The 80,975-nt window shown below is 74.0% G+C and carries 69 protein-coding genes and 1 tRNA gene; 32 read left to right on the forward strand and 38 right to left on the reverse strand.

From position 1 onward, the window contains the following. Positions 1-357: 357 nt before the first annotated feature. The 5 genes from eccB to ACYVID_RS15220 form a co-directional block, all read right to left on the reverse strand. Positions 358-1,833, reverse strand: coding sequence for a type VII secretion protein EccB (gene eccB / locus ACYVID_RS15200; protein ID WP_460738439.1), 1,476 nt, complete (start codon positions 1,831-1,833; stop codon positions 358-360). Between the two features lie 8 nt (positions 1,834-1,841). Further along, positions 1,842-3,215 carry a type VII secretion integral membrane protein EccD gene (eccD, locus tag ACYVID_RS15205; protein WP_460738441.1) on the reverse strand — a complete coding sequence of 458 codons (1,374 nt, stop codon included), beginning with the start codon at positions 3,213-3,215 and terminating at the stop codon, positions 1,842-1,844. A 145-nt stretch (positions 3,216-3,360) separates the two neighbouring features. Next, the gene (locus ACYVID_RS15210) at positions 3,361-3,657 is read right to left on the reverse strand and encodes a WXG100 family type VII secretion target (RefSeq protein ID WP_300645517.1); all 297 of its coding nucleotides are present in this window, start codon (positions 3,655-3,657) and stop codon (positions 3,361-3,363) included. Between the two features lie 19 nt (positions 3,658-3,676). After that, on the reverse strand, positions 3,677-4,009 hold the full coding sequence (locus tag ACYVID_RS15215) for a WXG100 family type VII secretion target (RefSeq protein ID WP_300645519.1): 333 nt from the start codon (positions 4,007-4,009) through the stop codon (positions 3,677-3,679). Between the two features lie 239 nt (positions 4,010-4,248). Continuing rightward, positions 4,249-5,607 carry a hypothetical protein gene (locus ACYVID_RS15220; protein WP_460738444.1) on the reverse strand — a complete coding sequence of 453 codons (1,359 nt, stop codon included), beginning with the start codon at positions 5,605-5,607 and terminating at the stop codon, positions 4,249-4,251. A 168-nt stretch (positions 5,608-5,775) separates the two neighbouring features. Between ACYVID_RS15220 and eccCa the strand changes: the two genes are divergently transcribed. Then, positions 5,776-9,801: a type VII secretion protein EccCa gene (gene eccCa / locus ACYVID_RS15225; RefSeq protein WP_460738446.1), complete on the forward strand. Its 4,026-nt coding sequence runs from the start codon at positions 5,776-5,778 to the stop codon at positions 9,799-9,801. A gap of 174 nt (positions 9,802-9,975) precedes the next feature. Here eccCa and ACYVID_RS15230 read toward each other — a convergent pair whose 3' ends face one another. Further along, entirely contained in the window at positions 9,976-10,470 is a 495-nt protein-coding gene (locus ACYVID_RS15230; protein WP_460738447.1) for a nuclear transport factor 2 family protein, read from the reverse strand. Between the two features lie 120 nt (positions 10,471-10,590). Here ACYVID_RS15230 and ACYVID_RS15235 point away from each other — a divergent pair, with 120 nt between their 5' ends. The 3 genes from ACYVID_RS15235 to ACYVID_RS15245 all read left to right on the forward strand — a co-directional run bounded on the left by ACYVID_RS15235 (position 10,591) and on the right by ACYVID_RS15245 (position 11,702). Beyond that, positions 10,591-10,776, forward strand: coding sequence for a hypothetical protein (locus ACYVID_RS15235; RefSeq protein ID WP_460738449.1), 186 nt, complete (start codon positions 10,591-10,593; stop codon positions 10,774-10,776). Positions 10,777-10,866: 90 nt separating this feature from the next. Further along, positions 10,867-11,181 carry a type II toxin-antitoxin system VapB family antitoxin gene (locus ACYVID_RS15240; RefSeq protein ID WP_460738451.1) on the forward strand — a complete coding sequence of 105 codons (315 nt, stop codon included), beginning with the start codon at positions 10,867-10,869 and terminating at the stop codon, positions 11,179-11,181. Further along, complete coding sequence (locus ACYVID_RS15245; RefSeq protein ID WP_460738453.1) at positions 11,178-11,702, forward strand: LytR C-terminal domain-containing protein; 525 nt, start codon at positions 11,178-11,180, stop codon at positions 11,700-11,702. The genes ACYVID_RS15240 and ACYVID_RS15245 overlap by 4 nt, the downstream gene beginning before the upstream one ends. A gap of 24 nt (positions 11,703-11,726) precedes the next feature. Here the strand turns inward: ACYVID_RS15245 and ACYVID_RS15250 are convergent, their stop codons facing one another. Further along, positions 11,727-13,244: a potassium/proton antiporter gene (locus ACYVID_RS15250; protein ID WP_460738455.1), complete on the reverse strand. Its 1,518-nt coding sequence runs from the start codon at positions 13,242-13,244 to the stop codon at positions 11,727-11,729. A gap of 115 nt (positions 13,245-13,359) precedes the next feature. Between ACYVID_RS15250 and ACYVID_RS15255 the strand changes: the two genes are divergently transcribed. From ACYVID_RS15255 to ACYVID_RS15270, 4 genes are all read left to right on the forward strand, one after another. Continuing rightward, entirely contained in the window at positions 13,360-14,859 is a 1,500-nt protein-coding gene (locus ACYVID_RS15255; protein WP_460738457.1) for an FAD-binding protein, read from the forward strand. 217 nt (positions 14,860-15,076) lie between these two features. Then, entirely contained in the window at positions 15,077-16,279 is a 1,203-nt protein-coding gene (locus ACYVID_RS15260) for a pyridoxal phosphate-dependent aminotransferase (protein ID WP_460738459.1), read from the forward strand. Between the two features lie 238 nt (positions 16,280-16,517). Beyond that, positions 16,518-16,928: a hypothetical protein gene (locus ACYVID_RS15265; protein ID WP_460738461.1), complete on the forward strand. Its 411-nt coding sequence runs from the start codon at positions 16,518-16,520 to the stop codon at positions 16,926-16,928. Next, a complete protein-coding gene (locus ACYVID_RS15270; RefSeq protein WP_460738463.1) occupies positions 16,925-18,172 on the forward strand; it encodes an alpha/beta hydrolase family protein in 1,248 nt (415 codons plus the stop codon). The genes ACYVID_RS15265 and ACYVID_RS15270 overlap by 4 nt, the downstream gene beginning before the upstream one ends. 20 nt (positions 18,173-18,192) lie before the next feature. Here ACYVID_RS15270 and ACYVID_RS15275 read toward each other — a convergent pair whose 3' ends face one another. From ACYVID_RS15275 to ACYVID_RS15285, 3 genes are all read right to left on the reverse strand, one after another. After that, on the reverse strand, positions 18,193-19,458 hold the full coding sequence (locus ACYVID_RS15275) for a YncE family protein (RefSeq protein ID WP_460738465.1): 1,266 nt from the start codon (positions 19,456-19,458) through the stop codon (positions 18,193-18,195). A gap of 110 nt (positions 19,459-19,568) precedes the next feature. Beyond that, on the reverse strand, positions 19,569-21,017 hold the full coding sequence (locus ACYVID_RS15280) for a vWA domain-containing protein (RefSeq protein ID WP_460738467.1): 1,449 nt from the start codon (positions 21,015-21,017) through the stop codon (positions 19,569-19,571). 1 nt (position 21,018) lies between these two features. Beyond that, positions 21,019-21,894, reverse strand: coding sequence for an AAA family ATPase (locus ACYVID_RS15285; protein ID WP_460738469.1), 876 nt, complete (start codon positions 21,892-21,894; stop codon positions 21,019-21,021). Between the two features lie 101 nt (positions 21,895-21,995). Between ACYVID_RS15285 and ACYVID_RS15290 the strand changes: the two genes are divergently transcribed. Continuing rightward, positions 21,996-22,403: a hypothetical protein gene (locus ACYVID_RS15290; RefSeq protein ID WP_460738471.1), complete on the forward strand. Its 408-nt coding sequence runs from the start codon at positions 21,996-21,998 to the stop codon at positions 22,401-22,403. Positions 22,404-22,602: 199 nt separating this feature from the next. Here the strand turns inward: ACYVID_RS15290 and ACYVID_RS15295 are convergent, their stop codons facing one another. Continuing rightward, entirely contained in the window at positions 22,603-23,397 is a 795-nt protein-coding gene (locus ACYVID_RS15295; RefSeq protein ID WP_460738472.1) for a crotonase/enoyl-CoA hydratase family protein, read from the reverse strand. Positions 23,398-23,461: 64 nt separating this feature from the next. Next, a complete protein-coding gene (locus ACYVID_RS15300; RefSeq protein WP_460738474.1) occupies positions 23,462-23,974 on the reverse strand; it encodes a MarR family winged helix-turn-helix transcriptional regulator in 513 nt (170 codons plus the stop codon). 91 nt (positions 23,975-24,065) lie between these two features. On the opposite strand from ACYVID_RS15300, the gene ACYVID_RS15305 reads away from it, so the two are divergent. Genes ACYVID_RS15305 through ACYVID_RS15315 form a run of 3 tightly spaced genes read left to right on the forward strand, consistent with a single transcriptional unit; the run spans position 24,066 to position 26,049 of the window. Further along, positions 24,066-24,578, forward strand: a complete 513-nt coding sequence (locus ACYVID_RS15305) for a VOC family protein (protein ID WP_460738476.1) — start codon at positions 24,066-24,068, stop codon at positions 24,576-24,578. Then, positions 24,575-25,282 carry an alpha/beta hydrolase gene (locus ACYVID_RS15310; protein ID WP_460738478.1) on the forward strand — a complete coding sequence of 236 codons (708 nt, stop codon included), beginning with the start codon at positions 24,575-24,577 and terminating at the stop codon, positions 25,280-25,282. The genes ACYVID_RS15305 and ACYVID_RS15310 overlap by 4 nt, the downstream gene beginning before the upstream one ends. Beyond that, positions 25,279-26,049, forward strand: a complete 771-nt coding sequence (locus ACYVID_RS15315) for a 2-keto-4-pentenoate hydratase (RefSeq protein WP_460738480.1) — start codon at positions 25,279-25,281, stop codon at positions 26,047-26,049. Before ACYVID_RS15310 ends, ACYVID_RS15315 begins: the two co-directional genes overlap by 4 nt. Before the next feature lie 43 nt (positions 26,050-26,092). On the opposite strand, the gene ACYVID_RS15320 is transcribed toward ACYVID_RS15315, so the two are convergent. After that, on the reverse strand, positions 26,093-26,638 hold the full coding sequence (locus tag ACYVID_RS15320) for a gamma carbonic anhydrase family protein (RefSeq protein ID WP_460738482.1): 546 nt from the start codon (positions 26,636-26,638) through the stop codon (positions 26,093-26,095). Between the two features lie 23 nt (positions 26,639-26,661). Continuing rightward, on the reverse strand, positions 26,662-26,883 hold the full coding sequence (locus ACYVID_RS15325) for an alpha/beta fold hydrolase (protein WP_460738484.1): 222 nt from the start codon (positions 26,881-26,883) through the stop codon (positions 26,662-26,664). A 26-nt stretch (positions 26,884-26,909) separates the two neighbouring features. Between ACYVID_RS15325 and ACYVID_RS15330 the strand changes: the two genes are divergently transcribed. Continuing rightward, positions 26,910-27,488: a DUF3556 domain-containing protein gene (locus ACYVID_RS15330; RefSeq protein WP_460738486.1), complete on the forward strand. Its 579-nt coding sequence runs from the start codon at positions 26,910-26,912 to the stop codon at positions 27,486-27,488. Then, positions 27,485-28,918, forward strand: coding sequence for a phytoene desaturase family protein (locus ACYVID_RS15335; protein ID WP_460738488.1), 1,434 nt, complete (start codon positions 27,485-27,487; stop codon positions 28,916-28,918). Before ACYVID_RS15330 ends, ACYVID_RS15335 begins: the two co-directional genes overlap by 4 nt. 69 nt (positions 28,919-28,987) lie before the next feature. Here the strand turns inward: ACYVID_RS15335 and ACYVID_RS15340 are convergent. From ACYVID_RS15340 to ACYVID_RS15350, 3 genes are all read right to left on the reverse strand, one after another. After that, positions 28,988-29,077: transfer RNA gene (locus ACYVID_RS15340), tRNA-Ser, on the reverse strand. A 38-nt stretch (positions 29,078-29,115) separates the two neighbouring features. Then, complete coding sequence (gene tadA, locus ACYVID_RS15345) at positions 29,116-29,580, reverse strand: tRNA adenosine(34) deaminase TadA (protein ID WP_460738563.1); 465 nt, start codon at positions 29,578-29,580, stop codon at positions 29,116-29,118. Positions 29,581-29,631: 51 nt separating this feature from the next. Continuing rightward, the gene (locus tag ACYVID_RS15350; RefSeq protein WP_460738490.1) at positions 29,632-30,135 is read right to left on the reverse strand and encodes a tRNA adenosine deaminase-associated protein; all 504 of its coding nucleotides are present in this window, start codon (positions 30,133-30,135) and stop codon (positions 29,632-29,634) included. Between the two features lie 178 nt (positions 30,136-30,313). Here ACYVID_RS15350 and upp point away from each other — a divergent pair, with 178 nt between their 5' ends. After that, positions 30,314-30,955, forward strand: a complete 642-nt coding sequence (upp, locus tag ACYVID_RS15355; protein ID WP_460738492.1) for a uracil phosphoribosyltransferase — start codon at positions 30,314-30,316, stop codon at positions 30,953-30,955. 267 nt (positions 30,956-31,222) lie between these two features. On the opposite strand, the gene ACYVID_RS15360 is transcribed toward upp, so the two are convergent. The 6 genes from ACYVID_RS15360 to ACYVID_RS15385 form a co-directional block, all read right to left on the reverse strand. Then, positions 31,223-32,617 carry an NAD(P)(+) transhydrogenase (Re/Si-specific) subunit beta gene (locus ACYVID_RS15360; protein ID WP_460738494.1) on the reverse strand — a complete coding sequence of 465 codons (1,395 nt, stop codon included), beginning with the start codon at positions 32,615-32,617 and terminating at the stop codon, positions 31,223-31,225. Then, positions 32,614-32,943 carry an NAD(P) transhydrogenase subunit alpha part 2 gene (locus ACYVID_RS15365; RefSeq protein ID WP_460738496.1) on the reverse strand — a complete coding sequence of 110 codons (330 nt, stop codon included), beginning with the start codon at positions 32,941-32,943 and terminating at the stop codon, positions 32,614-32,616. Before ACYVID_RS15365 ends, ACYVID_RS15360 begins: the two co-directional genes overlap by 4 nt. 2 nt (positions 32,944-32,945) lie before the next feature. Continuing rightward, entirely contained in the window at positions 32,946-34,088 is a 1,143-nt protein-coding gene (locus ACYVID_RS15370; protein ID WP_460738497.1) for an NAD(P) transhydrogenase subunit alpha, read from the reverse strand. 99 nt (positions 34,089-34,187) lie between these two features. Beyond that, positions 34,188-34,739, reverse strand: a complete 552-nt coding sequence (gene thpR / locus ACYVID_RS15375; protein WP_460738499.1) for an RNA 2',3'-cyclic phosphodiesterase — start codon at positions 34,737-34,739, stop codon at positions 34,188-34,190. Continuing rightward, positions 34,739-35,488: a VIT1/CCC1 transporter family protein gene (locus ACYVID_RS15380; protein WP_460738501.1), complete on the reverse strand. Its 750-nt coding sequence runs from the start codon at positions 35,486-35,488 to the stop codon at positions 34,739-34,741. The genes thpR and ACYVID_RS15380 overlap by 1 nt, the downstream gene beginning before the upstream one ends. A 52-nt stretch (positions 35,489-35,540) precedes the next feature. After that, positions 35,541-36,686, reverse strand: coding sequence for an acyl-CoA dehydrogenase family protein (locus ACYVID_RS15385; protein WP_300645567.1), 1,146 nt, complete (start codon positions 36,684-36,686; stop codon positions 35,541-35,543). Between the two features lie 170 nt (positions 36,687-36,856). Here ACYVID_RS15385 and glgX point away from each other — a divergent pair, with 170 nt between their 5' ends. The 4 genes from glgX (at position 36,857) to ACYVID_RS15405 (ending at position 44,243) form a co-directional block, all read left to right on the forward strand. Further along, on the forward strand, positions 36,857-39,103 hold the full coding sequence (gene glgX, locus ACYVID_RS15390; protein ID WP_460738503.1) for a glycogen debranching protein GlgX: 2,247 nt from the start codon (positions 36,857-36,859) through the stop codon (positions 39,101-39,103). Further along, positions 39,100-41,514, forward strand: coding sequence for a malto-oligosyltrehalose synthase (gene treY, locus ACYVID_RS15395; RefSeq protein ID WP_460738505.1), 2,415 nt, complete (start codon positions 39,100-39,102; stop codon positions 41,512-41,514). The genes glgX and treY overlap by 4 nt, the downstream gene beginning before the upstream one ends. After that, positions 41,515-43,326 carry a malto-oligosyltrehalose trehalohydrolase gene (gene treZ / locus ACYVID_RS15400; protein ID WP_460738507.1) on the forward strand — a complete coding sequence of 604 codons (1,812 nt, stop codon included), beginning with the start codon at positions 41,515-41,517 and terminating at the stop codon, positions 43,324-43,326. Between the two features lie 77 nt (positions 43,327-43,403). Beyond that, the gene (locus tag ACYVID_RS15405) at positions 43,404-44,243 is read left to right on the forward strand and encodes a hypothetical protein (RefSeq protein ID WP_460738509.1); all 840 of its coding nucleotides are present in this window, start codon (positions 43,404-43,406) and stop codon (positions 44,241-44,243) included. 123 nt (positions 44,244-44,366) lie between these two features. Here the strand turns inward: ACYVID_RS15405 and ACYVID_RS15410 are convergent, their stop codons facing one another. Then, entirely contained in the window at positions 44,367-46,568 is a 2,202-nt protein-coding gene (locus ACYVID_RS15410) for an MMPL family transporter (RefSeq protein WP_460738511.1), read from the reverse strand. 159 nt (positions 46,569-46,727) lie between these two features. On the opposite strand from ACYVID_RS15410, the gene ACYVID_RS15415 reads away from it, so the two are divergent. After that, positions 46,728-47,489, forward strand: a complete 762-nt coding sequence (locus ACYVID_RS15415; protein WP_460738513.1) for a TetR/AcrR family transcriptional regulator — start codon at positions 46,728-46,730, stop codon at positions 47,487-47,489. A 92-nt stretch (positions 47,490-47,581) separates the two neighbouring features. Here the strand turns inward: ACYVID_RS15415 and ACYVID_RS15420 are convergent, their stop codons facing one another. From ACYVID_RS15420 to ACYVID_RS15430, 3 genes are all read right to left on the reverse strand, one after another. Then, positions 47,582-48,280, reverse strand: coding sequence for an NAD-dependent deacylase (locus ACYVID_RS15420; RefSeq protein WP_460738515.1), 699 nt, complete (start codon positions 48,278-48,280; stop codon positions 47,582-47,584). A gap of 84 nt (positions 48,281-48,364) precedes the next feature. Continuing rightward, a complete protein-coding gene (locus ACYVID_RS15425; protein ID WP_460738517.1) occupies positions 48,365-49,873 on the reverse strand; it encodes a glutamine synthetase beta-grasp domain-containing protein in 1,509 nt (502 codons plus the stop codon). Positions 49,874-49,936: 63 nt separating this feature from the next. Then, positions 49,937-50,881 carry a 1,4-dihydroxy-2-naphthoyl-CoA synthase gene (locus ACYVID_RS15430; RefSeq protein ID WP_460738519.1) on the reverse strand — a complete coding sequence of 315 codons (945 nt, stop codon included), beginning with the start codon at positions 50,879-50,881 and terminating at the stop codon, positions 49,937-49,939. Positions 50,882-50,937: 56 nt separating this feature from the next. On the opposite strand from ACYVID_RS15430, the gene ACYVID_RS15435 reads away from it, so the two are divergent. Further along, positions 50,938-51,381: a nitroreductase family deazaflavin-dependent oxidoreductase gene (locus tag ACYVID_RS15435; RefSeq protein ID WP_460738520.1), complete on the forward strand. Its 444-nt coding sequence runs from the start codon at positions 50,938-50,940 to the stop codon at positions 51,379-51,381. A gap of 102 nt (positions 51,382-51,483) precedes the next feature. Here the strand turns inward: ACYVID_RS15435 and ACYVID_RS15440 are convergent, their stop codons facing one another. The 5 genes from ACYVID_RS15440 to ACYVID_RS15460 form a co-directional block, all read right to left on the reverse strand. Beyond that, positions 51,484-52,083: an ACT domain-containing protein gene (locus ACYVID_RS15440; RefSeq protein WP_460738565.1), complete on the reverse strand. Its 600-nt coding sequence runs from the start codon at positions 52,081-52,083 to the stop codon at positions 51,484-51,486. A 122-nt stretch (positions 52,084-52,205) separates the two neighbouring features. Next, positions 52,206-53,984 (reverse strand): exodeoxyribonuclease V subunit alpha, encoded by a 1,779-nt coding sequence (recD, locus tag ACYVID_RS15445; protein ID WP_460738522.1) that lies wholly within the window; start codon positions 53,982-53,984, stop codon positions 52,206-52,208. Next, positions 53,981-57,325 carry a UvrD-helicase domain-containing protein gene (locus tag ACYVID_RS15450; RefSeq protein WP_460738524.1) on the reverse strand — a complete coding sequence of 1,115 codons (3,345 nt, stop codon included), beginning with the start codon at positions 57,323-57,325 and terminating at the stop codon, positions 53,981-53,983. Before ACYVID_RS15450 ends, recD begins: the two co-directional genes overlap by 4 nt. Further along, complete coding sequence (gene recC, locus ACYVID_RS15455) at positions 57,325-60,708, reverse strand: exodeoxyribonuclease V subunit gamma (RefSeq protein WP_460738526.1); 3,384 nt, start codon at positions 60,706-60,708, stop codon at positions 57,325-57,327. Before recC ends, ACYVID_RS15450 begins: the two co-directional genes overlap by 1 nt. An 81-nt stretch (positions 60,709-60,789) precedes the next feature. Further along, positions 60,790-61,266, reverse strand: a complete 477-nt coding sequence (locus tag ACYVID_RS15460; protein WP_460738528.1) for a PGPGW domain-containing protein — start codon at positions 61,264-61,266, stop codon at positions 60,790-60,792. A gap of 216 nt (positions 61,267-61,482) precedes the next feature. Between ACYVID_RS15460 and ACYVID_RS15465 the strand changes: the two genes are divergently transcribed. After that, positions 61,483-61,971, forward strand: a complete 489-nt coding sequence (locus ACYVID_RS15465; protein WP_460738530.1) for a GNAT family N-acetyltransferase — start codon at positions 61,483-61,485, stop codon at positions 61,969-61,971. On the opposite strand, the gene ACYVID_RS15470 is transcribed toward ACYVID_RS15465, so the two are convergent. Together ACYVID_RS15470 and ACYVID_RS15475 are read right to left on the reverse strand one after the other, a co-directional pair. Beyond that, positions 61,949-62,401: a PGPGW domain-containing protein gene (locus ACYVID_RS15470; RefSeq protein WP_460738532.1), complete on the reverse strand. Its 453-nt coding sequence runs from the start codon at positions 62,399-62,401 to the stop codon at positions 61,949-61,951. The two genes, ACYVID_RS15465 and ACYVID_RS15470, sit on opposite strands and share 23 nt — an antisense overlap. Positions 62,402-62,525: 124 nt before the next feature. Further along, positions 62,526-63,032 (reverse strand): nuclear transport factor 2 family protein, encoded by a 507-nt coding sequence (locus ACYVID_RS15475; protein ID WP_460738534.1) that lies wholly within the window; start codon positions 63,030-63,032, stop codon positions 62,526-62,528. Positions 63,033-63,246: 214 nt separating this feature from the next. On the opposite strand from ACYVID_RS15475, the gene ACYVID_RS15480 reads away from it, so the two are divergent. The 6 genes from ACYVID_RS15480 to ACYVID_RS15505 all read left to right on the forward strand — a co-directional run bounded on the left by ACYVID_RS15480 (position 63,247) and on the right by ACYVID_RS15505 (position 70,369). Further along, entirely contained in the window at positions 63,247-65,133 is a 1,887-nt protein-coding gene (locus tag ACYVID_RS15480; RefSeq protein WP_460738536.1) for a hypothetical protein, read from the forward strand. Positions 65,134-65,239: 106 nt separating this feature from the next. Next, on the forward strand, positions 65,240-65,950 hold the full coding sequence (locus ACYVID_RS15485; RefSeq protein WP_460738538.1) for a hypothetical protein: 711 nt from the start codon (positions 65,240-65,242) through the stop codon (positions 65,948-65,950). A 338-nt stretch (positions 65,951-66,288) separates the two neighbouring features. Next, positions 66,289-66,756, forward strand: coding sequence for a hypothetical protein (locus ACYVID_RS15490; RefSeq protein WP_460738540.1), 468 nt, complete (start codon positions 66,289-66,291; stop codon positions 66,754-66,756). 139 nt (positions 66,757-66,895) lie between these two features. Next, a complete protein-coding gene (ilvA, locus tag ACYVID_RS15495; RefSeq protein WP_460738542.1) occupies positions 66,896-68,173 on the forward strand; it encodes a threonine ammonia-lyase IlvA in 1,278 nt (425 codons plus the stop codon). A 249-nt stretch (positions 68,174-68,422) separates the two neighbouring features. Then, positions 68,423-69,667, forward strand: a complete 1,245-nt coding sequence (locus tag ACYVID_RS15500) for a hypothetical protein (RefSeq protein ID WP_460738544.1) — start codon at positions 68,423-68,425, stop codon at positions 69,665-69,667. Between the two features lie 24 nt (positions 69,668-69,691). Beyond that, positions 69,692-70,369 carry a class F sortase gene (locus ACYVID_RS15505; protein ID WP_460738546.1) on the forward strand — a complete coding sequence of 226 codons (678 nt, stop codon included), beginning with the start codon at positions 69,692-69,694 and terminating at the stop codon, positions 70,367-70,369. 7 nt (positions 70,370-70,376) lie between these two features. Here ACYVID_RS15505 and ACYVID_RS15510 read toward each other — a convergent pair whose 3' ends face one another. Continuing rightward, positions 70,377-70,655: a sigma-70 family RNA polymerase sigma factor gene (locus ACYVID_RS15510; protein WP_460738548.1), complete on the reverse strand. Its 279-nt coding sequence runs from the start codon at positions 70,653-70,655 to the stop codon at positions 70,377-70,379. 191 nt (positions 70,656-70,846) lie between these two features. Here ACYVID_RS15510 and egtB point away from each other — a divergent pair, with 191 nt between their 5' ends. Next, a complete protein-coding gene (gene egtB / locus ACYVID_RS15515) occupies positions 70,847-72,193 on the forward strand; it encodes an ergothioneine biosynthesis protein EgtB (protein WP_460738550.1) in 1,347 nt (448 codons plus the stop codon). Next, positions 72,190-73,191 (forward strand): L-histidine N(alpha)-methyltransferase, encoded by a 1,002-nt coding sequence (egtD, locus tag ACYVID_RS15520; RefSeq protein WP_460738552.1) that lies wholly within the window; start codon positions 72,190-72,192, stop codon positions 73,189-73,191. The genes egtB and egtD overlap by 4 nt, the downstream gene beginning before the upstream one ends. Here egtD and ACYVID_RS15525 read toward each other — a convergent pair. After that, positions 73,169-73,702 (reverse strand): MarR family winged helix-turn-helix transcriptional regulator, encoded by a 534-nt coding sequence (locus ACYVID_RS15525; protein WP_460738554.1) that lies wholly within the window; start codon positions 73,700-73,702, stop codon positions 73,169-73,171. The two genes, egtD and ACYVID_RS15525, sit on opposite strands and share 23 nt — an antisense overlap. A 44-nt stretch (positions 73,703-73,746) precedes the next feature. Between ACYVID_RS15525 and ACYVID_RS15530 the strand changes: the two genes are divergently transcribed. Then, the gene (locus ACYVID_RS15530) at positions 73,747-75,822 is read left to right on the forward strand and encodes an MMPL family transporter (RefSeq protein ID WP_460738556.1); all 2,076 of its coding nucleotides are present in this window, start codon (positions 73,747-73,749) and stop codon (positions 75,820-75,822) included. Positions 75,823-75,879: 57 nt separating this feature from the next. After that, complete coding sequence (locus tag ACYVID_RS15535) at positions 75,880-77,262, forward strand: cytochrome P450 (RefSeq protein ID WP_460738558.1); 1,383 nt, start codon at positions 75,880-75,882, stop codon at positions 77,260-77,262. Between the two features lie 130 nt (positions 77,263-77,392). Here the strand turns inward: ACYVID_RS15535 and ACYVID_RS15540 are convergent, their stop codons facing one another. Further along, positions 77,393-79,243 carry a phosphoenolpyruvate carboxykinase (GTP) gene (locus tag ACYVID_RS15540; protein ID WP_460738560.1) on the reverse strand — a complete coding sequence of 617 codons (1,851 nt, stop codon included), beginning with the start codon at positions 79,241-79,243 and terminating at the stop codon, positions 77,393-77,395. A gap of 366 nt (positions 79,244-79,609) precedes the next feature. Then, positions 79,610-80,791: a cysteine--tRNA ligase gene (locus ACYVID_RS15545; RefSeq protein WP_460738561.1), complete on the reverse strand. Its 1,182-nt coding sequence runs from the start codon at positions 80,789-80,791 to the stop codon at positions 79,610-79,612. Positions 80,792-80,975 lie beyond the last annotated feature (184 nt).

Genomic DNA, 80,975 nt, shown 5'->3' on the forward strand with positions numbered 1-80,975 from the left:
GTGAGACACGAAGACCTCCGGAGTTTCGTGAGCGAGTGGATGCTTGGTCGCTTCACACCTCACCCGGAGGTCTTCGTCATCGTCCAGCAGGCACGCCGTACCTAACGTCCGTGGTCAGTACACCTAGGGCGATGCCGAGGACCGTGGTCACCGCCCACGAGCTGGTCACCCGGTCTCGACGACGCTCGCCGGCGCTCGCTGCTCGACCGGCCAGTGCGACACAGCGGTCTCGATCACCCTCGCCGGCGCTCGCTGCTCGACCGGCCAGTGCGACACCGCGGTCTCGACGAAGCTCGCCGGCGCTCGCTGCCCGACCACCCGACGAGACACCGGGGTCCCGACCGGAGCCGGCGGGGCTCAGCCGCACGTCGGCTCCGCGCCCTCGGGCTGCGGCGGGCACAGCGCCGCCTCCTGCGACAGCGCCACCCCGGCGTCGAAGAGGTCCAGCCAGGTGCTCGGGACCAGTGGGGCGGCGTACGCGCCGTACCCGAGGAGCTCGGGGGTGTCCGCGCCGACGAGGGCGTTGGCCCGGCCCTTCTGGTCGACCACGAACCGGCTGCCCGCGAGCTCGCCGTCCACCACGGTGTCGGTGGCCAGACCCTCGAAGTCCCCGCTCACGACGTAGGCCCCGGCGCCGGGGTCCACGTCGACCAAGCGCTGCGACGGGTCGAGCACGCGGTCCGCGGAACTGTCCTCGTCGGGCGAGGTGGCCAGCTGCACCAGCGGAGACCGGTCGGCGGCGGCGTCCAGCAGCGCGCACGTCTGGCCGGGCACGGCGGAGAGCAGGTCCTGGGGCCAGCGCGCAGCGGCGTACCCCTCGGAGGCCGCGCCCCCGTCGAGCCCGTCGCGCTCCCGGGGCGGGCGGCCGCCCCGACCCCCCGCGGAGACGTCGAGGTTGCTCCACAGGGCGAGGGCGAAGGCGGACAGCGGCTGCAGCGCTCCGGTGTCGTCGACCAGGAAGCCGGTGCCGGAGTCGGAGCGGGTGTAGTCGCCGACGCGGATCCCGTCGGGCTGGCCGGGTGCCGGCTCGCCGAGGTCGTCGAGGTCGAACGCGGCCGCGTCGAGGTCACCGCCGCGCGGGAAGAGGTCCAGCCACTCCCGCGGCACCTTCACCGCACCCGCGGTGCCGTTGAGGCCGACGGCGCGCAGGAAGGCCTCGGTCTGGTCGGAGTCCTCGTCGGGGACGGCGTAGCGGTAGGCCTGCGCCGGACCCAGCGTGCTCTCGGGGACGGTGGCCACCAGCCACAGGCCCGCTCCGGGCCCCTTGACCTCGACCAGGGCGGCCTCGGTGCCCTGGGTCGGCGTCACGCCCACCTGCGAGGAGACCCGCACGGTCAGGCCGCGGTCCGGGCCGGTGCAGGCGGTCCAGCCGGAGTCGACGAGGTCGCTGGTCGCGGGCAGGCTCGCGGGGGCGTTGAGGATGCCGATGTCCTCGCCGAGGGGGCGGGTCTCGATGGTCTCCTGGGAGACGATCCGCGGCTCGAGGCCCTCGGCGCCCAGGATCAGCTGGGCGGAGGTGATGTTGATGACCGGGCGCAGCTCGGGCGGCTCGCCGGTCTCCTCCTCGTCCTCGAGGATGACGTACGCCGCGCCCTGCTCCTTGCTGATGACCAGACCCGGGGCGTCCCAGTCGCTGTCGGGGCGGTCGGAGAAGACGCCGGTCACCGCGGCCCCGGCGATGAGCAGCACCGACAGGGCCGCGCCGCCGACGATGCTGCGGCCGGGCCGCGCGGGCTCGACCTCGCGGCCGCCGGGGGCACCGGAGACGAAGGCGGTGACGAGCCGACGGCGGGAGAAGGAGTGCGCCTCGACGAGGTCGCGCTTGGTGGCCATGCCCCGCCTCAGCCGCTGATCGCGTCGAAGAGCCCGGTCGCGAGGACCGCGAGCGGCAGCAGGGAGACCAGCGCCGCGGTCTCGGCCACGTCGCCCAGGCGGGCCCGGCGCACCGAAGGGGCCGACGGCACGAGGGTGGCCGCGAGCAGGATCCCGCCGGTGGCCGCCAGCACGACGGCGGTGGTGGGTCGCCAGTCGGGGTGCAGCCACAGCAGCGACACCGCGACCGACACCAGCCCGAGCAGCCCGCTCACCAGCCCGACGAGCACCTCTGTGCCGGTGCGGTACTGCCGGGTGCGCAGCATCAGGACCAGCGCGCAGACGACGGCCAGCAGCGTCCCGGCCAGCCCCGCCCCGACCGCCAGCGGCGCGACCGCCACGAGCAGCAGGCCGACGGTGGCGCCGATCGAGACCAGGATCTCGTGGGCCAGCCGGGCGTCGCTGCCGACCTCGGCGGGGTCGATCTCCTCGGGGTCGGCGGTGATGTCGGTGACGGAGTAGACCTGCTCGACGTTGCGACCGGTGACGCCCAGGGCGAGCCAGGGGAAGACGCTGCCGCACACGACAAGCAGGACCAGAAGCCCGACCAGCACGCGCGCGGGCTCGGCCCCGGTGCCGTCGAGGAGCAGGCCGCTGACCAGGAAGACGGCGCCCACGATCGCCGGCGGCAGCACCAGGGCACGACCCTCCCCGACAGCCAGCAGCGCGAGCAGGCCCGACGCGAGGGCACCCAGGCCGGCCATCGCGACCGGCAGGCCGAACAGGTCGCCCTCGGGCGCGAGGAGCAGACCGGCTACCGAGGCGTACAACCCGGACGTCCAGGCCACGGCGACCGCGGCGTCACGCTCGCCCTGCACGCGTGAGAGCACGACCGAGCCGCCGAGCAGCGCCGCGGCGACGACCACGGCGGCGGTGCCCGCGAGCGCGGAGTCGGTCTGCAGCAGCAGGCTGCCCGCCCCCAGGACGAGCAGCAGGCCGGCGGCGACCAGGGCCGTACGCCGGCCGGAGGCGGGCGACCACGGGCGCAGGTCGCGCTCCACGACGTCGGTCATCGCCTCCACGACGTCGTCGTAGACCCGCGGCGGCTCCTCGTCGACACCGGCCGTCACGGTCAGCAGCCCGCCGTCCTCCACGCCCTGGACGAGCAGGCCCACGTCGCCGGAGAGCCGGCGGCCCTCGGCGGTCGTGACGGCGTATCCGCCGTGGACGGTCAGCGCGTCGAGCAGCCCGACGCTGCGGGCCAGCTCGGGGACCAGCTCGGCCACGGGCACCGCCCCGGGCAGGACCAGGTCGACCCGGCGGCTGCCGGAGGCGACGGTGACCCGGACCAGGCCGGAGGCCACGGACGGGGTTCCTGCGGCGCTGGGGGGCGCGGTGGTCATCGGGGGTTCCCTCCAGGACGGTGCGGGGGACGGGGGCGACGGGGTGCGGGGGACGCGTGGGTCCTACCCACGCGAGAGCGGCCCGTCCCCCCGGTCTGGACCGGGAGGACGGGCCGAGGTGCGCAGGTGGCCCCGAGGGTGAGGCTCAGCCCCCGAAGAGGGCGGCGCCGCGCTGGTCGGCCGAGCGGTAGTCCTGGTTGGCCGTCGAGACGGCGACGCTGGTGCGGGCCAGCAGGTCCTTCATCTCGTGGATCGCCTGGTCCCACTGGGCCTTGGCCTGGGTGTAGGCCTGCTGGGCGCTTCCGGACCAGCCGGCGCCCTTGAGCTCCTTGAGGTCGTCCTCGAGGCGGTTCATCCGGTCCTCGATGGCCTTGACCCCGTTGGCGAGGTCGGTGGCGCCGATGTCCAGGCCACCGTGGTTGACGCTGATGCCGTCGAACATGTCTGTCTCCTGTCCTGTCTCAGCGACCGTTGGGCAGGGCGCCCAGCGAGTTCTGGAGGGCGGTCATCGAGGACTGCTGCGCGTCGTCGGTCGACACGTTGTCCTTCTCGGTCGTGATGAGGTTCTGCTCGAACTCGTTGAGCGCGTTGACGATCTTCTGCTGCTTCTCGTTCCACGCCATCGCGAGCGCCTGGAACGAGGTCGAGCCCTGGCCGCCCCACTGGCTGCGCAGCGCTTCGACGTTGTTCATCAGCGTCTTGGAGATGCCGTCGAACTCCGCCTTGGCGTCCGCCACCAGTCCGGCGGCGCGGGTCAGGGTCTTCTCGCCCTGGCCGTAGTCGGGTGCTGCCATGGCCCTGCTCCTTCCTCGGAGACGACCAGGTCGCCCGAGATGTCGTGTGTGTCTGGGTCCGTCAGCCGGTCCGACCCCCGTGGGACCGGCTCGTGCTGGACGAGCAGGCGTGTACCCCCGGCTTTACCCGCTAAACCACGATGGATTCGGGGCTGTGGACGACCGACCCCCCGTTGGGGACCCGGCGTCGTCCTGGGCGCGTTCCCGGGCGTGGACCGGGCGTGAGCCAGGCCCGGGACTCACACGTCGGGGATGTTCTCCCACAGGTGCCGGAACAGGCCGCTGGCCGGGACGAGACAGGCCAGGGCCAGTGCCGCGGTCAGTCCCTCGAGCACCTCGGCCCGGCGCGACCACCACGCCGAACGCCACCCGCGCCCGGTCGCGACGGCCGCGAGGACCAAGAGGACGCCGACGCCCACGGCACCCAGGGCGAGCCACCAGCCCGACCCCTCGGCGAGCGTCGGGGCGAGGTCGAGCAGCAGCGCCGCCCAGCAGGCCAGCCCGCCCACGCGCAGCAGGACGCGGGCCAACCGGTGGCGGTAGCTGCGGGCGGCCAGCAGGACCGCGCCGCCGGAGAGCAGCACGAGCAGGCGCGCGCCGACCACGTCGGCCGGCTCGTCGACCGAGGACAGCACGCCCGGCGCGGCGAGGAGCAGCACCACCAGCACGCCGGCCGAGGCGGCGGTCACGGTGCGGGCACCCCGCGCCGCGACCGCGCGCACGGTGGCCGGGGCCACGACCGTGCGGCCTCGACGTCCGGTGGGTCGCTCGCGCGCCGACCAGGCGGTGACCGCGAGTCGCTCGACGTCGATCAGCATCTGGTCGGGGACGTCGACGGCGAAGCCGGGCACGAACCTTGGCGCCAGCATCGCCAGCACCAGCAGCACCGCCCACACCAGCTGGGAGCCTGCGCCCACGAGCGCGCCGCCCATGGTCACGAGGAAGAAGCCGAGGCCCACGACCGTCCAGACGCGCAGCAGCTCCGACCCGTGCGGGGCCAGGGCCCGCGCGGTCGCGGCGGCCACCGCGGAGACCAGCGCGGCGACACCGAGCACGGTGGGCAGCCGTTCCGGCGCGGGGTCCCAGACGACGGCGTACGCCGCGGCGCCGGCGTACGCCGGGGCGACCAGGGCCCGCGCGGCGGCCCACCGACCGACCGGCAGCGCGGCCAGGAGGGCGCCCACGACGAGGACGACGACCGTGGCGTCGCGAGCGGCGCCGGTCGCGGTGGCGGCCGACCAGCCCGCGAGCAGGGCGAGCGCTCCCGCGACCACGAGCAGGGCAGCCAGCCAGGGGCCGCCGTCGGCGGTGCGGCCGGGGGGCCGGGCCTCCCCGGCGGGGAGCCCGGGGACGGTGTCGGGCACCACCACGAGCAGCGACCCGGGACTGACCCCGGCGTCGGCCAGCGGCAGGGCGGGCTGGAGCGCGAGACCGGTCGTGGTGCCGAGCGAGGGCACCACGGGAAGGCCCACCTGCGCGGCGTACTCCTGCGCGACGTCGGCGGCGGTGGCCATCGACGGGACGACGAGGTCCACGACCCCGCCGGGGCCGTGCACGCTGAGCGCGACGACGTCGCCGGTCCCTGTCCTTGCCGCCACGGCACCTCCCTTCCCCACCACGCGGCGCTCGACACCGCCCGGCGCCACCGGTCTGCACCGGGATGCCGCACGGCCCGCGTGCGGCCGGCGCCCGGGGGCGCCCGCAGGAGGTACTGACCACCGGCCCGAGGCGGTTTCACCCGGGCGGGGGGAGGGTAGTCGCCCGCCGTGACGACGACCCTGCGCGGACAGCGCCCCGAGGCACCCGAGATGCCGAGCGGGGAGATCAAGCTGCAGGCGCCCCCCGAGCTCGACCAGTCCGAGGGCGCCGCCGGCGTGCTGATGAACGCCATCCCGATGCTCGGCAGCCTGGGCTCGATCGTGCTCGTCGCCTCGATGGGGGCCGGGGCGGGCGGCGGGGGCGGCCGCTCCTACATCGCCGCGGGCATGTTCCTCTTCGCCACGCTCGGCTTCATCGTCGTCCAGATCGACCGGCAGCGGAAGCAGCGCGCGCAGTCGGTCACCGGCTCGCGCACCGAGTACCTCCGCTACCTCGCGACGGTCCGCGCGGTCGCCCGCGACGCCGCCGCCCAGCAGCGCCAGGCGCTCACCTGGCAGCACCCCGACCCGACCTCGCTCCCGGCGCTGGCCGAGGAGCGCAGCCGGCTCTGGGAGCGCACCTCGACCGACGCGGAGTTCCTGCACGTGCGGTACGGCGTGTGCCACCAGGAGCTCGCGCTGCGCCTGGTCCCGCCCGAGAGCGCTCCCATCGACCAGGTCGACCCAGCCGCCGCCTCGGCGCTGCACCGCCTCCTCGTCGTCCACCGCAACCAGCCCGACCTGCCGGCCTCGGTCGACCTGCGCGCCTTCGACCGGATCGAGGTGTGCGGCCCGGAGGAGACGGCCCGCTCGCTGGCGCGGGCGCTGCTCTGCTCCGCCACGGCCTTCCAGTCCCCCGAGCACCTCGTCGTCGCGGTGCTCGCGGGCGAGCGCCAGCTCGCGCACTGGGACTGGGTCAAGTGGCTGCCGCACAGCCACAGCCCGCAGGAGTCCGACGCGGTCGGCCCGCGCCGGATGGTCTCGACCTCCCTCGACGAGCTCGCCGACCTGCTGCCGCCCGACCTGGCCGACCGGCCCCGCTTCGGCGCCGACGAGCGCCCCGCCACGCCCCACGTGCTGCTGGTCCTCGACGGCGCGACCCTGCCGCCCGGCAACCACGTCGTCCCGCCCGACGGGCTGCACGGCGTCACGGTGCTCGACCTGCCGGCGCGCTGGGACGAGCTGGAGGACGCCAGCCGGCTGCGGCTGGCGCTGCTGGCCGAGGAAGCGTCCGACCACCTGGTGCCGCTGGAGGCGGTGCGGGTCCGCGAGCCCGCGATCCGGGCCAAGGGCGACCAGTGCGACCTCGCCACCGCCGAGGCCTTCGCCCGCCGGCTCACCGCCCTGCACACCGTCTCGGCGGGCGCCATCGACGCCGCACCGAGCTCGGAGATCACCGGGCCGACCGACTTCATGGAGGTCCTCGGCCTGGGCGACGTGCACGTGCTGGACCCCGACGCCGCCTGGCGCACCCGCCCGGCCCGCGACCGCCTGCGGGTGCCGATCGGCGTCGGCGACGGCGGCGGCCTGGTGCACCTGGACATCAAGGAATCCGCCCAGCAGGGCATGGGTCCGCACGGCCTGGTGATCGGCGCGACCGGCTCGGGCAAGTCGGAGTTCCTGCGCACGCTCGTGCTCGGGCTGGCGATGACGCACTCCCCCGAGCAGCTCAACATGGTGCTCGTCGACTTCAAGGGCGGCGCGACCTTCGCCGGCATGTCGGAGATGCCGCACGTCTCCGCGGTCATCACGAACCTGTCGCAGGAGCTCACCCTCGTCGACCGCATGCAGGACGCCCTGTCCGGTGAGATGGTGCGCCGCCAGGAGCTGCTGCGCGAGGCCGGCAACTTCGCCTCGATCCGCGACTACGAGAAGGCGCGGGCGGCCGGGGAGGACCTCGAGCCGATGCCGTCGCTGTTCATCGTGGTCGACGAGTTCTCCGAGATGCTCAGCGCCAAGCCGGAGTTCATCGACCTGTTCGTGGCCATCGGCCGCCTCGGCCGCTCGCTGGGCCTGCACCTGCTGCTGGCCAGCCAGCGCCTGGAGGAGGGCCGGCTGCGCGGGCTCGAGTCGCACCTGTCCTACCGGGTCGGCCTGCGCACCTTCAGCGCCCAGGAGTCCCGGGCGGTCCTCGGGGTCCCCGACGCCTACGAGCTGCCGGCCGTGCCCGGCCTGGGGTACCTCAAGCCTGATCCGACCACCATGCAGCGGTTCAAGGCGGCGTACGTCTCCGGGCCGCCGAGCGGGCGCTCGCGCGTGCGTCGCGACGAGGGCGGCCACGTGCAGGGCATCCTGCCGTTCACGATCTCCGCGGTGCAGACCCTCGAGCCCGAGCCGGAGGTCGAGCAGGCACCGACGCCCAGCCCGGCCGCGGAGGTCGGCAACCAGCCCTCGCTGCTCGACATCGCCGTGCGCCGGATGCAGGGTCACGGCCCGGCGGCGCACCAGGTCTGGCTGCCCCCGCTGGACGTCCCCGACACCCTCGACGGCCTCTTCGGCGACCTGGTCGAGGACCCCGAGCTCGGGCTGGTCTCCCCGTCGTGGCGCGAGCTCGGCGGTCTCACCGTGCCGCTCGGCACCGTCGACCGCCCGCGCGAGCAGCGCCGCGACACCCTGTCGGTCGACCTGTCCGGCGCCGCCGGCCACGTCGCCGTGGTGGGCGGTCCCCGCAGCGGCAAGTCGACGCTGCTGCGCACGATCCTGACCAGCGCCTCGCTGGTGACCACGCCGGCGGAGTCGCAGTTCTTCGTCCTCGACTTCGGCGGCGGCGCCTTCGCGCCGATGTCGACCTTCCCGCACGTCGCCGGGGTCGGCACCCGCTCCGAGCCCGACGTCGTGCGCCGGATCGTCGCCGAGGTCACCGGCATCGTCGACCGCCGCGAGGCCTACTTCCGCGCCCAGGGCATCGACTCGATCGAGACCTACCGCGCGCGGCGCCGCCAGGGCCGCGCCGACGACGGGTACGGCGACGTCTTCCTCGTCGTCGACGGTTGGTCGACCCTGCGCGCGGACTTCGACGACCTGGAGCTGGAGATCCAGCAGCTCGCCGGCCGCGGCCTCACCTTCGGCCTGCACGTCGTCGCCGGTGCCGCGCGCTGGTCGGACTTCCGCGCCGCCATGCGCGACGTCTTCGGCACCCGGCTCGAGCTGCGGCTCGGCGACCACATCGACTCCGAGATCGACCGCAAGATGGCCGCACTCGTCCCGACCGGCCGCCCCGGACGCGGCCTGGTCCAGGCCAAGCTGCACTTCCTCGGCGCGCTGCCACGCATCGACGGCCGCGCCGACGCCGAGTCGCTCGGTGAGGGCGTGGAGGGTCTCGTCGACGCCGTCACGCGCGCCTGGCGCGGCCCGGCCGGCCCCAAGCTGCGGTTGCTGCCGGACCGCATCGACCTCGCCGACGTACGCCGCCTCGCGCGGGTGCCCGAGCAGGTCGACGCCTCCGCGCCGCGCCCCGGTGGGCGGCTGCTGCTCGGCATCAACGAGAAGGACCTGGCCCCCGTCGGCCTCGACCCCGACGCCGAGCCGCACCTGCTGGTGCTCGGTGACGGCCAGTCGGGCAAGAGCGGCCTGCTGCGCACCTACGCCCAGGAGGTGATGCGCACCCGCAGCCCGCAGGAGGCGCAGATCATCCTGGTCGACTACCGCCGCTCGCTGCTGGGCGAGGTGCCCGAGGAGTACCTCCTCAACTACCTCACCTCCGCGCAGCAGGCGACGCCCGCGCTCAAGGACGTCGCGGCCTACCTCGAGCAGCGCATCCCCGGCCCGAACGTGACCCCCGACCAGCTGCGCAACCGCTCGTGGTGGCAGGGCGCGGAGGTGTTCCTGCTCGTCGACGACTACGACCTGGTCGCCACCCAGCAGAGCTCCCCGGTCGCCGTGCTCCAGCCGCTGCTGGCCCAGGCCCGCGACGTCGGCCTGCACGTCGTGGTGACCCGCCGCTCCGGTGGCGCCTCGCGCGCGCTCTACGAGCCGGTCATCCAGACGCTGCGCGACCTGGCCATGCCGGGCCTGCTCATGTCGGGCAGCCCCGACGAGGGCCCGCTCCTGGGCAACCTGCGCCCGACCCCCCTGCCCCCCGGCCGCGGCCGGCTCATCACCCGCGACCGCGGCATCGAGGTCGTGCAGACGGCCTGGAGCGAGCCGACGATCTGAGGCTGACCGGTCGCCCCCGACCGGCGTGTGGCGTGGCGGCCGGACGGGGGCGCCCCCGGAGGAGCGTGGACGGGCCTGGCCCCCTGCTCGTGAGGGACGAACGAGCAGGGTGGTTGCGACGAAGGGGGCGCCCCCGGGAGGCCGCCACGCCACACGCCCACCGCCCCACCACCCTCAGACGTGCGTGTGCTCGCCCGGGCCCTTGATCGCGAAGCCGGGGAGGTCGGCGAGGTTGAAGGTCGCCTCGTAGGTGCGGCGGTAGCCGGTGTGGGCGACCCGCCAGCCGTCGGGGGTGCGCTGGTAGCGGTCCTCGTAGAACGCCGCGCCCTCGAGCATGAAGCCGAAGGCCGCGACGACCACCTTGTCCTGGAGGTACCACCGGGCGGTCGCGGTGTCGCCGTCGATGCTGATCTCGGGGTGGTGCACCTGGTGCAGGGTCACCAGGCCCTCGCCGAGGTTGGTGCGCATGTAGTCGACCAGGGCGGCCCGGTCGGCGAAGACCAGCCCGTTGTAGTCGGCGGTGGCCTCGGGCAGGAAGCACGCCTCGAACTCGTCCCAGGCCTTGGTGTCGAGGGTGCGCAGGTAGCGGTACTTCAGCTGCTTGACGTCCTCGTGGTCGCGCCAGTCACCGACGGTCGCAGGAGTAGAACCTGTTCCAGTTTCGCTCACGACGGCACAGTAACCCAGGTCACAGCCCGCGGAACACGGATGTAACCGCCCGTCAACCGTCCGGCGATCTTGGCGGCGCAAGGTGAGGGCTCCAGTCCTCCCCACCCACAGGAGTCCCCGATGGCCGACAGCACCCACGTCACCGCAGCCCTCTCCGCCATGTCGGACAAGACGGCCGAGCAGCGCGCCGCCCTCCGTCTCAAGCACGCGCAGAAGCTCACCGCCCTCATGGAGGCCCGCGACGACCTGCGCGGGGTCCACGCCCTCGCCGACTTCGTCGACGACTCGGTGCGCTGGAGCGCGTGAGCGCCCGGCCCACGACGTACGACGGCGGCACCCCTGCGCAGGTGAAGACGACCCGCAGGGGTGCCGCCGGTCCCGTCTAGAGTTGCGGCCGTGATCTTCAAGCGCGTGGGCGAGGGGCGCCCCTACCCCGAGCACGGGCTCTCGTCCCGCGACTGGGCCGCCCTGCCGCCGCGCCAGGTCCGCCTCGACGAGCTGGTGACCACGAAGGACACGCTCTTCCTCGGCGCCCTGCTCGACGACGACTCCACGTTCTACGGCGACCTGTTCGCCCACGTCGTCTCGTGGGACGGCGAGCTCTACCTCGAGGACGGCCTGCACCGGGCACTGCGCGCGGCCCTGCAGCAGCGGCCCGTGGTGCACGCGCGGGTGTTCGAGCACACGCCGCGGGGCACGGTGCAGCCATGACCGAGCCGGCCGGCCCCGCCCTCCCCGCCACGCTGCGCTCGGCGCTGACCCTGGGCGTGCTCGGCGTCCTGCTCCTGCTCATGCTCGTGTGGGGCTGGTCCTCGGCCACCGCCCCGCTCCCCGGCTCCGAGGACGACCAGGGCGCCTGCGAGCCGTTCACCGTGGTGGCGGGCGAGCGCCTGGACAGCTCCCAGGTGGAGGTCTCGATCCTCAACGCCGGCAACCGTGAGGGGCTCGCGGGCGAGGTGATGGACGGCTTCGTGGAGCGCGGGTTCCGGGAGGGCAGCAGCGGGAACGCACCGACCGGCACCGAGGTCGCGAAGGTGCAGATCTGGGCTGCCGACCGCCGCGACCCCGCGGTCGAGCTGGTGCGCAGCGCGCTCCCGCAGCCCGCGCCGGTGGTCGACATCGAGATCAACGCACCGGGGGTCGTGGTCGTGGTCGGCAACGACTTCCGCGAGCTGCGCGAGGGGCGGACCTCGATCACGGCCCGCCAGGACGGGTCGGTCTGCGCCCCCTGAGCGGCCCCCGGCGACCCGGCCGCCTCAGCGGCCGCGCGACCCCCGCGCCTCGGGACCCAGCCACTGCGCCAACCGGCCACCGCGGCTGACCTCCCGCAGCCGGCGCTCGGTCGCCTCGCGCTGCTTGCGGGGGGTGACGACCAGCAGGTCGTCGCCGGCGCGCAGCGCGGTGCGGCGCTCGGGCACGAGGGTCTGGTCACCCCGGATCACCAACGACACCGAGGCACCGTGCGGCAGCCGCAGCTCGCCCACCTCGACCCCGTGCAGCCGCGAGCGGGGACTGATCGTGACCTGGAGGAGGTCGGCCGCGACCCGCTCCAGCGGTGCCGCCTCCACGTCGAGGTCACGGGGTTCGGACCTCGAGGCGACCCGCAGCACCCGGGCCGCCCAGGGCAGGGTCGGGCCGGTCAGGAGGGTGTCGACCACGATGACGACGAAGACCAGGTCGAAGAGCCGCTCCGCCCCGTCCACGCCCTCCGAGAGCGGGATGGTCGCCAGCACCACGGGCACGGCACCGCGCAGGCCCGCCCAGGACACGAACGCGAGCTCGTTCCACGGCATCGGCCGCACGAGCGCGCTGAGCCCCACGGAGGCCGGCCGGGCCACGACGGTCAGCACCAGCACGACCGCGAGCGCGAGCCCGACGGTCTCGAGCGTGATCCGTCCCGGGGAGAGCAGCAGCCCGAGCATGACGAAGAGCCCGATCTGGGCCAGCCACGCGACGCCCTCGGCGAAGGAGCGGGTGGCGGCCCGGTGCGGCAGGTCGGCGCTGCCGAGCACCAGCCCGGCGACGTACACCGCGGCGAAGCCGGACCCGTGCAGCGCGGTCGCGCCGCCGTACCCGAGGAAGGTCAGGGAGAGGACGGCGAGCGGGTAGAGGCCGGCCGTCGGGAGAGCGGCGCGACGCATGACCCAGGCGCCGCCGAAGCCGGCGGCCAGTCCGCACGCCACACCGAGCGCCAGCTCGCCCGCGATGATCGCGCCCACGAGGGCTGGCGGGTGCTCGCCGACCGCGCCGGAGGCGATGAGCGTGACGAGCACGACGGTGGGGGCGTCGTTGAGGCCGGACTCGGCCTCCAGCGCCCCGCGCACCCGGCCGGGCAGCGGGACCACCCGCAGGACCGAGAAGACCGCGGCGGCGTCGGTGGGGGCGAGCACCGCCGCGAGCAGGACGGCGAGCTCCCACGGCAGGCCGAGCACGAGGTGCCCGAAGCCGGCCACCAGGGCCGTCGAGACGGCGACGCCGATGGTGGCGAGCGAGACGCCGAGCGCCATCGAGGGGCGCAGCTCGCGCCAGTTCGAGGTCAACCCGCCCTCGGCGAGGATGACCGCCAGGGCGGCGAACCCCAGGGCGTGGGCGAGCTCGGCGTCCTCGAAGCCGATGCCGAAGCCGGACTCCCCCAACGCTGCGCCCATGAGCAGGTAGACCAGCAGCGACGGCAGGCCCGCGCGCGAGGAGAGCCGCACGGCGAGGATGGCCAGCAGCGTGACGACCGATCCCACCAGCACGAACTCGTCGAGCGCCTGCACGTCGAAGGTCATCGCTCCCCTGTCCCCGCGGGGTCCGGCCCGGAGCCCGAGCCTATCGTCGGCACGCACCTGGACAGCCGTCCGGTCGCCGGTTCCAGAAAATTGGAACTTGTTCTAGATTTGGGACATGAGCGAGACCCCCGGCACCACCGTCCCCGACGTCCTGCCCGCGTCCGTCCTCGACGGGGCGGAGACGTACGACCTGGTCGTGGTCGGGTTCGGCATCGCCGGCGGCTGCGCGGCCCTCGAGGCGGCCCGCGCCGGCGCCCGGGTGCTGCTGCTGGAGAAGGCCGCCGTGCACGGCGGCACCTCCTCGATGTCGGGCGGCCACTTCTACCTCGGCGGCGGTACGCCGGTGCAGCAGGCCACGGGCCACGAGGACACCCCCGAGGAGATGTACAAGTACCTCGTCGCGGCCTCGAAGGAGCCCGAGCACGACAAGATCCGCGCCTACTGCGACGGCTCGGTCGAGCACTTCGGCTGGCTCGAGGCGCTCGGCTTCGAGTTCGAGCGCTCCTACTACCCGGAGAAGGCCGTCATCCAGCCCGGCACCCAGGGCCTGATGTTCACCGGCAACGAGAAGGTCTGGCCCTACAAGGAGCAGGCCGTCCCCGCCCCGCGCGGGCACAAGGTGCCGGTGCCCGGGGACACCGAGGGCACCCGGATCGTGATGGACCTGCTCAAGGAGCGGCTGGCCGAGGCCGGCGCCGAGGTGCGCTACGAGACCGGCGTGACCAACCTGGTCGTCGACGACTCCCCCGAGGGCGGCGGCGCGGTCGTCGGCGTCGCCTGGCGCTCCTTCGAGCGCACGGGCACGGTCCGCGCCGGCTCGGTCGTCCTGGCCGCCGGCGGCTTCGTAATGAACCCCGACATGGTCGCCGAGCACACCCCGGCGCTCGGCTCGAAGCTGTTCACCCTCGGCTCGACGTACGACGACGGACTGGGCATCCGGATGGGCCGCTCGGTCGGCGCGGAGCTCAAGCACATGGACGAGCCGTTCATCACCGCGCCGATGTACCCGCCGTCGGTCCTGCTCACCGGCATCCTGGTCAACAACCGCGGCGAGCGGTTCGTGGCCGAGGACTCCTACCACTCGCGCACCTCCCAGCACGTGATGGAGCAGCCCGGCTCCGAGGCCTACCTCATCGTCGACAGCGAGCACGGCGAGCTGGCCAGCTACTCGATGCTGGTCCCGATCATCGACGCCTACGACACCATCGAGGAGCTCGAGACGGCGCTCTCGCTGCCGGCCGGCTCGGTCGCGGCGACCCTGGCCCGCTACAACGAGCACGCCGCCCGCGGCGAGGACCCCGACTTCCACAAGTCGCCGGAGTGGCTGGCCCCGCAGGACACCGGCCCCTGGGCCGCCTTCGACCTGCGGCTGGGCAAGGCGCTGTACGCCGGGTTCACCCTCGGCGGCATCCGCGTCGACGTCGACGGCCGCGCCCAGCGCCCCGACGGCTCGGTCATCCCCGGGCTGTACGCCGCCGGCGCCTGCGCCTCCAACCTCGCCCAGGACGGCAAGGGCTACTGCTCGGGCACCCAGCTGGGCGAGGGCTCGTTCTTCGGGCGGCGGGCCGGGCGGCACGCGGCGGCCGTCGCCGCGGGGGCGGTCGCTCCGGCCTGACGCCGCAGGCTGGTCGAGCAGGCGAGCGCCAGCGAGCCGTCGTCGAGACCGCGCAAGGTGACTCTGGGCGGTGACCACCACCCACGGTCGTGGGGCCGGATCGCTGTGGCCGGGGCAGGCTTGTCGGCGTACGCGGTCTCGACGACGCCCTCGCTGGCGCTCGGGCTGCTCGACCCACGGCGCCCAGACCGGCAGCGCACCCACCTAGGCTCGCCCCATGACCGCAGCGCCGCAGGACCCGGGCAGCCGCTGGAGGGTGGCGAGCCGGGCGAACGTCCCGCCCTTCCACGTGATGGACCTGCTGGAGGCGGCGACGAGGCGCCAGCGCAGCCACGGCGACCTGGTCAACATGGTGGCCGGGCAGCCGAGCACGGGGGCCCCGGCGCCGGTGGCCGAGGAGGCGGTCCGGCTGCTGCGCAGCGGCGACCCGCTGGGCTACACCCCCAGCGTCGGCATCCTGGAGCTGCGCGAGGCGATCGCGGCCCACCACCGGCGTACGCACGGGATCGAGGTGGACCCCGACGACGTCGTCACCACCACCGGGTCGAGCGGCGGCTTCCTGCTCGCCTTCCTCGCCGCCTTCGAGCCGGGCGACAAGGTGGCGATGGCCCGACCCGGCTACCCCTGCTACCGCAACGTGCTCACCGCGCTGGGCTGCGAGGTCGTCGAGATCGCGACCGGTCCCGAGACCCGGTTCCAGCCGAGCGTCGAGCAGGTGGCGGCGATCCCCGGCCTCCAGGGCCTGGTGGTGGCCAGCCCCGCCAACCCGACCGGCACGATGCTGCTGCCCGAGGAGCTCGCCGCGCTGGCGCGCTGGTGCGAGGAGCACGGTGTGCAGCTGATCTCCGACGAGATCTACCACGGCATCGAGTACGCCCCGCTCGACGGTGAGCCGCGGCTGGCGCGCTCGGCGTGGGAGACCAGCCGCGAGGCGATCGTCTTCGCCAGCTTCAGCAAGTACTTCTCGATGACCGGTTGGCGGATCGGCTGGATGCTGGTGCCGCCCCGGCTGCGCCGGGCCGTCGACGTGCTCACCGGCAACTTCACGATCTGCCCGCCGGTCCTCGCCCAGCGGGCGTGCCTCGCGGCGTTCACGGACGACTCCTACGCCGAGCTCGACGGGCACGTCGCGCGGTACGCCGGCAACCGGCGCCTCCTGCTGGACGGGCTGTCCTCCCTGGGCATCACGCGGCTCGCGCCGGCGGACGGCGCGTTCTACGCCTACGCCGACGTCGGCCACCTCACCGACGACTCGATGGCCCTCGCCCACGACCTGCTGGCCCGCACCGGCGTCGCCGTCGCCCCGGGCATCGACTTCGACACCGTCGACGGCGGCCGGTCGATCCGGTTCAGCTTCGCCGGACCGACCTCGGACGTCGAGGTCGGCCTGGAGCGGCTGGCCGGCTACCTGGGGATGTGAGTCCAGGGACTCGACGCGGTCGCGGCGCACTGCGGCGCCGGGCGGCCCCCGGACTGGTCCGGCGCTGACGTCGGTCCCGGGCGGGGCCGACACTCGAGGTTGGGGCCGGGCCGCGCGCGGCCCGCCTGTCGTCCACCGACCCCTCCGGAGCGGCGCGGGCCACAGCCGGTCGTCGCGCGCCCCCACGCAGGCCGGGCGCCGAGCACCCTCGAGGCACCCCACCTCCTGGAGGCTGCAGATGTACGGCGATCCCGACGCGATCCGTGCGCTGGCGCGCACCCTGACCGAGCAGGGCGAGGAGGTGCGCGCGCAGGGCCGGCGGCTGGTCGCCGCGATCGCCGCCACCCGCTGGAGCGGCCGGGCCGCCGACGCGGCCCACGCGCTCGCCCGGGAGCGGCTGGACGACCTGGCCGTCTGCGCCGTCCGGCACGACGACGCCGCCGACGCCATGCACCGGCACGCTGCCGAGGTGGAGCACCGGCTGGCGGTGCTCGCCCGGGCCGAGGACGTGCTCGGCGGGCTCGTGGCCGGCGGCGTGGAACGGGTCCGGGAGCTGGTGCCCGACCTGCTCCCCGACCGGGGCTCCCCCGCCTGGCCCGACCTCGACCCGGGTGCCCTGGTGGCGGCCGTGACGCGGAGGCTGTCGTGAGCCGGTCCGACACGCCCGATGACGACGGGCTCGAGGTCTCCGGTGGCGTCGCCGGGGTCGCGGCGGTGCACCGCGAGCTGCTCGCACTGGCGTGGGAGTGCGACGAGGCGGCCGAGCGGATGCGTGGCTGGGCGGCCCGAGGGGCGGCCGTGCTGGTGGACCCCGACCTGCTCGCCTCCGGACTGCTCTCCCCCGTGACGCTCGCCGCTGCCGAGGCCCAGGTCCTGGCGGCCACGGCCGGACCGGACGGCGTGGGGGTGGAGTCCCTGGCCTGGGAGGTCGACGCCGCGGCGCTGCGCACGACCGCGGGCCTCCTCCTCGATGCCGACCGCCTCGCCGCCGCGGGCCTGGACCGGCTGCTGCTGCCGCTGGGCCCGGTCCTCGTGAGCGCCCCGGGATGGGTGCCGCCGGTGGCCGGGGCGCTGGCCCGGCTCTACCCCGACGGCAGCCCCGTCGTGCGACCGGTGCCCGGGGTGGCGGTGCCGGCCTCGCACACCGCCCCGCGCAGCGTCCGGGACCTCGTCGAGCACCTGCGCCAGCTCAGCGCCCTCAGCCCGCCCGACGCCCCCGCGCGCAACGGCACCGTCGAGTTGCAGACCCTCACCACCACCGACGGGGCGCGGCGGCACGTGCTGCTGCTGCCCGGCACCGACGACATGACGACCCTGCCGTGGACCCGTGACGGGGACGTGCGGGACATGGGCGCCAACCTCGCCCTGGTCGGGGGCGTCCCCGACGACGTCACCGACGGCGTGCTCGAGGCGTTGGTGGACGCCGGGGTCGGCGAGGAGCCGGTGCTCGTCGTCGGGCACAGCCAGGGCGGGATGGTGGCCGCCGCCCTGCTGGCCCGGGCCGACGAGCACGGGCTGTCGATCCGCCACGCGGTCACGCTCGGGTCCCCGACCGGCTGGCTCCCCGGGGTCCCCGCGGGGAGCCAGGTGCTTTCGCTGGAGCACCGGGGCGACGTCGTACCCCTGCTCGACGGGGGTGCCAACCCCGACAGCGTCGAGCAGGTGACGGTGACCTTCGGGCCGGTCGACGACGGCGGGGGACGGGGTGGGCTGGAGGCGCTGGCGGACCGGCACGGCTTCGCGGCGTACGCCGAAGGCGCCTCCCTCGTCGACGCCAGCGACCACCCGTCGGTGCGGGCCCAGGTCGCGGGGCTGCGCAGCGCTGGATTCCTCGACCCTGCGGACGGGACCGCCGTCAGCAGCCGGCTGCTCCAGGTGGTGCGGGAGCCGTGACGGCCTGTCGGCGGCCGCGTCTATCGGGAGAGGCCCGCCAGTGCCGAGCGCTCGATGAAGCCGTTGCGCACCCGCTGCGGGTGGTAGCCGACGTCGGTCGTCTTGACGATCTTCGCGGTGCGGTAGGAGATCTTCGAGACCGTGTCGGAGCCCGACCACGAGATGTAGCAGTGCTTGCCGTTCCAGCTCTGCGTCACCCAGTAGGGCTTGAGGCCGCCCTTGAGCAGCTTCGAGCGCTCCATGGACGGGTAGTCCACGACGGTGGCGTAGTCCGACATCGTCCCGGCCACGCAGATGTGCTTGCCGGTGGGGTCCATCGAGATGCCGTGGTGGGCGGAGTCGAGGAGGTAGAGCTCGCGCGGCGTGGTCGGGACCAGGTCCGGCAGCTCCTTCACCGCGGTGATCTCACCGCTCGCGCGGTCCATCACGACGAAGCCGTGGAAGAAGGAGAGCTGGAAGATGAACGTGTCGTCGTCGGGGGTGTGCGTGAGGGGGCGGACCGCGGTGGAGACGTCCTCGAGGCCGGCCTCGTCCAGGGCGGCGCGGAGGTCGTAGCGGCGCTGGACCTCGAAGGTGTCGGCGTCGACGAGCTGGAGCACGCGCTCGCCCTTGGTGGGGTCGAGGACGGCGTTGTCGAACGGGGTGTACACCAGCCCGATCGAGGCGTGCAGGATCGTCTCCCCGTCGTCGAGGTAGACCGACTCGTGCGGGGACCCCCCGGACGGGAAGCGACCCACCTCCTCGCCGGTCTCGACGTCGAGGGCGTGCACGACGTTGCCGGTGGAGGCCGAGACCACGACGGTCTCACCGTCGGGCGAGAGGGCCATGTGGTCGGAGCGGACCCCGTCGACGGCGAAGCGCCACACGATCTCGCCGGTGGCCAGCTCGATCGCGACGACGTCGGCGAACGAGGGCCGGGAGACGATGAGCAGCCGCCCGTCGTTGGAGGAGTACATGTCGTCGACGAGCTGGTCGTTGCCCTCGCCGATCAGCTCGCGGATGGCCAGGAAGTAGGCCAGGCGGTAGGGGTTGAGCTGGATCTCGGCCATCCGCTCCTCGCGGTCCGGCACGATGTCGATCCGGCCGACGCGACGGAACGAGCCCGGCAGGAGCACGTCGGCCGTGCCGTCCCAGTTGTTGCCGACGTACACCACCCGGCGCAGGTCGTCGGCGCGCGCGGGCGCCTCGTCAGCGCTGGCGACGGGGCCTGTGGCACCGGCCAGCAGCGGCACGGCGAGCACGAGACCGGCCAGCGACACGAGTGCGCGGCGGACGGGGTGCGACATCGGGACCTCCCAGGAACCTGAACAACCTTCAGGTACCCAACGACATGGGCGACTCTCCGTCACGACGTGTCTCGCCCGGTGGGCAGCGCGCGGGGCCGGTGGAGCGGGGCTCAGAGCGCGCGGTGCACGAACTCCCCGAGCTGGGTCAGGTTGCGGACCTCCACCATCGGCACCACCTCGCCGTAGCGGGAGGCCGCGGAGTCGCCGGTGTCCCAGTGTCGGCGGTGCTCGGGGTTGAGCCACCAGGCGTGCCGGCACTGTCCCGCGAGGTCGGCGAGCACGTCGATGTTGAGGTCGGAGTAGTTGGAGCGGGCGTCGCCCAGGACGAGCAGCGCGGTGCGCGGGCCGATCGCGTCGGCGTGCCGCTCGGCGAACGTGGTCAGGGCGCGGCCGTAGTTGGTGCGGCCCCACAGCGCGGCGTGGGCGGTGCTCGCGGCGAGGTCGGCCATCACGTCGACGACGTCGGCGCCGGGCTTGAAGTGGTGGGTGACCTCGTGGACGTGGTCGATGAAGGTGAAGGCGCGGACCTTGGTGAACTGGTCGCGCAGGGCGAAGACCAGCAGCAGGGTGAACTGCGCGAAGTTCGCGACCGAGCCGCTCACGTCGCAGAGCACGACCAGCTCGCTGCGGTGGGGCCGCTTCGGCTTGTGGTGGGTGGTGAGCGGCACGCCGCCGGTGGAGACCGAGGCGCGCACCGTGCGGCGGAAGTCGAGCGGGCCGCGCCGGTGGGCGTGGTGCTGCTGGGTCAGTCGGGTGGCGAGCCGGCGGGCCAGCGGCTGGATCTCGCGGCGCATCTCCTCCAGGTCGCTGCGCCGCATGGACAGGAAGTCGAGGCGGTCGATCGTGGGCCGCAGCGCCGCCTGGGCGACGTGGTCGGGCCCCTTCTCCTCGCCGATCCGACGGCGCGCGTCGGACTCCACGCTGCGGGTGAAGCCGCCGACCCGGCGGGCCGCGAGCCGGTCGGCCTCCTCCTCGCTCCGCCCGGCGGCCATCAGCCCGGCGACGATCTGCTCGACCAGCTCTCCGGGGGCCACGCGCTGGAGGGCGGTGTACGCCGACCAGCTGGACAGCCCCGGACCACGCCCGGGCATGGCGCCGAACCGCGCGACCATCTCCACGGCGAGCGCGTCCAGCGCCTCCTGGTCGCCGTCGACCAGCGCTGCCTCGAGCCGCTCGCGGAACTCCTGGAGGGCGGCCCCGTTGTCGCGCGCGGTCCGCGGCTCGCCGTCGACTGCCGCACCCTCGGCTCCCTCACCGCTCTCCGCCCCCTCGGCGGCGAGCGACTCCTCCAGCCGGCCGCCGGCGCCCTCACCGACCATCCGCGGGAAGTAGAGGTCGAAGAGCGCGTCGAAGGTCGGGCGCCACTGGTGCCGCTTGACGACGGCGGCGGCGTACCCCTCCTTGACCACGCGGCGGTCCGACCAGTCCAGCGCGGTCAGCACCGCGACCGCGTCGAGGTCCTCGGCCAGCGAGACCGGCAGGCCCGCCGCGCGGAGCGCCTCGAGGAAGGCGATGTGGCGGTCGAGGAGGCCGGAGTGCCGCGAGGTGTCGGGGCTCATGTCACGCGCGGGCCAGGCGCAGCTCCTTGACCGCGCGCTCGGTGTCGGAGACGTGCTTGAGCACCACGCCGAGCGTGGCGGAGACCGCAGCGTCGTCGAGGTCCTTGATCTCGAGCGCCAGCAGGGTGCGGGCCCAGTCGACCGACTCCGCGATCGAGGGGGCCTTCTTCAGCTCCAGCTCGCGGAGCCGGCCGATGAGGGTGACGAGCTGGGTCGCCACCGCCTCCTCGAGGTCGGGCACCTGGGAGAGGACGATCTCGCGCTCGCGCTCGGCGTCGGGGTACTCCAGGTGCAGGTAGAGGCAGCGGCGCTTGACCGCCTCGCTGAGCTCGCGGGTCGCGTTGGAGGTGAGCACGACGTACGGCCGGCGGACCGCCGCGACGGTGCCCATCTCGGGGATGGTGACCTGGAAGTCGCTGAGCACCTCCAGCAGCAGTCCCTCCACCTCGACGTCGGTCTTGTCGACCTCGTCGATGAGCAGCACGGTCGGCTCTTCGCGCCGGATCGCGGTGAGCAGCGGCCGGGTGAGCAGGAACTCGTCGGTGAAGATGTCGTCGTGGGTCTGGTCCCACTCCTGGCCCTGGCTGGACTGGATGCGCAGCAGCTGCTTCTTGTAGTTCCACTCGTAGAGCGCGCGCGCCTCGTCGAGCCCCTCGTAGCACTGCAGCCGCACCAGCTCGGCGCCCGTCGCGCGGGCCACGGCCTTGGCCAGCTCGGTCTTGCCGACCCCCGCGGGCCCCTCCAGCAGCAGCGGCTTCTCGAGCGCCCCGGCCAGGAAGGTCGTGGTGGCGGTGGCGGTGTCGGCGAGGTAGCCGGTGGCCGTCAGGCGCGCGGCGGCGTCGGCGGGTGAGGCGAACCAGGTCCCAGGAGGGGTCATGGCGCCATCCTCACCCATCGACGGACGACGGCCGGGCGCCGTCCGGGTGACACCGGTCCGTACCGGCGTAGCGCACCGGCCCCTCGCCTCGTTGTCCCACCGTGACCGACTCCCCCACCGGTCCGGTCGACGGTCCCCCCACCGCCCACCTGGCCCTCGCCCCACCACGGCTGCGCGCGCGGCGCCGGACCTGGCGGCGCCGGCACGTGCTCCGGACGCTCGACGTCGTGAAGGGCGCCGTGCTGGGCGCGGTCATCACCATCGGCGCGACGGCCCACGTGTCCGCCGAGCCCGCCACCCCGGCACCCCGGGTCGACACGGCCCTGGAGCAGCTGATGACCGACCACCGGTGCACCACCACCGGCTTCCCCGACGGCTCGGTGCCCGCCAGCACCCTGCTCCGCAACCGCGAGGGCCAGCTGCGCGTCGTCTCCTTCGAACGCGGCTGGGCCGCGTACCAGGGCGCCGCCCCCGGCGCGCTCGTCGCCGTCTGCCTCGACCCCCGCTGACCGCCGACCCGTCACTTTCGAACCCTCGAGACGTCAGTTTCGTACGCCGCCGCACACCCGGTCACGGGCATCGACGGCTCGGCGGTGCAGGACCGACGGCTCGGCGGTGCGAAACCGACGGCTCGGCGGTGCGAAACCGACGGCTCAGCGGTTCACAACCGACGGCTCGGCGGTTCACAACCGACGGGTCGGCGGTGGGTCAGGCGGGCTCGCCGTGGCGGCCGGCCCCGGAGGCGAAGCGCTGGGCGCCCTCGACAGCCTCGGTGAGGGAGACCAGCCCGTGCTCGTACTCCACGGCCAGGGCCTCGGCCTCGGTGAGGCCCTCGGAGTCGAGGAGGGAGAGCCGGTCGCGGCGCAGGCAGGTCTGCGGGAGGGCGGCGAGCTGGTGGGCGAGGGCCTCGGCCTCGACCCGCGCCTGCCCGACCGGGACGACGCGGTTGACCAGACCCATGCGCTCGGCCTCCCAGGCGTCGACGGGCCGTCCGGTCAGGACCAGGTCCATGGCCCGGCTCGCGCCGATGAGCCGGGGCAGCCTCACCGTGCCGCCGTCGATGAGCGGCACGCCCCAGCGGCGGCAGAAGACACCGAGCACCGCGTCGGCAGCCGCAACGCGCAGGTCGCACCAGGCGGCCAGCTCGAGGCCGCCGGCGACGGCGTACCCCTCGATGGCGGCGACGACCGGCTTCGACAGCCGCATCCGCGTGGGTCCCATCGGGCCGTCGGCGCCGGGCGGGTCGACCCGGTTGCCGTCAGGGGTGCCGACGGCCTTGAGGTCCGCCCCGGCGCAGAACGTGCCGCCGTCCCCCCACAGCACCGCCACGGCGACGGAGTCGTCGGCATCGACGTCGCGGAACGCCCGCGCCAGGGCCGCAGCGGTCGCGCCGTCGACGGCGTTGCGGGCGTGGGGACGGTGCAGGACGACGGTGGCGACCGGGCCGTCGCGCTCGACGCGGACCGCCGGCTCGCCGCTGCCCTCGGGGATGGGGGTGCTCACGGGCCACATCCTGCCGCCCCGGACGACCCACCGCAGCCGCCGACGGCGTACGACGGCAGGCGGGTCAGGACGGGTCGTACAGGTCGGTCATGCGGCCGTCGGGGTCGAGCCGGCGCAGCAGCGCCTCGGCGATCCCGGCGAGCTGCCCGACCTGCTCGGGCGTGAGCGCGTCGACCACGTGCTCGCGCACGGCCCGGACGTGCCCGGGCGCGGCGGCCACCACCGCGGCGAGCCCGGTGTCGGTGAGCCGGGCGTCGGTGGCGCGGCGGTCCTCGGGGCAGGGCGTGCGCTCGACGAGACCGCGCTCCTCGAGGCGGCGCACGACGTGCGAGAGCCGCGGCAGCGTGGCGTTGGTGCGCTGGGCGAGGGCGGTCATCCGCAGCGTGCGACCCGGCGCCTCGGAGAGCTGGGAGACGACCATGTAGTCGAAGTGGGTCATCGCGGCGTCGCGCCGCAGCTGGGCGTCGAGCGTGCCGGGGAGCAGCTCGAGGACCGCCACCAGCCGCAGCCAGGCCCGCATCTCCGACTCGTCGAGCCACCGCACGTCGTCCGGTGCCGCGTCCTCGCCCCCGCTCATGCGCTCATCCTTCCCCTGAATGGTTGCAGGAACAACTTTGTGGGTTAGCCTGTTAGTTGTAGGTACAAGCATCTACGAGAAAGGCCCACTCATGTCCGTCCAGGCCGTCCGCCTCAACCACGCCGTGCTCTACGTCTCCGACCTCGAGCGCAGCATCGCCTTCTACTCCGAGGTCCTCGGCATGGAGGTCGCGGCCCGTGAGCCGCGCGCCAACGCCGCGTTCCTCCGGCTCGTGCGCTCGGGCAACCACCACGACCTCGGCCTCTTCGGCATCGGTGCCCGCCCGCCGCGCCCCCGTGGCTCGATCGGGCTCTACCACCTCGCCTGGCAGGTCGACGCGATCGAGGACCTCGAGGCCGCGCGGATGCTGCTGGCCGAGCGCGACGCCTACACCGGTGAGTCGAGCCACGGCGCCACGAAGAGCATCTACGGCATCGATCCCGACGGCAACGAGCTGGAGGTCATGTGGATGCTGCCGCGCGCGGCCTGGGGCGAGTACGAGGACACCGCTCCCATCGAGCGGCTCGACCTGCCCGGCGAGATCCGTCGCTGGGGCGGCGTCGCCACCGGCTCGGAGCTGCGTCCGGTCGAGGCCACGCGGTGAGCCCTGCTCCGACCGACACCCACGGCACCCTGCCCGCGCCGGTCGTCGCGCGCGTGGGTGGGGGCCGGACCGACCGGCCGCTCGTGGTGCTGCTGCACGGCCGGGGTGCCGACGAGTCCTCGGTGGTCGCGCTCGGGGAGGCACTTGAGACGGCGCTGCCCGGCCGGGCGGAGTACGCCGCGGTCCGGGCGCCCCTGGCGGAGGGGGCCGGCTTCGCGTGGTTCGCCAACCGGGGCATCGGCCGGCCGCTCCCGGAGTCCCTGCGCAGCACGATGGACTGGTTCCGGACCTGGGCCGACCAAGCGGGTCGGCGCCCGGTGGTCCTCGTGGGGTTCAGCGGCGGTGCCGCCTTCGCCGGCGGCCTGGCGCTCGACGACCCCGCGCGGTGGGCCGGGCTGGCCGTGCTGCTCGGGACCCTCCCGTTCGACGCCGGGGTCCCGACCGACGCCGGTCGACTCGAGGGGCTGCCGGTCCTGGTGGCCCAGGGCGAGGAGGACCGGGTCATCCCGGCCGAGCTGCTGGCCCGCACGTGGGAGTACCTCCGCGGCACCTCCGGCGCCCGGACCACCAGCCACCGCGACGCCGGCGGCCACCTGCTGACAGCCGGCACCGTGCGGGCGCTGGTCGGCTGGCTGGACGAGGTGCTGGGCCAGGACGTGGACGGCTCCCGCGGCGCGACCTCCGCCGCGCCGGCGGGCTCGTGACCCCCCGCGAAGCAGCCGCGACGCTGCGTGCCGCGCGGGTGGAGGGTCGCACCCTGGAGCCGTTCACCGACGAGCACCCCGATCTCGACGAGGCCTGGGGGTACGCCGTCCAGCAGGTCGACCTCGCGGAGCGGCTGCGCGCCGGGGAGCGGAGGGTCGGAGCCAAGCTCGGTCTGACCAGCGAGGCCAAGCAGCAGCGGATGGGAGTGCGACGCCCCGTGGTCGGGTTCCTCACCGACGCGATGCGGCTCCCCGAGGGTCGGCTCGACGTGGGTCGCTGGGTGCAGCCGCGGGTCGAGCCCGAGGTCGCGTTCCTGACCAGCCGCCGGATCGACCGGGCCCTCGGACCGACCGAGCTGCCGTCGTACGTCGCGGGCGTGGCGGTGGCCGCGGAGGTGCTGGACTCGCGGTGGACCGGCTACCGGTTCCGGCTGGCCGACGTGCTGGCCGACGCCACGAGCGCGGCCGGGTTCGTGCTCGGGAGCGGGGTGCACGACCTCGCGACGGTCGGCGACCTGGCCGCCCTGCGCGGGGAGGTCCGGGTCGACGGACAGGTGGTCGAGCGCGCGACCGGGGCGGCCGTGCTGGGCGACCCGTTGCGGGCGCTCGTCCTGCTGTCCGAGCACCTGGCCGCGCACGGGGAGGCGCTGCCCGCGGGGTCGTGGGTGCTGGCCGGGGCGCTCACCGACGCGGTGCCGCTGGTCGCGGGTCGCCGCTACGAGCTCGAGCTCGAGGCGCTGGGGACGATCCGGCTCGACGCGCGCTGAGCCCCCTCGCCGCCCCCTTGCCCCGACCTCGCCCGCGACCTGGTCAGGCGGGCGTGACCGGCCCGTCCACCATGCCGGCGCCGAGCCGGTGCCGCTCGCCGAGCTCGCGGTAGTAGCCGGCGTTGGTGTCGATCCACACCTGCGAGCTGGTGCCCTCCACCGGCTTGAGCGGCTTGCAGGGCGTGCCGGTGGCCACCATGCCCCCGGGCAGCTCGGTGCCGGGGGTGACGACCGACCCGGCGCCGACCAGCGTGCCGGGCCCGACGACCGAGCCGTCAAGCAGCGTGCTGCCGTTGCCGACCAGCGCCCGCTCGCCGACCTCGCGCCCGTGCACCACGCAGGAGTGGCCGACCGTGGCGTGGGGCCCGACGGTGAGCACCTCGCCGGGGGCGGCGTGCAGGACGGAGTTGTCCTGGATGTTCGACCCCTCCCGCACGACGATCGTGCAGATGTCGCCGCGCAGGACCGCGCCGTACCAGATGCTCGCGCCGGCCTCGACCGTCACGTCCCCGATCAGCGTGGCGGTCACGGCGACGAAGGCCTCGGGGTGCACGACGGGGCGCTTGCCCTCGAACTCGACGATGTTCACGGTCGGCATCCTGCCAAGCGGCCTCACGCCGACCCGGTCGTGGTCCGCGCGACGTCCGCACACAGGGCGGGGTCGTCGCTGAACGGCAGGTGCCCGCAGCCGGGCATGTCGACGTCCCGCGCCCCGGGGAGGACCTTCCTGGCCCGTCTGCTCTGGGCGCGGTGCCACAGCACCACGTCCCGGGTGCCCCACGCGATGGTCACCGGCACCGCGGCGAGGCCGCCGGGGTCGCGGGAGGACCGCACCAGGTCGTAGTCGCCGAAGCTGTCGCGTGCCGCCGCGAACGAGGGGGCGTCTGGAGGAGATCAAGTGCGTGGAGACGCAGGTGCACCAGCTCGAGCGCATGCTCGGCATGCCCTACGAGCACGACGACGCCGAGATGACGATGCAGAAGGTCAACGCCTGGCGGGCGGTGCACAGCCAGGGCCGCGGGCTCTACTCCGTCCTCTACGAGCACCTCGACGACCTCGAGGACCGGGTGGTCCGCGAGGGCGAGTTCATGTCCAACATCTTGCTGGGCTGGAACTTCGGCGACGGGCACCTCAACGACGAGCGCCTCGTCGCTGCGGTGCAGGCCCGGCTGGGTCTCGAGCCCGGCGACCTGGTCATGGTCTACTGCGAGTCCCAGGCCACCCCGTGGCGCCACGGCCGACCACAGGAGTACCGCGTGATCGATGCAGCACTCGGCACCGTGGAGCGAGGCACCTGGGACGTGCGCGACTGCGTCGCCACCCAGCCCTGGCTGCCCGACGGCCCGATCCCGCTGCAGGTCACCTGGACGGCTCCCGGCTTCGTACGCCGCCAGACGCTGACCCGCGGGTCGACGAGCGGCCAGGAGCAGCCCGCGTGACGAGCGCCGTGGTGGTCGGCAGCGGGCCCAACGGGCTCGCCGCCGCCATCCGCCTGGCCCAGGCCGGGCTGGAGGTGACCGTCCTGGAGGCGCACGAGCGCCCCGGGGGCGGCACCCGCACCGACGACCGGCTCACCGTCCCCGGGCTGGTGCACGACGTGTGCGCCGGCTTCCACCCGACCGGGGTGGCCTCGCCGTTCTTCGCCTCCCTCGACCTGGGCCGGCACGGCCTGCGCTGGCTGTGGCCGAAGATCGACCTGGCGCACCCGCTCGACGACGGTCGCGCCGCGCTCGCCGCCCGCGACATGGACCGCTCGGTCGCCAGCCTCGGTCGCGACGGCGCCCGGTGGCGACGGATCTTCGAGCCGATCGTGCGCCACTTCGACGACCTCGTCGCCGACGTGTTCCAACCGGTCGTGCACGTGCCGCAGCACCCCGTCACCCTGGGGCGCTTCGGCCTCAAGGCGGCGATGCCCGCGACCTGGCAGGCCGCCCGCTTCTCGGACGAGCCGGCCAAGGCGCTGCTCACCGGCGTGGCCGCGCACAAGTTCGGCACCCTGACCGGGCCGCTCGGCTCGTCCGTCGGCTTCCTGCTGACCGGCGCCGCGCACGCCGTCGGGTGGCCGGTGGCCGAGGGCGGCACCGAGTCGATCACCCGGGCCCTGCTGGCCAAGCTCGCCTCGCTCGGCGGGACGGTCCGCAGCGGAGTGCGCGTGCGGTCGCTGGACACCCTCGCCGAGCTCGCCGGGTTGGGCCGCCGACCCGAGGTCGTCGTCCTCGACACCGCACCCGCCGGGGCGCTGGAAATCGTCGGCGACGCCCTGCCCTCGCGCGTGCGGCGGGCCTTCGAGCGCTTCGACTACGGCCCGGCGGCGTACAAGGTCGACTACGCCGTCGACGGCGGCATCCCCTGGACCAACCCCGACTGCGCACTCGCGGGCACCCTGCACCTCGGCGGCTCCGCCCGCGAGATCGTCGCGGTCGAGGCGATGACCGCGCGCGGCCAGATGCCCGACCGTCCCTTCGTGCTGCTCGGCCAGCAGGCGGTCGCCGACCCGGCGCGCGCGGTCGGGTCGGTCGTCCCGGTCTACGCCTACGCCCACGTCCCGCACGGGTACGCCGGCGACGCGACCGAGGCCGTCACCGCGCAGATCGAGCGCTTCGCCCCCGGGTTCCGCGAGCGGGTCGTCGCGACGAAGGTGTGGACCCCCGCGGACTGGGAGGCCTACAACCCCAACTACGTCGGTGGCGACATCTCCGCCGGCGCCAACACCTGGACCCAGATCGCGATGCGGCCGCGCCCGGCGCTGGACCCCTACTCCCTCGGTGTCCCCGGGGTCTACCTCTGCTCCTCGGCCAGCCCGCCGGGCGGCGGCGTGCACGGGATGGCCGGGTTCAACGCGGCCGAGTCGGCGCTGCGTCGGCTGTGATCGCGCGGCTGGAGCCAGCCTGGGACGACGAGAGCCCCGGACCATCCCGGCCCGGGGCTCTCGTGACGCTGGCGGTGGCGGTGGGATTTGAACCCACGGTGGGTTTGACCCCACACATCATTTCGAGTGATGCACCTTCGGCCGCTCGGACACGCCACCGCGGGTGAATGTACCGGAGCGGGTCGGAGCGGGAGAAATCAGTCGTCGCGCTGGGCAGCGAAGAAGTCGGCGAGCAGCGCGGCCGACTCCTCGGACAGCACTCCGGCGAGCACCTCGGGGCGGTGGTTGAGGCGGCGGTCGCGCACGACGTCCCAGAGGCTGCCGACCGCGCCGGCCTTCTCGTCGTACGCCGCGAACACGACGCGGTCGACCCGGCTGAGCACGGCCGCGCCGGCGCACATGGTGCACGGCTCGAGGGTGACCACGAGGGTGCAGCCGGTGAGCCGCCACTCCCCACGCGCGCGGGCGGCCTCACGGAGCGCGACGACCTCGGCGTGGCCGGTGGGGTCGGCCTCGGCCTCGCGGACGTTGCGCCCCCGCCCCACGACCTCGCCGGCCGCATCGACGACGACGGCCCCGATCGGGACGTCGCCGGTGGCGAGCGCTGCGCGCGCCTCGGCGAGGGCGGCCCGCATGGGGTCCGCCCAGTCCGCGTGCCTCAGTGCTCTGCCCTCACACCGGGCTCCTCACGACGGGCCCCCACGACCGGGTCCTCACGCGGGGGCCAGGCCCGCGACGTCGTCGAACTGCTCGCCGAACCCGATCAGCCGCGCCACGTCGGAGAGCACCTCGTCGGGGTAGGCGTCGGGGTCGTCGAGCAGCTCCTCGAGCGCGTCCTCGCTGACCCCGAGGTCGGCCAGCAGGCCGAGGTCGCCGGCCGGCTCGTCCTCGTCGCGCTCGTCGAGGTCGTCGGGGTCGATCTCGTCGAGGAGGTCGATCACGGTCTCGGCGAGGTCCCAGTCCTCGGCGGCGCTGGCGTCCGAGAGCAGCACCCTCGTCCGCTCCCCCTCGACCCGCACGATCACGAAGAAGTCCTCGTCGACCGAGACCAGCCCGATCGCCCCGGTGTCCCCGCCGAGGCGGCGCAGCGCGTCGGCCAGCAGCTCGACGTCCTCGCAGTGCTCGAGGGTCATCTCCTGCACGACCCAGCGTCCACCCTGGCGGTACGCCGCCACGGCGAGATCGACGTCGTCGAGCTGCGTGGTGGTCTCGTCCATGTGGTCTCCCTGGACCCGGTGCGGGCCTGCGGCCCACGTGGAGGTGGTGCGTGTGCAGGTGTGGCGCTGGCCCGGTGGAGCCGTCGTGCAGGCACCAGCGTGGCAGACGTCCCACCCACGGCCAACCCCCTTCGCCCGTGGGCACTCCCACAGGCGGCGGGGTCCTAGGCTGGGCGCCATGCGCACCCAGGTCGTGGACCACCCGCTCGTCACCCACAAGCTCACGACGCTGCGCGACGAGCGCACCGACTCCCCGACCTTCCGCGCGCTCACCGACGAGCTGGTCGCGCTGCTGGCCTACGAGGCCACCCGCGACGTCCGCGTCGAGCCGGTCGAGATCCGCACGCCGGTCGCGGCCGCCACCGGCGTACGCCTGGCCTCGCCGAAGCCGCTGGTCGTGCCGATCCTGCGCGCCGGGCTGGGCATGCTCGACGGCTTCATGCGGCTGCTGCCGACCGCCGAGGTGGGCTTCCTCGGGATGGTGCGCAACGAGGACACCCTCGAGGCCTCGACGTACGCCGAGCGGCTGCCCGACGACCTCTCCGGCCGCCAGTGCTACGTCCTGGACCCGATGCTCGCCACCGGCGGCACCCTCGCCGCGGCGATCCGCTTCCTCACCGACCGCGGCGCCGACCACATCACCGCGATCTGCCTGCTCGCCGCCCCCGAGGGCTGCGAGCGCCTCGCCGCCGACCTCGAGGGCCTCGAGGTCCCCGTCACCGTCGTCACCGCCGCCATGGACGAGCGGCTCAACGAGAAGGGCTACATCGTGCCCGGACTCGGCGACGCCGGCGACCGGTTGTACGGCGTCGCGGGCTGAGGGTGCGCTCGTGTGAGGTTCAGCGGGGCGCCGCTGCACCTTGCGGCGTACCCACGCAGCTGCATCGGGGGACCGTGAGCTTCAGCGGGGCGCCGCTGAACCTGAGGGCGGCGGTGCTCGTGTGAGGTTCAGCGGGGCACCGCTGCACCTTGCGGCGCACCCACGCAGCTGCATCGGGGGACAGTGAGCTTCAGCGGGGCGCCGCTGAACCTCACGCTCCGCCGCTGAACCTCACGCTCCGCCGCTGGACCTCACGGCGGAGAAGCCCTACAGCCCCTTCGCGGCCGCGAGCAGCTTGGTGAGCGACTCCTTGGCGTCCCCGAAGAGCAGGGTGGTGCGCGGGTCGAAGAGCAGCTCGTTCTCGATGCCGGCGAACCCGGGACGCATGGAGCGCTTGAGGAAGACGACCTGCTGGGCCTGGTCGACGTCGAGGATCGGCATGCCGTAGATCGGGGCCGAGGGCGTGGTGCGGGCGGCGGGGTTGACGACGTCGTTGGCGCCGACGACCAGCACGACGTCGGTGTGCTTGAACTCGCCGTTGATGTCGTCCATCTCGACCAGCTGCTCGTAGGGGACCTGGGCCTCGGCGAGCAGGACGTTCATGTGCCCGGGCATCCGGCCGGCGACGGGGTGGATCGCGTAGTCGACCCGGGTGCCGCGCGCCTGCAGCACCTCGACCAGCTCGCGCAGGGTGTGCTGGGCCTGGGCGACGGCCAGGCCGTAGCCGGGGACGATGATGACGCGGTCGGCGTACCCCAGCAGGATCGCGACGTCCTCGGGGCCGGCCGAGCGGACCGGGCGGTCGGAGGCCTCGCCGGCGCCGAGGGTGGAGCCGCCGCGCAGCGCCCCGAAGAGGATGTTGGGCACCGAACGGCCCATCGCGCGCGCCATCAGCAGGGTCAGGAAGGTACCCGAGGCCCCGACCAGCGTGCCCGCGACCAGCAGCACCACGTTGGAGAGCACGTAGCCGCCGGCGGCGACGGTCAGCCCGGTGAAGGCGTTGAGCAGGGAGATGACGATCGGTACGTCCGCGCCGCCGACCGGCAGCACCAGCAGCACGCCGACGATCAGGCCGAGCACGGCCAGGCCGATGCCGATCCCGAGGGTCGCGTTCGTGACGGTGAGGACGCCCAGGGCCAGCGACGCCAGGATCGCGGCACCGAAGACCAGCGGGAGCCCGGCGAAGACCACCGGACGCGAGGTCATGAGCTCCTGGAGCTTGGCGAACGTGATGACGGAGCCCGCGAAGGAGACCGACCCGACCAGGACGGTGAAGGCGGTCGCGGCGAGCACGAAGGACTCGACGTCGGCCGCGTCGGAGAGGTGCAGCAGCTCGTCGAGCTCCAGCAGCGCGACCAGGGCCGCGGCTCCACCGCCCACGCCGTTGAACAGCGCGACCATCTGCGGCATCTGGGTCATCTGCACCCGGCGCGCGCCGAGCGCGCCCACGAGGGAGCCGACCACGATCGCGCCGACGATGAGCGGCACGTGGTCGAGGTCGAGGTAGGTGAAGGGCAGCACCACCGCGACGACCGCGGCGGCCGCGCCGACGAGGTTGCCGGTGCGCGCGGTCCGCGGGCCCGCGAGGCCCTTGAGCGCGAGGATGAAGCCGACGGCGCAGAGCAGGTAGACCAGCTGCGCCCAGGTGGGGACGGCGCTCACCGGCCGGCCCCGCTTGTCCTCGGGGGGTCGACGGGGGGCGGAGCCCCCCGTCTGCGCACGAACATCTGCAGCATCCGGTCCGTCACCACGAAGCCGCCGACCAGGTTGACGGCGGCCAGCACGATCGCGACCAGTCCGACGACCAGCGCCACCGTCGACTCGGTCTGACCGGTGACGAGCACCGCACCGAGCAGGATGATCCCGTGGATCGCGTTGGCCCCGGACATCAGCGGGGTGTGCAGCGTCGAGGACACCTTCGAGATGACCTCCACGCCCACGAAGACGCTGAGCACGAAGATCGTCAGCCAGACCATGCCGTCGTCCACGACTACTCCTCCTCCACCGGTGTGCCGGGTCCCTCGAGCAGCAGCCGCGTGGGCTCGTGCCGCACGACGCCGGCATGGGTGACGCAGGCCCCGTCGAGGATCTCGTCGTCGAGGTCGAGGACCAGCTCTCCCTCGCGCGTCATGAGGGTCAGCAGGCTCAGCACGTTCTGCGCGTAGAGCCGCGAGGCCGGGCCCGGCATCTGCGCGGCGACGTTGCGCCCGCCCCACACCTGGGCCCGCCCGATCGCGACGATCTCACCCGCCACCGACCCCTCGACGTTGCCGCCGGAGTCGGCCGCCAGGTCCACCACGACCGACCCGGGGCTCATCGCCTCGACCATCTCCCGCGTGACCAGCACCGGGGCCGTGCGCCCCGGCACCGCGGCGGTGGTGATCAGGCCGTCGGCCGCCGCGACGTACGGCGCCAGCAGCTCCCTCTGGAGGGCCGCGCGCTCCTCGGACATCTCGCGCGCGTAGCCGCCGGCTCCCTCGAGGGTGGGCAGGTCGAGCTCGATCGCGTGCGCCCCCATGGAGCGGATCTCCTCCGCCGCGGCGGCACGCACGTCGTACGCCTTCACGACGGCCCCGAGGCGACGGGCGGTGGCGATGGCCTGGAGGCCGGCGACCCCGGCACCCAGGACGACGACCTGGGCGGGCGGCACCGTGCCGGCGGCGGTCATGTTGAGCGGGAAGAACCGGCGCAGCAGCCCGGCGCAGACGACCGCGCAGCGGTAGCCGCTGACCAGCGACTGCGACGACAGCGCGTCCATCGACTGGGCCCGCGAGATCCGCGGGACGAGCTCCATGGCGATCGCGGTGGTGCCGAGGTCGCGGTGGTCGCGGACCAGGTCGAGCTCGGCGGCGGTGGGCAGGAAGGAGACGGTGACCGCGCCGGCGCGGAGCCGGCGGAGGGTGTCACGGGACAGCGGCTGCACCGAGCAGACCAGGTCGGCCTCCGGGAACGGGTCGTCCTCGACGAGGGCCCCGGCAGCGGCGTACTCCTCGTCCTCGTGGAGGGCCCGGAGGCCGGCGCCGGTCTCGACCACGACCTCGTGCCCGAGCGCGGCCAGCTTCCCGACGAGCTCGGGGACCATCGCCACCCGGGTCTCGCCCTCGCGGGTCTCCCGCGCGACTGCGACTCGCATGTCCAGCAACCTAGCCCTCTCCCGGGTGGAGCGTGGGGTACGCGCCGGTCGGCCCTGCGAATGCCTGGGTGCCCGCGGGTCCGCAGGCCCGGTCCCGGCTCAGACCGCGATCTCCGCGAGCACCTCGTACCGTGGGCGGCGGCGGGGCCCCTCACCGAGGTGCGAGGCGAGGAGCGTGACGGTGTCGGCGGCCCACTCCGGTCCGGTGTAGGTGTCGAGGAGACGGACCCAGCGGGTGACCTCCTGCGGCGCCCCGATGCGGGCGAGGGTCACGTGGGGCCGGAACGGCTGGCCGTCGACGCGGGTGCCGGCGCGGGAGGCCGCGGCGCGGCAGCCCGCGGCGAGGCGGCCGAGCTCCTCGTCATCGCCGACGAGCCCCGCCCAGAGCACCTTCGCGGCGACCGCGTGCGGGAAGGCGCCGCCGCCTGCGATCCGCGCCGCCGTCGTACGCCGTCGCGCGGCCGCCGCAGCCAGCGCCTCGACCAGGTCGTCGACCCGGTGCTCGGCCACGTCGGCGTAGAAGGCCAGCGTCACGTGCCACTGCTCCGGCGCCGACCACCGGAAGGTGCCGGCCGCCCGGCGTGGCTCGAGGAAGTCCTCCAGGTCGTCCACCGCGTGCTGGGGCGGGACCAACGCCGCGAACGCCCTCATCAGGCGATGCCGGCTCCCAGCGCCGATCCCACCGCGAACGTGACGACCATGGCGAAGACGCCGCCGCCGACGTTGCGCAGCACCGCGCGTCCCGGCGGGCCGTAGCCCAGCCTGGCGCTGGCCCAGCCGGTGAGCGCGAGGGCCACGGCGACCGCGACCATCGTGACCGGGACGCGCAGGTCGGGGCCGAAGAGCACGATCGTCAGCAGGGGCAGCAGCGCGCCGAGGAAGAAGGAGATCATCGAGGCCCAGGCCGCGTGCCAGGCGTTGGTGACCTCGCCGGGGTCGATGCCCAGCTCCGCCTCGGCGTGCGCGGCCAGCGCGTCGTGGGCGGTGAGCTCGACGGCGACCTGCTGGGCCAGCGCGGACGAGAGGCCCTTGTCGACGTAGATCTGGGCGAGCTCGGCGAGCTCCTCCTCGGGCTCCTCGACCAGCTCGCGGCGCTCCTTGTCCAGCAGCGCCTTCTCGGAGTCGCTCTGGGTGCTGACCGAGACGTACTCACCGGCCGCCATGCTCAGCGCACCGGCCACCAGGGCGGCGGTGCCGGCGATGAGGATCGCCGAGCGGTCGGTCGTCGCGCCGGCGACACCGACCACCAAGCCGGCGGTCGACACGATCCCGTCGTTGGCGCCCAGCACCCCGGCACGCAGCCAGTTCAGGCGCGAGCGGATGCCGGTGTCGTGCGGCTCGTCGTCGTGCTGCTGCGGGTCGACGTCGGCGGGGTCGAACGAGATCGGCTCGGTGGTCACAGGACGATCCTGTCCCGTGACCACCGAGCCGACAACGAAGGTGAGGCTGCGCTCAGAGACCCAGGTCTCTGCCGATGAGCTCCTTCATGATCTCGTTGGAGCCGGCCCAGATCTTCGAGACGCGGGCGTCGCGCCAGGCGCGGGCCACGCGGTACTCGTTCATGAAGCCGTAGCCGCCGTGCAGCTGGACGCAGTGGTCGAGCACGTCGTTCTGGACCTGCGAGGACCACCACTTGGCCTTGGCCGCGTCGACGGGGGTCAGCTCGCCCTTGTCGTGCGCGATGACGCAGGTGTCGATGTAGGCCTCGGCGACCTCGATGGAGGTGAACAGCTCGGCCAGCAGGAACTTGTTGTGCTGGAAGGTGCCGATCGGGGCGCCGAAGGCCTTGCGGTCCTTGGTGTACTGCAGCGTCTCGATGAGGATCTGCTTGGCGTGCGCGACGTTGGAGATCGCGCAGCCCAGGCGCTCCTGCGGGAGCTTCTGCATCATCGCGATGAAGCCACCGCCGAGCTCACCCAGCACGTGCTCCTCGGAGAGCCGGACGTCCTCGAAGAAGAGCTCGGCGGTGTCGGACTCGTCCTGGCCGACCTTGTCGAGCTTGCGACCGCGCGAGAAGCCGGGGGCGTCGGAGGGGATCGCGAAGAGCGAGATGCCGCGCGCGCCCTTCTCGGGGTCGGTGCGCACCGCGGTGATGATGAGGTCGGCGGAGTAGCCGTTGGTGATGAAGGTCTTGGAGCCGTTGATGACCCAGTCGTCGCCGTCCTTGACCGCGGAGGTCTTGAGCGCGGCGAGGTCGGAGCCGCCGGAGGGCTCGGTCATGCCGATGGCGAGCAGGATCTCGCCGGAGGCCACGCCCGGGAGCCAGCGCTGCTTCTGCTCCTCGGTGCCCATCGCGACGATGTACGGCGCGGTGATGTCGGCGTGGATGCCCCAGCACGAGCCGAGGGCGGCGTTGACCTTGGAGAGCTCCTCGGCCATGACGGCGTTGAAGCGGTAGTCCCCGGCGCCGGCGCCGCCGTACTCCTCGGGGATCTCGAGACCCAGGAACCCCTGCTTGCCGGCCTCGAGCCAGAACTCGCGGGGGATGGCTTTGTCGATGGCGTGCTGCTCGACGTTCGGGATGACCGAACGCTCCAGGAACTCCCGCACGCTGGAGCGGAACGCCTCGTGGTCCTCGTCGTAGATCTCGCGCTTCATGGGACCTGATGCTACCCGCAGGTAACCCGGCTGGGGAGTGACGAGCGCAACGGTGGGTACCACCGCAGCAGCGCGCGGGCCGCGCTCGGGCGGCGGCGTACGCGTGGAGGGGTGAGGCGACAGGGGGAGAGGGTCGGTTAGATCGATCCAAACAGGGAACAGGGAGTCACATGGAGATCTGGCCCGGCACCGCCTACCCCCTCGGCGCGACCTTCGACGGCAGCGGCACCAACATCGCGTTGTTCAGCGAGGTCGCAGAGCGGGTCGAGCTCTGCCTCTTCGACGACGACCCCGACCACCCCGAGGGGCCGCTGGTCGAGACGCGGATCGAGCTCACCGAGGTCGACGCCTACGTCTGGCACTGCTACCTGCCGCACGTGCAGCCCGGCCAGCGTTACGGCTTCCGCGTCCACGGCCCCTGGGACCCCGACGCCGGCCTGCGCTGCAACCCGAACAAGCTGCTGCTCGACCCGTACGCCAAGGCAACCTGGCGCGAGATCGACTGGGACCCCGCGCTCTTCTCCTACGTCTTCGGCGAGGAGGACTCCCGCAACGACGACGACTCGGCCGCCCACATGACCCTCGGCGTGGTCATCAACCCGTTCTTCGACTGGGAGGGCGACCGCGCCCCCCGCCGGCCCTACACCGACACCGTCATCTACGAGGCGCACGTCAAGGGCCTGACGATGCTGCACCCCGAGGTGCCCGAGGAGCTGCGCGGCACCTACGCCGCGGTGGCGCACCCGGCCGTGGTGGAGCACCTGGTCAAGCTCGGCATCACCGCGATCGAGCTGATGCCGGTGCACCAGTTCGTCCAGGACAGCACGCTGCTGGAGAAGGGGCTGCGCAACTACTGGGGCTACAACACCCTGGGCTTCTTCGCCCCGCACGCCGACTACTCCGCCGCCGCCCGCGACTCCGCCGACACCGGGGCGGGCGCCGGTCGCGGCCAGCAGGTCCAGGAGTTCAAGGCGATGGTCAAGGAGCTGCACCGCCACGGGATCGAGGTGATCCTCGACGTGGTCTACAACCACACCGCGGAGGGCAACCACCTCGGGCCGACGCTGTCGTTCAAGGGCATCGACAACCAGGCCTACTACCGCCTGGTCGAGGACGACCAGCGCTACTACATGGACTACACCGGCACCGGCAACAGCCTCAACGTCCGGCACCCGCACTCCCTGCAGCTGATCATGGACTCGCTGCGCTACTGGGTCACCGAGATGCACGTCGACGGCTTCCGGTTCGACCTCGCCTCGACGCTGGCACGCGAGTTCTACGACGTCGACAAGCTCGCCACCTTCTTCGAGATGGTGCAGCAGGACCCGGTGGTCTCCCAGGTGAAGCTCATCGCCGAGCCCTGGGACGTCGGACCCGGCGGCTACCAGGTCGGCGGCTTCCCGGCGCAGTGGACGGAGTGGAACGGCAAGTACCGCGACACCGTCCGCGACGTGTGGCGCGGCGAGCCGTCGCTGGGCGAGTTCGCCTCGCGCCTGGCCGGCTCCTCCGACCTCTACGAGCACTCGGGCCGCCGGCCCTTCGCCAGCATCAACTTCGTCACCGCCCACGACGGCTTCACGCTGCGCGACCTGGTGTCCTACGCCGAGAAGCACAACGACGCCAACGGCGAGGACGGCAACGACGGCGAGTCGCACAACCGCTCCCAGAACTTCGGTGTCGAGGGCCCCACCGACGACCCCGACGTCCTGCGGCTGCGCGCGCGCACCCAGCGCAACCTGATCGCCACGCTGCTGCTCTCCCAGGGCGTCCCGATGCTGCTGCACGGCGACGAGGGCGGGCGCACCCAGCAGGGCAACAACAACACCTACTGCCAGGACAACGAGCTGTCCTGGATGCACTGGGACGAGCTGGACCGCCCGCTCGTGGAGTTCACCGCCGCGGTCGCGCGGCTGCGCGCGGAGCACCCGACGTTCCGGCGCAAGCGCTTCTTCACCGGCTCCGAGGTCCCCCGCGGCGAGGACGGGTCGGACCGCGGCACGCGGCTCGACGACATCGTCTGGCTGCACCCCGACGGCCGGCCGATGGAGGACGGCGACTGGGAGGGGGGCCCCTGCGCGCTGGGGATGTACCTCAACGGGCACGGCATCGCCGGCATGGACGCCCGCGGCGGCCCGATCACCGACGACCACTTCCTGCTCTACTTCAACGCCGACGACGCCGACCTCGAGCTGGTGCTGCCGCCGGAGGAGTACGCCGCGCGGTGGACCGCCGTCGTCGACACCGCCGACGGCACCGACCCCGAGACCCCGCTGGCCGCGGGCGAGGCACTGAAGGTGCCGGGCCGCAGCGTGCTGGTGCTCCAGGAGTGGGCGGCCGCCGAGGCGGAGGTCGACTGGTCGGTCGACGCCTCGCTCAAGGCGCACACCGAGCGCGCCCAGGACGGGTCGGAGGCGTGAGCGGTCGCGAGCGGCGTACGCCGGCGAGGGTCCCCGCCTCGACGTACCGCTTCCAGGTCAGCTCGGAGCTGGACCTGCACGAGGTGGCCCGGCTGGCGACGTACGTGCGCGAGCTGGGGGCCGACTGGCTCTACCTCTCCCCGCTGCTGGCGGCCGAGCCCGGGTCGACGCACGGCTACGACGTCGTCGCGCACGACCACCTGGACCCCGACCGCGGCGGCGAGGAGGGGCTCGCCGCCGTGGCGGTGGCGGCCCGAGAGCTCGGGCTCGGCGTGCTGGTCGACATCGTCCCCAACCACGTCGGCGTCGCGACGCCGGCCGAGGACCCGTGGTGGTGGGACGTGCTGCGGCACGGTCGGCAGGCCGAGCACGCACCCGCCTTCGACGTCGACTGGGACGCCGCCGGCCAGCGGCTGCGGATCCCCGTGGTCGGCGACGACGACCTGCTGCCCGACGGCGGCGTCGACCACCTGACCCTGGTCGAGGGCGACCCGGAGCGCGGCGGCGGGCTGGAGCTGCACTACTGGGACCAGGCCTTCCCAGTGGCGCCCGGCACCGCGAGCGGCGTCGACGACGACCCGCAGGCCGTGCACGCGCGGCAGCACTACGAGCTGGTCGACTGGCACCGCGCCGACGACGACCTCAACTACCGCCGGTTCTTCGCGGTCAACACCCTCGCCGCCGTGCGGGTCGAGGTCGACGAGGTCTTCGCCGACACCCACGTCGAGATCGGCCGGTGGTTCCGCGAGGACCTGGTCGACGGGCTGCGGGTCGACCACCCCGACGGCCTGCGCGACCCGAAGGGCTACCTCGACGACCTGGCCCGGCTCACCGACGGCGCCTACGTCCTGGTGGAGAAGATCCTGGAGCCCGGCGAGGACCTGCCGGCCTCGTGGGCCTGCGAGGGCACCACCGGCTACGACGCGCTCGCGCTCGTCGACCGGGTCCTGGTCGACCCCGCCGGCGAGGGGCCGCTCACGGCGCTCGAGTCGCGACTGCGCGGCCTGCCCGACGGCGAGGCGGTCGACTTCCACGAGATGGTCCACGACCTCAAGCGCGAGGTGGCCGACGGCCTGCTCGGCAGCGAGGTCGCCCGGATCGTGCGCGACCTGCGCCGCGACGTCCCCCGGCTCGACCGCGCCCGCGGCGAGGACGCGGTCGCCGAGCTGCTGGCCTGCTTCCCGGTCTACCGCTCCTACCTCTCCACCACCGAGCGCGACGGGGAGGAGCACCTCGACGCCGCGCTCGCGGACGCCCGCGCCCGGCGGCCCGACCTCGCGGCGACGTACGACGTCCTCGAGCCGTGGCTGCGCGACCCGGCCTGCGACGGGGCGCGGCGGTTCCAGCAGACGTCGGGGATGGTGATGGCCAAGGGCGTGGAGGACTGCGCGTTCTACCGCTACTCCCGGCTCACCTCGCTCAACGAGGTCGGCGGTGACCCGTCGGTGTTCTCGCTGGCCGTGGACGGCTTCCACGAGGCGATGGTCCGACGCCAGGCCGACTGGCCGCACGCGATGACGACGCTGTCGACCCACGACACCAAGCGCGGCGAGGACGTCCGCGCCCGCATCCACGTGCTGGCCGAGGCCCCGGGGGGCTGGACGGCCGCGCTCGACCGGCTGCTGGAGCTCGTGCCGCTGCCCGACCCGGTCTTCGCGAACCTGCTGTGGCAGGCCGTCGTCGGCGCCTGGCCGGCCTCGACCGGGCCCGCGCCGGGCGGCGACTTCCGCGAACGGCTGCACGGCTACGCGATGAAGGCGATGCGCGAGGCCGGCGAGCGCACGACCTGGACCGAGCCCGACGAGGACTACGAGGCCGCGGTGCACGCGGCCGTGGACGCCGCGCTCGACCGCGACGACGTGCAGCGCGTCCTGCACGAGGTGCTCGCCTGGACCGTCGACCCCGGCTGGAGCAACAGCCTGGCGGCGAAGCTCGTGGCGCTGACCATGCCCGGTGTCCCGGACGTCTACCAGGGCTCGGAGCTGTGGGAGCAGTCGCTCGTCGACCCCGACAACCGTCGCCCGGTCGACCACATTCTGCGCCGCTCGATGCTGGCTGTCGGACCCGGGGCGCTCGTGGGCGGGCTGGAGGACCCCGGCACCGCCAAGTTGCACCTGGTGAGCACCGCGCTGAGGCTGCGACGCGACCGGCCCGAGCTGTTCACGACGTACGCCGGGGTGCCGGCGACCGGGGAGGCGGCCGACCACGTGCTGGCCTTCGACCGGGGCGGCGCGGTCACGGTGGCGACCCGGCTCCCGCTGGGGCTGCAGTCGCGCGGCGGCTGGGGGGACACGACCCTCGAGCTGCCCGACGGGACCTGGCGCGACGTGCTGACCGACCGGGTGACCAACGGGTCGCTCGAGACCCTGCTCTCGGCGTACCCCGTGGCGCTGCTCGTCAAGGAGGACTGAGTGATCTTCGAGGTCTGGGCCCCGCGGCCCGAGCGCGTCCGGCTGCTCGTCGACGGCGCGACGTTGTCGATGGAGCGCGACGACGACGGCTGGTGGCGCGCCGACGTCCCGGTCGCGGGCGAGGTCGACTACGGCTTCCTCCTCGACGACGACCCGACGCCGCGCCCCGACCCGCGCTCGCGGCGCCAGCCCGACGGGGTGCACGGGCTGTCGCGCACCTACGACGCCGCGGCGTTCGCGTGGACCGACGCGGCCTGGACCGGTCGCCAGCTCGCCGGCTCGGTGCTCTACGAGCTGCACCTCGGCACCTTCACGCCCGAGGGCACGCTGGACGCGGCTATCGGGCGGCTGGACCACCTCGTCTCGATCGGCGTCGACCTGGTCGAGCTGCTGCCGGTGAACTCCTTCAACGGCACCCACAACTGGGGCTACGACGGGGTCGGCTGGTTCGCGGTGAGCGAGACGTACGGCGGGCCGGCGGCCTACCAGCGGTTCGTGGACGCCTGCCACGCGCGCGGTCTGGGGGTCGTGCAGGACGTCGTGCACAACCACCTCGGACCCTCGGGGAACTACCTGCCGCTCTTCGGGCCCTACCTCAAGGACGGCCGCAACACCTGGGGCGACCTGGTCAACCTCGACGGCGAGGGCTCCGTAGAGGTGCGGCGGCTGATCCTCGACAACGCGCTGATGTTCCTGCGTGACTACCACGTCGACGGGCTGCGGCTCGACGCCGTGCACGCGCTGCACGACTCCTCGTCGGTGCACCTGCTGGAGGAGCTGGCGGTCGAGGTCGACGCCCTCTCGGCGCACCAGCGGCGGCCGCTGTCGCTCATCGCGGAGTCCGACCTCAACGACCCGGTGATGTTCCGCCCGCGCGAGGCCGGCGGCCACGGCCTCACCGCCCAGTGGAGCGACGACTTCCACCACGCGGTGCACGTCGCGCTGACCGGCGAGACGACCGGCTACTACGCCGACTTCGAGCCGCTGACCGCGCTGCAGAAGGTGCTGACGAGGGGCTTCTTCCACGACGGCACGTGGTCGTCGTTCCGCGAGCGGGAGCACGGGGTGCCGATCGACCTCGAGCACACCGCGACCTGGCGGCTCGTCGTCGCCAGCCAGAACCACGACCAGATCGGCAACCGCGCCCGCGGCGACCGGATCACCGAGGTCCTCGACGAGGACCAGCTGATGTGCGCGGCGCTGCTGACGATGGCCGGGCCGTTCACGCCGATGCTCTTCCAGGGCGAGGAGTGGGCCGCGTCCACACCGTTCGCCTTCTTCACCTCCCACCCCGAGGAGGAGCTGGGCCGCGCGACCGCCGAGGGGCGCCTCGCGGAGTTCGAGAAGATGGGCTGGGACCCGGCCGTCGTCCCGGACCCGCAGGACCCGCAGACGTTCCTCGCCTCGAAGCTCGACTGGTCCGAGGCCGACCCGGACCGCGACGGCGGACGGCACGCCCGGGTGCTCGACTTCTACCGGGCACTCGCCGCCCTGCGGCGTACGAGGCCGGAGCTGGTGGACCCCTCCTTCGCCTCCGTGCGGTGCGAGATCGACGAGGCCTCGCGGCTGGTGCTGCTGTGGCGGCGCGACACCCTCGTCGCGCTCAACCTCGGCGACGCCGCGGCGCAGGTCCCGCTCACCGGCCCCCTGGTCGGGGGCGAGCTGCTGCTCGGCACGACTGCCGGCCCGGCCCTCACCAGCTCGGGCGACGCCGGTGCCGGCGCCGGTGCCGGTGCCGGTGCCGGTGCTGCCCCGGCAGACACCTTGATCCTCCCCCCGCACGCCGCCGCCGTCGTCGCCCCCCGCGCCTGACCCGATCCCGACCCTTCCCGGGGGTCGAACCACCCACCCGCACGGTGACGGGGGCGGGTTGCGGCAGACTCGCACCGGTGCGCCCTCTCCGTCGTGTGCTCTCGGTCCTGCTCGTGCTCGTCGCGGTCGTCCTGCTGCCCGCCGCCCTGGCCACCTCGTGGGTGGACCGGACCGTCGCGGACCGCGAGGGGTACCTCGAGGCGGTGACCCCGCTGGCCGACGACGAGGCCGTGCAGGACGCCGTCACGGTGCGGGTCCGGGTGGCGGTGCTGCGCCTGGTCGGCGCGCCCTCGGTCGCCGAGGAGGCGCTGGGCGACGCGGTCTCCCTGGCCGTACGCCGGGTGGTGGCCTCCCAGGCGTTCCCGCCGTTGTGGCGGGCGAGCAACGAGGTGGCGCACACCTCGCTGGTCGAGGTGCTGTCGCAGCCGGTCGGCGAGGGCGGCGACGTGCGGATCGACATCACCCCCGTCGTGGAGGCGGTGCTGGACCAGCTGCCGGCCCCGTTCCTGGCCGACCGCATCGAGGTGCCGCCCACGAGCTTCACGGTCGCGGGGACCGGCGAGATCGACGAGGCGCGCCGGGTCTGGCAGGCCGTGGAGGGGCGCGGCACCGTCGTCCCCCTCCTCGCCGTGGCGGCGCTGGTGCTGGCGCTCGTGGTCTCCCCGCTCCGGCGGCGCACGGGGATGCTGGCCGCCGGGCTGGCGCTGCCGGCGCTCGGGCTGCTGGCGGTCTCGCTGGTGGCGGGCCGACGGGTGGTCGAGGCCGGCGCCCCGCGGGGCGAGGAGCGCGAGCTGGTCCTGCAGGTGTGGGACGCCCTGGTCGCGGACCTGTGGCTCTCGACCGCGGTGGCGGCCGGCGTCGCACTGGTCCTGCTGCTCGTGCTCGCGGCGCTCCCGAGGCGCCGGGCCGCCGAGTGAGTCCGGCGGGCGCATGTTTCAGCGGCCGGCCGCTGGACCTGACGGCGGGCCGCTGTTTCTTCAGCGGCTCTCCGTCAGTTTCAGCGGCCGGCCGCTAAAACTTCGTCCCGAGGCCCTCGGGGGTCAGACGGGCTCGGGGACCCGGTCCTCGGTGGGCGTGCCCGGGTCGCGGGTGTTGGGGACGTGCGCGGCGGGGCCCTCCTCGCGGAAGCCGTACCTCTCCCACCAGCGGGCGAGCGGCCCGGGGGCGTACCAGTTCCAGTCGCCCAGCAGCTTCATCGTCGCCGGCACGAGCAGCGCCCGGACGATGGTGGCGTCGATGAGCAGCGCCACGAGCATGCCGACACCGAGCATCTTCATGAAGACGATGCCGCTGGTGCCGAAGGCCCCGATCACCACACCGAGCAGGAGCGCGGCCGAGGTGATGATGCGCCCGGTCTTCTGCACGCCTGCGGCGACGGCGCGGTCGTTTTCGCGGGTGCGGTCCCACTCCTCGCGGACGCGGGAGAGCAGGAAGACCTCGTAGTCCATCGAGAGGCCGAAGAGGATCGCCAGCATCAGGATCGGGTTGGTGGCGTCGAGGAAGCCCTGCGGCTCGAAGCCGAGGAAGCCGGCGAGGTTGCCGTCGCTGAAGATCCAGGTCACCACGCCGAAGGAGGCGGTGATGGAGAAGAGGTTCATCAGCACGGCCTTGACCGGCAGCACCACCGAGCCGAACGCCACGAACAGCAGCACGAGCATCACGCCGACGACGATCAGGCCCATCCACGGCAGGTGGTCGGCGACCGAGGCGATCAGGTCGACGGTGTCGGCGCTGAGCCCGCCGACCAGGGCCTCACCGGAGGCCGGGTCGATCGCACGCAGGTCGCGGACGAGGTCCTGGGCGGCCTCGGTCTGGCTGTTGCCCTCCCACACCGCACGCAGCAGCGTGTCGGTGCCCTCCTCGGCGACCGGCACCACGTCGAGCACGCCGGGGACCGCCCGGACCTCCTCGACGTACGCCGCCACGTCGGTCGGGTCGGTGCCCTGGAGCAGCAGCTGCGCGGTCGAGGTCTCGGGACCGAACTCCTCGTTGAGCAGTGCCGCGGCCTCGTGGGCGGGGGCGTCGGTCGGCAGCACGCGGTAGTCGACACTGCCCCACTTGGCACCCAGGAACGGGCTGGCGACGGCCAGCAGGGCGGCGATCGTGACGACCATGACCAGCACGGGTCGGCGCATCACGGCGTGGGCGAGGGCCGCCCACCGGCCGCCCTCGCCGGGGGCCAGGGAGCGGTCGCGGCGCCAAGGCAGCCGGCCCGCGTCCACCCGCCGGCCGAGCAGGCGCAGCACCGCCGGGAGGATCGTGAGCGCGGCGAGCATGGCCACCACGACGGCCGCGATGCCGCCGTACCCCATGGAGCGGAGGAAGGCCTGCGGGAAGATCAGCAGGCTGGCCATCGCCGCGGCGACGGTGAGGCCGGAGAAGAGCACGGTGCGCCCGGCGGTGGCCATGGTGCGGCGGATCGCGACCGCGGCGGCGTCGGGCGCGTCGAGCGGCTGGAGGGCCAGCTCCTCGCGGAAGCGGCTGATGACGAAGAGCGCGTAGTCGATGGCCAGGCCGATGCCCAGCAGCGAGATGACGTTGACCGAGAAGACCGAGACCTCGGTGAACTCGGCGATCACGCGCACGACGGCCAGGGCGCCCAGCATCGCCACGATGCCGACCATCGCGGGCATGAGAGCGGCGACGGCGGAGCCGAAGATGAGCAGCGCCAGCAGGATGACGATCGGCAGCGAGATCAGCTCCGCGCGCTTGAGGTCGTCGGAGGTGATCTGGTTGACGTCGTTGTAGACCGCGAAGGCGCCGGCGAGGTCGGCGTCGAGGCCCTCGACGTCCTCGAGCACGGGGGCGACCCGGTCGTAGTTGGTGAGGAAGTCGTCCTGGGTCACGCCGGCCAGGGAGATGAGCACCTGCGCGTGGCTGGCGTCCTGGCTGACCAGGCCGGCGTCGGGGGCGGCGTAGTAGGGCACGACGCTGGCGACGGCGTCGGCGGGGATCGCGTCGACGACGTCCTCGACCGCGACCCGGAACGCTGGGTCGTCGGCGGTCGAGCCGCCGTCGGCGTCGGAGTAGATCGCCACGACGTCGATGCCCTTGTTCCCGAACGCCTCCCGCTCGGCCTCGAGCTCGCGCGCGGACTCCGAGGACCTGTCGTCGAAGCCGCCCTGGGACAGCGAGTCGAAGACGCCCGCCCCGAAGGCGCCTGCCCCCAGGGTGAGCAGCACCCCGATGAGCAGCACGGCCAGGGCCCGGCGGCCCACCAGGTCTCCCCAGCGATCGATCATCGTCGTCCTCGTCTTCCCCACGCAGATCCGTGACAGGGGCCCACAGAAGTGAACGCCGTAAACCGTAAATGGTGTTAACGTGGGTGTCAACGAGTCACCTGCGGACTGGTCGAGACAGCCGCACCCACCCGCACCCACCCGCTGCCCGTGAGGAGCCCCGTGACGGCCGAGCCGACGACGCGCCGCGAGCGACAGCGCGAGGCGACGTACGCCGAGATCGTGGCGACCTCGATCGCCCTGCTGCGCGAGCGGGAGGACCTCTCCCTGCGCGCGGTCGCCCAACGGATGGGCATGACGGCGCCGGCGCTCTACCGCTACGTCGCCAGCTACCAGGAGCTCGTGGACCTCGTCGCCTTCGAGATCGACCGGGAGGCGACCGAGAGGTTCCGCGCGGCCGCCGACGAGCTGCCCCCCGACGACGTGGCGGGACGGTTGTGCGTGAGCGCGGCGGAGTTCCGCCAGTGGGCGCACGGCTCGCCGCGGGAGTTCGGCCTGGTCTTCGCCAACCCGATCGCCGACAGCGCCTGCATCCGGCGCGACGCGCTCACCCTCAGCAGCTCCGGGCACCTGTTCACCGGCCAGATCCGGGCGATCTGGGAGCAGCGGCACTTCCCCGTGCCGGCCGTCGCTGACCTGCCGCCAGCCGCCCAGCAGGCCGTCCTCGACCCGGTCATCCCGGCCGAGAGCGAGGGGATCGCCATCGAGGACCGCGGCCTGATGTGGGTCTACATGCAGGGCTGGACCCAGCTGTACGGCGTCGTCACGCTCGAGGTGTTCGGCCACATGGACCCCCGGCTGGTCGAGAGCGGCGACCTGTTCGTCGACACGATGATCCGCTTCGCGCCCCGGATCGGGCTGGCCGACGACGTACCCCGGCTGGAGGCGCTGATCCGGGAGCGGATCGCGGCGCACCCGCACTGAGGCGGGCCAGAGCCGGGATACTCCGAATCACTTTTGCCACGTCCCGCGCGCTCAGCATCAGAATTGATTCGGAGTATCCCCGCTCGCGCCGACTACCGACTGACGCCGGCCAGCAGCTCGGCGACCCACTCGGGCACGAGGTCACCGGCCCGGCCGTGCCGGGCCTCGTGGAACCACACGGTCCCCTCGGAGGGCTCGAGGTTGAGCTCGAGGGTGCGGGCGCCGTACCTCATCGCCTGGCGCACGAAGCCGGCGGCTGGGTAGACCGCGCCCGAGGTGCCGATCGAGACGAAGAGGTCGGCGCGAGCCAGCTCGACGGCGATGCGGTCCATCTCGTAGGGGATCTCGCCGAACCACACGACGTCCGGGCGCAGCTCGGTGACGCCGCAGCCGGGGCAGGGCGGCAGGTCGACCAGGTCGTGGTCCCAGCGGTGCCGGCCGTGGCAGGCGCGGCACAGCGCGGAGCGCAGCTCGCCGTGCATGTGCAGCACCCGCTCGGAGCCGGCGCGCTCGTGCAGGTCGTCGATGTTCTGGGTGATGACGAGCAGGTCGTCACCGAGCGACTGCTCCAGCCGGGCGAGCGCGGTGTGGGCGGGGTTGGGGTCCACCGACAGCAGGGCGGCGCGGCGGGCGTCGTAGAACCGGTGCACCGTCGTCGGCGAGAGCTCGTAGGCCTCCGGCGTCGCGACGTCCTCGACCCGGTGGCCCTCCCAGAGCCCGTCGGCGTCGCGGAAGGTCGGCACCCCGCTCTCCGCGGAGATGCCGGCGCCGGTAAGGACGACGACCTTCACGCGCGACACGGTAGTGGAAGACCCCCGCGTCGGCGCTCGCCCACGGCCCCAGGTCGACGGTGACTCTGGCTCCCGCGGCGCCGGTCAACCGACGTGCCAGTAGCGGCGCACCAGCTCCTCGCGCGCCGAGGCGTCCTTCCGGAGCCGCTTGCCCCGGGTGGCGGAGTGCCGCTCCCGCAGCTGCTCGAGCGTTTCGTCGACCAGCCGCTGCGGGAAGACACCGTCGGCCTCGAAGAGCGCCCGGTCCGCCTCCAGCGCGTCGGCCGACTCCGCGCACGAGGCGGGCAGCTGCTCGGGGTCCTCGGCCCCGTCGTCCCCGTCCGCGCGCAGCCGCTCGGCCTGCGCCAGGCTGTCGGGGTCGGTGAGGCCGCGGCGGGCCGCGAGCGCCATGCCGGCCAGCAGCAGGTGCACGTCGGCCGAGCCGTCGCCCAGCCGCAGCTCGACGGTCTGCGGGTGGACGCCCAGGTCGGGCAGCGCCCCGCCGATGCCGGGGTTGGCGTGCGCGACCATCCCGGGGAGCACGTCGCCGACCCAGGCCAGCGGCACCCGCACCAGCCCGGTCCGGTCGGTCTCGCCCCAGCAGATGCCCTCGGGGGACTCCTCGCCCTCGTCGAGCCGGAGGTACGACGTCGGCACGGTGTTCCCGAAGGCAGACAGCGCCCGGGCGGCCCCGAGGTAGCCGGCCACCAGCCGCTTCCCGGTGTCGGTGAGGCCCTCGTCGTCGACGATCACGTTGACGGCCTCTCCCCCGCCGTCCCCGGCCGGCCGCACCAGCCGGCTGTGCACGTGCAGCCCGTTGCCCGCCCCGTCGGCGGTGACCGAGGGCGCGAAGGTGGCCTCGAGGCCGTTGGCGTGGGCGACCTCGCGGACCAGCCACTTGGTCACCACCAGTGCGTCAGCTGCCTCGGGGACCGGCACGGGCAGCAGCTCGATCTCGTGCTGCACCAGCTGGCGGCCGTCCTCCACGGCACCCCCGACCTCGCCGTGGACGTACTTGGTGGCGATCCCGAAGGAAGCCAGGTGGCGCAGCACCTCCTCGCGCACCCGGCGGTGCTTGGAGAACGGCGGCGACTCCTGGTAGCCGCGCTCGGGCTCGACGGCGTACAGCGGGTCGGGCTCGGAGACCAGGTAGTACTCCAGCTCCCCGAACGCCTCGAGGACCAGCCCGGTCTCGGCGGTCAGCACCTCGGCCGCGCGCCGGACGACCTGGTCGTGGGCGTGCGCGAGCGGCTCGCCGTCGGAGTCGTAGAAGGAGCAGAGCAGGTCGAGCGAGGGGCGGGTGCCGAACGGGTTGACGAAAGCGGTGCTCCAGCGGGGCACGACGTAGACGTCGCTGTCCTCGGTCGAGGCGCCGCCGAAGACGCTCGAGCCGTCCACCCGCTCACCCCGCACCAGCACCGCGACCAGCTGCTCGCGCGAGCCGATGGGGAACGCGATCGACTTCAGCCGCCCGTCGCCGCCGACGTACCTCAGGTCGACCTGCTCGAGACCCAGGCGCTCGACCGCCTCGACCAGGTCCTCCCACGTCAGGTCGGCCCGGGCCTTGCCCAGCACGCGCTCGATCGGTTGGGGGGTCCAGGGCGCGTCGGTCATGGTCCGTTGTAGCAGCGCCGGGGCCGTGCGGCGCTCCCCCCGACGCGTGTAGCCGCGCGGCGCTCAGTAGTACCAGGGGTACGGCGACCAGTCCGGGTCGCGCTTCTCGAGGAACTGGTCGCGTCCCTCCTGCGCCTCGTCGGTCATGTAGGCCAGGCGCGTCGTCTCGCCCGCGAAGAGCTGCTGGCCGACCAGGCCGTCGTCGGGGAGGTTGAAGGCGTACTTGAGCATCCGGATCGCCGTGGGGCTCTTGCCGTTGATGGTGCGGCCCCACTCCAGCGCGACCCGCTCGAGCTCGGCGTGCGGCACCGCGCGGTTGACGGTGCCCATCCGCACGCCGTCCTCGGCGGAGTACTCCTCGGCGAGGAAGAAGATCTCCCGGGCGTGCTTCTGCCCGACCTGCCGGGCGAGGTACGCCGAGCCGTACCCGCCGTCGAAGGAGCCGACGTCGGCGTCGGTCTGCTTGAACCGCGCGTGCTCGAGGCTGGCCAGGGTCAGGTCGGACACCACGTGCAGGGAGTGGCCACCGCCGGCGGCCCAGCCGGGGACGACACAGATGACAACCTTGGGCATGAACCGGATCAGGCGCTGCACCTCGAGGATGTGCAGGCGCGCCAGCCTCGCCCGGTCGATCGGGCTCGGCTCCTCGGCGCCGGTGTCGCTCGCTCCGGCGTCGACCGCCTCGTACTGGTAGCCCGCCTTGCCGCGGATGCGCTGGTCACCGCCGGTGCAGAAGGAGTGCTTGCCGTTCTTGGGGCTCGGCCCGTTGCCGGTCAGCAGCACGCAGCCGACGTCCGCGCTGGTGCGGGCGTGCTCGAGCACGCTCAGCAGCTCGTCGACGGTGTGCGGGCGGAAGGCGTTGAGCACGTCGGGCCGGTCGAAGGCCACCCGGACGGTGCCGTGCGCCTTGGCCCGGTGGTAGGTCAGGTCGGTCAACGACTCGAAGCCGGGGACCTCGTCCCAGGCCTCGGGGTCGAAGGTGTCGGACACTCCGGCGATCGCGCTCATGCGCGCAACCTATCCGGGGGTGGAACAGGTCCCGACGGCCTGGTGTTCTGGCGGACATGACACTGACAGGCGACTACGAGCCCAGCCCGTCCGAGTGGGTCCGCAACCAGGTCGAGGAGTTCGAGGCCTCCGACGGCCAGCGCGCGAACACCCTCCCCGACCACCCCGAGTGGCCGATCGTCGTGATCACCTCGCGCGGGCACCGCTCCGGCAAGCTCCGCAAGAACCCCGTCATGCGGGTCGAGCACGACGGGGCGTACGCCGCTGTCGCCTCGAAGGGCGGTCACCCCGAGCACCCCGAGTGGTTCCACAACTTCGTCGCCCACCCCGAGGTCGACCTCCAGGACGGGGCGGAGAAGCACCCCTACCGGGCCCGGATCGCCGAGGGCGAGGAGCGTGCGGTGTGGTGGGAGCGGGCGGTCGCGGTGTACGCGCCGTACGCGGAGTACCAGGAGAAGACCGACCGCGAGATCCCGGTGTTCGTGTTGGAGCGCTCCTGACGCCGACCCTCAGACGCCGAACCGGCCCGAAGTTCCGTACGCCGTGTCCGGAATGTTGTGCCGGCTCGGCACCCACCCAGACCGACCCCCTGACGCGGTCGGTCAGTCGCGCTGGATGCTCATCGCGAGACCCGCGAGGTGGCCGACCCTGGCAACCTCGGAGTCGAGGAAGTCGGGACCGCCGCGGCGCCCGACGACGACGATCTCGTTGCCGCCCAGGCGCGCGGCGACCATGACGTTGACGTCGTCGCCCTCGATCTCGATCCGCTCGGTACGCACGAGGTCGTGGAAGGGCAGGTCCGAGGGCGCGGCCTCGGTGGCGTAGCGGGTGCCGTGCACGCGGTGGACGCGTGCGGCCCAGTCGGCCCGGAAGGTGACCGGCAGCAGGTCGACCAACCGGTCGAGGGCCTCCTCGGGGTTGGCGGTCAGCTCCTCCACGGCCTCGAGGTCCAGGAAGAGGTTCCCGCCGGCGCCGTACCTGCTGATCCACACCACGTGCACGCCCGGCAGCAGGTTGCACGCCGAGACGATGGTGTCCGGCATGGCGCCGGGCGGCAGGTCGAGCAGCACGTCGTCGACCGCGGTGCCGTCGTGGCGCTTCTCGACGATCTCGATCGCCTCGATGTCGCCGCCGGCCTCACCGATCGCGCTCGCCAGCCGTCCCAGGGAGCCAGGTACGTCGGGGAGCTCGACTCGCAGCAGGAACGGCACGCCGCGAGGGTAACGGCCGCAGGTTGCGGGGTCATTTCGGCTCCACACGGCGGTGGAGGTCGCCGAGGGTCTCGCGGCTCGCTCCGCTCGCTCCTCGACCAGCCGAGGGGCAGTCAGTCGGAGGCGAGCCGCTGCCGCAGGCCGCTGGCCCGCTGGACCCGCCGCTCGACGGCGGCGCGCACGGCTGCCTCGCTCGCCACGACCAGCACGCTGTCGGTGGCCCGGGTGACGGCGGTGTAGAGCAGCTCCCGGGTCAGCAGCGGCGACTCCTCGGGCGGCAGCAGCACGGTGACGTGCCGCGCCTGGCTGCCCTGGCTCTTGTGCACCGTCATGGCGTGCAGGGTCTCGACGTCGGCCAGCCTCGAGGTCGCGTACGCCGTCGGCGACCCGCCCACGACGACCCGCAGGTCCTCCGCGCCGGTGGGTCGCACCGTGACGCCGGTGTCGCCGTTGAAGAGCCCGAGCCCGTAGTCGTTGCTCGTCACGAGGACCGGCCGACCGGCGTACCACTCCTGGCCCTGCGGGCCGAGGTAGAGGCCGAGCTCCTCCCCGAGCAACCGCTCGACCTCGGCGTTCCAGTGGCGTGCCCCGTGCGGGCCGTCGCGGTGGGCGCAGAGCAGCCGGTGCTGCTCGGCGAGTGCGAGCGCCTCCTCGACGCGGCCGGCACCCGCCAGCGCGTGCAGGTCGCGGGCCTGGCGCACCAGCCGCTCCCGCAGCGCGGCGAGCGTGGCGGGCTCCTCGGGGTCGGCGCGACCCACCTCGGGGTCACCGGCATCCAGGCGGCGCAGCACCTCGTCGGCGTCGCCGTCGCGCAGCGCCTGGGCGAGGCCGCCGATGGCGGCGCCGTAGCGGTGGGTCGTCGTGAGCCCGGCGACGGCGGCCGGGGCCCGCACCGCGAGCCCGCCCACGAGGTCGGCGAGGACCGCGCCGGCCTCGACCGAGGCGAGCTGGTCGGGGTCGCCGACCAGGACCAGGCGGGTGTCGGCACGCAGCGACTCCAGCAGCCTGGCCATCATCGTGAGCGAGACCATCGAGGTCTCGTCGACCACGACCACGTCGTGCGGCAGCGTGTTGCCGCGGTGGTGGCGGAAGCGGGTGCCGGAGTCGGGCCGCCACCCCAGCAGCCGGTGCATGGTGGTGGCCGTGAGCGAGCCCAGTCGCTCCCGGTCGGCCGCGTCGAAGGGGCTGCCCTCGCGCTGCTGGGCCTCGCGCACCGACTCCAGGAGCCTGGCCGCGGCCTTGCCGGTGGGTGCGGTGAGGGCGATCCGGAGCTCACGGGGATCGGGGCTCGCGGCCGCCTCGGCCGTGAGCAGCGCCAGGAGGCCGGCGACGGTGGTCGTCTTGCCGGTGCCGGGACCGCCCGTGAGGACCGTCGTCCACTGCCTGGCCGCGGCCAGGGCGACCGCTCGCTGGTCGGCCGACCCCTCGCCGGGGAAGAGCCGCGCGGCCTCGGCAGCCAGCAGCGCCTCGTCGACGACGGGCGGGGCGGCCCCGGCCCGCCGGACCAGGTCGTCGCGGACCTGCCCCTCCTCGCGCCAGTAGCGGTCGAGGTAGAGCAGGTCGTGCTCGACCCGGACCACCGAGGCGGCGGCGTACCGGCTCGAGGCGACGTCCTGCACCCAGCCGGTGGGGTCGGGCCAGGGGAGGTCGTCGCCGTCGGCGATGGCGGACAGGTCGACGCAGACCGAGCCGTGCCGGGCCGCCCGCACCGCCAGCGCCACGGCCAGGCGCAGCCGCTCGTCGTCCTCGCCCGCGAGCTCCCCGAGGCGGTTCGCGGTGTGGACGTCGGCGGCGGTCAGGACGCCGGCGGCGTTGAAGGTGCCGAGCAGTCCGCCCAGCCCCGGGACCAGTCGGTGGTCGTGCGGGTCGTCGGTCTCGAAGCGCTCGATCACCGCGCACCTCCAGACGGGGTGGCTGCGGCGTGCGAGCCGTCGAGCAGGTCGGAGAGCTCGAGCACCAGCGCCGTCGGCGGGCGCCAGGAGAAGACGCCGGCGGGGACGCCGTCCTGCGTCGGGGTCTCCGGCCCGCACATGCCGCGGAGGTAGAGGTAGAGCACCCCGCCGAGGTGTCGGTCGGGGTCGTAGCCGGCCAGCCGCCAGCGGAGGTAGCGGTGCGTGACCACGCTGTAGAGCAGCGCCTGGAGCGGGTAGTGGCTGTGCAGCATCGCCTCGGCCAGCCGCGCCGGGGCGTAGTCGGCCGCGGTCGGCGGGCGCCCCTGGTCCCCGAGCAGGTTGGTCTTGTAGTCCACGACGAGGAACCGCTGGTCCGCACCCGCGCCGACCCGCAGCACCGCGTCGACCGAGCCGCCGAGGTAGCCGGTGAGCGCCTGGTCGGCCAGCGGCGGTCGCGCCAGCCGGTCGGCGTAGGGGCGCATCGGGTCGTCGGCGGGCAGGTGCCGCTCGAGGAGCGTCGCGAGGTCGCCGACCCGACCCGGCGCGGCGTGGGTCCCGGACCCATCTCTGCCGGGACGGTCGCCGCCCGCCAGCGGCAGCTCGAAGTCGAGCTCGCGCAGCCGGTCGCGCAGCGGCACCTCGGCCAGGGTCACGTCGCCGGCCAGCCGACCGAGGGGGGTGTGGTGCAGCGGCACCAGCGCCGCGGCGAGGGTGTCGGTGTCGACCTCGACCGGCCACCAGCGGCGCTCCTCGGCGACGCGGGTGCGCAGCTCCTCCAGCAGGTCGGGGGCGTCGGGGTCGGCGTGCTCGAGCACCGCGTGGACGAGCGACCCGAAGGCGGCCCCGGCCGGCTGTCCGGCCATCGGGGAGACCGGCGCCTCCGTGGAGGGCTCCTCGGGGAGCGACCCGTCGAGGACCTCGGCGGCGTCCGGCTCGTCGCTGAGCCCGGCGCGGTCCGGCTCGCTGCCGACGGCGGGGCCGGCCTGCTCCTCGACGCGCACCAGCCCGGAGTACGACGTACGACGCCACGAGCCGTCGACGAGGCGCTCGAACCTGCGCGCCGACAACGCGGTCCCGTGCGCGCGGGTCGCCTCGGGCCGGACGTCGACCGGCTCCACGACCTCCGCGGCCGGACCGCCCATCTCCTCGAGCAGGTCGAGGACGCGCGCGGCGTAGCCGTCGTCGCGCGGCTCGACCTCGTCGGGCACCTCCGCGTCGCCGGGGCGGCGACCGAAGAGCAGCCGGTGCAGGCCACCGTGGCGGGTGTTGGCGGTGGGGGCCCACCAGGCCACGACCTGCGACTGCGCGCGGGTGAGGGCGACGTACAGGTCGCGCAGCTCCTCCCCGGCATCCTCGGCGCGGTGCGCGGCGAGCCGGGTCGACCACTCCGTGCCGCCGCCGCTGACGTCGAGCACCCGATCGCCCGCGTGGTGGTAGCGCGCGACGGACGTCGGGAACGGGAAGTGCTGGTAGGCGAAGGGGAGGTAGGTGACGGGGTACTCCAGCCCCTTGGAACCGTGGACCGTGACGATCTGGACGGCGGCGGCGTCGGAGTCGAGGCGACGTGGACGCTCCCCGGAGCCGCGCTGCTCCTCCCGGAGCCACGCGAGCACGCCGGTGAGCCCCAGCTGCTCGCGCACGGCCGTCTCGTGCAGCAGCTGACCGAGGTGGCGCAGGTCGGTGAGCAACCGCTCGCCACCCTCGCGCGCGAGCACCCGGGCCCCGAGACCGCGCTCGTCGGCGGCCTCGAGCAGCGCTGCCACCCCGCGCCCGCGGACCACGAGGGCCCACCCGCGCAGCAGGTCGGCGACCTCGCCGGTCAGCTGCTCGCCGCGCGCGTCCAGCGTGGCCGCGTCGTGGCCGAGGAAGCTGGTGAGGGCCGCCGCACGGACCAGCCCGGAGCGGTGCGGCTGCACCATCGCCTCGAGCAGGGCGGTCCACTCGGCCGCGGCCGGGGTGCGCAGCAGGTGCCCCCCGCCGGCGAGCACGGCCGGGACGCCGCGCGCCTCGAGCGCGCGCTGGACCAGCAGCCCGTGGTCGCGCACGGCCACGACGACCGCCACCTGCTCGGCCCGCAGCGGCTCCCCGTCCCAGGTGGGGCGGGCGGCGAGCAGCGCAGCGATGTCGTCGGCGCAGTCCTCGGCGATCCGGGCGCGGGCCTCGGGGGCAGCGACCAGGTCGCGCTTGAGCGTGAACCCGTCGCGCGGGAGCCGGCGCAACCGGAAGGGCGCGGGGCGGGGAGCACCCTGCAGGCGGGAGCGCTGCTCGTGCGCCTGGACGGGGTGCACGACGATCCGGGGGTCGCCCAGCGCCGCGCCGCGCAGGACCGTCTGGACGCTGCGGACCAGGGCGGCGTCGGAGCGCCGGTTGGTGCCGAGGGTGGCGTGGGTGGTGGCCTTCTCGGCGGCGGCGAGGTAGGTGACGACGTCGCCGCCGCGGAAGGCGTAGATCGCCTGCTTGGGATCGCCGATGAGCACCATCCGGGCGTGGCCGTGGAAGGCGCGCTCCAGCACGCTCCACTGGACCGGGTCGGTGTCCTGGAACTCGTCGACCAGGACGATGCGCCACCGGCCACGCATCCGCTGGCGGGCGGGCGCGGCCGGGTCGGCCAGCGCGCCGTCGAGGCGGCTGAGCAGGTCGTCGTAACCGAGCAGCCCGAGCCGGCGCTTGCGGCGGTCGAGCTCCTCGCGGACGGCGCGGGCGAACGCGACGCGCTCGGCCGCGGCCGGTGCCGCTCCGGGAGCCTCGGGCAGCGTGGCCTGCGGGTCGCCGACGACGGCGCGCGCCACCTCCAGCGCCCCGGCCCGGTCGAACGGCGGGCGGTCGCGGTCGGCGGCGTACCGGGCGAGGTAGAGGTCGTCGACGACCTCCACCACCAGGTCGTCGAGGTCCTCGACGAGGCGGGCGCCGACCTCGGTGTCGCCGGCGACGCCGAGCGAGCGGAGGACCAGCTGGCAGAACTGGTGGGTCGTGGCGATCGTCGCGCTGTCGATGTCGGCCAGGGCGTCGCGCAGGCGCTCGCGCATGACCGGGCGCTCGGCGGGGTCGCGGCCGAGCAGCCACGCCACCACGGTGTCGTCGGGGTCGGCCCGGTCGGGGGCGGCCAGGGCCCGCTCCGCGGTCACGAGCGCGCGGCGGACCCGCTCGCGCAGCTCCTGGCTGGCGGCCCGCCCGAAGGTGATCACGAGCATCTCGCCCAGCTCGGCGACGCCCTCGGCGACGTAGCGGGTCACGAGGGCGCCGACGGTGTAGGTCTTGCCCGTGCCGGCGCTCGCCTCGAGCAGGGTGGTGCCGGGCCCGGGCAGCGGCCCGGTGACGTCGAAGGATGTGGGGACGGCCATCACCAGCTCCCCTGCTCGCTGGTCAGCAGCGGGCTCCACAGACGCATCGCGAGGGCGCCGAACCGGCTGGTCTCGCCGGGCGACTCCTCGCCCGGACCCGGAGCCAGGTCGAGACCGGGCAGGGCGGCGCCGCGGCCCCAGGCCGCGACGTGGGCCGGGTCGGAGCACTCCCCGGGGTAGCGGCCGTCCTCCCAGTCCCAGCCGGCCTTGCGCAGCGCCTCGTCGACGCTGCCCTGGGTACGTCGGACCCGGGCGTAGGACAGCGAGGCCTTCAGCGGGATCGGCAGCGGCTCGCACAGCCCGGCGTCGCGGAGCGCCACCAGGTCGCGGACCAGGTCGACCGCCCGGTGGTCGACGGGACCGAGCAGCGAGGTGGCCCATGCTCCGGGCGCCCGGGTGGAGGTGGGACGACCGACGGTGTGGGCGGTCCAGCTGCGCTCCTCGTCGGAGGCGGCCAGCGCGAGCAGCCGGATCCAGGAGGTGAGCCGGTGGGTGGCTCCGAGCCGGGAGAAGGAGACGGGGACCAGCCGGTCGCCGAAGACCTCGGGCACGGTGCCGCGCAGCCGGCGCCCGCCCCCGAGGTCGACGTCGACGTCGACCTGGGTGGCCGGGCGGGTGCGGAGCCGGGCCACCTCCTCGGCGATCGGCACCACCTGGGAGACCAGCTCGGTGAGCAGCCGCCAGCCGAGCTGTCCGGGCGGGAGCTCGCCACGGCGCCACTCCTGCTGGCGAGCCTGCTCGGGGTCGGCGCCGGTCAGCAGGTCGTGCAGCAGCCGGTCGCCGACCTGCCACCGCTGCAGCTGGTCGAGCTCGACGGGCAGCGCGTCGAGCAGCGGGTCGTCCTCACGGGGCAGCGCGAGGTCGAGCCGCTGCGCGGAGAGGAAGCCTGCGACCGGGCCGCCGCGCCTGCAGAAGAAGGTGACGAGGTCGTCGAGCTGGACGTCCTCGGCCGGGGCCGGGGGCAGGGGGCCGGCCAGCAGCGGGGGCACCGGCTCCCGCTCGCCGCGTGCAGCGCTGGCGGCGGTCAGCGCCACGGCGTCGAAGGAGAACGGGGTCGGTGGGCCGAGCGCGCCGGGGGTGAAGTTGCGCTCGTCGAAGGGCTGGAGCGGGTGCTCCACCGAGACCGCGTCGGCCACGCTGCCCGCCCCCCGGGGTGGGGTGGCGGTGAGGTCCAGCGCGTCCAGCAGCTCGCCGACCGGCACCGCGGGCGGTCGCGGCTGCCCGGAGAACTCGTTGGCGCCGGTGCACGTGACCACCAGCGTCTCGGTAGCCGCGAGCACCGCGTCGAGGAAGAGCTGGCGGTCCTCGCTGCGCGGGTCCCGCTCGCCGGTCACCGGGTCGCGGGCGAGGACGTCGTCGCCGTCGAGGGCCCCCACGCGCGGGAAGACCCCGTCGTCGAGACCGACGAGGCAGATGACGCGGTGCGGGACCGAGCGCATCGGGACCAGCGTCGAGACCGTGAGGGTGCCGGTGCGGAAGTTGGCACGGGTGGGGCGTCCGCCGAGGCGGTCGGAGAGCAGCGCGCGCACGTCGGGCAGGCGCAGGTCGACCGCCCCCCGTGCGGCCGCTGCCTCGCGCACACGGGCCAGCTCGCGCTGCACCTGTCCGGACTGCCAGGAGTCGGCGGGCGCGACCGAGGTCAGGGTGGCCAGACCCTCGGCGAGCGTGGCCAGCCAGTGCTCCAGCGGGTGGGTGCCGACGAGACGGTCGGTCACCTCCCGCAGCCGCCGGACCAGCTCCACGACCCGCCCCGCGAGGTCGACCTGACCGGACCCGACGTCGTCGAGCGGGAGCGTGCGGTCGAGCCAGGCACCGGTGTCGTCGCTCATGGCGACGCCTGCGAGCAGCCGGTCGAGCCCGAACTCCCACGTGTGGCTGACCACCGAGCCCAGGCCGAACCCGGTGCGGTGGTCGGCGTCGAAGGCCCAGCGCACCCCGGTGGACCGCACCCAGGACGTGAGCTGCTGCAGGTCGTCGTCGCGCAGGCCGAAGCGCCGGCGCACGGCCGGCTCGTGGGCCAGGTCGACGACCTCGCTGGCGGTCGCGCGACCGCCGGCCAGGTCGAGCAGCCGGGCGGCGACGGCCAGCAGCGGGTTGGTCGAGGACAGTGCCCGGTCGGCCAGGCGCACGCGCAGCCGGTGGGCGGGGTGGGCGGGGTCGCCGACCACGTCACCGAGGCCGAAGGCTGCCTGCACCAGCGGCGCGTAGGCCTCGATGTCGGGGCACATCACCAGCACGTCGCGCGGCTCGAGGGTGGGGTCGTCGGCGAGCAGGCCGAGCAGCACCTCGCGCAGCACCTCGACCTGGCGGGCGGGGCCGTGGCAGCGGTGGACCTGGACGGAGCGGTCGTGGCCACCGACCGTGCGCGCGGCCCGGACGGCGGCGTCGGGCACCCGGTCGGCGCGCAGGTCGGACTGCAGCCAGCCCAGCAGCGTGCCCGGGGTGGCCGGGTCCGGCTCGGCACCCAGGTCGGTGACGGCGACCGTCCCCAGGGTGCGCTGGAGCTCGCGCACGTCGCGGCCCAGCGAGGAGAGCAGCGGGTGGGTGACCGCGCGGTGGGAGAGGTCCTCGCGCCGGGCGACCGGTCCCGCGGCCGCCTCCAGCTGCAGGGCCGCCCAGAGCGCCGCCGAGGGGTGCGGCAGCCACAGGTGCACGTCGCGGTGGGCACCCAGGGCCCCGAGCAGCGCCGCCTCGGTGCCCGGCAGGCGGGTGTGGCCGAAGAGCGAGAGTCGCGGCGGGAGGTCGAAGGAGCCGGGGTCGTCGCGGAGCCGCGCGAGGGTCTGCTCGTGGCGCAGCTGCGGTGGGGGTGCGCCGACCCGCTCGGCCAGCCTGCGCCACAGGTGCGGCTGCCAGGCGAGGTCCTCGGGCAGCGCGCGACCGCAACCGTCGCCGGAGCCGCCCGTGTGCCAGTCGGCCAGCAGGGCCGGCCGCTGGACGGCGTACGACGCGAAGAGTCCGGCGAGGCGACGCGCGACCGCGAAGCGGCGACCGCGACGCAGGTCGAGCTCCTCGCCGTCGCGGCCGGCGCCGAGGTGGAGGGCCAGCGGGACCGCCCACTCCTCCTCCAGGCACGCGTCGAGGGTCTCGATGAGCGGCCAGGTCAAGGTCTCGGGCGACCACGGGTCCTCGTCACGAGTGCCGAGCAGCTCGGCGACCAGAGACCACGGGCTGCGCAGGGCGACCCCCGCGCAGACGCCGTCCTCGCGCCCCTCGGCGGCACCGAGGCGGTGGGAGAGCCGCTGGGTCAACCACCGCTCCACCCCGCGCGCGGGCACGACCACGAGCTCCTCGGCGAACGGGTCCGGCGAGGGCTCGGCCAGCAGCGCGGCCAGCCCGTCGACCAGCTGGTCGGTGCGGGCGGCGCGGTGCAGGAGGAGGGTCATCGGGCAGCACGCTAGACGGCGGCCCCGACAGCGGGAGCGGTCGCGCGCCGGTCAGCGCGGACGGGTGCCGGTGATCGAGCCTCAGGCGGCGTCGTCGGCGTGCGCGATCTCGCGCTCGAGCTCGGCGACCGCCTCGGAGTCGCCGTGGAACTTCCGGTAGGACCAGACGATCAGGGCCAGCGCCAGGAAGCCGGACGCCACGAGCGAGACCCCCGCGGCGAACCCGCCGGGCAGCCAGAAGCGGTCGGGCAGGGTCCACCACGACGGCTGCGCGGGCTCGAGCATCCACACCGCGCCCCAGCCCCACATCCACACCACGCCGAGGAGCGAGGCGGCCAGCCGGTGCGGCTTCGCGACGCCGTACGCCGCGGCGCGCATCGCCCGCAGGCGCAGCGGCTCGACGCGGCGCTCGGCCCAGTCGTACTGCTGGGAGAGCACGGCCATGCCCGCGAACACCATGAGCAGCCCGGGGCCCGGCAGGACCAGCGCGGCGATACCGGCGACGAGCAGCGTCCAGCCCACGACCTCGAGGGTCACGCGGCGCGCGGCGGCCTTCATGCCCCGAGGATGCCAGTCGGACGGTGACCGGACCAGACACCTGCGGGGGTTCCGGGGTGGAGCCGGGGTGTCCACCTCCTGTTCCCCGAGGGTCGAGGCCTGGGTCGAGGCCTGGTGACGCGCGCCGGCGCGTTCCCGCACCTCGACCCGGGCCCACTCCGTCGATGCCCGGATCCCCCGGCCATCGAGCACCTCCGACCCGCCTAGGCTGGAGGCGTGCCCTGGCGCATCGATCCCGACGAGCTCACCGACCCGGCGGTCGTGGCCCTGCTGGAGGAGCACGTGCGGGAGCTGCGCTCGATCAGCCCGCCGGAGAGCACCCACGCGCTGGACCTCGACGCCCTACGGGCGCCCGGCGTGGACGTCTGGGTGGCCCGTGACGTGGGCCCCGCGGGAGGCAGTGAGCCCGGGCTGCCGATCGGCTGTGGGGCGCTGACCCTGGTCGAGCCCGGCCACGGGGAGCTGAAGTCCATGCGCACCGCGTCGGCGGCGACGGGCCGAGGGGTGGGTACGGCGCTGCTGGAGCACGTGCTCGACCAGGCGCGCGCACGCGGCCTGTCGCGGGTCTCCCTGGAGACCGGGGCCGAGGACTTCTTCGCCCCCGCGCGACGGCTCTACCTGCGGCACGGCTTCGAGGTGTGCCCGCCGTTCGGCCGCTACCGCCCCGACCCGCTGAGCGTCTTCATGACCCGCTCGCTGCCCTGAGCGCCGGGTCGCCAGGGCCAGGCGCCGGCACCAGTCGCGCTCGTGCCCACACGACGATGCCCAGGCCCACCAGCCCCGACCCGACCTGACCGACCCCGGTCCAGGTGCCGCCAGGGAGCCAGGTCCAAGCGGGGAGCGGCCACCACGGCGGCTGCGCCGGGTCCGCGAGCCAGACCAGGCCGCTCGCGCCGAGGGCCAGGGTGAGCACGGCGGTGAGCAGGGTGCGCGGCCAGGTGGCCACGGAGCGACGGGTCTCCACCAGGGCCCGGTGCCGCAGCGGGGCGAGCCGCCGGGCGGCCCACGGGTCGTGGCGGCTCAGCAGCGCCAGCCCGAGCACCAGCACGAGGAGCCCGGGACCGGGCAAGGGGTAGAGCACGACCCCGAGGAGCACCAGCAACCAGCCCGTCGAGCTGAGCAGGAGGCGGCGCATCCGCGCAGGGTGGCAGTCGCTGACGTCGTACGGGCGACGGGGCGGGGGCGTTCCCGTGACGAGCCGGAGGACGTGGGGTGAGCCTGGTGCACGCGTCGTCCTCCAGCCGCCGGCTCATGACGGCTCAGTCGCGGACGAGGCCGCCGTACTTCTCGAGGTAGGCCGCGCCCTCCTCGTCGAGCCGGCCGTGGGCCTGCGCCACCCGGGCCCACCGCACCGTCATGGCGGCGAACCGCATCGGGTTGTAGACGTCCTCCTCGCGGCTGAACATGCCGTCCCCGGCGTAGGTCATGATCGTGATGTTCGATTCCTCGTGCAGCGAGCCGTCGCCCGGGTCGGGCATCAGGTTGCGCACCTCGCACACCAGCCGCCCGGCTTCGGGGTCGACGACCTGCCAGGCCAGGGGGAAGCCGGTCATGGTGCCGCCGGGGAAGCTCGTCATCGTCCGGACCGACCAGGCGCGGATCTCGTCGCGGCCGTGGAAGGTGCCGAACGCGTGCTCGACGTACGTCGCGTCCTCGGTGAACAGGTCGGCGAACCCCTCCCACCGGCCGGTCTCGGTGAACTCCTGCACGTGGCCGTGGAAGACCTCGTACGCGCGGGTGATCTCGGCGGCGCTCCATCTGCTCACGACGGGCATCCAACCGGTTCCGCCTGAACTGCGCCACGACTCACGCGTCGGCTGCCGGTCGCGCCGGCCCCCTCGGCGCCCGGGCTGAGGCCGGCTCCTCGGGCGTCGTCCGCACCGGTCTCGACGCCAGGCACCCGCTTCGTCACCCGTGACCGGGGCTCACTCGTTGTCTGACCCACACATCGCGCCGTGCGTTGTCGGGAGGGTCTTCGCCATGGTTCGTACGCCGTTGTCCATCGCTGCCACTGCTCTGGTAGCCGTCCTCGCGACGACCGGCACCGCGTCCGTCGCAGCCCTCGCCGTCACGGGCGGCGGCGCTGCCGATGAGCCCACCACGGCGCAGCGCGCCGACTGCGTGCCGGAGCAGGAGGCCCTGGCGGCGGCGGAGGCCGAGTTCGCGGACGCCCGCGCCGCGAAGCGTGCTGCCCGGGCCGACGCACGCAACGCCGAGACCAAGAAGGAGCGCCGCGAGGCCAAGCAGCGGGCCCGGGCCGCCAAGCAGCGCCAGCGCGACGCCTCCGACGCCGTCGTGCAGCGGCGGATCGAGCTCGAGCGGTGCCGCGCCTCGGCCTCCGCCTCCCCCACCGAGTCCGCCACTGCGTCGCCTACCGAGACGCCCACCGCGACCGCCACAGTGACCGAGACGGCCACCGCCACCGCCACCGCCACGGCCACGGCCACGGCCACTGCGACTGTCACCGTCACGCCGTCCCCCACGGCCACGACCACGGCCCCGACCGCGAGCCCTTCGCCGACCGAGCAGCCGAACCCCACCTGTGTTCTGCCCCTGCTCTGCTCCCCGCCGCCCGCTCCGCCGGGCATCCCGGCGCCCACTTCCGTCCCGGACCTGCCTGACCTGCCCGAGGGCCCCGGCGAGGAGAACCCCCTCCAGCCCGTCACCGACGCCCTGGGCATCGACCCCGAGACCATCCCCACCGACCCCGAGCAATTCCCCGCCTTCGTCGAGGACACCCTGACGGGCCTGGCCGGCGGCGAGCCGACCGACGACCCGACCGACCAGCCGACCGACCAGCCGACCGAGGAGCCCAGCGACGGCCCCACGCTGCCCCTCGACCCCACCGACCCCCAGGCCCTGCCCGAGCAGCTCACCGCCCTGGTCACCGACCTCCTCGACACCCTGACCGACAACCTCCCCGGCGAGCCCGGCCTGCCCGACGGCCTGCCCGACGACCTCCCCACCGACCTCGCCACCGCCCTGCCGACGCTTCCCACCGCCCAGCCCACCGACGGCCCGACCGACCAGCCGACCGACGAACCGACCGAGAACCCCACCGAGGAGCCCAGCGACGGCCCCACGCTGCCCCTCGACCCCACCGACCCCCAGGCCCTGCCCGAGCAGCTCACCGCCCTGGTCACCGACCTCCTCGACGCCCTGACCGACAACCTCCCCGGCGAGCCCGGCCTGCCCGACGGCCTGCCCGACGACCTCCCCACCGACCTCGCCACCGCCCTGCCGACGCTTCCCACCGCCCAGCCCACCGACGACCCGACCGACCAGCCGACCGACGAACCGACCGAGAACCCCACCGAGGAGCCCAGCGACGGCCCCACGCTGCCCCTCGACCCCGCGGACCTCCAGGCGCTCGTCGAGCAGGTGACCGATGACGACACCGTCGCGACGGTGGTCATGCAGATCAGCAGTGCCCTGAACGGCCTGATCGACATGCTGCCGATCGCGCCGCCCGTCGATCCGACGCCCGCGCAGGAGGCGGTGGTCGGTGTCGTCGCTGAGCCCACGACGCTCCCCACGGCCGCGACGTCCCTGGCGGCCGCCGTGTCCTCGGCGATCGCGGGCGAGATCGCGACCGCGACGGCCTCGCCTCCGGCCTACGCCACCCAGCGCGCCTGCCAGGTGACCAAGGGGCGCCCGCAGTTCTGCACGCCGGGCTCCACGCCGAGCCCCACGGTGGGTCCCCTCCCGACGGTCCCTAGCCCGCTCCCGGTCCTTCCGTCCGCGACGGCGGCGGTGGGATCTGTGGTCCCCGAAGTCGGACCCTTGCAGGCCTTGCCGTCGGACAACCCGGTGTGCATGCCCTCCTTCGCGCCGTCCCTCGTGAAGAAGTACGTCTGCCAGCCATAGAGGCGCCCTCGCGCACGGGGGCGATGCGGTCTAGCGTGACCGCGTCGCCCCCGCGTCGTTGGACCGTCGGTAAAGACGTTCCGCCACCACTTCGGAAGGCCCACCCATGGTTCGCACCCAGCTCAAGGTCGTGATCACGGCCCTGCTCGGCGTCCTGCTGCTGACCGGCTCGACGGCCCTCGCGACCGTCGGCTGGGCCGGCGCCGGCTCGCCCACGGTCGACGCGGCTGCCCAGGCAGCACAGCGCAGCAACCACTGCACCGACGAGGAGCGCGCCGTCGAGCGCGCCGAGGACGAGCTGCAGGCCGCGCAGAAGCAGAAGCGCAAGGCCAAGAAGCAGCTGAAGCAGGCCGACACCAAGGCCGAGAAGCGCAAGGCGAAGCAGAAGGTCCGCGCCGCCAAGGCCCGCGTCGCCGACGCCCGCGAGGAGCTCGACCGCGCGGAGCGCGAGCTCGAGAAGTGCGAGTCCTCCCCGTCCGCCACCACGAGCCCGACCGGTACGGCGACGAGCACCACCAGCCCCACCGGCACCGCGACCGCCACCACCAGCCCCACCGGCACGGCCACGGCCACCACCAGCCCTACGGCGACGACCTCCCCGACGGCCGACCCGGAGAACCCGCTCTGCGAGTTCCTCCCCCTGCCCGGGCTCTGCGACACCGAGGAGCCGACCAGCACGGCCTCCCCGAGCGGCACCGCGACCGCCACGACGAGCCCGACCGGCACCGCGACCGCCACGACGAGCCCGACCGGGACGGCGACGCCCAGCGACGAGCCCACCTGCCTCATCCCGGGCACGCCGCTCTGCCTGCCCTGATCACCTGCTGACGCAGGGACCCCGCCACCTCGAGGTCGCGGGGTCCTTGCGTCTCCACGACGTCCAGCCTGTCGAGCCCGGCGTCCGGAGTGCGTCGGACGTGCTCAGCACCTCGGGAACACTCCGGACCACCGGCAGCACACGGCGACGCGCCCGCCTCCCAAGCAGGACCGCGGCTCGGCGGATGTTCGTGACACCCGTCAAGGCATGCTCCGACGATCGGTTCGAAGGCGGTGCCCAAAGGTCCTAGGACCGTGCCAGGAGACCCCTCGGGGGCATATCGTGATCGGGCTCACCCGCTGCCGGACCCCCGTCAGCCCCCCATCAAGGAGTCTCACGTGAAGCACACCCGCACCGCCCTGGCCTCGATCGCCGGTCTCGTCCTCACCGCCGGCATGGTGACCGGCGCCGCCTCCCTGTCCGCTGCCGACCCGGGTCACGAGGGTGGCCACGGCTCCGACAAGGGCAGCTGCGCCAAGGAGCAGAGGCAGTACGACAAGGCCGTCGCGAAGTTCGAGGAGCTGCAGGCGAAGTTCGCCGAGGCCAAGGACGAGGCCGAGGAGGCCGAGGGCACCGAGGAGGAGGCCGAGGCCACCGAACAGGTCCAGGAGGCCAAGAAGGCCAAGAAGGCCCAGGCCAAGCGGGTCGAGAAGAAGCAGGCCAAGCTCGAGAAGTGCCAGGAGGGCCAGGAGCCCACCGAGACCGCCGAGCCGTCGGAGACCGCGGAGCCCACCGAGACCGCCGAGCCGTCGGAGACCGCGGAGCCCAGCGAGACGGCCGAGCCCACGGAGACGACTGCTCCCTGAGCGTCTCCCCCCAGTCCCTGACCCCCGCACTCGCCCCCCGGTTGCGGGGGTCAGGTGTCTCCGGGTCCGGCCACGCCCGCACACCGGCACACGCCGGGGCCACGTCCACGCCGGCCCCGAGGTCTGGAACCCTGGGCCCATGAGCACCCCCGGCCCCCTGCCGACCGCGCAGGACGTGGACGCGGCGGCCGCGATGCTGGCCGCGGTGCTCGAGCCGACACCGCTGCAGCGCAGCGCCCGCCTCTCGGAGGCGACCGGGCTCGAGGTGTGGCTCAAGCGCGAGGACCTCCAGCCGGTCCGCTCCTACAAGGTGCGCGGTGCCTCCGCCCTCATCGGCTCCCTCGACGAGGAGACCCGCGCGCGCGGCGTGACCTGCGCGTCGGCGGGCAACCACGCCCAGGGCGTCGCGCTGGCCTGCGCGCAGGCCGGGGTCCGCGCGCGGGTGCACCTGCCCCGCACGACGCCCCGCCAGAAGCGCGAGCGGATCGCGGTCCTCGGCGGCTCGCTGGTCGACGTCGTCATCGTCGGCGACACCTACGACGACGCGGCCGCAGCCAGCGCCGCGTGGGCTCGCGAGTCCGGCGCCACCCCGGTGCCCGCCTTCGACGACCCCCGCACGATCGCGGGCCAGGGCACGGTGGCGACCGAGGTCGTCGCCCAGGCCGAGGCTGCGGGCCTGGACCTCGCCACCCTCGTCGTCCCGGTCGGGGGCGGTGGGCTGGTGGCGGGCTCCCTGACCTGGCTGGCCGAGCGACGCCCGCACGTGACGGTCGTCGGCGCCGAGCCCGCTGGCGCAGCCAGCATGGCCGCCGCCCTCGCGGCCGGCTCGCCGGTGGACCTGGGGTTGATGGACGGCTTCGTCGACGGTGCCGCCGTACGCCGGGTCGGCGACTGGACCCACGCCGTCGTCGACCGGCACCGGCCGCGGCTGGTGGCCGTGCCCGAGGGCGCGGTGTGCGTGGAGATGCTGGCGCTCTACCAGTCCGACGGGATCATCGCCGAGCCCGCCGGCGCCCTGGCGAGCGCGGCGCTGGACCAGCTGCTGCCCGAGGAGCGGCCGACCGACGGGCGCGCCGTCGTCGTGATCCTGTCCGGGGGCAACAACGACGTGAGCCGCTACGCCGAGGTCGTCGAGCGGGCACTGGTCCACGAGGGTCTCAAGCACTACTTCCTGGTGGAGTTCCCGCAGGAGCCGGGGGCGCTGCGGCGCTTCCTGGACGAGGTGCTGGGCCCCGACGACGACATCACCCTGTTCGAGTACGTCAAGCGCAACAACCGCGAGACCGGTCCGGCGCTGGTGGGCGTGGAGCTGCAGGACGCCGCGGACCACGCACCCCTGCTGGCGCGGATGGCGGCCTCGCCGCTGCGGGTCGAGCCGGTCCCTCCCGAGAGCCCGCTGTTCCGCTTCGTGCAGTAGCACGACCCGACCCCGGCGCCGTCCACGCCTGGGCGCCGCGTTTCACACGCTCACGAGCGGGCAGTACGGTGACGGCGACGCGGCCCCACCCATCAGCCTCGTCCCGCACGCCTGCTGTCCCGCACAGGAAAACCGGCGCGAAGCCGTGACCCGGCCCCGGTTCCCGCGTTGCACCTGACAGGGGGGACATCTCCGACTGCTCCTGCGGTCGGCGCGACGACACGAAGACCACCTGGGAGGGTGCCCGACATGGGGAACACGACACGACGACTCTCACGCGGCGGCGCGCTGCTCACCACTGCCGCCGTGCTGGCAGTCAGCGCCGGTCCGGCGATGGCCGCCGAGCCGGTCGCACAGGCCAGCGCCACGGGGCTGCGGCTGACGCTGGGCGGCACGCCCACCGACAGCGGCACCTACACCGTGACCAACGACGGCAAGCGCGAGACCACCACCGGCTCCAACGAGCCCGCGGTCTCCGCCCTCGGCGGGCAGAGCTTCATCCAGGCGGGCACGCTCTCGCAGGACGCCGACACGGTCATCCGTGACCGCCGCGGCTTCTCCGCCGCCTGTGCCGGTCTCGCGGGCGACGGCGCCACCCTGGTCGAGGTGGCCGAGGGCGGCTGCCTCGTCCCCGGCGAGAACCTGGCGCTCAACGCCGGCAGCGCCGACCTGACCGGCATCCAGATCCTCGGCGACCAGTTCCCCCAGGAGCTGCAGGACGCGCTCCAGCCCGTCCTCGACCCGCTGCTCGCCGGCCTCACCACCGCGCTGCAGACCGTCCTCGACGGCGGTGGCATCGAGCTCGGCCTGGACCTCGGCGCCGTCCAGAGCTTCTGCACCGCCGAGCCGGGCACCGCCGCCGGCGGCACCGACATCACCGACGCCTCGCTCTTCGCGACCCTGGGCGGCACCCGCATCGACCTCGTCGAGCTGCCCACCAACCCGCCGCCGAACACCAAGGTCGTCACCGACCTCGGTGTCGTCGTGCAGTCCCTGCTCGACGCCCTGCGCGTGGAGTTCGAGACCGCCATCGACGGCGCGCTCGGCCCCCTGACCGCCGTCATCGACGGTGCCGAGGTCCTCGCCGAGGCGCTCGAGCAGGTCGGCGAGCAGCTGGCCCCGCTCGAGGAGAACATCCTCGACATCACCCTCAACAAGCAGGAGTTCCCCAGCGACGACTCCATCGAGGTCACCGCGCTCGACCTCAACCTGCTGCCCGCGGCCGAGACCGCCGGCTTCCAGGTGCTGAGCGCCCAGATCGGCGAGTCCGCCTGCGGCCCCAACACCCGCGTCGCGGCCGACCCGGACCCCGACCCGGACCCGGACCCGAACCCGCAGCCCCAGCCGGTCCCGACTGCGGTGCCCGCGGGCGTCGAGAGCGCCGGCCCCGGTGACGACGGCCTCGGCGCCGGCGGCAACCTGGCGCTGCTGGCGCTGGTCGCGCTGTCGGCCGGTGCGGGCGTGGCGAGCTACCGCCGCAGCCTGCGCGCCTGATCCGCGCACGCTGAGGGACACCGCGTGAACGACCAGCCGGCCACCGGTGGGAGCACCCGCTCCCCCGGTGGCCGGCTGGACTCGTTCCTGGGCCGGCTCAGCGGCGCGCTCGCGGCCGTGAGCACCGCCCTGCTGCTGCTCAGCGGCGGTCTGGTGGTCGGCGGGCTGGTGATCCCCTCCGAGGAGCCGCCGCCGAGGTCGGCGTACCGCTCGCTCGACCCGGCCGACCCCGTCCTGCTCCTCGTCCCCTCGCTCGACATCGAGGCGCCGGTGGTGCCGATCGCGCTCAGCGAGGACCTCGTGCTGGACCCGCCCCGCGACGTGGTCGACGTGGGCTGGTGGGACGCCAGCGCCCAGCCCGGCTCCGAGACCGGCTCGACCGTCATCGCCGGGCACACGGTCAAGACCGGCGGCGGCGCGCTCGACCCGCTCCGCGACGTACGCCGGGGGGCGGTCGTCGACGTGCGTACCGCCGAGGGCACGATGCGCTACCTCGTGCAGCGCAAGAAGGTCTACGACAAGGACGAGCTGGCCGTGAACGCGGTCGACGTCTTCGGCCAGGAGGCCGGCGACGGGCGCCTGGTCCTGGTCTCCTGCACCGACTGGGACGGCACGGGCTACGCCTCCAACGTCGTCGTCTTCGCCGTCGCGCTCGGAGAGCCCCGCAAGCCGGGCACGACCAGCGCCGCACCCGCGCTCTGAGCCCGGGTCAGGCGCGCGCCGCGACCCCGAGCACCCAGGGCAGCGCCCGCATGCCGGAAGTCGGGTACTCCGCCGCACGGCGGCGCACCTCGACGTACGCCCGGCACAACAGCTGCTCCGCCGAGACCCGGTCGCCCCGGGTCCGGGCGAGCGCGAGCCGCAGTGCAGGCTCCGCGGTGCCGTCGTAGACCCGCGCCAGCGCCTCGCGTCGACCCCGTGCCAGGTCCACGAGCGAAGCATGGAGGTCGTCGCCGGCCTCCATGCGCAGGGGAACGGCCGGGGTCATGCCCCCCACGGTGTCTCGTCACCGCCTGCTTCCGCTCACCCCTAGGAGTGGTGCGAGATCACGAATCCGTGAACACCTCTGCCGCACCGGGCGCTCGACACCCCGCGGTCGCCCGCACGTCACCCTTCCGGGGTCGACACCCGTCGGCGGTCTGCGCGACGGTGGAGGCCTGTCTCGGAGAGGACTCCGCCATGCCAGACCCGGCCACACCCGAAGCGACCGCCGAGTGGGACCCCACCACCGTCGTCGCACGCTTCGAGCAGGTGCGCTCGCACACCGAGCTCCTGGCGGCCCCGCTGTCCCCGGAGGACCAGACCGTCCAGTCGATGCCCGACGTCTCGCCCACCAAGTGGCACCGCGCGCACGTCACGTGGTTCTTCGAGACCTTCCTGCTCGCCGAGCACGAGGAAGGCTTCACGCCGTTCCAGGAGCAGTACTGGTTCCTCTTCAACAGCTACTACGAGTCCCTCGGCCCGCGCTACGCCCGACCCGACCGCGGGCTGGTGACCCGGCCCGGTGCCCACGAGGTCGGTGACTACCGCCGCAACGTCGACGCCCGCGTGCGCGAGCTGGTCGAGCGGCTCGACGACGGCGCCCTCGGCAAGCTCGCCCCGGTGCTCGAGCTCGGCTTCCACCACGAGCAGCAGCACCAGGAGCTGCTGCTCATGGACATCAAGCACGTCCTCTCCCGCAACCCCCTCCAGCCGTCGTACGCCGGTGGGAGGCGGGCGCCCGGGGAGCCGGACCGCCTGGGGTGGCTGGAGGTGGAGGGCGGCCTGGTCGAGGTCGGTCACGGTGGCGACGGCTTCTGCTTCGACAACGAGCTGCCCCGGCACCGCCAGTGGCTGGAGCCCTACCGCATCGCCGACCGGCTGGTGACCAACGGGGAGTGGCTGGCGTTCATGGCCGACGGCGGCTACGAGCGCCCGCAGCTGTGGCTCTCGGAGGGCTGGGCGCGGGTGCAGGCCGAGGGCTGGCGCGCCCCCTTCTACTGGTCCGAGCACGACGGGGTCTGGCTCGAGCACACGCTGCACGGCACCTGGCCCGTCGACCCCGCGAGCCCGGCCACCCACGTCTCCTTCTTCGAGGCCGACGCCTACGCGACCTGGGCCGGCAAGCGGCTGCCGACCGAGGCCGAGTGGGAGCACGCGGCCGTCGTCGACGGCCAGCGCGACCCGGGAGCGCCGACCACGAGCGGCGCCAACCTGGCCGACCTGGAGTCCTTCCACCCGCGCGCGGCGGCCGCGCCGAGCGCGGGCGGCCCGCGGCTGCGGCAGCTCTACGGCGACTGCTGGGAGTGGACCTCCTCGGCGTACCACCCCTACCCCGGCTTCCGCGCCCCTGATGGCGCGATCGGGGAGTACAACGGCAAGTTCATGTCCAACCAGATGGTGCTGCGGGGCGGCTGTGCGCTCACGCCGCCCGACCACGCACGACTGACCTACCGGAACTTCTTTCCGCACGCCGCCCGCTGGGCGATGTCGGGGGTGCGGCTGGCCGACGGCGGCGCCCCCGTGCGCCAGGAGGAGCACTCATGAGCCACCCGGTCCGACCCACCGTGGAGGTCCTGCTCGACGCCGACTGGGCGGCCGGCTCGCTGGTCGAGGACGTGCGCCGCGGCCTCGGCTCGCGTCCGTTGACGCTGCCGCCGAAGTGGCTCTACGACGACGAGGGCTCGCGGCTCTTCGACGAGATCACCCGGCTGCCGGAGTACTACCCGACGGAGACCGAGCGGGCGATCCTGGCCCGGCACGCCGCCGACGTCGTCGCCGCGAGCGACGCGACCACGCTCGTCGAGCTCGGCAGCGGCACCTCGGACAAGACCAGGATGCTGCTGGACGCCTTCACCGCCGCCGGGCGGCTGGAGCGCTTCGTGCCCGTCGACGTGGCCGAGCAGACCCTGCGCGACGCGGCCGACCTGCTCAGCCGCACCTACCCCGGCCTCGCGGTCGAGGCCCTGGTCGGCGACTTCACCCTGCACCTGGCCCACTTGCCGACGCGCCGCCCCAGCGGGTCGCGGATGGTCGCCTTCCTCGGCAGCACCATCGGCAACCTCTACCTCGAGGAGCGACGCGCTTTCCTGGGCGCCCTCGCCGACTCCCTGGAGCCCGGCGACTGGCTGCTGCTCGGCACCGACCTGGTCAAGCCCGTGGACCGCCTGGTCGAGGCCTACCACGACCGCGCGGGAGTCACCGAGGCCTTCGTCCGCAACAGCCTGCACGTGCTCAACCGCGAGCTCGGTGCCGACTTCGACCCGGGCGCCTTCAGCTACGTCCCGTTCTGGGACGGCCAGATGGAGCGGATGGACCTGCGGCTGCGCGCCGAGGCCCCGCAGACCGTGCGGGTGCCGGGCGCCGACCTGGTCCTCGAGCTGGGCCTGGGCGAGGAGATCCGGGTGGAGATCTCCACCAAGTTCCGTCCGCGGCTCGTCGCCCAGGAGCTGGCCGAGGCCGGCTTCGAGGTGGAGCGGGTGTGGGACGACGGCGACGGCGTCACCGCGGGCGACTTCGCCCTCACCCTCGCCCGTCGGCGCTGACGTCGCCCTCGGTCCCCTCCGCCGCCCGGGCCAGTGCGGCCCGCGCGCCGTCCAGGTAGCGCGCGACCACCTCGCGCTCCTCGGGACTGAACCCGGCGTCGAGCTCGGCCAGCGCGCGGAACATCGGCATCAGGTGGCCCAGCACCTCCTCGCGGCCGGAGTCGGTGATGTGCAGCTCGACCCGGCGCCGGTCCGAGGCGTGCGCCCGGCGTACGGCGTGGCCGTGGCCTTCCAGGCGGTCGCCGATGCCGGTCGCCGCCGCGGTGGAGACCTCCAGCAGCCGGGCCAGCTCGGCGAACCCCACCGGACCCTCGACGAGCCGCTCGAGCGTGACGAGCTCGGTCTCGGTGAGCCCGCTGCGGCGGGCGACGGCCGGGCGCACGCGCGAGCCCGCCCGCACGAGGCTGCGCAGTGCCTCCAGGGAGGGCGTCTGCTCCCAGGCGTCGGCGAACGCGGTCGCCGGACCGACCGGGTGGTCCGGTTGCTGGGAGGTGTCCGTAATATCGCTCACTGAGTTAGCAATCAGTTGACTGAGAGAACAGGTGCAAGTCTGCCATGGCTCCCCACGCCCCTCCCCGCTGGTCGACCTGGACGACCCGGGCCCGCGTCGCCCCCATCGCGGCACTGCTGCCGCTGCTGCTCGGCGCGTGGCTGATCGTCGCGCTCGGCACCGCCGACCGCACGATCGGCGTCACCGACAACCTGCCCGAGGGCAGCGGCGCCGCCGAGGCGGCCCTGCTCGCGGAGCAGCTGCCCGAGGAGTCCAGCCGCACCGCGATCGTGCTGTGGACCGCGGAGTCCGGCGAGCTCACCGGCCCGGACCTGCAGGCGCTCGCCGGGGTCGTCGCCGACCTGGAGGGCACCGCCCCCGACGCCGCACCCATCCCCTCGGAGGACGGCACCGCAGCCCTGCTGCCGCTGGAGATCCAGGCCGAGGGCAACGTCGAGAACGCCGACGCCGTGGAGGAGCTGCGCGAGTCGCTCGCGGAGTCCGCGCCCGACGGCATCGAGGTCCAGGTCACCGGACCGGCCGCCGTCCAGGCCGACCTCGCGAAGGTCTTCGAGGGTGCGGACCTGACCCTGCTGGCCACGACCGCCGCCGTCGTCACGATCCTGCTCGTCCTCACCTACCGCAGCCCGTTCCTCTGGGTGATCCCGCTGCTCGTCGTCGGCGTGGCCGACCGGCTCGCCGTCGTGCTGGCCACCCACGCGCTCGAGGCGACCGGCATCGCCTGGGACGAGTCGACCACCGGCATCCTGTCCGTGCTCGTCTTCGGAGCCGGCACCGACTACGCCCTGCTGCTCATCTCCCGCTACCGCGACGAGCTGCGGCAGGAGGAGTCGCGCCACGTCGCCATGGCTCGCGCCCTGCACCGCACCTCCGAGGCGGTCCTCAGCTCCTCGCTCACCGTCGTGGTCGGCGTGCTGACCCTGCTGCTCTCCCTCACCCCGGCCACGCGGGGGCTCGGCCTGGCCAGCGCCGTCGGCATCGTCGTGGCCGCGACCATGGTCCTCGTGGTCCTGCCCGCCGCGCTGGTGGTCTTCGGTCGCTGGATCTTCTGGCCGCGCGTGCCGAAGATCGGCTCGCAGGGCACCGTCGACACCGCCCGCCTGTGGCGCCGCGTGGGTCGCAGCGTGGCCGCCCGACCGGCGACCGTCGCCGTCGCCTCCGGGCTGCTGCTGGTGCTGGTGGCCCTGCCCGCCCTGGGCATCAAGACCGGCCTGGGTCTCTCGGACCAGTTCCTCGACGAGCCCGAGGCGATCACCGCCGCAGAGCGGCTGGGCGAGTCCTTCCCCTCCGGCACCACCGAGCCCGCCCGTGTCCTCTCGACCGCCGCACCGCAGGAGGTCCTCGCCGCGGTGGAGTCCTCCGGCTCCGTGGCCTCGGCTCGGATCAGCGCCGAGGGAGGCGGGGTCGTGCAGGTCGACGCCGTCCTGGCCGCCGACCCCGGGACCGAGGAGGCCCAGGACGCGGTGCTGCAGCTGCGCGACGACCTCGACGCGGCCGACCTACCCGGGGAGACCCACGTCGCCGGCAGCGACGCCTCGCGGATCGACGAGCGCGACGCGGCCAACCGCGACCGCGTGCGGATCCTGCCGCTGATCCTGGGCCTGGTGCTGCTCGCCCTCGTCGGCCTGCTCCGGTCGCTGGTCGCGCCGATCATCCTGGTGGGCACGGTCGTGGCGACGTACGCCGCCGCGCTCGGCATCTCCTGGATCCTCTTCACCCAGGTGCTCGGCTTCGAGCGGCTCGACGTGGGCACGCCGCTCCTGGCGTTCCTCTTCCTGGTGGCCCTCGGCGTGGACTACAACATCTTCCTCGTCACCCGGGCCCGCGAGGAGGCCGAGACCCACGGGACCGAGGAGGGCGTGCTGCGGGCGCTCGCCGCGACCGGTGGCGTGATCACCAGCGCGGGCGTGCTGCTGGCGGCCGTCTTCGCCACCCTCGGCGTGCTGCCGCTGGTCGTGCTGGCCCAGCTCGGCGTGGTCATCTGCGTCGGGGTCCTGCTCGACACCCTGCTCGTGCGCACCGTGCTGGTGCCCGCGATCGCGGTGCGGCTCGGCGAGCGCTTCTGGTGGCCGCGGCGGGTGGGCGGCTCCGTGAGGGACGCGGAGGTCACCACGCGCTGAGCGTGCAATGACGCGCGGCACGGTGACCGTCGTCGCACCAACGTGCACACTGTCGGTATGTCGGCCCAGCCCTCCCTCGCGCCCGCACCTCCCGCCCCGACCCGCGCCCCGCAGAGCCTGCGCGAACGCGCCGTCGGCGGGGTCAAGCAGCGGGTCCGCTGGGGGCTCGGCCACGGCCTGCCCAGCCGACTGATGCACCGCGCGGCCAAGCGCGGGGACCTGCAGGGGCAGCTGGTGACGCGCACCGGCTCCGGCGACAGCAGCGCCCTGTGGCCGATCGTCGAGCAGGTGCGAGCCAGCGGGCCGATCCACAAGTCGTCGTTCGCCTACGTCACGGTCTCCCTGCCCGTGGTGCGCGAGGTGCTGACCAGCAACGACTTCCACGCCGGGGTCTTCCTGCCCGGGGAGGGACCGCTCGGCAAGCTCGCGCTCTGGGCGGAGGAGCCGGAGCGGATCGGTCCGCTCAACCCGCCCTCGCTGCTGGTGGTCGAGCCGCCCGAGCACACCCGCTACCGCAAGCTCGTCACTCGGGTCTTCACCGTCAAGGCCGTCGAGGAGCTGCGCCAGCGCACCCAGGAGATCGCCGACCGGCTGCTCGACGACCTCGAGGCCCGGGCCGCGGCCGGCGAGCCGGTCGACATCGTCCCGACGTACTGCGCCGCCCTCCCCGTCACCGTCATCGCCGAGATCCTCGGGGTGCCCGAGGCCGACCGGCAGCGCGTCCTGGACTTCGGTACGGCGGCAGCCCCCTCGCTCGACCTGGGACTGTCCTTCGGCGAGATGCGGGCGGTCGAGGCAGCGCTCGACGACTTCCGGACGTGGCTGGTCGGCCACCTGGAGCACCTGCGCGAGAACCGCGGCGACGACCTCCTGTCCCGCCTCGTCGCCATCCAGGACGAGGACGGCGGCCTGAGCCAGGCCGAGCTGCTCGCCACCGCCGGCCTCGTGCTGGCCGCGGGCTTCGAGACGACCGTCAACCTCCTCTCCAACGGCACCGCCCTGCTCCACGAGCACCCCGAGCAGCGCGCGCTGCTGCGCGAGGACCCGTCCCTGTGGGGCAACGCCGTCGACGAGGTCCTGCGCTACGACCCGCCGGTGCTGCTGACCGGTCGCACCGCCCTGCGCGACACCACCGTCGCCGGCCGGCAGGTCACGGCCGGCTCGGTCGTCACCACGCTGCTCGCCGGCGCCAACCGCGACCCCGAGGTCTTCACCGACCCGCACACCTTCGACGTCACCCGCGAGAACGCCCGCGACCACGTCGCCTTTTCCGCCGGCCGGCACTACTGCCTCGGCGCCGCCCTGGCCCGGATGGAGGGCGAGGTCGGCCTCAAGGCCTTGCACGACCGCTTCCCCGACCTCGCCGTCGTGCCCGGCGGCACCCGCCGTCCGACCCGCATCCTGCGCGGCTGGGAGACCCTGCCCGTCCGGCTCTCCTGAGACCGCCGAACCGTCACTTCCGCACCGCCGAACCGTCAGGAAAGAACCCTCGACCCGTCACTTCCGCACACGGGGGGGTGCGGAGGTGACGGGTCGAGGGTTCAGAACTGACGGTTCGGCGACGTGAGGGTCAGCCCAGGTCGGAGGCGACCCGGCGGTGGGCCTCCCAGATCTCCTCGGGCAGCCGGTCGAACTGCTTCAGGTGCTCCTCGCGGAAGCCCATCTCCTGGCGCCACCGGTCGGTGTCGATCGTGAGCAGCCGGTGGAGGTCCTCGGCGGGGACCTCGAGACCGTCCAGGTCCAGCTCGGACTCGGCGGGGATGACGCCGACGGGGGTCTGCACGCCCTTCACCTCGCCGTCCTTGAACTGCATCAGCCACAGCAGCGGGCGGAGGTTCTCGCGGTAGCCGGGCCACAGGAAGTGGCCGTCCTCCGCGTCGCGCTGGAACCAGTTGACGTGGGCGAAGATCGGCGGGTTGCTGGCCGCGCCGATGATGGTGAGCCAGTGCGCGGCGTAGTCGCCCTCGCCGTAGGCCATGAAGGGCCGCATCGACATCGGGTCGTAGCGCAGCTGGCCGTCGAGACCGTCGGCGGCGAACGTCGCCTCCGCACCGAGGGTGAGGCCGTCGTAGACGCCCTCGGCGAGGTCGGTGATTGCGCGGATCAGTGGCTCGCGGTCACGGGTGCGGCCGCCGAAGATGATCGCGTCGACCGGGACGCCCTGCGGGGCCTCGAAGTCGGCGGCGACGTTGGGGACGTTGGCGAGCGTGGTGGTGAAGCGGCTGTTGGGGTGCGCCCACGGGGAGTCGTCGCCGTTCTCCCGGTCCGAGATCCGCTCGCCCTTCCAGTCCAGCCACCCGTCGAGGTCGGCGGGCGGGTTCTCGGTCTTGCCCTCCCACCACACCTCCTGCGTCTTCTCGTTGTAGGCGACGTTGGTGAAGATCGCGCCGGAGCCGGGCTGGATGGAGTCCAGCGCGCCGGGGTTGGTGGAGGCGTTGGTGTCCTTCGCGACGCCGAAGACGCCGTACTCCGGGTTCATGGCGTAGACGCGGCCGTCGTCGCCGACCCACAGCCAGGCGATGTCGTCGCCGTAGAAGTCCACGCGGTAGCGCGAGCCGAGGGCGTCGGGGGCCAGGGTCATGGCCAGGTTGGTCTTGCCCGAGGCGCTCGGGAAGCCGCCGGCGATGTGCCAGCGCTTGCCGGTCTCGAGGTCGGAGATGCCCAGCAGCATGAACTGCTCGGCCAGGAAGCGGCCCGACGCGCGGCCGTCGTAGCAGGCCTGGCGCAGGCCGTGCGCGATCTTGCCCAGCAGGGCGTTGCCGCCGTAGGAGGAGCCGAAGTGCAGGATCGTGCGCTGGTCGGCGACGGTCACGAAGTAGCGCTGGTCCTCGGCGGTGCCCTGGCCGAGGTTCTCCAGGTCGCCGGTGACGTGCACGGCGCGGACGAAGTGCGCGGGGTCCGCGAGCTGGTCGAGGTAGGAGACGCCCACCCGCGCCATCCGGATCATCTGCAGCACGACCGGGCGGTTGTCGGTGAGCTCGACGCCGGCGGCGTACGCCTCGAGGGGCGAGCCCTGCGGCGCCATCAGGTAGGGGACGACGTACATCGTCTTGCCGGCCGACTGGCCGCGCATCCGCTCCAGCTGGGCGGCGCTCATCTCCTCGCCGTCGCGCCAGTTGTTGTAGACGCCGCGGTCCTCGGGCTTGGAGGTCGCCACGATGGTGCGCTCCTCCGAGCGCGCGGTGTCCTTGAAGTAGGAGCGCGAGTAGTAGAGCCCCTCGCCGGCGGGCTGGAGCTCGCCGGCCTCGAGGGCCTCGGCGATGAGCCGTGCGTCGTCGGAGGCGTTGACCACCTCGACGCGGGCGGGCTGGGTGATCCCGGCCCAGTAGGTGACGTACTCCCGCACGTGCGGGTTGGAGACACCCGCCTCGTCGAGGACCTTCTCAACGTCGTTGCTGCTCACCGCGGTGGTGTCGACCATCGTTCGCCTTCCGGAGTCCGCCAGGTTCACGTCACGCTAGTCCGGACCCGCGGCCCCGACCGGGCAGGGTGGGTTGGATCGTTCCAGTTGAGACGTACGGCGGTGGGGGGCTGGCTGTGGGCCGCCCCGGCTCGACTCCGCCGGGGGTGGGGCCCACGGGGGCGAGGGGGAAGGACGCCGCCCCTTCGTCGGAACCACCCGTCTCGTTCGTCCCTCACGAGACGGGGGCCAGGCCCATCCACCCTCCTCCGGGGCAGCGTCCTTCCCCCTCGCCCCCGCACGCCCCGGGTCGGCAGAGCCGACCCGACCTCGGCGGTCCGGGTGGGTGCGGGTGGCTCCGGGGCTGGCCCGACTCGGCGTGTGCGATCAGCCCGCGCGGTCGGTGAGGCGCAGGACGTCGAGCAGGTAGCCCGCGGCGTCCCCGCCGACCGCGAGCGCGACCTCGACCGCGGCCGGGACGTCGAGGCCGTCGAGCAGCGCGGCGAGCACCCGGCCCCGACCCTCGGCGTCCTCGGTGCGGCCGCTCGGCGGGCCGGCAGCCTCGTGCAGCCGGTCGAGGAGCGCACCGGCGTCGACGAACACCTGCTCGTCGCACTCCCACGGCGCCTCGACGGGGCGGTGGAGCAGGCCGAGCCGGAGCACGGGACCCGGGAAGCGCTGGAGCAGGTCGGCGACCAGCACGAGGTTGCCGGTGGACTTGGCCATCTTCTCCCCGCCGAGCCGCACCTCCCCGACGTGCAGGGTCGCGCGGGCGAAGGGCGCGACGCCGGTGGCGGCCTCGACCATCGCGGCCTGGTAGGCGTGGTGCGGGAAGGCGAGGTCGACGCCGCCGACCAGCACGTCGATCGCGTGACCGAGGCTGCTGATCGCCATCGCGGCGCACTCGGCGTGCCACCCTGGGCGGCCCCAGCCCCACGGGCTCGGCCACGCCGGCTGGTCCTCGGTCGAGGGACGCCACACCGCGACGTCGAAGGGCGAGCGACGCCCGGGGGCGCCCTCCTGGTCGCCGTACTCCGTGGAGAGCCGCAGGGCCGTCGCCTCGTCCAGGCCGGCGCGGGCGGGCACGGCGGCGCCGTCGAAGTAGACGTGTCCCTCGTGCTCGTAGGCAGCGCCGGCGTCGAGCAGGGCGGCGGCCAGCCGCACGACCGCAGGCACGTGGCCGCGGGCGTGGGGGGTGAGGGCGGGTCGGGCGACGGCCAGGGCGGTCATGTCGCGGTCGAACTGGAACTCCTGCACCACCGCGAGCTCGTCGTAGTGACGACCGGCCCGGGCCGCGGCCGCGGTCAGCACGTCGTCGACGTCGGTGACGTTGCGGGCCAGCACGGGCTGGGCGCCGGAGGCCCGCGCGACCGAGGCCAGCAGGTCGGCCCACACGAAGGTCGCCGCGTGGCCGACGTGGGTGACGTCGTACGGCGTGATGCCGCAGGTGTAGACGCGCAGCGGCGCCACCGGGAGCACCCGTGCACCGCCGAGCACCATCGGGGCGGCGGGGGCGAGGGTCACGGGGTAGCGCCCCGACGGGCCGGGCTCGGACGCGGTGGCGGGCATGCCCCGATCTTGCCCCACGCCCCGCGGGCGTGCGCGGGGGATGCGGGAGTGGGGCTCAGCCTCGATCCGTAAGTTCTTGGCTGGCCCGGGAGGGTCGGGTGTGGCTGAGCCTTGATCGCCTTGCTGGTGGCTCCGGTGGATTGGCCGCCCGGCTTCTCCTGGGGCGCCTTGGCTGCTGATTGAG

This window comes from Nocardioides ginkgobilobae (assembly GCF_054781275.1).

What these genes read in the sequence shown, in the direction of transcription:
- egtB (WP_460738550.1), top strand. Translation starts at nt 70,847, where the DNA reads ATGCCAGACCCGGCCACACCCGAAGCGACCGCCGAGTGGGACCCCACC.
- ACYVID_RS15235 (WP_460738449.1), top strand. Translation starts at nt 10,591, where the DNA reads ATGGCCGACAGCACCCACGTCACCGCAGCCCTCTCCGCCATGTCGGAC.
- ACYVID_RS15260 (WP_460738459.1), top strand. Translation starts at nt 15,077, where the DNA reads ATGACCGCAGCGCCGCAGGACCCGGGCAGCCGCTGGAGGGTGGCGAGC.
- eccB (WP_460738439.1), bottom strand. Translation starts at nt 1,833, where the DNA reads ATGGCCACCAAGCGCGACCTCGTCGAGGCGCACTCCTTCTCCCGCCGT.
- ACYVID_RS15430 (WP_460738519.1), bottom strand. Translation starts at nt 50,881, where the DNA reads ATGAGCGCGATCGCCGGAGTGTCCGACACCTTCGACCCCGAGGCCTGG.
- ACYVID_RS15210 (WP_300645517.1), bottom strand. Translation starts at nt 3,657, where the DNA reads ATGTTCGACGGCATCAGCGTCAACCACGGTGGCCTGGACATCGGCGCC.
- ACYVID_RS15265 (WP_460738461.1), top strand. Translation starts at nt 16,518, where the DNA reads ATGTACGGCGATCCCGACGCGATCCGTGCGCTGGCGCGCACCCTGACC.
- ACYVID_RS15370 (WP_460738497.1), bottom strand. Translation starts at nt 34,088, where the DNA reads ATGCGAGTCGCAGTCGCGCGGGAGACCCGCGAGGGCGAGACCCGGGTG.
- ACYVID_RS15435 (WP_460738520.1), top strand. Translation starts at nt 50,938, where the DNA reads ATGACACTGACAGGCGACTACGAGCCCAGCCCGTCCGAGTGGGTCCGC.
- ACYVID_RS15485 (WP_460738538.1), top strand. Translation starts at nt 65,240, where the DNA reads ATGGTTCGCACCCAGCTCAAGGTCGTGATCACGGCCCTGCTCGGCGTC.
- ACYVID_RS15245 (WP_460738453.1), top strand. Translation starts at nt 11,178, where the DNA reads ATGACCGAGCCGGCCGGCCCCGCCCTCCCCGCCACGCTGCGCTCGGCG.
- ACYVID_RS15510 (WP_460738548.1), bottom strand. Translation starts at nt 70,655, where the DNA reads ATGACCCCGGCCGTTCCCCTGCGCATGGAGGCCGGCGACGACCTCCAT.
- ACYVID_RS15350 (WP_460738490.1), bottom strand. Translation starts at nt 30,135, where the DNA reads ATGGACGAGACCACCACGCAGCTCGACGACGTCGATCTCGCCGTGGCG.
- ACYVID_RS15540 (WP_460738560.1), bottom strand. Translation starts at nt 79,243, where the DNA reads ATGGTCGACACCACCGCGGTGAGCAGCAACGACGTTGAGAAGGTCCTC.
- ACYVID_RS15280 (WP_460738467.1), bottom strand. Translation starts at nt 21,017, where the DNA reads ATGAGCCCCGACACCTCGCGGCACTCCGGCCTCCTCGACCGCCACATC.
- ACYVID_RS15250 (WP_460738455.1), bottom strand. Translation starts at nt 13,244, where the DNA reads ATGACCTTCGACGTGCAGGCGCTCGACGAGTTCGTGCTGGTGGGATCG.
- ACYVID_RS15480 (WP_460738536.1), top strand. Translation starts at nt 63,247, where the DNA reads ATGGTTCGTACGCCGTTGTCCATCGCTGCCACTGCTCTGGTAGCCGTC.
- ACYVID_RS15305 (WP_460738476.1), top strand. Translation starts at nt 24,066, where the DNA reads ATGTCCGTCCAGGCCGTCCGCCTCAACCACGCCGTGCTCTACGTCTCC.
- ACYVID_RS15450 (WP_460738524.1), bottom strand. Translation starts at nt 57,325, where the DNA reads ATGGCCGTCCCCACATCCTTCGACGTCACCGGGCCGCTGCCCGGGCCC.
- ACYVID_RS15385 (WP_300645567.1), bottom strand. Translation starts at nt 36,686, where the DNA reads ATGAAGCGCGAGATCTACGACGAGGACCACGAGGCGTTCCGCTCCAGC.
- ACYVID_RS15255 (WP_460738457.1), top strand. Translation starts at nt 13,360, where the DNA reads ATGAGCGAGACCCCCGGCACCACCGTCCCCGACGTCCTGCCCGCGTCC.
- ACYVID_RS15500 (WP_460738544.1), top strand. Translation starts at nt 68,423, where the DNA reads ATGGGGAACACGACACGACGACTCTCACGCGGCGGCGCGCTGCTCACC.
- ACYVID_RS15275 (WP_460738465.1), bottom strand. Translation starts at nt 19,458, where the DNA reads ATGTCGCACCCCGTCCGCCGCGCACTCGTGTCGCTGGCCGGTCTCGTG.
- ACYVID_RS15530 (WP_460738556.1), top strand. Translation starts at nt 73,747, where the DNA reads ATGGCTCCCCACGCCCCTCCCCGCTGGTCGACCTGGACGACCCGGGCC.
- glgX (WP_460738503.1), top strand. Translation starts at nt 36,857, where the DNA reads ATGGAGATCTGGCCCGGCACCGCCTACCCCCTCGGCGCGACCTTCGAC.
- eccD (WP_460738441.1), bottom strand. Translation starts at nt 3,215, where the DNA reads ATGACCACCGCGCCCCCCAGCGCCGCAGGAACCCCGTCCGTGGCCTCC.
- egtD (WP_460738552.1), top strand. Translation starts at nt 72,190, where the DNA reads ATGAGCCACCCGGTCCGACCCACCGTGGAGGTCCTGCTCGACGCCGAC.
- ACYVID_RS15425 (WP_460738517.1), bottom strand. Translation starts at nt 49,873, where the DNA reads ATGACCGACGCGCCCTGGACCCCCCAACCGATCGAGCGCGTGCTGGGC.
- ACYVID_RS15285 (WP_460738469.1), bottom strand. Translation starts at nt 21,894, where the DNA reads ATGACCCCTCCTGGGACCTGGTTCGCCTCACCCGCCGACGCCGCCGCG.
- ACYVID_RS15470 (WP_460738532.1), bottom strand. Translation starts at nt 62,401, where the DNA reads ATGCGCCGCCTCCTGCTCAGCTCGACGGGCTGGTTGCTGGTGCTCCTC.
- ACYVID_RS15460 (WP_460738528.1), bottom strand. Translation starts at nt 61,266, where the DNA reads ATGAAGGCCGCCGCGCGCCGCGTGACCCTCGAGGTCGTGGGCTGGACG.
- thpR (WP_460738499.1), bottom strand. Translation starts at nt 34,739, where the DNA reads ATGAGGGCGTTCGCGGCGTTGGTCCCGCCCCAGCACGCGGTGGACGAC.
- ilvA (WP_460738542.1), top strand. Translation starts at nt 66,896, where the DNA reads ATGAGCACCCCCGGCCCCCTGCCGACCGCGCAGGACGTGGACGCGGCG.
- recC (WP_460738526.1), bottom strand. Translation starts at nt 60,708, where the DNA reads ATGACCCTCCTCCTGCACCGCGCCGCCCGCACCGACCAGCTGGTCGAC.
- upp (WP_460738492.1), top strand. Translation starts at nt 30,314, where the DNA reads ATGCGCACCCAGGTCGTGGACCACCCGCTCGTCACCCACAAGCTCACG.
- ACYVID_RS15535 (WP_460738558.1), top strand. Translation starts at nt 75,880, where the DNA reads ATGTCGGCCCAGCCCTCCCTCGCGCCCGCACCTCCCGCCCCGACCCGC.
- ACYVID_RS15545 (WP_460738561.1), bottom strand. Translation starts at nt 80,791, where the DNA reads ATGCCCGCCACCGCGTCCGAGCCCGGCCCGTCGGGGCGCTACCCCGTG.
- ACYVID_RS15300 (WP_460738474.1), bottom strand. Translation starts at nt 23,974, where the DNA reads ATGAGCGGGGGCGAGGACGCGGCACCGGACGACGTGCGGTGGCTCGAC.
- ACYVID_RS15410 (WP_460738511.1), bottom strand. Translation starts at nt 46,568, where the DNA reads ATGATCGATCGCTGGGGAGACCTGGTGGGCCGCCGGGCCCTGGCCGTG.
- ACYVID_RS15215 (WP_300645519.1), bottom strand. Translation starts at nt 4,009, where the DNA reads ATGGCAGCACCCGACTACGGCCAGGGCGAGAAGACCCTGACCCGCGCC.